This window comes from Acinetobacter sp. SwsAc6, from assembly GCF_013391565.1.
GTDB classification, from domain to species: Bacteria; Pseudomonadota; Gammaproteobacteria; order Pseudomonadales; family Moraxellaceae; genus Acinetobacter; species Acinetobacter cumulans.
Genome location: NZ_JACAXE010000014.1, coordinates 1 through 96,115, shown reverse-complemented (window position 1 = coordinate 96,115; position 96,115 = coordinate 1). Strand labels below are relative to the sequence as shown.

Genomic DNA, 96,115 nt, shown 5'->3' with positions numbered 1-96,115 from the left:
TAACTGGCGTAGAAATGTTCCGTAAACTTCTTGACGAAGGCCGTGCGGGCGAGAACTGTGGTGTTCTTCTACGTGGTACTAAACGTGAAGACGTTCAACGTGGTCAAGTACTTGCTAAACCAGGTGCAATCAAACCGCATACTAAATTCGACGCAGAAGTATACGTACTTTCTAAAGAAGAAGGTGGTCGTCATACTCCATTCCTGAACGGTTACCGTCCACAGTTCTACTTCCGTACTACGGACGTAACTGGTGCGATCGCGCTTAAAGAAGGCGTGGAAATGGTAATGCCTGGTGACAACGTTGAAATGTCAGTAGAGCTTATCCATCCAATCGCAATGGACCCAGGTCTACGTTTTGCGATCCGTGAAGGCGGTCGTACAGTTGGTGCTGGTGTAGTTGCTAAAGTAACTGCATAATCGCTGATTGTGTAAAAAAAGCGCCTCTTTGAGGCGCTTTTTTTATGGCTAATGATTCTAAAAAAACTATCAAATCAAAACGAAAGATAAATTGTCAGACAATAATTTTGAAAGCTGTCCTTAACTGATATCTCTTGACCTTAACTGCGATTATCGAAAAATTGCAAATCTTTAATATTAAGTTATGAAAATATAAATATAAGGATGAATCAGCTGAATCAGCTGATTGGCAGGAGTTAGTTATGAACGCTAAAGTAAATATTACCAACCGTGCAGGCGCAAGTTTCCCAGTTCGTCGAATGAACTTTGATTTTGATTCAGTTCCAGAGTATTGGATGAATGGTTCTGCAGGTCTCACACATTTTATGACTGCATTATCTGCACTGTTTCCAGCAGGTGAAAAGTTCTTTATTGACAGCGTTCGTGCTGTTCGTCAGCATTCTGGCATTAAAGACAATGCAGAGTTACAAAAAGAAATTTCTGCATTTATTGGTCAAGAAGCCATGCATACACAAGAGCATGTTGGCTTTAATGCATCTGCACAAAAATTTGGCCATGATGTTGATACTTTAGATGGTTATACTGGAAAAGTATTAAAAAATTCGAGCAAGTTTTTAGCAATGATTGGTAAGCCGTTTGGCTTTAATAAGCAAATGGTGGACCTAACCATTACCACAGCGCTTGAACACTTTACTGCAACGATCGCAACTCAATTATTGGTGAATCCGCATATTCAAGAGCTGATGACTGATGAAACCATGAAAACCATGTGGTTATGGCATGCAATTGAAGAAAATGAACATAAAGCTGTCGCTTATGATGTATATGAAGGTGTATTTGGTAAAGGCGTAAAAGCTTATACGGTACGTACGACAAGTTTAGTTGCTGCTATGGTGACGTTATTTTGTGTACAAAGTTACTTCTTGTTCAGATTATTAAAAGAAGACCAGCAGTTGAACCGTGAATCTTTAGGTATTATTTACGAATATGCATACAGCCCGTCAAAAGGGGTGATTACTGGCATGGGTAAAGAGATGCTAGAATATTTCAAACCAGGTTTTCACCCAAATGACTTAGATACACACAGTCTGTTGGCAAAATGGAAAGAGAAATTAGGTTTTTAAGTGAATGCTGTAGTTTTTTGAATCTTGTAGAGCGATGAAAATCGCTCTTTTTTTTACTCGATTTTTTTGTCAATTTTTTTATAATTCGCTATTCCTATTCGCGATAAAAGATAACGAAGATGATTCGTTTGATGAATACGGCCGATGTTGCATCTGTCGTAGAAATTGAAAAATTAGTCCAAAGCCATCCGTGGACACCGAAGCAGTTTGATGAGGCGGTGACTGGCTATCAAAGTACAGTCATTGAAGTACGTGGGCAAGTTGTGGGTTTCTGTATTTTACAGCCCGTTTTAGATGAAGCGAACTTGTTGCTCATGGCGATTCATCCGAGTCAACAAGGCCAAGGTTTAGGATATCGTTTACTAGAAGAATCTATTGCGATGCTGAAAAATAATCCTGTGCAGATTTTTCTTGAAGTACGTGAATCAAATACCGCTGCGATTCGTTTATATGAGAAATCTGATTTTCATCAAATTGATTTAAGAAAAAACTATTATCCGAAGCCAGATGGTACGCGTGAGCACGCCATTATTATGGTGCGTACATGTAGTGATGATTTTTCACAGCTATTTAAATAAGAAACACAACCGCGTTGTATTGGACAATGCGATTGTTATTTAATAATGGAATTATTCCAACCTGAAGGGAGGGTCGTCATTAAAGAGTCTCCTAAATGTTGAATTTCTTCGGCACTTAAGGTGTGATTTAAACGACGCCATTGCCCATCAAGTAGCAATTCCAGAGGAATGTAATCCGACTTGTAATTCATTTTATTGGAATGAGGAACCCAATAGCCTAAGTATATATATTGTAAACCGAGCGCTTTGGCATATTCGATTTGCTTTAATACCGCGAACACGCCTAAAGAGCGTTTATGTTCATCTGGGTCAAAAAAAGTATAGACCGCAGATAAGCCGTCATCGAGCGGATCGCAGGTTGATACACTAATGAGACGATCATCTAGCCATAATTCTAAAAAGAAACTGTCCGTACAGCTATGAATTAAGAATTTTTCAAATTGATCACGACTTGGTGGAAACATGTCGCCATCAGCATGTCGCTCCGTAATGTAACGCTCATACAACGCATAATGCACATCGCTTGCATCTTTGGGTTGTGTAATTTTAAGGCTTAAATCCTGATTGCGTTTCCAAGCTTTCTTTTGTTTGCTGTTCATTGTAAATTCATGGATGGGAACACGAGATGATAAGCATTGGCGACAGAGATGGCATTCTGGTCTATAAACAAAATCACCACTACGACGAAAACCCATACGGGAAAGTTCAGACAGCGTAACGACGTCAATACGATGTACTGGATCTAAAAACACCATACGTGCAGATTTATTGTCTAAGTAGCTACAGTCATGTGGTGGCGTAATATAATACTGCAACTCGTTAAGCAGGGATTTTGGTTGATATGAGTTCATGCAATATCCCTCTATTTTTGTATGATTCGACTCAATCGGGAACTAATGCGGAATTTTGCGCTATTGTTTTACTTGAAAATACACTGTCTTGATATTTTTTCCAATCAATTGCAGGGCGTTTTATCACATCTTGTAACGAATTTAAGTATATTTGGCGAGAAACTGTACAAGCACCTAAGCTGATTAAATGATCATTTTCTAATTGGCAGTCTATCCATTCAAGCTGATTTTCTTGTCCAATCAGCATCAAGCTATAGAAAGCCATTTTAGACACATCGGTGCGGGTGCTAAACATGGATTCACCAAAACAACCTTGCCCAATACTAATACCATATAAGCCTCCGACAAGTAGATCTTGTTCCCAAACCTCAATGCTATATGCATAGCCTGCATTAAACATGGCGCAATAACCTTGAATAATATCTTCAGAGATCCAAGTCTCATTGGCATAACTGCGTGGAAGTGAGCAGGAGCGGATCACTTTTTCAAAAGCATGATTGACCGTAATGCGGTAATTCATTTTCTTCATGCTACGTAGTAAGGTTTTGCTTGGACGATAATCTTGTGGGCGGATAATACAGCGCGGTTCAGGACACCACCAATAAATTGGCTCACCTTCAGAAAACCATGGAAATAATCCATGTGTGTAGGCTTCAAATATTGTAGAAGGGGAGAGGTCTGCGCCACTGCAAATCAATCCTTGTCCTTCTGGGTCAACTTCGACTGGGTCTGGAAAGGTAAATTTAGAAGCTGGCAGGCATTGCATAAGAGATTTTGACCTAGATTGATTCTGTTTATCATAACCAATATTTGATTACTGCCCAATCGGGGATGTTTTGTTATATTTTGTCTTTATGAAATGGCTCGTTATTTTTTGTTTGTTTATAGGGCGAGTTAAACAGGCTTAAAGTAAAAAACCGCCATGACGGCGGTTTTTTTATCTATAGCGCTTAGGAATTAAAGCGCATCAAGATATTTTTCTGCATCAAGGGCAGCCATACAGCCTGAACCCGCAGAAGTAATCGCTTGACGGTAAATGCTGTCTGCAATATCACCTGCAGCAAATACGCCAGCTACTGAAGTTTGCGTCGCGTTACCTGCAGTACCGCTTTGTACTTGTACATAGCCATCACGTAGCGTCAATTGACCTTCAAACATACCGCTGTTTGGCTTGTGGCCAATCGCAACGAACATGCCTGTCACATCAACATTTTGTGTTGAATCATCTTGAGTTGATTTCAAGCGTACTGAAGTTACGCCAGATTGCGCATCGCCCAATACTTCATCGACTTGATGATTCCAAATGATGCTGATTTTGCCTTCTTTTACTTTTTCAAATAAATGATCTTGAAGGATTTTTTCAGAACGTAGCGAGTCACGACGGTGTACTAAAGTCACGTGTGAAGCAATGTTTGAAAGATAAAGTGCTTCTTCAACTGCAGTATTACCACCGCCTACAACCATCACCTTTTGGTTTTTATAGAAGAAGCCATCACATGTTGCACATGCACTCACACCTTGGCCCATGTAGGCAGCTTCAGATTCTAAACCGAGGTATTGTGCTGTCGCACCTGTTGCAATAATTAAGGCATCACATGTAAATTCATCCATATCGCCTTTAAGTACAAATGGGCGTTGACTTAAATCAACTTCGTTGATGTGGTCATAAATAATTTCTGTACCAAAGCGCTCAGCGTGCTCTTGCATACGTTCCATGAGGGCAGGGCCTGTCAAACCGTGTGCATCACCTGGCCAGTTGTCTACTTCAGTTGTAGTTGTTAACTGTCCACCGAGTTGCAAACCAGCAATGAGTGTTGGTTTTAAGTTGGCACGTGCAGCGTATACAGCAGCGCTATAACCAGCAGGGCCAGAACCTAAAATAATTAAACGAGAGTGACGAGCGCTCATTCGCGACATCCTTTTTTTATAGGGAAATTTGTGGAATTATACGTGAAAGTCGGTGCTGATTGTGTGAGATTAAAGTCGATATTATTGATCATTGAAATCGATTTGGGCTATATAGAATAGAGTTAACAACTTAGCTAAATAATCATGCATCTTTTTTTGATGAAGAAGTGCATAATATGGGGCTTATTGCGCAGCTTAGATTCAAGCCAGCCAGCAAACAAAAACATTTGAAAAATTGGTTACAGGACAGTATATGACAGCGGTGTCGGGTGCCTATGCACAGCGCTTAATAATGACATTATTCTTGGTCTCATTTGGGATTTATCTGTTCCTTGCAACAGTCACTTATACACCATTTGATCCAGGCTGGATGCACATTTCTAGTGATACTATGCAAGTATCAAATGCCAGTGGCGTTGCTGGTGCATGGATTGCTGATCTTTTATTTGGTTTTCTTGGCTGGGCCAGTCTACTTATACCTGTATATTTGTTTGCAGAAGCAGTACAAGTTTGGTGGCCACATAGCTTTTTAAACCGTCCTTTTCGTGTTGCTGCACAGTTTTTTATTTTGTTGGCGACTGCGAGTTTATTGTTTTTGTTCTGGCAAGTTCCTGCAGATACTTTAGATAATGCATCTGGCGGTATTATTGGTTATGAATTGGGCCAAAGTTTATCTAATTTACTGACCATTTATGGCGCGGCTTTCTTCCTGATTGTGTTTTGGGTGCTCCTGTTTACTTTAGCCTTTGGGGTAAAGTGGAACAAAACTTGGGTCACCTTAAAAGCAGCACCTGCGTATTTACAAGATCTATTTTATCGTAATGTGCCTGAAAGTGAGTCTGCATACGACTTAACTGCACCACCAACTAAAAAAGAAGCGACACCTGTTGTTGCGAAAATGGCAACATCAGCTTCTGCAACGGCATTGGCTGTGGAGCATCAACAGCAATCGAGTATTGATCCTGCTGTGCGTGATAGTGCTGCAGAGCGTTTGTTTAGCGATATTGCAGATAAAGAATGGGAAGCAGAGCAACGTCAGCCCCAAGTTGAAGCTGATTTAACTACGCCAGAATTAGATGCAGAGTTTGAACAAACTTTGGAAAAAGCCCATCGCTTAATGGATGATCCTGAGCGTGTTGTCGCGACAGGTGAAGTGTGGCGTGCATTAAATTCAGATGAAGATCAACGCCATAAACAAGATATTGATGCCTTATTAAAAGCAGCTGAAGAAGAGCAGCAACCTAAAACAGCGGCCACTAATTTCCAGCATGTGGTGCATGCACACGACGCATCTACAGTAGACATCTCTACACAGCCAACATCCTCGGCATCAAAATCATCTGTAGATTGGGATGATGATGAAATCTTTGATGAGTTGTTGGCTGCAGTGCCAAATGCAAAAACGGCGACAGATGTACATATCCCGTTTAATAGCACATCACTGACGGATGATCGTGCTGAAACGACTACGTCGACTGTGCCAAGTGTAGAAATGCAGTTTGCACCACAGCCACATGATAAGCCAAGTTTGCATATTGTAGATGATGCTATGACGCTAGCGGCAACAGCGGCAACAGCGGCAACAGCGGCAACAGCGGCAACAGCGGCAACAGCGGCAACAGCGGCAACAGCGGCAACATTTGCAGCTACACCTATAATAACAACGGGATCTAAAGCAGCAAATTTAGACACAGAATTTGATGATCTTGATGATTTACTGGTTGATGATTTAAATGACACGCCAGCACCAAGAACCACTAGCAGTTATGCGCAATCATCTTCATTGGTAAATGCCAATATTCAAACCAGTTTTGAAGCACCTAAGCCATTAGTATCTGAAGAAGAAAAAGCGCTGATTAGCTCGAATAAAGATGCTTTCCGTGAAGTTTGGCAGGATACTGCAGGCCGTCCAGCTGAAGCTGAACCAGAGTTTGAAGAAGAAGACTTTGATTTTGATGCGCCATTAACAGATTCGGCAGGTCGTCCGCTGTCTCGCGCCATGCAGGTTGCGAAAAAGCGTTTAGATTTACCGCCATTGCCGGGTCTAGATTTGCTGGATGATGTTGATCCGAATAAAAAGGTGAATTTTACAGAAGAACAGTTAGCCCGCCTTTCTGAACTGCTGGAAATTAAACTGCAGGAATTTAACGTCAAAGCGAAAGTGATGGAGGCACAACCAGGGCCAGTTGTAACTCGCTTTGAACTGGATTTGGCGCCGGGTGTAAAAGCATCGAAAGTGACCAATATTTCGCGTGACTTAGCGCGTTCGATGTCTATGGCATCGGTGCGTGTAGTCGAAGTTATTCCGGGCAAGCCTTATATTGGTATTGAGGTGCCAAACAGCTCACGTGAAATGGTGCGTTTAATTGAATTGTTAGAAACGCCAGCTTACCGTGATCCAAATGCATTGCTCAGTATGGCGATGGGTAAAGATATTTCGGGTAATCCTGTATTGGCCGATTTGGCTAAAGCACCTCATATGCTGGTTGCAGGTACGACAGGTTCTGGTAAGTCAGTCGCTGTAAACTCAATGCTGCTTTCGATGCTGTTGAAATATACGCCTGAGCAGCTGCGTCTAATCATGATTGACCCGAAACAGCTTGAACTTGCCAACTATAACGATATTCCTCACTTGCTTACGCCAGTCGTGACTGACATGAAAGATGCAGTCAGCGCATTAAACTGGTGTGTAAATGAAATGGAACGCCGTTATAAACTGATGTCTATGATGAAAGTTCGTAAAGTCATGGACTATAATCGTAAGGTGCAAGAGGCATTGGCAAATGGCGAAGATCTATTTGACCCGACTTGGAAAGCCAGTGAGTCTGTGGCGGGCGAGCGTGCACCTCGCTTACAAGAAATGCCATTGATTGTGATTGTGGCGGATGAATTTGCTGACATGATCATGCAGGTTGGTAAAAAAGCTGAAGAAATGATTACACGTTTAGCGCAAAAGTCACGTGCAGCGGGTATTCACTTATTACTTGCAACACAGCGTCCAACTGTGGATGTTGTGACAGGTTTGATTAAAGCCAATATTCCAACCCGTGCAGCCTTGCGTGTGAACAGTAAACTTGATTCGCGTACAATTTTAGATGCAGGCGGTGCTGAAGACCTATTGGGTCATGGCGATATGTTGTTCCTTGGCCCAGGTAAAATTGAGCCAGAACGTGTGCATGGCGCTTTTATTAGCGATGATGAAGTGAACCGTATTTGTGATGCTTGGCGTGAACGCGGTGAGCCTAATTATGTGGATGAAATTTTAACACCGTATGATGAAGAGCCGACCTCTCGTGGTTTTGAAGATGGTGATGGCGGTTCAGACCGTGATGCGTTGTATGATCAGTGTGTGTCTTTCGTACTTGAAACACGTAAGGCATCTACATCGTCACTGCAACGTAAATTTAGCCTTGGCTATAACCGTGCAGCCCGTATTATCGACCAGATGGAAGAAAACGGGATTGTCAGCGCCATGGGTGCAAATGGCAAACGCGATATTTTGATTTAAATTTAAGATCATATAAAAAAGCAGCATTTATGCTGCTTTTTTTATGCTGGTCAGTTTTAGTTGCTTTCCTTTACTGTTAGTACTTGAGGCTCCAGCGACTGGCATAGTCAATTAGTTCAGCCAAAGAATGTACATGGAAGGTCAAGTAAATGGCTTTGATACAGTCTTTTAAAACGGCTGGACTGATTTCAAGCTTATGCATAATGTCTTGCTTGGAATTACCTGTGACTAAGAGATAGGCAACTTGACACTGTTGTGGTGAGAGATCAGCATTTTCTAATTTTGTCCAGATGAATAAGCTACGGGGCAATTCATGCTTCAAATGTAGCGCGATACATCGGTCTTGCTGTAGAGGTGAAAACATCCACTCGGCGCGAATATTTAAAATGCCATTTGGGATATCTATCCGCGTTTGAGGGAGTTGTACACCATATTTGAGTTCATTGATCACTTGATAACAGATTTTGGGTAAGGCTTTGTTGGGCTCCCAAAAATCATAGTGGATTGCAAGTAAGTTGAGTAGATCCTTCACTGAGTCTGTCATCATGATGACTTCACTGTTTGGATCAAGAATGAGCATTGCTTGCTCAACATCAAAGTTAAACTCGTTGCGTAAAGTTGTTTGATGTTGCAAGGCGTATTCAATATATTGGCCAACTTGGGATAGAAAGTAGCTATCTTGTTCGGAAAAACTTGAACCTACACCACGGAACAGTGAAACACCGCCACTTGGTTTATTGGACTGTTCTAAGCGTAAATCTAGGGTATGGTGCACACCACTGCCACGAACCATAATTTGATAATTATTGCTTTGAAAATACTGTTCATCGGGACGAAGTAAGTTTCCTGATTTTGGTAAGGTGGGTGTATCTAGCCACCGCATATGGCCTTCAGTTTTTGGGTCTAAAAATATTTCGACCTCATGTTGTAATAAATCAATGAAACGTTGATCTAGTCCAGAGTGATAATACATATAAGGCACAGCTGATGCTGATGTAAGTGCAAAAGCATGTAAATCATGCGGAATAAGCTGATTTAAATATTTAAAAAATAAAGGCGCTAAAGTAATTGCAGAATGGCCTGAGCAACACAAGTAACGAATCCGATTTAATGTACTTTTTTTATTGCTATCCAATTTACGCAAAGTTGCCATAAATCGCCATAAATAATAATGAATACACTTATTTTACCTAGATTTTTTTGATTAAAAAACATCCGAAAATGTGTGGGTTAAATTTCAGGATAAAAAAAATAAACTTTAGCCCCCCAGTCAGGGGTCATGCTTGAGCCACTTGTTATGGCTTTATTCAGTTTTTCATACGCAAGAAATGCAGTTTGTAAATTTTTTGCTTTAGCACTAGGAAAAACAGAAAGCATCAAGACGATGCTAAGCAGATTTGGGGCACAACATGAATCATATATATAAAGTCGTACGCAATAGAAAAGGCCAGCTTGTAGTTACAGGAGAAGCTGCTAAAAGTCATACAGCGACCAGTGAGAAAAATACTGGATATAGATGTGTACAAATGTTGGCTGCAGTTATCTGCGGTCTAGCTGTTACGCAAAGTGATGCTGGCGAAATTTGTGCATATCAATCTGGTACAAGTTCTACGTCAAGTGCGGTTGGTTCAGGTGCAATCGCTTGTGGCAGTAACAATGGTGCACCAGGAACAGACAGTGTTGCATTGGGGCATAAGAACCTTGCATAGTCGACTGAAGTAAGTGTGATTGGTTATGGCAACCAAGCACAATCTGAATATGCTAGCGCTATAGGTTATAAAAACATAGTTGGACAAAATGCCATGACAGCCACTGCAATTGGTTATAAAAATACGGCTTCCAATCAATATGCTATGGCATTTGGAGCAGAAAATACTGCTTCAGGCATACAGAGTAATGCCTTTGGTAATTCCAATACCGCATCAGGGCGTTTGAGCAGTGCAGTGGGTGCATATAATACTGCATCAGCGCTTAGCTCTAGTTCTGTGGGCTATTTGAATAGAGCGTTTGGTACAAACAGCAGCGCATTAGGTGCTTTAAACATTGCTTCTGGGTTTGATAATAGCGCAATTGGCTTTACAAATATTAGTTTGGGAAATTCAGGCAGTGCAATAGGAAATCGAAATACTTCGATTGGGCTGTCTTCAGCGGCGATTGGTAGCGGATTGAAAAATGATTCAACGATCAGCAGTGTAAGCAGTAGGGCGCGTCAATATGATTTGAAAGACAGCGCAGGCAAGCTGGTCAGTGTCAATGGAATTGAAGTGACTGTTTCTGCAGGCGCAGGCTTAAGCGGCCTCAATTATATTACCCATATCAATGGCGCAGAGGTCACAGCCGAGGAACGTCAGCAATTTTTAGACAATGTCCGTTATGGCAACATCGCTGCAGGTGATTACAGTACTGCCTTGGGAACATTCAACTTTGCAATTAAGGAAAACAGTACAGCTGTTGGCGTGCAAAATACTGCAAAAGGTTTAGATAGCAATGCTGTGGGTTTAAAAAATACCGCATCTGCTGATTATGCCACTGCAGTCGGCAATCGAAATTATGCTGATGCAACCAGTTCAGTTGCCATGGGCTATGGAAATCGGGCCACTGAAGTAGGTGCAACGGCAGTCGGCTACATGAACCAGGCAAGCGGTGAGTATAGTACCGCAATGGGGCATGCTTCGAGAGCAAGTGCAAAATGGAGTAGCGCTTTTGGTTCAGGTGCGAGTGCAACGGCGCAAGGTGCAACGGCAATTGGCACGAGCTCAATTGCTGATGAAGAAAATACCGTATCCATAGGCCAGTGGACGATGGAAAAACGCTTAACCAACCTTGCTAAAGCCATAAAAGATACAGATGCTGTCAATTTATCTCAATTACATCCAATGGTAACTGCATTGGGTGCCGGCGCAAACTATACGGGCGGGGTTTGGACAGCGCCAAGCTATATTATTCAAGGAGGAACGTATCGAGATGCAGGTAGTGCTTTTACTGCAGTGAATAGCAAGCTCACAAATTTGCAAACACAAGTCAGCAGTTTGGTGACAGGCGGTACTGGGACAGGCGCAAATGGAAAAAGCGCGTATGAAATTGCTGTCGTAAACGGCTTTAGTGGCAGTGAAACTGCATGGCTAGCTTCATTAAAGGGTGATACAGGGGCACAGGGCTTAAAAGGTGATAAGGGGGACAAAGGAGATCAAGGATTACAAGGCTTAAAGGGTGACAAGGGGGATAAAGGTGATCAGGGGATACCGGGTTTAAATAGCGGTACAGGCACAGGCAATGGTGCGAGCGCTTATGATATTGCGGTCAATCATGGATATGCAGGAACAGAAGCCGATTGGCTGACATCACTGCAGGGGTCTCAGGGCGTCAAAGGCGACAAAGGGGATCAGGGCTTGCAGGGCCTAAAAGGCGATAAGGGTGATAAAGGTGATCGAGGCTTGCAAGGCCTTAAAGGTGACCAAGGATTCAGCGCATTTGATCTTGCTGTGCAGAATGGTTTTAACGGGACAGAGCAACAGTGGCTGACGTCACTGGCCAGCGGTGGCACAGCGGTTGTATCCATTGGAACAAACCCAAATCCACAGGCGGTATTGCCTTTGGCAACAGGCACGGATGCTGTAGCCATAGGCAGTTCATCTGAAGCATCGGGGGATCAGTCTATTGCCTTGGGGACGGCGAATCAGGTGTCTGGAGAACAGTCTATCGCAATCGGAAGCAGCAATATGGTTGCAGGTGAAGGCAGTTTGGCCATCGGAAATGATAATTCAGTGAGTGGGCAAAATACCGCTGTATTGGGCAATGCAATAAATGCATCGGCAAATAATGCTGTGGCTTTAGGTCATGGCTCTACAGCGCTGCGTGACAATACGATCTCTGTCGGTTCGGATACGTAGCAGCGGCAAATTGTAAATGTTGCAGCGGGAACACAAGATACCGATGCAGTAAACCTGAGGCAAATGCGGGAATCTGAACTGCAAACCTTAAATAAAGCGAATGGTTATACTGATACCCAAGTGACTGAATCGCTCAGTCAATCACGCCAGTATACAGACCAGCGTGTGAATGCATTGGAAAATGAATTCCGTAATGAGCGTCGGGATACACGGGCAGCGATTGCTTCAGCTATCGCCGTGGCGTCTTTGCCTCAACCAACCTATGCAGGTGCAAATATGTTTAGTGTTGCAGGGGGTACGTGGCGAGGACAGCAAGGCTTTGCAGTCGGATTTAGTGGTGTAACTGAGGATAATCGTTTTATTTATAAAGCCTCTGGTACAGCCAGTTCTCAAGGTGATGTTAGTGGTGGTGTTGCAATTGGCTGGCAATGGAAATAAGGACCATTTAACAGATAAATCTGCACAGTATTATTTATAATTTTTTGAAAAGCCCAACTATTTTGAGTTGGGCTTTTTGTATTGTTTAGGCTCTAAATTTGGCTTGATATGTATATTGGATGGAGTAGTATGATGGTATAAATACGTGATAAATATCGTTAATATGTGAAAGGTTGCCATGCATAGATGTTCATTCTATGATTCACGACAACGCTTCAATTTTAAGTAATGATCAGATTACTGTAGAGACTTAGCAGGTAGCCAAGGAATGCAAATACAACGTCAGATGCGGATGAGCAGAGGAGCGTCTGCATGAATATTGTCATGGCGTTATTTCCACTGATCGTGCTCATTAGCATGGGCTATGGGTTTAAGCGTAAAAAATTTTTGCAAACAGAATTTTGGGCCAATTCGGAAAAACTCAATTATTTCTTTCTTTTTCCTGTATTGCTTTTTAATAACTTAGCAGGCGTACAATTAAATCTAGGTGCGATCTTCCAATTATTGCAGGCATTTTTTGCCGTTGTATTGGGTGTGGTTAGCATACTTTGGTTGTTGAAGCGAGTATATGCCATCCCTGTAGCGCGTTTTGGGGTATATGTACAGAGTCAAATTCGCTTCAATACCTATATTGGTCTGGCATTGATGGGGACGCTTTACGGCACAGAAGGCATGCAGATGTTTGCCATGTTGATTGCTGTTGCTATCCCTGTGGTCAACATCTTTTCGGTCATGGCCTTTTCTGAGGGGCAACGTGGACGATGGTATGACACGCTCTTTGCCATAGCTAAAAATCCGCTTATTTTGGGTTGTGTAGTTGGTGTGCTTTTTAACCTTTCAGGTCTGCATTTATTTTCTGGGATGCAGTCTTTATGCAACATCTTGGCAGCCACAAGTTTGCCCTTAGGCTTACTTTCTGTGGGTGCAGCGCTACAACTCGATCAGTTAAGTAAAGGCCTCTCACGGCTCACAGCAAATACTTTTGCGCGCTTGTTGATTATGCCGTGCTTGGCATTTTTCGCGAGCGGGAGTTTGGGGCTAACTGAGTTGCAAAGTATTATTTTGGTCACTTTTTTTGCTTTACCGACTGCATCTGCTTCCTATATTTTAACGCGGTACTTTCAAGGGGATAGCCAGTTGATGGCTGGCGTGATTAGCCTACAGACCCTATGCTTTATCGGAAGTTTTCCTTTACTGATGTGGTTGTTATATTAATTTTAAAATGTTGCTATAAAAAAAGCCTGCATGTGCAGGCTTTTTGATGCGAAAAAATGCTTATGCAAATTTTGCCAATACTGCTAAAAAGCCTTCGCTTTGGCGCGGGAATTGGGCAATCACATCATGAATACGCTGACCTTCAGGGTTGGTTGCATTAACATCACGGCCGTCTGCTGTGAATTGAGTAAGTAGGCGCTCATAGTCAGTAGGACGCATGTGTTTGAATGCATGGTATAGCACATGAAAATCGCCGTTTACGCCTTCAGGAGGTAACTGAGTTAAGTAGGCAAATACTCGTTCATCTGACCATTCTTCATTAAACGTCGCTGGTTGAGATAATGCCATTGCAATCCCCTTGGTGTTCTTTTGAAAATAAATAAGCAAAATATGAGTACGCAAGTGACAAAGTTTTGTTATTTACTTTGTCTTGAAGTTAATGCTTGTTGAGTCGTCAGTGCAAGAATTGCAATCTAACCCACTCGAAGCAAAGCTTCTCGTCTTGCTCCTGAACATGGCAGAGCCTTAAGGTTCAGTCGCTTCGAAGCAAAGCTTCTTGTCTTGCGCCTGAACATGGCAGAGCCTAAAGGTTCAGGCACTTCGAAGCAAAGCTTCTTGTCTTGCGCCTGAACAAAGCAGTGCTTTGTTCAGGCTCATATTTTGCCTTGATTCAATTTGATTGACTAATCAGAAATCAAATTAACGCTCTTCAGGCAAATTGATATTCATTTCAAGCATCTCGATGTTCGCTTCAGAACGTACAGACATTTGAATATGTTGCTCATCGACACCACGAACATAGCGGTTAACGACTTGCATGATTTCTTTTTTCATTTGGTCAATTTTGTCTTGGCTCAAACGTTTGCCTAAGCCATTTTCGGACGCAACAATGACTTTTAAGCGGTCTTTTGCAGTTTGAGCGCTTGTAGGTTTGTCATCACCGCTGAATAATTTACTCCAAAAACCAGCCATCTTATCCTCCAAATAATCGTGCTAACCAGCCTTTCGGCTTCGCAGTAATATGACGGTAAGGACGCTCTTCACCTAAGAAACGTGCAACTAAGTCATCATAAGCTTCGCCCGCTTGGGTTTCTGTATATAAGATGACAGGTTTACCTTCGTTCGAAGCTTGCAGCACGCTTTTGCACTCAGGAATAACACCCAGTGTAGGTACACGTAAAATGTCTTTTGAAATGTCATCAATGGTTAACATTTCTTGTTTGTCTGCACGTTCTGGGTTGTAACGTGTAATACATAAATGCTTACGGATACGACCTTCGTTGTTTTCTACTTTTTTGGTTTTGCTATCGAGCATACCAATAATACGGTCAGAGTCACGTACCGAAGAAATTTCAGGATTGGTCACAATAATTGCTTCATCAGCATGGTACATTGCAAGGATTGCACCGCGCTCGATACCTGCAGGTGAGTCACAAATAATATAATCAAATTCTTGTGAAAGTTCATCCATTACACGTGCAACACCATCATCAGATAAGGCATCTTTGTCACGTGTTTGTGATGCAGGCAAAATGTAAAGGTTTTCAATGTCTTTATCGCGAATTAACGCTTGTTGTAATCGTGCTTCGTTATTAATGACATTTACAAAATCGTATACTACACGGCGTTCACAGCCCATGATCAAATCGAGGTTACGTAAACCTACGTCAAAATCGATCACAACAGTTTTGTGACCACGTAGGGCTAAACCTGTTGCAAAAGATGCGCTTGTTGTAGTTTTACCTACGCCACCTTTGCCTGATGTTACGACAACAATTTTCGCCACCGAATCCACTCCTGTTATGGTTTAAATCCCCTGATCAATACAGGGGTTTATTGGTGTTTATTTATACATTAAAATTGCAAAGCTTCAAATACAAGCTCATGCTGGTCATTTAAATAAATGTGTACGGGTTTTTTCGTAACATGCGGTGGAATGTCATCGGCTACGCAATATGTCCCAGCAATAGACACGAGTTCTGCTTCAAGTGAATGACAGAAGATTCGTGCAGCACTATTGCCCCCAGCACCGGCAATGACTCTACCACGGACACTGCCATAAATATGTATATTTCCTGAAGCAATGACTTCGGAACCGCTGTTAATCCCAGCACTTAAAATAATGTCACCGTGATCTTGCACAATACATTGGCCAGTACGCAGAATTTCATCATGGTAAGACGTAATATGGCGGACTTCTGGTACCGCCACTACGACTGTATCTTCTGCTTGTGGCTGGGGTTTTTCAGCGACAGCAGGCGTTTCAATTGCTTGCTCTTTGGTTGGTTTGACCTGTTCCATCTTACGGTCAGGTGGAATGACTGGAAATTGAATAGCGCGAGCTTGGTCTGCCAAGACACCGTCTGTTACAGCAATCGGCTGTAACTCAAGGCTAATCAGCAATTGAATCAGTTCAATAAGCTCTTGTTCAACACTGCTTTCAATGACCGCAAGCGTTCCGATTGGGAAGGCTTTTTGAAGCATTGGGCTAAGTTGCTGGCGGATCGCATCATGATCATTTGTGTCAAGGTTAATGCGGATTGCATTGACCATTCTGCCTTTTATCCGTATATCAGCCATAATTATTCCTTCAAACTTCTCACTGTTGATTTTATGTGGAAGTGATATTTTAAGTAGAGCAAATGCTAGAACAAAATGAGGCATTTCTCTAGCAGAAACAGCAATTATTTTTGAACTATAGATTAATCTTTAGCTTGATCTTGTGCTTGGAGTTCTTGTTGCCATTGTTTTACTTTTACTTGCTTACGAATGGCCTCTAAACTTTCAAAAACAGCCGAGCGAACCAACGCATCAAGTTTGTCATTTTTTTCAATTTCAATGGCACTAATCCGTGTTGCAATATCTGTATATAAATTAGGATGCCGTGCTGTAGACGCATTTGGTGATGCTAAAGGATCAATTAAGCCTTGGGTAATATTTTCACCTAATCGCTGTCCGATGCTTTGAATTTGTTGTTCTATACGGCCACCGACAATCGGGATAAGGCGCAGTAATTGCGTCAGCTCAGGCGTATCTTCAATTGCTTGATTGACAATTTGTCCCACGCTTTTTGCAATACGTTCACGATCGGCTTGTAGCTCACGACTTAAATTTTCTTGCAGAATTTCAGCCAGCGCTTGGGAGAATAAATCCCGATGATGCTGAATGACATTGCTGATTAAATCTTTATGTGTTGTGCTGGTTTGAAGCTCATGTTTGAGACCATCTAAAACCGTTACCACTACACGATCGGATAATTCCTCCATCACGACGCGATAGTAAAATAAGCCTTTTTCCTGCCAAGAGGTTGGAAAAATTTGATAACCCATTTCATAGAGGCGGTAGGCCACAACCCCTGCACGAAATAATCGTAAAAAGCGGAAATAGGGCACAATGGCAACAATTTCATACCAATGGATAAACGGAAAGAAAAACCAACGTTGGTGATGTTTCTGTACGATTGCAATTGCCCAGCGCGTGAGTAATTCCACAATCAAGAAAATTATGAACCACGCTTCTGTAGTAATTACCCACGGGTGCAAGTATTCACGATAAAATTCAAGTACACTCGGTAAATGGATGGCATTAAAGAACCAGCCCCCAATATTACTCATGAGGAAGAAGTTCATGCCTAAGCAGAACAAGTTAAAAATAATAATAAATACCATGAAAATGTCATAGGCCAAAAAAGCTTTGAAATAGAAGCTTTTGGGGTCTAAATGCTGGTATTTAGATTTTTTAACAGGGATGTTCTGCGACATAGAAGCGGGCTCCGTGTATTTAGACGACAGGTGAATATTTAGATTTCATTTCTGAAATCAATTGATCTTTCTCAGTCCAAATTTGATCTACCCATTGCTGGAATTTCTCACGGAATTCGGCATCTTCTTCATAATTACCACCTGCAACCCATGCAGGGATATCAATTTTACGTAAATTTACAGCAATTCTAGGCACCTCGCCCAGCCAAAACTCACCATAACCTGGTACACCATCAGGATAAACAATGGTCATGTCGACCAAAGCATCAATTTGATCACCTAAAATATTCAATGCGAGTGCTAAACCACCTGCTTTAGGCTTAAGTAAATTTGTAAATGTTGATTTTTGTTGCGCGTGTTTTTCCGCCGTAAAGCGTGTTCCTTCGAGGTAATTGAGCAAGGTAAATGGCTGGCTTAAAAGCTGTTCACAAGACTTGCGCGCTTCTTCCATATCACGATGCTTGAGCTCAGGATTTTTAGCAATTTGTTCTTTGCTATGGCGTTTCATCATTGGGAAACCCAAGATTTTAAATGCTTGACCCACGAAAGGAATAAAGATCAGTTCCCATTTGGTAAAGAAACGGGTGAGTGGCATACGTGTTAAGCCAAAATACTGATTTACTGTGGTATCTACCCAGCTTTGATGATTACACATCATCAAATAACGGCCTTGCATATTCAGATCAAGATCATCATCAATCGAGATATCCCATTGAGTGTTAACCAACACATGATCAATGAGCCAGTTATTTACACTCAGCCAACTGTTGGTGATTTTTATATTGGTTTCATCAACCTTTTTTGATTGTTTAAAGAGCTTGGTCAGTCCTAGAGCCAATACAGGTGGCCCGTGGAAAAAAGTACTTCCTGTGATAACCGAACCGACAGTCAGCCCGCGTGTGACTTTTTTTAATGCTGGTTGCTTCTTGCTGTGCGATGACATATAAAAGTCCTAATGGGGAATAGTCTAACGTTTGCCAATTCACACAAATATAGAGCGTGTTTTGAAAATAAAAAAGCACTTCAGAACAACTGTGGAGAAAATTTGACGAAGTTGGCATTATTTTCTTATTTAAATATTACAAATTGTAACTAAACGATTTATTATTAACAAAAAATCAATGGTTACTCGATTTTTTTTACTTCATCATTCCATCCATACAACAAAACACAATCAAGGAGGCATGCGATGCGTGCACTAGCAATTTCAGCAGCAGTAGCAGGGGCTTTGGTACTATCTGGCTGTCAAACAACAGGTAATAATATTGGCGGTATGGAATACGACAAAACTGCTTTGGGTACTTTAATTGGTGCTGCAGCGGGTTACGGTATTTCTAAAGGCAATGCAAACTCTAGTTCTCAAAACAACCGTGCAGCAGCAATTGGTGCGGTACTTGGTGGTGCGACTGGTGTTTATCTTGATAACAAAGAGAAAAAACTACGTCAACAAATGGCGGGTACTGGTGTAGAAGTTAACCGTAATCCAGATGGTTCTGTTGGTTTAGTTATGCCAGGTAGCATTACATTTGATACAAACAAATCAAATATCAAACCTAACTTCTATTCTACTTTGAACAAAGTTGCGCAAACTTTAACTGAAGATAACAAGAGCGGTATCTTAGTTACAGGTTATACAGACAACACAGGTAATGATTCAATCAACATTCCATTGTCTCAAGCACGTGCGCAATCAGTTGCTAGCTACTTAGCGTCTCAAGGTGTTTCTACTTCACGTATTAATACTCAAGGTCAAGGTGCAGCAAACCCAATCGCATCTAACGCTACAGCGGCTGGTCGTGAACAAAACCGTCGTGTAGAAATCAGCATTTATGCAGTTCAATAATTCAGTAAACTCTGAATCTTGAATTAAAAAACCGCCTTCGGGCGGTTTTTTAATTTATACATACATGTTTATACAATTAGATGTTGAAGTGACAGACCATAAAAAAGCACCCTTGGGTGCTTTTAAAATGAATTGAAACTTATTTTTCGCAGAACTTCATAAATGCCTTTAAGCCGGGGCCTTGGTATTTCTGACGATGCACCAGCATAAACAGTGGACGAGTTAAAGACCAAAATGGGGTATCTAAAACGACCAATTGACCTTTTTCACGTAAAGGTTCAATGGCAAGTTTAGAAATACACGACATACCCAAACCGCCAGCGACAATTTTTAAAATCGCTTCATTATGACCTAGGGTAAGGCGAATATTGGCATTCGGTAAGTCTTTTAAAATCGCATTGTCAAAAACTTCCCGTGTGCCTGAACCCTCTTCACGCAATATCCATTCAACAGAATTGAAATCATCTGCGGTTAATGCACGGTTGAGTTGTGCCAAAGGGTGGTTGGGCGCACAGCACACTGCCAATTCGTCATCACGCCAATGGATGCATTGAAGCTGTGGCAAATGACAAGAACCCTCAATTAAAGCCAAATCCAATTGGAATTGATTTACTGCTTCAATCATTTGGCGGGTATTACCCACTTGTAATTGTAAATGCGCTTGTGGCTGAATTTTTAAGAAATCAGCCATTAAATCAGGCATTAAGTAATCACTAATGGTTAAGGTTGCACCCAAGCGCAAATCAATACTTTGTAGTTCACCTTTGGCTGCTTGTTCAAAGGCATCACAGCGACCTAAAATTTCAAGAGCTTGAGGCAGTAAGAAACGCCCTAAATCATTGAGTTGCAGTCGTTTACCCAGACGGTCAAATAAAGGTGCGCCTAGCCCATCTTCCAAATCTGCAAGCGCCATGCTGGCAGCACTTTGTGTTAGCTTGACAGCATCACTGGCTTTGGTCACAGTGCCTTCTTGAGCGACTGCTACAAAAACAGCCAACTGGCGTAATGTCATGCGCATGAATATAGCCTTAACATTTAAAAAATATTAATAAAATATGCTGTCATGCTAACATGAGCACAGTCTTTCACGCCACGTCGAAATCATGTCAATTGAAAAATTTAGCTTAGAAAAGGTTTTATCTGTACATCGTTGGACCAGTACCTTGTTTAGTTTTACCATGACGCGACCAGCTCATTTTAAATTTACAGCAGGGCAGTTTGCGCGTATTGGCTTAAAAGTGGGTGACGAGCTGGTAGTACGTGCTTATTCAGTGGTGTCTTCACCATTTGATGAAACATTAGAATTTTTCTCAATTGTTGTACCAGATGGTGCATTTACTTCAAATTTACAGCATCTTCAAATCGGCGATGAGCTGTATTTAGAAAAAGTCCCTTATGGCTTTTTAACCTTAGCACGCTATCAGTTGCCTGCACCGAAAGACTTATGGTTACTGGGTACAGGGACGGGCTTGGCTCCATTTATCTCCATGCTTCAAGATTTTGAAACATGGTCAAAATACGAAAAAATCAATCTAGTTTATAGTGTACGTACACAGGCTGAATTGGCTTATGCAACACGTATTGCAGAAATTGCTGAAACGTTTGGTGAAGGCCACACGGGCTTTAAATTTATTCCTATTATCACTCGTGACCCAAATGCACGATTGCATGACCGTTTACCAGTATTGATTGCCAATGGCAGCTTAGAGCAAGCAGCCGAGCTCAATTTCGATCCAAATACCACACATGTCATGTTATGCGGTAATCCGCAAATGGTCGAAGATACGAAAGAGGCCCTAAAAGCCCGCGGACTCACTATGAACCGTCGCGGCGAAGGCAATATTGCTGTAGAAAATTATTGGTAATGGCAACTCCCATGCGGGAATGTCTTTTTAATGAGCTTATTTTTAGATGTTCGATTTGCTGGATAGCAAGAGCATTTATACATAGAGTATTAGATGATGATTGATGACGATGATTTTAATTACGATGCACCAGTCACACGTATAGCTGCCCATAAAAATGAAGCGCAACAAGCTGGAAAAATCATCTTAGAAGATGCACAGCAGTATTTGGATACAATGACCGCAGGTGAGCATAGCTTTTTACAGAAACATTTGGCCAAACTTGCACAGGAAGAAGGCTATTTTCAAGTGTTGGCCGAAGCTTTAGATCAGCCTGAGGGAAGTAAAATTGCCAATGACGCATTGAATGTTCTTTATTTCTGGCAACTTGTCAATGATGCCAATGACATTGCGCAATTTGATTTATTGGCTGTTCCAACAGGTGAATTTTTTCAAACTGAACTTTTTAAAGCCCTTGATGATATGCAAGTCGACGTACATCAAGTGCAGCGCCGTAATATTATAGAACAAGCTTTAAAATTGTATGCGCAAGGCATATATGCAGGGTGTATTCCTATGCTTTATGCACAATTAGAAGGTTTGCTCACAGATGTTTTAGTCGCTAAAGGTTTTCTTGAGCAGAAGGACACCAAGTTTCTAGATGTTCATAAAATAGTACCTGGCTTAAAAGGTAATGAAATTAAGAGCCTATGGCATAAGTCAAAAATTGCCTTTGAAATGAATTCATACTTTGCTGAACTAGCAGCCTACAAGATGGACAGTAGCTCAACAGTCACATCAACGCGACACAATATGCTACATGGCACAGAATTAGCACATTTCACACAAGGCCGTAGCTTTGTGCTGTTTCTATGGTTATTTAGTGTGATAAGTTTTATGCGTGGCATAAAGCCTTAAATGCTGTGGAGCACAAATAAAGAAGGTAGCAGATATGCTACCTTTTTAATTATTGAGTTTTGAGTCAATTATTTATCCATATTTTCTACATCAATTTTAAATACATGCCCATCCACAATGGTAATGTTATAGCGAAAATTCTCAATTTCATAAGTATAATCAACCGCCAACGTATTAGGCTTTGTGGCATCTACTAAGGTGTATGACGTCACTTTAATCGGTGATGCTTTCATGCGATTTTGCATGTCCTCAAACTTATCGCCCAGAGTTAAATTTTGATGTTCAGGTGTTTGAATACTATTTGTGGTTTCAGCCCAAGACATGGTTGGAACTGTTAAAAATATACATGTAATTAATGCCCATGTTTTATGCATATTGAGGCTTCCCTAGAAAAAAATTAAAGCAATAAATAAAAAATAAACGTCAAGAAATATACCCAAACTTTTGTTATAAAACACAGTGGTCTTAGGCTTTAACGTATAAGTTTTGTTGTGTAGCTGATCTAAAAGATCATATAAAGATAAGCAAAATGTGCGCCATGCATAATTTTAGCTATTGGAATGTTTAAACGATTGCAATCTTCTGTATTTAAAATAAATACAAGGATGCTTTAACTCGACTGAATACATAATTTGAGTGTCCCAAATCAAAAAGGACAGAGGATAAATAGCGACACTTGGCAGAAAAAAGACCAAATAACCAACTAAAATGCTCGGTTTTATCTAATCTCAAGAATAATCTTATGATTGCAATGCTTAACCTTCGCTCTAATTGTCGTTACACTATGTAGAATTCGCAAATATTTGCTTTGGAGTAATGTTATATGTCGTGGCTTTCTTCGCTTAAATCTGTTTTTTCACCCTCTAAAGAGGTGAACGAAGAAGCTGTGCAAAATGTACTGCAAACCTATATGTTGCCTCATTCTCATCATGCACTGAAAGATCGTATTACCCAAGTGAATGTGGAAGGTGAAATCTTACAACTCACCATTAATACCTTTCCAGAAGAAAAAGAACAACTGCAAAAAATTCATGATGAATTGGCGGATGCATTGGAACAATGCGGTATTAAAGAATTGAACATGCATGTGATTCAGCAAAAAACTGGACATAAAAAAGAAAGTGGTTGTGGCCATCATCATGCTGAAGGTGAAAGTTGCTCAAGCCAGCCCGAAGCTCAAAATACTGCACCAAAGTCAATTTTGCCTCCTGTGCTAGATGCTTCTGCGAGTACGTCTCAGTCTGCACCTGAAGCGGATCCAAATAATCCACCTATCCAAAAAGCAGCACCACAACAACGTGATGTGCCTAAGCATCCACGTATTCAAAATGTGATTTTGGTGTCCTCTGGTAAGGGAGGGGTTGGTAAATCCACCACAACGGTTAACCTTGCCTTAGCATTGCAAAAATTAGGCCTAAAGGTTGGGGTTTTGGATGCTGATATTTATGGCCCTAGTATTCCAACGATGCTGGGTAATGCAGGCCGTACTCCAATGATTGAGTCGGAAAACTTTGTACCGCTAGATGCTTATGGTATGGCTGTACTGTCAATTGGTCACTTAACAGGTGATCATAATACGCCAGTGGCTTGGCGTGGGCCAAAAGCGACGGGTGCATTAATGCAGTTATTTAACCAAACTTTATGGCCAGATTTAGATGTACTGATGATTGATATGCCACCAGGTACAGGCGATATTCAATTGACTTTGGCACAGCGTATTCCTGTAACTGGCGCTGTTATTGTGACGACACCACAAAATGTAGCATTGATGGACGCAACCAAAGGGATTGAATTGTTTAACCGTGTACACATCCCAGTTATGGGTGTGGTTGAAAATATGTCGACGCATATTTGTTCTAACTGTGGTCATGAAGAGCAAATCTTTGGTACAGGTGGAGGAGATAAGCTTTCAGAGCAATACAACATTCCATTGTTAGGCCGTTTACCACTGAATGTGCAGATTCGTGAAAATGCAGATGAGGGCAAACCTTCGGTTATTGCTCAAGATGATGCTGCCGAAAGCTATATGGCTATTGCGGAAAAAATTGCAGCAAAATTGCCTCAAGCTTCGAAAGATAAAAGTCGCATTTTTTAAGCAAAATATCGCAACTCTATTTAAGTGAGTTCTGTTTTAAAAATGATCTAAAGCCTAGTAATTTCTAGGCTTTTTTTATGAGGCTTAATAGTGGAATTTTGATTTTGACTGAGTAGTTTAATAAAATAGAGTGAGTTAAGATTCTGAAATATATTGATTAATGTCTCATTATTGCTGTGTTGCATGATCTTTTACAATATTTTTTTTGCTATCCTCAAAAAACTGATTTAATCTGCGCGCATATAGGCCTGAGCGTACGCTATGATTTCATGGTTTTTTATGGGTTGGGTCATCACCATTTTATTGACACCAGGTCCCACCAATACCTTGTTGGCATCATCAGGTTTACAGGTCGGTGTTAAAAAGTCTTTCCGCTTGATTCCTGCTGAAGCCTTTGGCTATTTGCTGTCTATTAGCTTTTGGGGCTTATTGATTGGGAAAGTGACCGCTTATATTCCCGCACTGCCTCCTATACTGAAGCTGTTTAGTGCAGCATATATGTTGTACTTGGCTATTCGCTTATGGAAAACCGCGAACGCCGTACAAGATCTAGATCAGCCCTGCATTCGCGCTTGGGAGCTTTTTCTCGCAACCTTGTTAAATCCGAAAGCTTTATTGTTCGCATCGGCTATTTTTCCTGCGATTGCTTGGAAAAACTCGATGTATTACACAGCGCACATGCTGGCCTTTTTATTACTTCTGATTCCGATTGCATTTTTTTGGACATTTATTGGCTCCATGTTGGCATCCAATAAATTCCGTTGGCTGAATCAATATACGATGCAACGAACGGCATCGGTTGTACTGATGGGCTTTACCTGTCAGTTGAGTTATCTGACTCTTGCTAGTTTATAAAGGTAACTTAAATTTGCTGAGCATCAGTCAATTGGTATTCAGCAAAATTGATATATTTTCATTGTAAGGGTTTTCAGTTAAAGTACCATGCAATAATTGATGTACAGTATTTTGGATAGTAACAATGGCAATTAAGTCTGATCGTTGGATTCGCGAAATGAGCGAAAAACACGGCATGATTGAACCGTATGCAGAAAATCAGGTCCGTTTAGATGAAAATGGTGAAAAACTGATTTCTTACGGCGTTTCAAGCTATGGTTATGACGTGCGTTGCGCGCGTGAATTTAAAGTTTTCACCAATGTTCATTCTGCAATTGTCGATCCTAAGAATTTTGATGACAAAAGCTTTATCGATATTGAATCGGATGTCTGCATCATTCCTCCGAACTCATTTGCACTTGCACGTACAGTAGAATATTTCCGTATTCCACGTAATGTATTGACTGTATGCTTAGGTAAATCGACCTATGCACGTTGCGGTATTATTGTGAACGTGACACCACTTGAGCCTGAGTGGGAAGGTCATGTGACTTTAGAATTCTCAAATACAACAAATTTACCAGCACGCATTTATGCAGGTGAAGGCGTTGCGCAAATGCTGTTCTTTGAATCTGATGAAGTATGTGAAACATCATATAAAGATCGTGGGGGTAAATACCAAGGTCAAACAGGTGTAACATTACCTAAGGCTTAAATGAAATTTAAAGCATTAAAAAAGCAGGCAACAAAGCCTGCTTTTTTTGTGATTCATTCATCGGAAATTGAGGTGATTTAGCGAGTTTGTTTTGCATTTGTATAATAATTACGCATAATAAAAAGTTAATATAGCTTGGTATAGAACCCATCACAGGATGAGATGGACAAAAAAATTGGTGCCAAGTAAAGCAAAAAATATAAGAAAGATGCGGTGCATCTGATAAGAAAGGAAGGTCACGATGACTCAATTAAATCAAGCATTCCGGTTCCGCCAGAGCTGTTTAGTTGCAGCAGTTAGTATGTTGCTTGCACCGTCTGTTTATGCACTTCAAGATTTGCCAGATGAAGCATTGTCAAAGACGACAGGTGAGGGCGTTGCTTTGCTCCCTGAAAACTTCAAGTTTGTTTTTCAGGGGCCAAATGATCTTTCTACAGCTTCAAGTTATAACAAGACACCGGCTGTCACCAATCCAGAAAAATATGATACAGGTTTTATTCGGATTATCCCGCGTGGGGGTAATTATGAACAGTTATTCGAACAAAGCCGCCAAGCAGTCTATGATAATGCCTACTTTCAAAACTATACGGCAAAAGTGACAGGTTATTATCAGACCTATTACACTGATGTTTATAATGCTGAATACAAAAATGTATATAACAATACAGCCACAAGAGCCGCTGTCCTTCAGAATTTCACTACGACCTATAAAGCAACTTTTGAAAGCCAAAAAGTAGAAGAATTTGCTGCACAGCAGTATTATATTGATAGATATAATACGTTATATCAAGATAAGTACGACAGTTATAATTGGTGTTTTCATACCAGTAGTTTAGTTTGTAAGAATAAAGAAGAAACACAAGCTTGGGCTTATGACGAAGTCCGTAAGGAAATTCGCAACGATAAAGCAGCTGATATTCAAACTTATGCAAATGCACAGCTTGCACAAAAAACTGATCAGGAAATGGATTTACGTGCAATCCGTTCTGCAAAAGCCAAAGCACAGGAAAGTTACACTTCTAAAGAGTTAACCTTAAGAACCTCTGCTGTTGCGGCAGCAAATACTGCTTTAAACACGACCGATCATGTGGCGGCACTCAAAGCATCTAGAAGTAAAGCCGATATCTTTATTTATGGTTTAGCCTTGTCTAAAAGTAATGGCAATATGAACCAGCGTTTTAGTAATCAAGGTATTAATTGGGGCACTGCTGAAAATCCTTGGTTATTCCGTTCAGGTACAGCCAAAGACATACAACAATATAATGCACAAAATAAAGCCGATATTGCTTATATTGCATTAGAAGCACCATTAGCACAGGTGGGCGGAAATGCTACAGAAGATAAGATAAAATTGGGTTTCTGGACGGATATTTTCTCACGTACATTAGATTCAAGCAATAAAGTCAATCAATTGACTGGTGCACCAGCTGATGGTTTGGATAAAGACTATCGATTACGTGCACAGTTTGTTGCCAATGGCCTGAGCATTGATGGTTCACAAGTACGTTTGTTCCAAACTCAGCCGTCTACAATTACGCAGCAAAGTCAAACACTTGGTATGGCAAGTATATTGCGTTTAAATACCAATGATGACCCATCAAAATTAACCATTAACGATACCAATCTAGATGCAAAAGGCATTCGTATTAGTACGGCGGCGAAGTCTGATACAGACGATGGCACAGCAAGTACACCTGCTTTAGATGGAAGTTTTGCACCTTTATTTAATGATAAAGAAGGTTTGTATTTATATAGTACAAACATTAACTTGGTACTAGGTAATATGTATCAGCCATTTATTATTGGTTCGGAAGGCAATAACATTATTTTGGAATTAACAAGAATTCCAAATGTACCCGAGATATATACCAAAATTTATAGCTATTATGCTGATACAGACGCGAATAATACACTTATTAAAAAAGATACGAACGGTGCACCACAGTTAAAAGGTGTGGATGGAGTGTATCGTACGCTCATGGGCTCTACATGTAATGTTGCAAGTTGTGGTACCAATACCTCGCAAATTACTGCGAATGGTACAACCAAAGACTATCAAGGGACGAATGCGACACACAGTAGTATTGCAATTGGTAGTGTTACACGTGATACCAGCACCAATATGTTAAAGGCGAATCGTGATCAAGCATCGACAGGTATTGTATTTAAAAATGCAGCAGGTACTGCGATCAATTTAGGTTCAGCAGCCATTGATGGCGTGCTCATTCAGCATTTAAAAATCAAAACAACTGGGCTATAAGGATGCAAGCTATGTTGAAGAAATCTTATCTCGCAGTTGTATTACTTGTGTCAGCAACTGCGCATGCAGGACTTACAGGCTTAGATGCCCAAGAGTTACAAGAGGTACGCGGTCAAGGCGGCGCTGATTTTAATTGGACATTGTCTTTAAACCATCGATATGCCAATGATTTAAGCAAAAAAGATATTTCATTGCATGACTTACAAACAGGTCAGGTTGCTAGTATTGATGATGCATACTATACCTATAGTTGCCAAAATAATGTGCAATGCCGTTTAGCGATTTCTCCAAATAACCATACAGAGAAAGGTAATCAGAAGTGGTTGGTTTTTAAACAAATCCAAGGCACCATTCAGGTTGAGAAATTCTCTTTAGAGGGCACCACGATTATTAATAAAAATGGTGACCCGCAAACAGCCATGAAATTGTCTTTTTTTGATGATAAGCCTTTAAAAATTCGTAACTTAGGATTTAATAATCTCTCAATTGAAGCAGATGAAGGTGATCAAAAGGGTTATTTAAAAACAACAACTTATGGTCAATATCAAGCATATACAATCGATAGTACAGGAAAGAAAACCACTTTTGCTACGGATATTCCTGCTTTTGATAAGGATACAGAAACAGGATTTATGGGTCTAAATATGCATGGCAATTTGCACATGACTGGAGACCTAAAAATATTCAGCTATAACTGTACAGGAGCTACGGGCGCACGCTGTTAAAGTATTAATTGAATAAGGACGTTGAGATGAACAAAATAATAAAATTAAATCTCCTCACAGCTTGTATATGTATTGCCAACCAAAGCTATGCGCTTGAGGCACTAAGTGACCAGACACTTAGCCATGTTACAGGACAGGATGGGATCTCGATTACACAAGAGGTTTCTCGTGTAGAGGTCAAACAAGCAAACTGGATTGACTATTCAGAAGCTGGAACCAAGCCTATTAAATTAGGCTTGCATGATGTGGTGATTACGCCAACTCAAGGCAATACCAATATTGTGAGTAAAGTAAACCTCGATGTAGGTACGACTCAATTGGCTTCCAATGCTAAAGGTACAGGTATCCAGTTAAGAGCAAGTGTTTCACCATTTACGGCAGTTGCATCTAAAATTATGCTGGTGTGTGCGCCCAACTGTGCCACAAATGAAAGTGATCAAAACTTAGGAAGTTTGACCTTTTCAACCATTTCACCACTTGAAGTTTATTTGGCAACAACCAATGGCTTATTTAATCGTAATGATAAAGCTCACTTAGAGTTGAAGTTGCAAAATGCCAGTATCTCTTATGGTCAAAATGGACAAAACGTCACACTCAAAGATTTCAACTTCAATCTGACCGCTGATGGTTATATGTACATTGATCCCAAAGATGGCATTGTACTTACCACAAAATCTGCTGATGGAAAGTCGGATAATTTTGTCCAACTTGTACGTGCTGAAGATAAAAGCAAAAATGTAGATGCGAGCCGTACGGGCACAGCAACCAAGCCGGGCGTAAATATTGATGTACGTTATGGTAAAGATGGCGAACAGGGTAATGTTATTCGTTTAGGTGCTTCGGGTGCCTTAACCAATGGCCGTATTATGCTGAATGCAAATCAGAGTGGTGTTGCAAACTTTAATACTGTAAATAAGGGATTAGAAAAATCTAATACTGCAGCGACAGGATATGGTTTTGCACAAGCAGGTGGTTTGCATATGGCAATGTCTGCTGATTTTACGCGAGCAGATAGTGGTCAGACTACAGTTTCTGGTCGAACGCCAACAACATTTGAGCTCGGCCATACAGGTACGGGTAGTTATGCGATTGAGTTTTCGAACTTAACACGTCTTAATGTACGTAATTCAAGTGTAGTAGGAACACCAGTTAGCACGCAAAATGCGTATATTGATTTTGGCGATATTTACATTAATACCATAAGAACCAATTCTTTGGGCTTTATGATTAATGATCAAATTAAATCTATACTCAGTGCCAGTAGTAATGAGCTGATATATAACCCTTCGCCAAGTGCAAATCCACAAACGATGGCATTGATTGCTGTTCGTGGTATGGATTTTCAAGCGATTGCTCGTACAGCGCGATTTATTTCTGACAATAGTTTGCCAGTCAATAATGCAAATTCTGGGACTTGGGGCTTAGGTTTACCAATTTATAACCTGAATGCCAACTTAGGAATTTTTGCAAAACAATATGTGAACAAAGCAGGGGCGACAAAATCTGGTTTGGGTTATGACCTTGCTATGTCTACAGATGGTTATCGTTATGACAGCGTAACTGGAAATGCATATACCACTTCCATTTTGGTTTTAGATGGTGAAAAGCGAACCTTAAAAGACAGTAATGGCGTAATTTTGAAGGATGCGAGTGGTAATGCGCTTAAAGGAGAAGAGGTCAATTATTATGCGGGGTTGCGTAATATTGATTCTTACATCAAAGCCAATGGCGTGATTGGCTTTGAAGATAAAGAGATTTACGTTAAAGCCGATAGTTTATTAATTGCAGCCAAAGCCGAGATTGCAATTGGTCAATTACCAGGATCGCTATATAACTGTTCTGGGGCCTGTGGTACTAAAATTGTCCCAATTGATAATTTTGGTCGCAAAGATGATGTACTTGCATCGATTGCTTTTAAACTGGATGGGCAAGGTGAGTTATTTATTATTCCAGGTTTAGAAACAACAGACGGGACACCGGATACAAACTTCTTATCTTTACAAGCAAATTTTCAATTTAAACCATTAACAGATAAGAATGACCGCGGTAGTTACATCAGTTTAATTAATGAAGATGTAAAAGCTGATGGTACTGTGGCAAATGAATCGAGTATTAACCTAAATCGCCTACAGGGTGATCTTGGTTTAGAAACGCGTATTCATATGCAAAAAGACAGCGTGGTTTTGGATAACCAAGTTAAATTTAATCGCTTGTCTACAAAGACAGACACCATTACAAATGGTGCTAAAGTGTTTACAGCTGAACTGGCAATTGCACCTGCAGGGGCAATGCAAAAAATCGCAGATATAGCAATTCCAGGTGGGGTAATGCGCAGTTCAATGGGTATTACACCACGATAATTATAGTTTTACAGGGAATGACAATAATGAAAAAAATATTAGTGGCGACGATCGTCAGTAGTTTGTGGGTTTCAGGGAATGCAACTTCATTTCAAGCGCTATCGGATTCAGAATTATCTTCGGTTGATGGTCAAGCTTTACTGAATTTTTCGAAAGATAATTATACTTATACCAATGCCAACAGTGAAAAAGTTGAATTCTTCAAACTTGGCTTGGGCGCAGAGATGGAGCTAAACACCAATATTAAATCGCTACAATTAGGCTGTGGTGGTGATAAGGGTGCTGGTAAATGTGATATTGATATTTCAAACCTTTCTATTAGTGGTATGCCTTCAAGTTTTGATGCCAATGGTGTGCCAGTTTATGATTCCAATGGTCGTGCGAGCACCAGTGCAAAAATCACCAACCCATTTATTGAATTTGCAATTAAAAATGGGGGGAAAGCATCCACACGTGAAGTCGTTGGCTTTCGTTTAGGTGCTGATGCCATTAGTGGGCTGTTGACGGCAGGTACTGACAATACAGTAAACCCCTCAGATGGTATTCAGTCTTTTTCAGGTTATATGAAAATGGCAGCCACCACAGGTGATGTAAATACCAAGCAGAGTACCTTTGGTGATTCAAAAACTGAAGAAATTAAAGGGAACCTTACAGCCAGTATCTTAGGTTTGGAATTTCCTCGTGAATTTAAAAGTGATTCAACAGCTGCAGACAACAAGGGTGTAACAGTTCCAAGTATTAATGTGAAATTTAATATGCCAGAAACCGTCGTTTCAGGTTCGCGTTTATCTGTTGCGAATGTATCAGGTATTACAGCAAGCATTAAATCTATTCCTTTAGCAGCCAATTCAAGCATGACGCAAGCGCAAAAAGATTTGTTTGCTAATGATCAGTTGTTGGTAACTTTTGATCCGATTCTAGGTTTGGCTAAAAAAGCAATTTTCAAAATGGGGGAAGGCTCAGATATTCAAAACCTCAATATGGAAATTGCATTTAATCAGTCTTTAAGTATGGTACATAATATTCCATTATCTGGTACAGGAGGGTATTTGTCCTTACAAAGTGAGACTTTGAAGTGGGCAGGTACTGAGGTGCAAGATACAGCCCAAAAAGGCTGGTGGATGTCCTTTAAAGACCCAATTCAGTTGGGCTATTTACAAGCTAAAGATCAAGTGGATATCTCGGCAGTACTACCTCAGGTGGCTAATTTAGTTTCGGACTTTTTATTAGATGAAAATAACCGAATTACAACAGGTACAGGAGAATCATTGGGTACCCTATTTAATACTCCTGTAGTGAAACTTTTAAATATTGATTTGGGTAATTATACGCAAGCGAAGCCAGCAACTATTGCTTTAAACTCGCAAATATTGCAAAACCAAACGGTTGTGTCGAACTGCTTTGGTGGTCTGAAGTTCTGTTAATCGGTGATCATAAAAAACCCGCATTAAGCGGGTTTTTTATTTAGAAAAAATTATTTAGCAATCTTAGCTAATAATTCTTCTTTAGTGATATTTACAGATTCAGCATCACGGCGACCTTTATATTCAAAAGTACCCGCATCCAAACCTTTTTCACCAATCACAATACGGTGTGGAATACCTGTGATTTCTAAGTCAGAGAATTTCACACCTGGACGTTCGTCACGGTCGTCTAGAATCACGTCATAACCTGCAGCTTGAAGTTCTGCATAAAGCGCTTCAGCAGCTTCAACAGTACGAGGTGATTTATGTGCATTCATTGGTACGATCGCAACTTCAAATGGCGCAATCGCTGCAGGCCAAATAATGCCTTTGTCATCAAAGTTTTGTTCAATGGCAGATGCAACAACACGGGTAACACCAATACCATAACAACCCATTGTTACAACTAATGGCTTACCATCTTTACCTAATACTTTACAGCCAAGTGCTTCAGAGTATTTTTGGCCCAATTGGAAGATGTGACCAACTTCAATACCACGTTTAATTTGCAGTGTACCTTTGCCATCTGGAGATGGATCACCTTCAACCACATTACGTAAATCATAAACTTCAGTGAATTGGGCATCACGCTCCCAGTTCACTCCAACTGCGTGTTGATCAACAATGTTTGCACCTGCCACAAAGTCAGATAATACAGAGGCTGCGCGGTCTACAATTACAGTAAGGCCTTTTTCAACCAAACCTTGTGGACCACAGAAGCCAGCTGTTAAACCGTATTGCGCCAGCTGTTCTTCAGTTGCAAATGTTAATGGTGATGCAATTAAAGGATGTTTTTCAGCTTTAATTTCATTCAGCTCGTGGTCGCCACGCAAGAATAATGCAACAACAGGAACTGCTTTGCCTTCTTCTGCTACGCCCTGAACAAGTAAAGCTTTAACTGATTGAGCTGGATCTGATTTTAAGAAAGCAGATACATCTTCAATGGTTTTTTGATCTGGCGTTGCGACCAATTCAAATGCTTTGTTTGGTGCAGCACGCTCACCAACCAATACAGCTTCAGCCATTTCTACGTTGGCTGCATAGTCTGATTCAGTCGAGAATGCGATATCGTCTTCACCGCTAGATGCAAGCACATGGAATTCGTGTGAACCTGAACCACCGATTGAACCCGTATCTGCTTGTACTGGGCGGAAGTTTAAGCCCAGACGTGTAAAGATACGGCAATATGCGTTATACATATTGTCATAGGTTTCTTGCAGTGACTCTTGGTCAACGTGGAAAGAGTAAGCATCTTTCATAACGAATTCACGTGAGCGCATTACACCAAAACGTGGACGAATTTCATCACGGAATTTAGTTTGAACTTGGTAGAAGTTTGCAGGCAATTGCTTGTAGCTTTTGAGTTCATTACGCGCAAGGTCTGTAATCACTTCTTCGTGTGTAGGCCCAAGTACGAAATCATTGGTATGGCGGTCTTTAAAGCGAAGTAGTTCAGGACCATATTGTACATAACGACCAGATTCTTCCCAAAGTGAAGCGGGTTGTGTGACTGGCATTAAGACTTGAAGAGAGCCTGCACGATCCATTTCTTCACGAACAATCGCTTCTACTTTATTTAATACGCGAACGCCTGTAGGCAACCAAGTGTATAAACCAGAAGCTAACTTACGGATCATCCCCGCACGAAGCATCAATTGATGAGAAATAACTTCCGCATCGTTTGGAGTTTCTCTTAACGTTGCAAATAAAAAGCGGCTTGCGCGCATGAACGGTGTCCTAAAAAGATTAAGCGTTAAAGCTGAGATTATACAATAAAAAATGAGGTGTACATTTTTCAAGTCACCTCATTGTGTTGGGTAAAATTATGACATGATTTTTTTAAATTGGCGCATCATAAAGATTTTAAAGTCATCTAAATAGGTGAAGATAACGGGAACCACGACCAATGTTAGGAGGGTAGAGGTAATTACACCACCAATCACGGCATGTGCCATAGGTGCACTTTGTTCGCCACCTTCACCTAAGCCGAGGGCTAAAGGGACCATACCCATGACCATTGCACTGGTCGTCATTAAAATTGGGCGCAGTCGAGTTTTACCTGCAGCAATAATTGCATCATAACGTGAAGTGCCTTCATCCATAGCTTTCTTAATGAAGTCGATTAGTAGAATCGCATTTTTGGTGACCAGCCCCATCAACATAATAATGCCAATGATGGAGAATAAGTTCATGGTCGATTTAAATAAAAATAATGCTAAAAATACACCAATTAACGATAGCGGTAGTGAAGCCATAATCGCTGCTGGATGAATAAAACTATTAAATTGTGAGCCCAGCACAATGTAGATAAAGACAATCGATAAAGTAATAGCTGTAATGGCATAACCTGCTGATTCAGCCATATCTTTATTGGCACCTTGGGTTGCAAAGCGATAGCCCGGTGGCAAGTCAAATTGATCTTCTACTTTTTTAATGTCTGCACCAATGTCACCCGCAGGTCGGCCCGCTGTATTGGCTTGTACCAAGACCTCACGTGCTAAATCACGGCGGTTAATTTGTGAGGCCCCTAAGGTTTCTTCAAAACTAGCCACTGAAGAAAGTGGTACAAGTACGGGTAAACCAGTGGCATCGGTTTTTTGCGAAGTGATATACATATTTTGTAAGTCAGTTGGCAAGCGACGAGTATTTTCGGCTAAGCGCACATTGACATCGTAGGTTTCGCCTTTCGGATCTTTCCAAGTGGTGATGTTGTCACCTGCAATCAATGGACGGACCACATTAGCGATTTGATTCACTGATAAGCCTAAGTCACTGGCCACTACACGATTAATATGTACACCCAAAGTTGGTTTTGGTTCTTTTAATGAGCTTTCTAAATCGACAATGCCATCAATTTTTGCCACTTCATGCATAAAGCGATCGGAAATTTTTTGAAGTTCATCAAGGTCGGGCCCTTTGATGGAAATCATCACAGGTTTTTGCCCGCCAGACACGGTTTCATCCGCGGAAGCCACAGAAGTAATGGTAATGCCTGCAACACTTTGCAATCGTTGGCGGAATTCATTGTTGAGCTGGGTGAGCGTTTGTTTGCGTTCAGTGCGTGGTGTAACACCTACACGAATACTAATATGGTTTTTACCACGATCTGTAACGCTATTGATTGATCCATAGGTTGAACGAACTTCTGGATGTTCACGAATAATGGCATCGACCTGTTTTAATTTGGCTTGTGAATATTGCAAGCTGGCATCTACAGGCGTTTCAAATTTAATGCGAATTTCGCCTTTATCAGGTACAGGTACAAATTCTGTCCCAATCATTTTAGATAATGCCAAGGCACCAAATAGTGACGCAACAGCAACTAAAATGGTTACAAAACGGAATCTCAAGGCAAGTTTGAGGAGCTTTTCATAATGATGGCTCAAGTTATCTAATTTGCTTGAAATCCAGTTGAAAAAGCGCTGTAGGGCATTGGGCTTTTGATTTGGATTATGCTTTTCGGCCCAATGCGCGGAAAGCATCGGGTCTAATGTGAAGCTGACAAACATTGAAATCAGTACAGCTGTACTTACAGTCACACCAAATTGATAAAAGAAGCGACCAATAATCCCGCCCATGAAAGCCACTGGTAAAAACACAGCGACAATCGTCAGTGTGGTCGCTAATACGGCCAAACCAATTTCTTTGGTACCATCTAATGCAGCAGTCACATGGTCTTTGCCCATATCAGCATGACGCACAATATTTTCCCGAACCACAATCGCATCATCAATCAATAGACCAATACTGAGTGATAAAGCCAGTAAGGTCATCATGTTGATGGTGAAGCCGAAGGCCCAAATAAAGGTTAAGGTGCCAAGTAATGCAATAGGTAAAGTCAGACCTGTAATGGCTGTAGAGCGGAATGAGCCTAAAAACAGTAAGACAATAAAGATGGCTAAAATAGCACCTTCTACAATTGTGCGCGCGACATCTTTAATACTGCCACGAATCCCTTTGGAAGAATCAACAACAATCTCAGCTGTTGTGCCTTCTGGCAATTGGGTTTTAATACGTTCTAATGTTTTACGAGTATTATCCACGACCTGAATAACATTCGAGTCAGAGCTTCTTAAAATATCAATAGCCACGGCAGCTTTACCATTTAGGAAAGCGCTGGATTCCATTTCCGCTTGGCTATCTTCAATTTTGGCGACTTGCTTTAAAAAAATGGGCGCGCCATTTTTATTGGCAATCACCAAGTCACCAAAAGACTGCGGGTGGATCACACGCGATTTAATTTCGACGACAAGTTCAGAGGTGGCTTGATCGAGCGTACCGCCAGGTACTTCAATGTTTTCATTTTTTAAGGTATTCAAAACCTTATCAATACCAATACCAAAACTTTGCAGTTTTTGAGGCTCAATTTGAATACGGATTTGGCGTTGTGAGTCACCCAACAGGTTAACAGTCCCCACACCACTGACTGTTCTGAGCTGCGGTACGATACGTTGATCTAAATACGAGCTTAGATCACGCAGAGGCATATTTTTAGATTCAAATACAATCGACATGACCGCACTAGCCGTCGGGTCATAGCGTTCTACAATGGGGTCATCAATTTCATCACGAAATTGAGCACTGACGGGTGCAATTTTGTCGCGAATATCTTGCGCTGCAACAGAGGAGGGCACATCTAAATTAAATTCAACGATAATTGTTGATAACCCTTCACTAGATTTAGAAATAACCTGTTTTAAACCAGAGATGGTGTTGATCTGATCTTCCATTTTCTTGGTAATTTCAGATTCGACCGACTCTGGAGATGCGCCAGGATAGTTGGTATAGACCACCACGAAAGGAAAGTCGACATCTGGAAACTCTTCGACGCCCATGCGTTGCCATGATGCGAGCCCTAAGACCATCAGACAGAACATCATCATAATGGTGAATACAGGGTATTTGACACTAATTCGGGTGAACCACATAACCGCTATCCTGCTTTGTTATTTTAGTTTTTGCTGATACTGACATCTTGTCGGATTTGATTGTCGCTAAACTTGACGCGACTTACGAGATCGCTATCTTCTAAGCCTGTTACCACAGCAATATTGGTGCTGTAGCGCTGTTCTAAAACTTTTATGCTGGCCTTAGCAATTTTATTTTGACGCACGACCCAAACATAAGGGTTATTATCGAGGTCTTGTACAGTATTCAGTGGAATTAATTGCCCCGAAACTTGATCTGAACCTAAAATTTGGCCTTCAACAAATGCACCAATACTCAAAGAAGTAATGGCTTCTTTGGGTTGGGCAAAAAATTCAATTTGACGGCTGGCAGGATCGGCAATCGGTGAAATTCGACTTAAGGTTGCATTCAATAGGTTATTGTTGCCTTGAATACGATATTCAATGGCTTGGCCAAGTTTTAATGCTGACTGCGAATCGCTTGGTAGTAGTGCCTGAATTTCTAAGTGTGCTGGATCGATAATTTCAAATAAAGTTGCGCCCGCAGCGACTGTTTGACCAGGCTCAACTTGACGCTTGGTAATTACACCACTGATTGGACTGGTAATTGTGCCGTCCTGATCTGCTTTACGCGCAATGTTGACATTGGCTTGTTGCGCATTGGTATTTTCTAATTGCGCTTGGTAATCCACTTTGCTTTGTTCGTATTCTACTTTTGATACAAAGCCCTGTTGTAATAAGCGTTCTTTACGTTGCACCATAAGGCGGGCTTGATTGGCCTGTGCTTGAGCTGAAGCTAAATTGGCCTGTGCTTGGGCAAGACGTGCTGCATTGTCTTGATTGTTAAGGCGGACCAGCACTTGACCTTTTTGCACAGTTTGACCCACTTGGGCATTCACTGCAGTAGCTGTTGCCGTAACTTGAGCTTGAATCGTACTTTGATTTACAGCACGAATAGTGCCTGTAAAAGTGGTCTTGCTGACAGAACTGCCATGTTGAATGCGCACTAAATCCTGCTGAATAAGTTCAACTTTAGTGATTGGTTTTTCAGTGGCAACGGGTTCACTTTTTTGACATCCGACGAGAGCAAGGCTTAAGCAAATTAAGCCAATTGAAGCTAAGCGCGCTTGTAATGTAAGTGGGGTATACGTTGAATGCTGTGCTGATTGCATAATCGTCCTTTATATTCAGCTGTCAACAGAAGCAATTGAAACTGCAAAATTATTCCATTGCTTTTAAGCGGGTGATAATTTTGTCGTATTCGGCTACTGTATTTCGATAGCGCGTTTGTAAAGATTGAATATCTTGTTTTTTCGCTACGATATTTTTTTGGTTATTATTTAAAATACTTTGTAATTGTGCAGGTACAGGTTGCCCTTTACGTGAGTATTCACGTTCTTGACGAACAAACATAATACGGTCTTCCTGTAATTGCTTTAATTGTTGTTGTTGGAAAACAAGTTGTTTCGAAATTCCAGTAAGTATTTCTTTCTTTTTTTGACTTGCTACACTGCTGTTATTATAAGCACTTTTTAGTTGTGTGTCTGCGGCTAATTTTTGGGCAGCCACGGCGCGCTGTGGCGCTTGCTTAATATCTGCTTCTGCATTATAAGGTCTATTACGTTTAATCACTTGCATATTCTGATCAAGTGCTTCGTAGCCATAGCGAATATGGTTAGGTGTAACATTGGTGCTTACATTTGCAACACCTTTACTATCATAATAACGAAACCAAGTTGCTTTTTGAGGGGGATTAGTCGCAAAAGTAAACGGAGTTAGTGATACCAATACTAAGACTAAAATGAGTTTCTGGGTCATTTTTTTATAAGCAATATAAGAGTGATTTACGCTAAACTGACTTCGCATTGGGCTCCCCAATATAAAGTTGACTAAATTACTTATTTTTAAGTAATAATAGTGCTATATTAGACTTAAAATAGAGAATTAAAAACTATTCCAAGTTAAAAATAAATTCTTGGTCATCGGAAAGTGTGAAGCTGTTAATAGTATTGAAAAATACTGTGTGCTTGAGCAGAAAATGTTCATTGAAAATGAAAGTAAATATATGTTAAAAATGTTAACAACTGTTAACTAAAAGTAACTGCGAATAAAATTCCAGCATTCTATATATCCATATTTTGGGAAGGGTCTTTAAATGGACGATAAATTTCAAAATCTAAAAGTCATGGTAATTGACGACTCAAAAACTATTCGCCGTACAGCAGAAACTCTTCTTCAACGTGAAGGTTGTGAAGTTGTGACTGCAGTAGATGGCTTTGAAGCCTTGTCAAAAATTGCTGAAGCAAATCCAGACATTGTGTTTGTTGATATTATGATGCCTCGCTTAGATGGCTACCAAACATGCGCATTAATTAAAAATTCGCAAAATTATCAAAATATTCCAGTCGTAATGCTGTCAAGTAAAGACGGTTTATTTGATCAGGCGAAAGGCCGTGTCGTGGGTTCAGACGAATACCTAACAAAACCATTCAGTAAAGATGAATTATTGAATGCGATTCGTAACCACGTAACTGCTTAATTAGTTTTATTTTTTATTGGGGAAAGGCATGACACGTATTTTGATTGTAGATGATTCACCGACAGAAACATTTCGATTCAAAGAAATTTTAGGCAAACATGGCTTTGAAGTTCTTGAGGCGTCAAATGGTGCAGACGGTGTAACAGTCGCACAAGCAGAACTTCCGGACCTCGTCCTCATGGATGTGGTTATGCCAGGTGTAAACGGTTTTCAGGCAACTCGTCAAATTGCACGTGGTTCAACAACGAAGCACATTCCAATTGTGATTGTAAGCACAAAGGACCAAGCAACAGACCGTGTTTGGGGTAAGCGTCAAGGCGCATGTGATTATTTAACAAAGCCTGTAGACGAAAAACAATTAATTGATGTGATAAAACAGCACCTCAATGCAGGATAAAGCTCTATGGCAGCAAATGGATTTATCGAATTGCTTCGAATTGCGAAACGTGGAAATAAAAACTACGTTTCAACTGAGAATGAAGTCAACCGATGGTCAGGCATTGCTTTTGAGATGATGGGGCAATATTTTGTTGCTCCTTTAGGTGAAGTATCCGAAGTGATCTATCCGCCTAAGTGTACGCCAGTTCCAAACACTCAATCATGGGTGCAAGGTTTGGCGAATATTCGGGGACGTCTACTTTCAGTTTCAGATTTGGCTCAATATATTACGGGTCATAGAAGTAGCTATACTCCGACTCAAAAAGTTTTATGCATTAGTCATAATGATCATTATGTTGGTTTGGTCGTTGATCAAGTTTTGGGTATACAGCATTTTAATAAGAAGAGTTATTTTTCTAAAGACGCTGAATTAGGCAGTAATTTACAAGAATATTGTCAGGGATATTTTCACCAGCATAACCAGCAGTGGCATGTCTTTTTATTCAGTCGTTTATTGCAAAATCCAAAATATATGAACGCATCTATAAAATTTATAAATTAACTGTCACGCATTTAACGAATGAAGACGTAAATCGGGGAGAAGCTGAATGGGCTTTAAACTTAAAAAGAAAAATACAGGTGAAAGCGCAGGCCGTCCAAGTGGCAATGCTTTATTAGCTAAGATTCAATCACAAACAGATCAGTTATCGCGTGTATTTGGTGATAGTGAAAAGTCAAAGCCATTGATTTACGGTGCTGTTGGTTCACTGGTACTGGCAACTCTGATTTTATTTTACCTTTTCTATAGCGTTCCTCGTAATAACGAACTTACGCGTAGCCTAGGTGAATTACGTCTTCTTTCACAAACCATTTCGCGTCAAGCAACCGAAGCAACCGCTTCTGGTACGCCTGAAGCAATGAAAAAATTAACTGAATCTCAAGAAAGTTTTGCTAAAAACTTGGAAACAGTTACTGATATTCATGCGAATACTGATTCACTCAAATCTGTAGAATCACAATGGAAAACAGTATCTTCAAATATTGATTTGATTTCTTCGCAACAAAAAATCATTAATCAACTTTATGATACGAACATTGCAATCGGTGAAACGATTCCGGGTATTCAGGCTGAATACAACTTGATGGTTGACCAAATGGCGCGTCAAGACATGCCATCTAACCAGGTTGTAATTGCAAAAAACCAAGTATTCATTGCGGAACGTATTTTACGTTCGATCAGTTCTGTACTTACAGGTTCAGACAGCTCACGTGAGTCTGCAGATGACTTTAGTGCCGATACAGAAACATTCGGTTCATACTTAAATGCACAGCTTAATGGTAGTGCAGAATTAGGTGTGCAACGTATTGAAAATGCTGAATTACGTGAATCACTAAAAGGCATTAAGTCTGAATATGATGATGTACTAAAATCAGCTGCAGCGACGATCTTGCAGAACTCACAACAAATTGTGAAAGTACGTCAAGCATCTTCATCAATTTTTGCTGAATCAGACAAACTATTAGATAGCTTAAATGGTTTGAAATCAGGTTCAGGTTGGGCAACAGTTTTACCTGCATTGCTCTTAATTTTAACGTTAATTGCCTTCTTGATTTGTGTATTCAAATTACTTTCTTTACGTGGTCAGTCAGATAAACAACGTGTAGGTCGCTTACAAGAAGAATATGACCGTAACCAAAACGCGATTTTACGTTTACTTGACGAGATTGCCGACTTAGCAGACGGTGACTTACGTTCATACGCAACAGTATCTGAAGACTTTACGGGTGCAATTGCCGACTCGATTAACTTCGCGATTGATCAGTTACGTGACTTAGTATCGCGTATTACAGAAACATCAGAAGAGGTTGCACAATATACGGCAAATACGCAGGGTATTACCAACCAGTTAGCAGAAGCTTCTGAGCATCAGGCACAAGAGATTGCAGGTGCCTCTGCCGCAATTAACGAAATGGCACTGTCAATTGACCAAGTATCTGCCAACGCTGAAGAATCAGCAGTCGTTGCGGAACGTTCGGTACAAATTGCTGCCAATGGTGCAGACGTTGTAAACCGCTCGATCGAGGGTATGGACACGATTCGTGAACAGATTCAAGAAACATCAAAACGTATTAAACGTTTGGGTGAATCTTCTCAAGAGATTGGTAACATTGTTGCCTTGATTAACGATATTGCCGACCAAACGAACATCTTGGCATTGAACGCAGCAATTCAGGCGTCGATGGCGGGTGAAGCTGGTCGTGGTTTCGCCGTGGTTGCCGACGAAGTACAGCGTCTAGCTGAACGTTCAGCATCTGCAACAAAACAGATTGAAGGCCTTGTAAAAACCATTCAAACGGATACAAACGAAGCCGTAATCTCAATGGAGCAAACAACTGCCGAGGTTGTACGTGGTGCGAACTTGTCTAAGGATGCGGGTGTAGCCCTAGACGAAATTCAAACGGTATCGAACAGCTTGGCAAAACTGATTGCAAACATTTCGGATGCTGCAAAACTTCAGGCTGCTTCAGCGGGTCATATTGCTACAACGATGAACGTTGTACAGGAAATTACGTCGCAAACAACGAGTGCAACATTCGATACTGCGCGTTCGGTTTCTGAATTGGCAAATATGGCCGAAACATTACGTGACTCTGTATCTGACTTTAAACTTCCAGACTAAAGTTAGCGCGCTTTGGGGAAAGGCATACCGTGCAATTGAGCAGGGTATGCCAATAAGAAACAGACTAAGCATCGGCAAGATGAACTTAACTTTTTCTAAAGTTAAGTCTCGCGTGATGGTCACAATTAAGTTTGAGCACCCTTCTTGGTGGCAAAACGTAAGAAGCCTTAGCTATGAAAGAAATATTAAAAAATTTAGTCGAAACGACAACGCTTCCTGAGGATAGCTATCTCGATCAAGATGCAGAAATTTTAGAAATTTTTGTTGAAGAGATCGAGGAGATTTTTGGCGAGCTTGATAATTTATTATCTGATTGGCTGGACAAACCGCAAGATAAAGACTTGCTCACGACAATTCGTCGCCATTTCCATACCTTAAAGGGTTCTGGTCGTATGGTGGGCGCAAAGACGGCGGGTGAGGCGGCATGGACAGTTGAAGATACTTTGAACCGCGTTATTGGTGGTTCGCTTACGCTTAGCCCAACGATTCAACAGTATGCTCAAACGGTTTTAAATGTTTATCAATATAAGCTGTATCCAAGCTTTAAAAATGTCACCGAGCTGACGGTTGATTTGCGTCCGATTGTCCTTTTAGGACAACAATTACAACAAGGTCTAAGCCCAGAGCCAGCATTACAAGAGCTCTTAGGTTTGGCAACTCGCTTAAAGTCCTCTTCGGATGTCACAGGTCTAGAGCTTGATACAGTTGAGGCAGTTGAAACAACAGAATTTGTAACACCTGATTTGGCAGCGATTGAACTTCCTGCTGAAGATAATTTAATTGCAGAAACAGTTGCGATCTTCATTGAAGAAGCAGAAGAGCATCTGCAGACAATTGAAAACTTCTTGAAACAAGAAGATACCAAACATCAAGATTATAATGCCTTAATCCGTGCGCTACACACTTTGCGTGGTAGTTCATCAATGGCACAAATCGATCAAATTTTTGAAGCAAGCTCTAAAGTTGAAAATTTATTCAAAACACAGCTTCAAGAAGAAATCGGTTCGACTTCAAAAGAAACTGCATTGCTGATTCAGTACTCTGAGTTTGTACGCGACTTCTTACATACCTTACGTAAGGGTGAAACAAGCCAGTTAAATGCAATTTACAATACCTTCAATGATGCATGGAATGATTATGGTTTTGCATCTGAAAGTATGGAGTCAGATATTCAACCACAAGGTTTAGTATCGAAACTCATTGAATTAAATATTGATTTGTTATTGGATGCTGAGTTTGAGTTTGATACGCGAGCTAAAGCTGAATTCCCAGAATACTTAGAAACACTGAGCACGCAAGCAGATGAACTACTTGCACATACTGATAATCGTGCCTCTGTGGGAATTCATCAGTTTACCACTGAGCTAAAATCAGGCTATGACAATCTACGTCAAAAACCGCAGCTGTTAAATCTGGATTATGCTTATGAGTTATTTGCTCAAGCACATCAAGAATTTATTCATTTATTTGATACCTTGGCTGCAGGTCAGCGTGTAGTATTATCAGATGAAGCACAAAAGTTGCTGAGTGACTTAACTGCATTTGTACAACAAGATATTGAAGATACAGCTGAAAGTAGCAATCTATTGTCTACATTAAGTGCGAAAGTTGAAGTTGCACCAAGTAGTGCCTCAACAGCTGTAGAGTCAGGCAGTCTCCATGTTCCTGCGCCTGCTGAAACCAGCACTGCAGGTATTGATTTTGCGACCTTAAGTCAAAAATTAGCTAAAGATCAAGCCAAGCATCAATCTACAGACTCAAATACTGACTTTGATCCAGATTTGCTTGAAATCTTCCTTGAAGAAGCTGATGAGTTATTGTCGGGTATTGATAGTGACTTAAATACTTGGAATAAAGATCTAACAAATACAGGATCTTTAAATAATTTAATGCGCTATTTGCATACGCTGAAAGGCGGTGCAAACATGATTTCAGCGACCAATATTGGCTTAATTGCACATGAACTAGAGTCTATCTACGAACGTGTAATTCGTGGTCAGATGCAAGCTACGGTGCCATTAGTACAAGTCATTCGTTTGGTGCAAGATGATCTTTCAGATCGTATTCAAACGATTCGTGATGTGGGTGTAGACTACGTTGCGACTGAAGCTGTTGATATCCTTACCCATATTCAAAGCATTGTTGCAGGTCAGGTTGAATCAAGTGCCACTGTTGCTAATGCTCCAGAAGTTATGGACATTGAGGCGCACCCTGCACCAGTCGAAGAGAGTCAAGACAGTCCAGTCATTGAATTTGAAGCACCAACTGTTTCAATTGAAGCGATTGAATTTGAAACACCTGCTGTGATTGAACCAGTTGCTCAAGTCATCGAGCCAAGTTCTTCAGTAGCAAGTGCTTCTACATCGGTGGACGATGAACTTCGTTCAGTGGTGGAAGAAACCTTTCTGGAAGAAGCTGAAGAGATTCTGGAACAAGCTGCTGAGTTATTAATTCAATGGTTTGATCAGCGTAGTGACCGTAGTATTTTGCTTCAATTACAACGTGCAGCCCACAGTATTAAAGGTGGCGCGCGCATGGTTGAAAATGAGCCAGTCGTGGCTGTTGCTTATCAGTTGGAAACAACGTTTGAGCAATTCGCGGTTCATCATTTTAACTCAAACGCTTACGACGACTTACTACAAACAACACTCAGCTGGTTGAAGCAAGGCATCTTCGAAAAAGATTACAGCAACTTCGATAGTATTAAACGTAGTTTAGAGTCGATTGAATACGTCGATGTAACGGCACAGTTGCCAAGCCGTCGCAGTGTGGATGGTCAAGGTTCAGCAACACGTAACTTTGAATTTATTCAGGGTGATGGTGTAGAGCCACCTTCTATGCAAGGTGAATGGACAGATACATTAGCCACTGATAATAGCAATGAAATGATTCGTATCTCAGCTGATTTGGTTGAGAAGATGATTGACTTGTCAGGCGAAAACTCAATTAACCGTTCGCGTATTGAGATGGATCTGGGGCAATTGGGTAATACGCTCAATGAGATGGAATTGGCGATTAAGCGTTTAGCTGACCAGTTGCGTCGAATGGACGGCGAGCTTGAATCACAAATTCTTGCTAAGCATGGTACAGAAAATTCGCGCTATGCTGATTTTGACCCATTGGAAATGGACCAATATTCGTCCTTAAACCAATTGTCAAAATCATTGGCCGAGTCTGCATCGGATTTGGTCGACTTTAAGAGTACGTTGTCCGAAAAAATCCGTGATACAGAAGGTTTGTTATTACAACAGTCACGTATTCAGGCAGAAATTCAAGAAAGTTTAATGCGTACTCGCTTGGTTCCGTTCTCACGGATGTTACCTCGTTTACAACGTATTGTGCGTCAAACCTCAACCACCTTAAACCGCCCAGCGGAGTTGGTGGTGCAAAACACCGAAGGTGAATTAGACCGTACGATCTTAGAGCGTCTGGTTACGCCTTTCGAGCACATGCTTCGAAACGCGATTGACCATGGTCTAGAGGAAACGACAGATCGTATTGCGTTGAATAAGCCTGAGGTGGGTCATATTGTTCTGAACATTAGTCGCCAAGGTACAGACGTTCTTGTGTCATTTAGCGATGATGGTAAAGGGATTGATGAGAGCAAAATTAAAGAAAAAGCGCTCAGCCAAGGTTTAATTAAGGCCGATCAAGTACTCGACAAGCAAGAAATTTTGCAGTTAATTTTCCATCCTGGTTTTAGTACCGCGAAGGAAGTAACCCAAATTTCTGGTCGTGGTGTAGGTCTGGACGTAGTACAAAGTGAAATCAAAGCTTTGGGTGGTCATGTGAGTGTTGAGTCTGAATTGGGCAAAGGCACGACCTTTACGATTCGTGTACCAACCACAGTGGCTGTAAGTGATGCCTTGATGGTGAAAGTGGGTGATCAACAATTTGCGATTTCGTTGGCACAAATTGACCGTATTGTACGTATTGGGCCATCTGCTTTAGAAAGCTATTTCAATAGCAAGGCAGATACATTCAAAATTGATAATGAAAATTACAAGTTACGTTATCTATCTGAATTTGTGTCAAACCAGCCAGTACCACGTTTAAGCAGTGTTTCTCATTCATTGCCTGTACTTTTAATTAAAGGAAACAGTGGTCAAACGATTGCATTATTGGTTGATCAATTAATTGGTTCGCGTGCTCAAATTGTGGTGAAACCAATTGGTCAGCAGTTCTCTAATATTGGAGCAATTGCAGGTGCAACGATCTTAGGTGATGGTCAGGTGTGTTTGATTTTAGATGGTCAAAATATTGCCCGTCAGATTCAAACGACGCAGCGTCTTAAACATGTGTCTGATTCGCGTGATCTGAGCCGTCATGGTAATGCACGTCGTCTTGTGATGATTGTCGATGACTCCGTAACGGTACGTAAAGTAACGTCGCGTCTGCTTGAGCGTCAAGGCTATGACATCATTACCGCTAAAGATGGTGTGGATGCGATTGAACAGCTTGAAAATGTAAGACCAGACTTGATGTTACTGGATATCGAAATGCCACGTATGGATGGTTTCGAAGTAACCAACTTGGTTCGACATCACGACATCCACAAAGAATTGCCAATTATTATGATCACATCGCGTACGGGTGAAAAACACCGTGAGCGTGCGTTCAGTTTGGGCGTCAGCCACTATATGGGTAAACCATTCCAAGAAGCGGAATTGCTTGCTAACATTGAAGCGTTGATTGCCGAAAAACAGGAGTTGATCTATGACTGAACAAACTTCGGTGAATACAGTAACTGATAAAATTAATCAGCAAGAATTACAGCATTTAATTACTGTTTCTACAGGGTTTATTGATGCTTATATTATTGAATGTCATGGTAAAGAGCCGATGCTTTTACCACAAAACATCATTTTATCTGCACTAGACAGCGAAACCAAAGTGCAATTCGTGCAATGGCATGAATTGAAACTCCCTGTATATGCGGTCAACCAACCAGAGCGCAAATCTGGTGTAGCATTGGTGATTGAAGGTGAAGACGTACAGCAACGTTTTGCATTGATGTGCGATGAAATGCCAAAAACGATTCGTTTACGTATTTCTGAAATTGTAGATGAAGATAAGACTTTAACCGATCCTGCAATTTTCCAATATGTGCGTATGGGGGAAAAGGTTTTTCATATCCCGAATATGAACTACATACAAACGCAGCTTCAATCCTAATGTCATGAGGCATAAAAAAAGGAATTCTACGGAATTCCTTTTTTGTTTTATATAAAAATTAAACAGCCAATAAGCCTTCTAAAATTTGTTCATAAATTTCAGCTAGAGGCTCGAGATCAGCCACATTTACATGTTCATTGATCTGATGGATTGTGGCATTTAATACGCCTAATTCGAGCACCTGAGCGCCAGTAGGAGCAATAAAGCGACCATCAGATGTTCCACCACTGGTTGAAAGCTCAGTCTCAACACCTGTCACATTTAAAATGGCAGTTTTGGCAACATTGACCAACTCGCCCACAGGAGTGAGGAAAGGTAAGCCAGACAGTGTCCATTCAATGTCATATTCTACATTGTGACGGTCTAAAATTTCTAAAGTACGTGCCTTTAACTCTTCTGCAGTGACTTCTGTTGAGTAGCGGAAGTTAAATAATGACGTCATAGTCCCAGGTACAACATTGGTTGCGCCTGTGCCAGAGTTAATATTTGAAATTTGGAATGTCGTAGCAGGGAAGTATTCATTGCCATTGTCCCAAACAGTTTCACACAGTTCTGCAATCGCTTTAGATGCCGTATGAATTGGGTTCACTGCAAGGTGTGGGTAAGCCACATGGCCCTGTTTGCCTTTAACTGTTAATTTGGCATTGAGTGAACCACGACGGCCATTTTTAACAATGTCACCAAGAGTATTTGTGCTCGATGGTTCACCCACCAAACACCATGTCATTTTTTCTTGGCGTGCTTCAAGTGTTTCAATGACTTTGACCGTACCATTAATAGATGGGCCTTCTTCATCCGAAGTAATTAAAAAAGCAATAGAGCCTTTATGGTTAGGGTGCTTTGCAACAAAGCGCTCAGAAGCAACGACCATTGCTGCCAAGGCAGTTTTCATGTCAGCACTACCACGGCCATACAGTTTACCGTCGCGAATTTCGGGTTGGAATGGATCTGAACCCCAAGCATCTAAATTACCCGTAGGTACAACATCGGTATGTCCTGCAAAACAAAACACAGGAGATTCAGTGCCTTTACGTGCCCAAAGATTATCTACGTCGTCAAAACGCATATTTTCAATCTTAAAGCCAATATTTTCCAAACGTTCAGCCATAATGTTTTGGCAGCTGTGGTCTACTGGCGTTACTGAGGGTTGACGTAAAAGCTGTAGGCTTAGATCGAGTGTCGCTGATGAAGTCATGCTGAATCTTTAAGTCAAAAATGTCGCAATATAATAGGCGAATCCTGACGATAAGGAAAATTTAAACATAAAAAAACCCTATTTAAATAGGGTTTTCAATAATCAGCCGATTAAGCCGATTTTATTCGCATTAATTGCGACGAATTTCATCAGAAGTGCGCTCTGCTGTGCCTGTTACAGCTTGCCCAGCCTTAGATACGTCTTGACCCACACCCTTTACAGTATTACAGCCAGCTAAAGCAAAGGCTACAAGAAGTGAAGCAGCAATAATTTTCTTCATGTGTTTCTCCAGTTTTACGAATAATAAATTTTCTCCGTAAAATTAGATTAAAAAATACACTGCGTGAAAAGTATGCAATTTTTATAGGTGTTCGGTAATTAAATGTAATAAAAACAAATCTCGAGCTGTTTAAAATTCAACCCGAATGGGTTTGTAATAAATTTGGTTGACGATACATATAGTAATTTTCTTGATGTGATTGCTTATAAAGACCATCCGTCCACCAGTATGCAGGGATACTGCTAAGCGCTGCGTGTGCACAGATCCATTCATGACGTTGCAAGCGATAATACTGCTCTGTTGTATGGGGAATATAATGCCCCCAGCGACCAATTCTACGCGCTGGATTGACCCAATCGGGTAATTCATGTGATTTATCTACGGGTAGATAAAGCTGTCCTTTGAGCATGCAGTATTTACGTTGTATGCGGTGTTCTAAAGCGTCGTTAAATTGAAACTGCTTTTGTGTGAAATGATGGAGCTTTCTACTGAGTGTGTCACTGCGGTTGAGACCATACCAAGAGGGCAGTGAACAATCACCTTCGGCAAGATAGTATTTGAGCGCAATTTCCCAATGTTCAATTTCTTGGGTTTCTAAGTTGCGAAGGACAAAATCAAGTTCGCCTAGCGTTTTAGGGCCATCAATTTTTTGAATGCTGTGCCCAATCAGTTCGTAATGATGGTAATCACGATCAAGTAACCAAAACCAAATCAACATTTCAAAGCGCAGGCCAAGACGGGTACTTTTGAGTTGGTGTATAAAATCTAATAATTCAGTTGGGTCTTTATCTAAAGCCTCTAAGCGCGGTATATAGCGCGTATAGTGCTGTTGCCAGATAAGATCATCATGCAATTCAAATAGGTGTGTAAGTGCGAGCTCTGGTGGAAGTTGAGTTAAAATATTTGGACTGGCAATGCTAAAAGCCAGTTGTCTGACACAGGGCTGCTGATAGCTTAACCATGGCTCAAAATAGCAAGACGGCAATGAGATGTGAGTCATGGTGGCCTAGGCCTCAATATAAGAATAGCACCAGTATGCTATGACAATAATGCAGAATTGCAACGGTGCAGCTTAAAAAACGCATTATACTAAGCGTATTGTACGAATTGGGTCTGGGTATGAAAACGTTGTTTTGGCGAAGCTTAGTATTGATCTTTGTTCTATTGGGCTTCATCGGGGCACTTTTACCTGGAATGCCAACAACAGTATTTTTGATATTAGCGGCATGGGCGGCCTCTAAAGGTTGGCCACAGATGGATGCATGGCTGTTAAATCATCCTAAATATGGCGCAACGCTTCGTGCATGGCGAGAAAATGGCACAGTGCCACGTAAAGCAAAGTGGTTCGCATCGATCATGATGTTTATAAGTGCAGTGGTCATGCTGTTTACCAATGCACCTTTGGCCGTCAAAATATTTACCGATGTAACCATGCTGGCGGTTGCCATTTGGCTATGGCTACGTCCAGAACCTGAATCACGTGCTAAAACCACAAAAATTGAAACAGAGAAAGCGCCATGATGGAATTTAGTCCAGATCAAGTTGACGTTGTGATTGATTTAGATCAGCAACGTTTAAGCCTACCCAAATTCAATAAAAGCTATCTTATTTCGAGTGGTAAAAATGGCATAGGTGAAACTGAAAATAGTGGTAAGACACCAAGAGGTTGGCACCGTATTGCGGAGAAATTTGGTGCAGACATGCCACAAAATACAGTTTTTAAAGCACGCCAAGCCACGGGTGAAATCTATAGTCCTGCTTTAGCTACGCAATATCCTGAACGTGATTGGATTTTATCCCGCATTTTATGGTTGGCGGGTTTAGAGGCTGGTTTTAATCAAGGCGAGGGATGTGATACCTATCAGCGCTATATTTACATTCATGGTACGCCGGACACAGAACCGATGGGAGTTCCTATTTCACATGGCTGTATTCGTATGCGCAATACAGATGTGATGGAATTATTTGAATTGATCCCAGTTGATGCGACCGTATATTTAAAATCAGCACAAATCTGATGGTATATGCACGACTCATCTATTTATGAAATAAGCGAAATGCTTAAGACAAGCGTTATAGTTTTCATTAATAGCAATTCAATTGATGGCCTAAATTTAAATAGCAAGTCCAAAAATGCTTTTTAAAAACAACGCTGCTTAAAAATGATGCGATTTTACAGTGAAAATTGAATATCACGCTAAATAAATATACCGTGAAGGCTAGTCAATATAAAATAAAAAGCATTTTTATGTGCATTCATTACATGAAATGAATGCATTGAATTAAAAAATAAGCAGAAAATGTTGATTTTTATAGCAGATTACTTATTTTTTAATCAGTCAAACATAAAAAGTGGAAAACTGGCATAAAAGCGTTTGACACTGGGTGAGGATTCTCTATAATGCACCTCATCAAGCGATGAAGTGCTTTGAAAGGGCGCTTAGCTCAGTTGGTAGAGCGTCTGCCTTACAAGCAGAATGTCGGCGGTTCGATCCCGTCAGCGCCCACCAAACTCTTTCATTGTTAGATTTATAGTGCAGCGGTAGTTCAGTTGGTTAGAATACCGGCCTGTCACGCCGGGGGTCGCGGGTTCAAGTCCCGTCCGCTGCGCCACTTTAAATCTAAAAACATCGTTTGATCCGCAATAGCGATATTGTGTAAGTGCAGCGGTAGTTCAGTTGGTTAGAATACCGGCCTGTCACGCCGGGGGTCGCGGGTTCAAGTCCCGTCCGCTGCGCCATTTACACAGTTTAGCATATTGAGGGCGCTTAGCTCAGTTGGTAGAGCGTCTGCCTTACAAGCAGAATGTCGGCGGTTCGATCCCGTCAGCGCCCACCAGATTCTTGTGATGCAGCGGTAGTTCAGTTGGTTAGAATACCGGCCTGTCACGCCGGGGGTCGCGGGTTCAAGTCCCGTCCGCTGCGCCATTCCTAGAATCAAAACCCTTAAAGGGCGCTTAGCTCAGTTGGTAGAGCGTCTGCCTTACAAGCAGAATGTCGGCGGTTCGATCCCGTCAGCGCCCACCATATATCTTTAAGATATAATGTGCTTCCTCGGAAGTAACGTGATGCAGCGGTAGTTCAGTTGGTTAGAATACCGGCCTGTCACGCCGGGGGTCGCGGGTTCAAGTCCCGTCCGCTGCGCCATTTATCTTAAGAAGTCTTAAATTCCTGAGATTTAAGATGTTTCAAATACCAAGACTACAAATTTCGTTTGTCTTGCGTCATAAAAACAACAGCGTTGTTTTTATTCCTCAGGGCGCTTAGCTCAGTTGGTAGAGCGTCTGCCTTACAAGCAGAATGTCGGCGGTTCGATCCCGTCAGCGCCCACCATATTTTCTATATATCTCAATTTAAATATTATTAAGCGCACTGCTTTGATATTGCCTATTGCATAATTTTTCCATAAAATCCGTAATGTATAATAATTTTAATTTGTATGGACAATAATGAGAAATCCTTATCAGCGCAAGGCCGCGTCTAAAACACAAAATACAACTTTTAATCCTCAAGATATTTATAAACAATTTATTGAACACCTTGTTGGTCAGGGCAATTTAATCGCACTGTATCAAGATGGCTGGGCTTTGTGTGCAACACCAACAGGCCAAAAAGCATTTGCTGTGTGGCGTAATAAAAGTTTGGCTAAACTGCTGATTAAAGACAATTGGGCAAAATACGAAATTCAAGAAATTTCACTTAAAGATTTTATTGAAAAAGTCATTCCTTTTTTACGTCAAGAAAATACTGCTTTGTCGCTGGATTTAACACCAGAAGGGCAGAATATTTTGGTTGCCCCTGAAAAAATGTTACTAGATTTAAAAAATTATTTATATCAGGTATATACGCAGCGACCAGAAGTCTTTAAAGAAATGGACTTTCCTTTACCGCGCAATATCCGTTTAAATTAATTTTATAGCAAGCCAATGGTGCTGATTAATATTCACCTAATGCATATCCACTGATATAGGCAAAATATTCTCTTAGCCAAGCGTTATAGCGTAAGTATAGCGGTGTTGGAGCGGATACTGCATATACCTGACGATATGCTTGGTGGTGGGCAATTGCGATAGCACGGGGCAGGTGAAAGTCATTGCTGACCACTGCAATGGGTTGATTTAGGTCAATTCCTAGCTTTGCTAACACTGTTTTACTATAGGCAAAATTGAGTTCAGTACTGGTACTTTTTTCTTCTAAATAAATACGTGAAGCTGGAATGTGCTGCTGTTGTATCAGATAACGTTGCATAACCGAAGCTTCAGATACTGTTTTATTGAGTCCAATTCCACCAGTCATTATCAGTGGGATATTCGGATGATCAGTTGCTAATCGAGCTGCGGTGTTTAAGCGTTCAATCACAGCGGGTGGTGCTTGGTTATTTTGAGTACCGCCACCCAGCACAATAATTGCTTTTACATTTGGAATGTACTGCGTTTGATTACTGTAGTGTTGCATAAAAGAAAAAAATCCCAGCAAACTAATAAGCCACAGCCAAAATATTCCCCATAAACACATCCAACTACGTTTAAACCAGATTTTTTGCTGATATAAGATCTTAATCTGAGGGCTTAAAATAGTAATCAGGATAAAAATAACTCCAAGTAAGAGGGGAAGCTGCACGCCAAAATGGTCTTCACCTAAACAAAGTAGCCAAATGCTGTCGATGCAAAGCAGTAGACCAACGATTAATACAACTATTCTTTTCATAATGGATTAGGAGTTAGGTGCTCAAGATATCTGTGGCAAGTGTACTGGGTTTGGCGTGCATAAAAAACCGAGCAATGATGCTCGGTTTCTTATTCAACAAATTATGCCTTCCGAGTGCATTAATAGACATCTCGACGATAACGGCCTTCTTGTTTTAATTGGTCAATGCTTGCTTCGCCCAAGATATCTTGTAGCGCTTGATCTACATCGGTTGCCATCCCTTGAATGCTACCGCATACGTAGATTACAGCACCTTGTTCAACCCAAGTGCGAAGTTCATTGGCTTGCTCACGAAGTTTATGATGAACATAAACTTTTTCTGCTTGGTCGCGTGAAAAAGCAAGGTCAAGGCGTTTCAGCATGCCAGTATTTTGCCATGCTTCTACTGTACTTTGATAGAAGAAGTCATGTTCACGTTGACGTTCGCCAAAGATCAGCCAGTTTTGGGTAAAGTCTGAACGAATGCGTGCACTGAGTAGACTCATAAGCCCAGCAATCCCTGTACCATTACCAATTAAAATCACTGGACGATTGTCCGAAATTAAATGGAAGGATTCGTTGGTACGAATACGCATAGCGATTTGCTCACCTACCTGCGCATGTGCTGTTAACCAACCCGAACCTAGACCTAATTGACCTTGGGCATCAGATTGTTGGCGTATCACCAAACGCAGTACATGCTGTTCTGGAATACTGGCAATCGAGTATTCACGTGATGGTAGGCGCGGGAGCTGTTCAAGCAAATGATCTAAGTTGGCAAAGGGCTCAACTTCAATTGTTAAATCACGATCCCATAGCATCTGTTCAATACATTGCTGTGTAGTATCCACGATGGCATGCGGCGCGATATGATGTTGTTGCATGAAGGCGTGAATGCGTTCTTGGCTATTGGCTGGTTGTATCTCGGCAATATCACCTGCTTGCCATTGCACATCATGCGTGGCTTGCAACTCAATATTAAATGTAGGCGCGCCCAAGCTATTGGGGTTAAGTAACGTGCGTTGTTTTAGTTGCCATTGATCAAAGGTTTTTTCAATGTTCATGGCTTGCAATTCAAGTTTTGTACTTTTAGCTAAGGCCTGATTCCACTGCTGAATCGCTTGTGCATTGGCATTGTCCACTTCAATGAGAGGGAACAAAGCTTGAGCAGCATTTTGCTTCAACCATGTATCAAGACGATGACCAAAGCTACAGAAAGTCTCAGGATATTCTTGTGAGCCCAAAGCCAAAACGGCATAACGAACATGGCTTAAATCCAGTGTTTGCGTCATGATTTTTTTCTCAAAACTTGCCGCTAAATCAGGTGCTTCACCTGTACCATAGGTGCTGGCAACCAATAAGATTTGGCTATTGGATTTGAGATCATCTACGGTGACGTGTTGTAGTGCTTTAACGGTCGCAGGTTGGCGAGCTTTTTGTAGACTTGTTGCAGTACGCCAAGCCAATTGCTCAGACACGCCTGTTTGCGAAGCATAGATTACCAGCCAAGGGCTTGCATTCGGATCAAGACTGACTGCTGTTAAGCTCTGACGTGCCTCTTGTGTTAAGCGCTTTTGCTTACGGCGTTTGAGGTACAGCATCCACCCCGTTACAAAGAACAATGGCATGATCAAAGATGACAGCATGGCAAAGAACTGATAAACAGGCCCGAAGAAACTACCACGATGCACAGGAAGCATGCTCGTCATAATTTTTTCATTCAGCTTTTTATCTTCATACAGTTCTAATTTTTCAATAGATGTCGTTTGATAGTTATAGCTGGCTTTGTTGCGTGCACGTTCGTGCTGTGGCACAGCGTCTACAAAGGTGAGTTCGACCGTACCATTTGATTTTTTAGGAATATTCAGCGTTAAACTCGAGTATTCACGTCCAACCTTTTGGTTAAAGCCAGTCCAGGTTTGTGTAAGCGCATAGCTGATTTGTTCTGGTGCTAAGCCTTTTTTCTCAGATGGATTCTTTTTACCCTCGGAAGTAGGGCCTGTGCTTTCAGCCCGCTGCACATTTGTAGGCGATCCTTTAGCTTCTGAACCTTGTGCTCTCGGACCTGCATTGGCTTGCATTTCAGGTTGTGGACGCTCTACACCTAAAACTTTAAACATGCCATCACGCCACCAGCCATAAGACCAATACAAGCCTGTACATGCCAAAACTAAATAAAAAATAACCACCCATGTGCCAATCACTGCATGTAAATCCCAAATAAAGTTACGGCCTTTTAATTGAGGTTTAACTGCAAACCATTGCTTTATAGAATGCTTTTTTGGCCAGCGTAAGTATAAGCCACTGAGTAAAAAATAAATCAGAATGAGCGTACAAGCACCTGTAATTTGTTTACCCACAGGGCCAACGGTTAAATTACGATGCAATTGCTGAACAAATTGGAAGAATTCTCGGCCTTTAACTTCTGGAAGTACGGTCGCGTCATAAGGATTAATCATCATGTTATAACCACGACGTGCACCTTCTTTGACGATATTCACAGTAGAGGATGCTGAAGCTTCTGATTCAATCGTGATGCTATTAATTTTGATTGAAGCATCTGTACGCTGAAAATGTTGATAAATTTCAGCAGGTGTCATTTTGGGTGTATTGGGCACCTGAACCGTATAACTGTCCGCATTGAGCCACTTTTGGATGGGCTGTTCATAAGAATACAAAGCGCCAGTAATACCCATGAGGGAAAGAATCAGGCCGGCACTAATACCGAAAAACCAGTGGAGTTGGAAAAGGATCTTTTTAAACATGCGAGGGGTGGCGTGAGAGTTCGAAATGAGAACTATTATAATCTGAGAAAGTGTAAAAATAATGTGGATTACAAATAATATTTATTCTCATTTACTTTTTAATGCATTGATTCAAATTTTTAAGAGAAGGATCAAGCATAAAAAAGCCCCCAAAGAGGAGGCTTTTTTAATTCAACAGCAAGAATTAAACAGCTTTTGCTTCGCCTACAGTTTCTTTTAAGTGTTTGCGAATCGTGTTGAATGAGAAGTTTTTACTGTCTAGACGGTTAGGTAAAATATATGCACCTTGTTGGCCTTTAATTTTAAAGTTCACCAAGATGAATTCAGGTGTGTTGTACCATTCATAAATGTCTTTCCAGCCCACAGTCATATTGCCCATTTGTAGGCCAACTTGTTGCTGCATCGATAGACCATGTGGTTGTACACCTAAGCGTAAACCTTTGATTTCTTGAACAGGTGTTTCTTTCAGTTTACGTTTAACATACCACTCGATACCAAATTTGCGTACCAAGAAGTAAATCACAACACAGACGATAGCAACCCAACAGAAAATAGTTGAATAGTTTTTTAATAAAATGATGCCAGCCATCGCAAGCACTAAAATAGCGCCCATGATGATCCATGCTTTGGTGCCAATTTTGAAGTTGCTACGTGAAAGAACCAATTGCGCATTGCGTTGTTCTTCTTCAGAAACTTCATAAGGTATAGGCTGTAAAGTGTAGGCGTATAAGTTTTTCGCGGTCATAGTGAAACTAACAGATTTTTAACTCCCAAAAGTTTAGCATTATTTATGCCGATTCAGGGAGCATATTGTGTCAAAAATACTCAAATTATAATGAGGCCAATTCAGTCGACTTTTGATCATGGTCATGACTTAAATTTTGCTTTAACTGACTGAGTTGTTTCAAAATACTAAACATTAAAGACAGTTGTTGCAAAATGATCAGTGACTTTTGGTCTTCATCATTTTGTAGTGCTAAACGCTGACGAATCTGACTAATCATATTCTGTGCGCTTAAGTCTGGGACTTCATCTTTTAACAGAGCACCTTGAATATCATCCAGTGCTTGCGCCATCAGTTGTAAAATTTCAGGATCTTCAATTTTTGCACGATGCGCACCTAAGGCTGCAATATAGCTAATGAAAGTATGGTTAAGACATAAAAACTCAAAAGCGAGCGCTTTTTGATGGCTGTCAAAATCTGGTTCTGTGGCAAGCGTTGAAATTAAAGAGGCGACATCTGCATCGGTATTATGCGCAGCGCGACGTACAATGCGATAATTTAAACCATTGTTGCGGCCATGTTTATATTGTTCTACCACCTCGGTTAAATAATCACACTGTGCTTGTAATGAACGATTGATGGTACGGCCCAGACGGCGGAATTTCCAATCGGGGAAAATAAAACTCACACCAAACCAGGCCAAGGCGCAGCCAATTAGAGTATCAATCATACGGGGCATGGCTGCCTCAAAGCCTAGACCATCTAGATTAAAGTTAATCAGCGCTAAAATGGTGATAAATGCGGTGGCTTGTGCATATTGCTTACTGCGAAGCTCAAAAAATAAAATACCACTCAAAATTAGTAGGAGCAGTTGACCTTCAACTGAGGGAATAAAATACAAAATTGCATAACCCAAGATAATCCCAATCAGCGTCCCGACAATACGTAAATACAGGCGACGTTTAGTGGCGTTAAAGTTAGGTTGGCTGACAAACAGCGCAGTAAGCAAAATCCAATAGCCATATTCAATATTGGTTAATTGCACAAAGACATAGCCAATAAACAGCACAACGGATAATCGGATGGCGTGACGGAACAGCACAGATTCAGGTGTAAGATGTTGTTTTACTCGTACGACGACGTCATCCCAGCCTTTGAGATCATCATCTTTGAGTTGGTTTTCGACATGTTTCACTTTATCAAATTTAATATGACGCTCAGTTTCAACGTTTTGTAATTGCGAGTCGATGGCTTTTAAATTTTGGTACAGCGAAAACAGCGCATTGACCCACACTTGGTCATAGTGTTGTTCTGCGCGTAGTTTATCCAAAGAATGGCGTAAATTACGAAATGCATGTTTGAAGCGCGTATTATGATGATAGGGTTGACGATGTAAAATACTGATACTTAAATCTTTACAGGCTTTGGCTTGAATGGAAAGCACACGTTGAAAACGAAATAAAATGTCGCTATGTTCAAAAATCTTGGCCAGCTTTTGGTAGTCAATATGTGCAGAATCGGCACGCTCATGAATATCTTGTGCGACAAAATAATATTGCAAACTACGACGCGTATCTTTTTGACCACGGTCGCCTTTAAGTCGGGTCAGGAGCGCTGTTTTCATGTCATTAAAAATGGCAATCAATTTACCGTTTTCTAAGGACAGCTCAATCATACTTTGCTGATAACTTGTGGGCGTCATATCGACATCAAACAAGTTGGATTTGGCAAAGAGGAAATCGCCTAAAGATGAATAGCTTTGAGCTAACTTATCTTGTGCTTGGCGTACAGGAAAGAGTAAAAAACTAATGGTCGAGATTAAGCCATACCACATGGCTCCAATAACCAGCAGGCCAGCTTGGGTGTACCAATGCTCAAATAAATGCACACCTAACATAGAATAAACAGAAATCACTAAGCAACCATAAGAAATGGTGGCATAACGTCTACCCAAAGAACCCAATAAAATCCACCCAATACAGGACACAATCAGTCCGATTGCGAAGAGAATGGGATAAGGAAACAACACATAAATAGAAACAGCGGTAATGAAAAAGCCAATATAGGTATAGAGCTGATTCATAATTCGGACAGAGAAGCGATCGTCAATATCACTGAGGCCTGCTGCCACCACACCCAAGGTTAAGGGAATGGTATACAGTTGGTTACCATAGAAATAAGGGACGAACGCAGTCCCTGCAAATGCAATCAGCATCCGCAGTGTGTACATAAAGGTGGTGTTATAGGTTGCCTGCTGAATGCGGCTAAGCCAAGAGTTCAATGTCGATCCTTTGCGTAGCGATAGACTGAGTTACAGTGCTGAGAATGTGTGAAATTTCACGATGGTCTTAGTCAAATCATACTATGAGCAGTGTAAACTTGTCTTCATAGTGCCTATTTAAAAATGAAATACCAATATCAATATGCAGAAGAATATCACGACACCTACAAGTTACTCTAAGCCTTGGATTTTACTCTTAGCGCTCCTTACCTCTTTGGGGCCACTTTCCATTGATATGTACTTACCCGCATTGCCAGAAATGGCGATGGACTTGGGGGTAAGTACGCAAATGATTTCCAATACTTTACCTGCATATTTTTTAGGTTTGGCTTTAGGGCAGTTAATTTATGGACCCGTGAGTGATCGTATTGGGCGTAAAAAACCACTGTATTTTGGCTTGAGTTTGTATGTTGTTGCTAGTTTGATGTGCTACTTCGCGCAAAATGAATGGAGTTTAATTGCTGCACGTATTTTACAAGCTTTGGGTGGTTGTGTAGGTGTAGTCATTGCCCGAGCAACGATTCGTGATCGCTTGGATGTGCAAAGTTCAGCGCAGGCATTTTCGAGCATGATGATTGTAATGGGGATTGCGCCGATTTTGGCACCAACGATAGGGGCTTGGATTTTAAGATTTTTTAGTTGGCATGCAGTCTTTGGCTTCTTGGCTTTTATGGGATGTGTATGTCTCTTCTGTGTGCATTTTTTCTTTAAAGAAAGTTTGCCAACCAGCCGACGTTTGGAACTGAGCTTTAAGCAAGTGCTACAGCTGTATGCCACAATTTACCAAGACAAACGCTTTTTATACCCAATGCTGATTGGTTGCTTCTCAGGTGGGATCTTGTTTTGTTATATCAGTGCATCCGCGAGCATTTTGATGGTTGACTTTGCCATGTCGCAACAGCATTTTGCTTATGCCTTTGGCTTTAATGCCTTTGGGATCATGTTGCTATCGACATTGAATAATGTATTGGCAAATAAAACCACGGTATATGGGCGCTTAAAACTAGGATTGAGCATTCAAAGTTTTGGGGTGCTAGTTTTATTACTCAGTGCAGTGTTTGTGCAGAGCTTGCCTTTGGTGATGTTGGGTATGTTCTGTGCGGTATCTGGCATTGGCCTTACAGGTCCGAATGCAATGGCTTTCGCTATGTCACATCAAGGTGCACGTGCAGGAACAGCCAGCGCCATTATGGGCAGTATGCAATTTGCCTGTGGCTTGTTGGGTGGTGTCATTCTCAATTTCTTAATGTGGAGTGCACAGCTCAATATGGCTGTGCTGATGCTTGGTTTTGTTGCTGTGGCATTTATGGCTTATCGATATATGCGCATTGATCAGCAACGAACTGCAAGCTAAATTGTCGCTGGGTAGCTGTACGGAAGTACGATGAAATACCCGACACGGGCTTATTCATCTACAAATACGGCAAACTCATCGACTGCAACGCGTGGCGTTAAAAACTGATTCACAATCGCGTCAGGATCTGCGTAGCCCAAGGCCATGCCACAGACCAATTCTTCATCTGCGGGTGCGCCAATCGTATCTAAAACTAGCTGATGGAAATGATTCCAAGCGGCTTGCGGGCAGGTATCGAGGCCACGTGCTTTGGCTGCTAGCATGACATTTTGAATCATCATGGCGATATCCATTTTAGAGCCGATCGCTAAAGATTGGTGTGCCGTAAAAAATAGCCCGACAGGCGCATCGAACAATTTATAGTTACGCAGTTGCTGCGCTGCCATTTTTTCTTTTTCGCCTTTTTGGATGTTGAGTAAGCCATACAAGCCCCAGCCATTTTCACGGCGACGCTCAATAAATGGCGAAAGCCACTGCTGTGGATAATAGGCAAAAGTTTCTTGGTATTGCGCTGACAAAGCAGGGTTTACAAATAACTCATTTTGGGCTGTACATACACGTTCAACTAAAAGGTCGCGTGTTTGACCACGTACCACATAGACTTTCCACGGCTGGGTATTGGTTCCTGATGGTGCACGACTGGCAACATGCAAAATCTCTTTCAGCATTTCGGTAGAAATAGGGGTATCTAAAAAAGCACGTACAGAATGGCGTGACCTGATTACGTGGTCGACAGCTTGGGTGAGAGACGAATTCATAGGCATCCTTTTATTTTAAAATTGTGATTTTTTATGGCTGTCTTGGACTGAGCCGTGCGTAAGTTAGCTCGTTTATTTACTGCGCTGTGTTGAAATGTGCAAGATTGTGCGCTGTGTGGAATAAAACTAAAACAGAGTTGATGAATGGTTAAATACCTTTTTGATATAAAAATATACCTAAAAGGTTGGTGGTGGGTCGAAATGTGCAAGCATTAACGTATGGAAATGACAAAGAGATGACAGGGCATCAAGTGTTTAAGCTGTGATGCGACATAATCAAAGCATACGATTGAGGGTTTATGCCAAGCTTCGTAGAAATATTGCGTATAGCTAAGACTAAAGCAGTGATGGTCAGGCTGGGTAAATTTAGCTCAAATATCCAACATCTTTGATGCAATGCAGTTGTATCGATAGAAGGGAGTAGGTTGTTTGTATGGATATTAACCTATTAAACATAAAAATGGACGAGCTTCACGCATAATGCGAAAGCTAATTTTTCTAAGAACTCTTCCTAATTTGCTCGATTAGTTTATATGATTAAATTATAAAGCAATGGGGTAATGCTTAGAAAAATTAATATAGAATCTGCACATCACCTGTGGGGGAAAGGGATTTTACTTAAAATGTAAAATTTCAAAAAATAATCGTCTTTCAGCATAATTTTTGCATGCGATGTATGCAATTTAAAATTTAAAACAAAGATTTCTTTGGAGGAAATATGAAACTTGTACAGCTTAAAGCGCCAGTACTTAAAGTGAGTTTAGCAGCGGCCGTTACTGCAATTATGTTGAGCTCAGCGCAAGCCGCAACAACTGAACAAAAAGAAATTGCACAACTACGTGCAGAAGTTGCCGAGCTTAAGGCATTAATCCAACAACAACAGCAAGTACAAGTTCAGCAACAAGCTGACATTCAACAAGTAAAAGCACGTCCAGCACCAGTGGCTGCACCAACTTCATCACCATTGTCTGGTTTTAAATCTAAAGCGGGTGCAGAAGTTAACCTATATGGTTTTGTCCGCGGTGATGCCAACTACATTATTGAAGGCGAGGATGGCGACTTCGGCGGTGTTGCACGATCTACGGGTCAAGCCAGCGACAAGCTGCGCGCAACGGCTAAAACCACACGTCTAGGCTTAGACTTCACTACCAATGTCGGTGAAGGCAATAAAGTCGGCGGTAAAGTTGAGGCTGACTTTGCCGATCCAGATAGCGTTAAGGGTGAAGGTTTCCGAATTCGTCATGCATATTTAACCTATAACAACTGGTTATTCGGTCAAACAACTTCTAACTTCCTATCTAGCCATGCGCCTGAAATGATTGATTTCAGCACAAACATCGGCGGCGGCACCACTCGTGTACCGCAAGTGCGCTATAACTTTAATCTTGCGCCGCTGACACAGTTGCTGGTTTCTGCGGAAGAAGGTGACAGCAAAGCGTTTACTGCTGACGATTTAAGCTACCGTGTTCCAAACCTGACTGCGAAACTGGTTCATGGCTTTGCTGACGGCAAAGGCACAGCTTCTGCCCGCGCATTGGTGGAAAACTATAAATCTAAAGCTGCCGATGATACAGAAACCGCTTGGGGTCTGGCTGCCGGCGCGACTTATGCTGTAAATGATCAGCTGAAACTGAACGGTGATGTATCTTATAGCCAAGGCAACAGCAACTATTTATATGGCGCAAATTCAGCATATATTGTTGATGGTAAAAACATTGAACAAAATGAATTTACTGCTGTACAAGTGGGTGCAACCTATAAATTTAACGAAAAACTTCGTTCAACTTTAGGTTATGGCATTATTTTAGCGGATGACGATACTAAATATGCAAAAACACTTAAAGCTGCTTCAGATGTCAGTGCAAATGCCAACAAAGAACTACAACAGGCTTGGTTAAACATTATTTATTCACCAGTTAAACCGATTGAGCTTGGCTTGGAATATGTAGACGGCAAACGTGAAACATTTGCAGGTAAAACATTTAACGATGACCGTGTTGGTTTAATGGCAAAATATAGCTTCTAATACTGAAGTATTAGATGGTTAATTAAAGCCAATATAAAACAGGAGCTTAATGCTCCTGTTTTTTGTTTTTGAAGTAAATAAAACTTAAAATTGAGTAAAAAAACAGCGTAATTTAAACACTTTATTGTAAATAAAGAAGCAATTGTTTCAAAAAACTGCATAATGTCCAACTTTTCTTCATATTGAACTTTTGGCAGTGATATTTCTGCATCAATATGAAATGGAATCTGTGCTTTAAATAAGCCAACTCCATAATTTGTGCCCTAATTTCATTTTGTGGGCATTGCGATCATTCCAGCGGGCTTTAAATCAGTGGCTGTGAATGGGAAGTCTAACTCAAGAATGCACGAAGTTTGTATGACTCAAGCTTTTGGATACGCTGTACTTTAAGTTACTAAAATGAGCTTGAAGTAAGGTGTAATTCAATGGCTTATTAATCATATAACAACAACTAAGTGCACCTTAAGGATAATGATGATGGAATTAACATTTAACGCATTTTATACCTTGATTGCGGCTGTGATTGTGCTATTGCTCGGTCGCTTTTTAGTGAATAAAATCGATTTTCTTAAGCGCTATAATATTCCAGAACCTGTTGCAGGTGGTTTAGTCGCTGCCATTCTCTCTCTTGTTGTGCACAGTCTATGGGGATTTAGTATTTCCACAAGTGCACAACTACAAACCAGTTTCATGCTGATCTTCTTTGCTTCTATTGGCTTAAGTGCAAACTTTGCAAAATTAAGAGAAGGTGGTATTGGTCTGGTGATCTTCTTGATTGCTGTATCTACTTTTATTGTCGTGCAAAACGCAGTAGGGATGAGTTTAGCAACTCTCCTAGGTCTAGATCCTTTAATTGGTTTAATTGCGGGTTCAATTACCTTAACGGGCGGACATGGTACAGCAGGTGCTTGGGGCGAAATCCTTGAAACCCAACATGGTATTCAAGGTGCATTGGCCTTAGGTATGGCGAGTGCGACCTTTGGTTTGATTATTGGTGGTATTATTGGTGGTCCTTTAGCCAAGTTGCTGATTAACCGTCACAATATTTCAGCACCACGTACTCAAGAGCAAATTGCACAAAGCGATGAAACACCTCTGACAGATATTAATTCTACAGAATATGTTCCATTTGAATATCCACATCGTGTTCGTTTAATTACTGCAGATAATGCGATTACAACGTTAGGGCTTTTTGCTGCATGTTTGGCCTTTGCTGAATTTATGACGACTTATAGCAAGGGTACATTCTTTGAATTACCGACCTTTGTTTGGGCACTAGCAGGTGGTGTTATTCTGCGTAATGTGCTCGAAGGTATTTTTAAAATTCAGATATTCGACCGCGCCATTGATGTTTTCGGAAATGCTTCATTGTCTTTGTATTTGGCGATGGCGCTTTTGTCTTTAAAACTCTGGCAATTGGCCGACCTTGCAGGTCCACTTGTTGTGATTTTGGGCGCGCAAACTTTAACAATGGCCTTGTATGCAGCCTTCATTACCTTCCGTGTGATGGGTAAAAACTATGATGCTGCTGTATTGGCTGCGGGTCATTGTGGATTTGGTATGGGTGCAACACCAACTGCTGTTGCCAACATGCAAGCCATTACCAATATGTATGGACCTTCGCATAAAGCCTTTTTAATTGTTCCACTGTGTGGTGCATTTTTCGTAGACTTGATTAATGCGACAGTCATTCAGTTGATTCTTAAATTCTTTGTCTAAGAGATAGGAAAAAAGCCTCTATGTAGGCTTTTTTCTTTATAGAGTCGCTTAAAATTTGGGATATTCAGAATGAACGATCAACTTAACGATAGCTTGTTGAAGTGGATTAATACCTTAAACACCCCATTGTGGGATTTTTTGGTGGTGTTTTTAGTTGCAGTAGGTATTTTTTATACTGTGGCAACAGGTGCAGTACAAGTTCGATTATTTGTACATAGTATTAAAGTGATGAAGGGAAGCCGTAAGGCGGGTGATGATCAACATGGCATCACACCATTTCAAGCCTTTGTGACAGGACTCGCAAGCCGTGTAGGTGTGGGTAATGTTGCAGGTGTTGCCATTGCCATTGCAATTGGTGGTCCTGGCGCCGTATTTTGGATGTGGTTAACCGCATTTTTAGGCATGAGTTCTGCTTTTGTAGAGTCCTCACTTGCGCAACTTTTTAAGGTGCGTGATAGCCAAAATAAACAGTTTCGTGGTGGGCCAGCATATTACATCAGCCAAGGCTTAAAACAAAAATGGTTAGGGATTGTGTTTGCCATAACCCTTATTTCGACCTATGGCTTTGTATTTAATGCAGTACAAGCCAATGCTATTACGGGTGCAACTGCACATGCTTGGGGATGGGACAAAGCTAACCTTGTTTTAAACCTCGGTGGCTTTGATTTTGTAGTTTCATGGGTGGGAATTTGTCTAGTTGTACTCACGGGTGTGCTTATTTTTGGTGGTATTAAGCGTATTGCCAAAGTTGCTGAAACCTTTGTACCTGTAATGGCGATACTGTATTTAATCGTGGCCCTATATATTGCCGTGATTAACTACGATATTTTACCGTCAATCTTCCAGCTCGTTTTTAGTAAAGCTTTTGAGTTTGATGCCGCTGCGGGTGGTTTCTTTGGTGCTATGGTCTCTATGGCCATGATGATGGGTATCAAGCGCGGTTTGTTTTCAAATGAAGCAGGCATGGGGTCTGCACCCAATGCAGCAGCAGCCTCTGATGTGAAACATCCTGTGAATCAGGGTTTGATCCAAATGTTAGGCGTATTTGTTGATACCTTTGTGGTGTGTACCTGTACGGCGATTATTATTTTAGCATCAGGCTTATATGAAAACGCTGGCTTTGAAGGGGTGACATTGACGCAAATGGCCTTAGAAAGCCAAATTGGTTCATGGGGCGATGACTTCCTAGCGATTATTTTGTTTATGTTTGCGTTCTCATCTGTGATTGGTAACTATGCTTATGCAGAAGGTAATGTACAGTTTATTAACAATAACCGCCGTGTGATGTTTAGTTTCCGTGTGATTGTGCTGGTGATGGTCTATATCGGTTCAATTATGAGTGTACCTGTGATTTGGAACCTTGCAGATTTGTTTATGGGTGTGATGGCAAGTATTAACTTATTTGCAATTCTATTGTTAACACCATTCTTATTGATGCTGATGAAAGACTATTCATCACAACTCAAGAAAGGAGTAAAAGAGCCAGTGTTTAAATTAGATGATCATCCAAAATTTAAAGACAAAGTAGACTCTGATATCTGGTAAATTGCATCTCTGCGGAAGCAATTTCAGCATGTAAAAAGCCCTAATTCAATTGGGGCTTTTTATATGGGAGCTACATCATGCAGAACATGTATACATAGCGATGCCGATGATTAAAATTTTATCATGATGCAAGATGGTCAAGACATTAAAATAACTGACCCACTTGTCATCATTCTCTATGGTTTCTCCATGATTTAAAGCACAGAGTGACTTATACTTTTTGTAATAGAGTCTTAACGTTTCATAACAGTGCAAATTTAGGGATCGTTCTAGACTAGGCGTCTTTATAAAACGAATAATATGTTGGATCAAGTGTCGTGAATATAAACACAGTTTTAATAACGTGTCTGATGACTGGCGTTGTGGGTTGTCAGAGTATTGGTGCACAAGCCACAAAAGCAACAGATCAGGCCTTAATATCGAGCTCAAAGAGCACACAGGGTTCAGGTGAAATTGCGGAAGCCCATGTGGTACCGAATCAGGTCGATTTTAAAAAATTAAAACAGCAAAACAAGCGTCCAATCGTCGCATTGGTCTTGGGTAGTGGTGGTGCACGTGGCTACGCCCATATTGGTGTTATTCAAGTGTTAGAACAACACGGCATACGTCCAGATTTTATTGTTGGTACCAGTGCAGGCAGTATTGTGGGTTCAATCTATGCCTCTGGGAAGTCTGCAGATGAACTACGTGACATTGCATTGAATATGAAGCCTGCAGATGTTCGCGAGATTCGTTTAGATAAAAAAGGCGTATTGGATGGCAAAAAAGTAGAAGACTATGTCAATACGCAAGTCGATCATGTCCCTTTAGAAAAGCTCAAAATCCCAATGTATGTGGTGGCAACCGAACTGCAAGAAGGACATAAAGTGGTGTTTAATGCAGGAAATACAGGACAAGCTGTACGCGCATCCGTATCAATACCGAGTATGTTCATTCCTGCAGTAATTCAAAAGCAAGAATATGTTGATGGCGGTTTGGTGAGTCCAGTGCCTGTGGACACTGCACGCGAACTAGGCGCTGATATTATTATTGCTGTCGATATTTTGGCGAAGCCTATTCATACTGAAACCAGTAATGTATGGGGCTTGTTTAACCAAAACATTAACATTATGCAGTTTTATTTAGCCAAAGAAGAAATGAAACGCGCAGATGTTGTGATTCAGCCAGACTTACGTGAAAAGGCACATATTTTTGATGTGAAAGGCCGTGAAGCGACTATGCAGGCTGGGGTAGAAGCAGCAGACGAAAAGCTTAATGAGATTTCATTGGCTTATGCTAAACACCACTATCCGCTGAATCAAAATATTCAATATACAGTTCAGCAGTAAGGCCTAATCTATATAAGTCAACTGGGTTAATTTATTAAAAAAGAGTAGGTATATACCTGCTCTTTTTTTATAGTGCAAAAAATCATATTCAACTGAAGTTTATAGTCTGCAACTTTTTTAGTTCAAAATATTTAATAAAAGCAGAATATATTTGATTAAAGCATTGAATTGTATTTATTATTTTTGATTAATCTGTAAAAGATTATGAATAAGACAATTTATATATTTAACCTATATATTCACATATTTAAGTTTACCAGTGTATTGAAATTCTCTAGACTAAAATCCAAAGTTTAATACTTTAAATCAATAAAACTGAGTCCAGAAAAAAGAGTGCTGTATGCAAAAATTTCAAATTGGTGACCGCGTAACTTTGGCCTCTATGCCAAATTATATTTTCGTGGTGGTTCAGCTCAAGATTGATGGCTCTTATGTGATTGAGTCACCTGAAGGAAACGGATCTACATTAACCTATGACAATGTTTCAGCAGAAATGTTAAAAAGTTCTTTGGCTATAGATGCACAGTCATAAAGTATTTATTTATCTGTTTGGTGCAAGGTCGTAGGGTAAAACATACAGATTGAAACTTTAAATAGATGGCTTTAAGTCATGGTAGATGTGCCTCAACCGAATCATAAATTTCCCTGCACCCTGCATATTATTGATCTATAGTGATTTATACCTCTTGATATATATTTTCTTGAATGATGGTTGAATCACTATAAATAATAATGATGGTTTTTTGCCGATTTGAACATTTTATTTGGCTTAAAAAAGTTATAATAATCTCAATAATCTTTGTTCTATCACGAGTCTAGAGAAACGCGATGTCCCCATTAGATCAAATTGCTCCAGCATCAGATGACCAATCCGAATTAACAATGTCGGTACTAATGACGCCAGATATGGCGAATTTTTCCGGTAATGTTCATGGCGGTACAATTCTGAAGTTACTGGATCAAGTTGCATACGCTTGTGCGAGCCGTTTTTCAGGTAGTTATGTAGTGACTTTATCTGTAGATAAAGTGAATTTTAAAGAGCCGATCCATGTGGGTGAATTGGTGACTTTCTTGGCTTGCGTGAATCATGTGGGACGTACTTCCATGGAAATTGGTATCCGTGTTGAAGCTCAAAATATTCAAAAACGTACTGTGCGCCATACCAATAGTTGCTATTTCACCATGGTTGCTGTGGATGAAAATGGTAAACCTAAGCCAATTCCACAACTCAACTTAGACAATGACTGGAAACGTTGTCGCTTTGAAGCGGCTGAGCAACGTAAAATTGCACGTTTACAAGAAAACCATCATCCATCTTGTAGTATTTACAAAAAATCGATGCACAACTAAATGCAAGGTTTTTAAAAATAAAAGGTCGCTTCGGTGGCCTTTTTTATGCGCTGATGATTGTGCTGTGCGGGATTCAACAGGCATTGAAAGCGAATACAGGCCAAGAATTTTCGTACTTGGCTATGGTGTTTACTGAATCTCAATATAATCCGAGTATTCCACTAAAGTTTAAGCCAGATTGGTCGATTAGCAGTAGTACATGCAGTCAATTAAGCTTAAAATAAAACGATACGTATCGTTTCGATATTCTGAAAATATATTGTAGAAATTAGCTTGATTGCATAGCACTCATACATTGAAAGTGCGATGTGATGCATACCGGATAAGCGTGTTATGAATGATGCAGAAAAAACATCAAGACGTAAGCAATGCATACTTAAAGCAGTGAATGAAGCTTTACTCGATGTCGACTACAGTAAGCTCAGTATTGAAGATATTGCAGCACGTGCGGGTGTAGGGAAGTCGACGATTTACCGCTGGTGGAATCATAAGTCTGATTTGGTTTTTGATGCTTTCAAAGAAAATACTGAGTCAGTCTTTGATTTGGACTTTAGCCAAACAGTGCAATACAACTTAACACAACAGCTTTTGAAATTATCTATTGCACTGAATCATCAGGTCGGTCGTGCATTGTTGGTGGTGATGGCTGAGCATCGCGAAGCTGCGGGTGACTTTTTTAAGCAGTATTTATTACCCCGTCGTGAGCAAACACGAAAATTGATTCAGTTGGCTATAGCACGTCAAGAGATTTGTGCTGATTATGATTTCGAGTCGATGCTCGATATGTTGTACGGTGCAATTCATTATCAAATTATTTTTTTCAATGCCGTACCTGATCAGCCTTATATTGAAAAGATCATTCAGGTTGCACTGGCACCAATGTTATTGGCTGAGCAGGGTGGCGCATAAATGACTCAAGATATACAGGTGACACCAGAGCATTTATGGAATCGCTCTTTTATTTTGTGCCTATGCAATAACTTATTTCTGTTTATTTATTATTTCGCCACGCTCACGGTTTTGCCTATTTACATCATGCAAGATTTGGGAGGCAGTGTAAAAGAGGCGGGTTTAGCCCTCACGCTATTTTTGATTTCTTCCATTGCGATTCGGCCATTTTCAGGCTTAATTGTGCAAAAGTGGGGGAAAAAATCATCACTGCGTTATGCAGGCTTATTGTTTGTTCTTTTTACCTTTAGTTATTTGCTCATTGATAGTTTATGGAGCTTATTGCTGGTTCGTTTTTTACATGGTTTTTGGTTCAGTATTTTGACCACGGTCAATGTCCCTGTAGTGAATGACTTTATACCCGATCGCCGTAAAGGTGAGGGTATGGGCTATTTTGTGATGTCGACCAATTTAGGTGCGGTATTTGGTCCCTTACTCGCGCTCAGCATTATTCAGTTTTCTAGTTTTACGGTGTTATTTGCATTACTTACAGGTGTTACTTTTATTGGTTATGCATTTTGCTTAACGCTTAAAGTAGAAGAAAACCCGACGGTACAGACGGTGAATAGCAGTTCAGCTGAAGTAGCTGCGCAACAGCCAAGCAAAGGTATTACTTTACACGATATTGTGGAAACCAAAGTTTTACCAATTAGCTTGGTGGCCATGTTAGTGGCATTTTCATATTCGAGCATCACCAGCTTTATTACGGCATTTGCAGACAGTAAAAACCTGTTGGCCTATGCCAGTTTATTTTTCATTGTTTTTGCCGTCTCTATGATTACTGTGCGCCCTTGGGTGGGCAAGCGCTATGATCAGAAAGGACCAAGCTCAGTTATTTATCCATCGTTTATTGCCTTTTTTATTGGTCTGGTCATTGTGAGCTTTATGCAAAACCAGTGGATTTTATGGCTATCTGCGGTATTTATTGGTGTGGGATATGGATCATTGTTTCCATGCATGCAAACGATGGCCATTCAGGCTGTGTCAAAGCAACGAATGGGGCATGCAATTTCAGCATTTTTTGCTTTATTCGACATTGGATTGGCAGTAGGCTCGGTGATTATGGGCTTCCTGATTGCCAAATTTGATTATCAATTTACCTATTTATTTTGTGCTTTGATGGTGCTGTTTACCTTACTGATTTATCGTGTATCGGCAGTTCCAGCAAGTGTACAAGCTCAAACATCCAACAAGGGGTAAAATGTGGAATTGCGTCATTTACGTTATTTTGTAGCTGTGGCTGAAGAGCTCAATTTTACCAAAGCAGCACAGCGCATGTGTACAGTGCAACCTTCGTTAAGCCAGCAAATTAAAGACTTAGAGCATGAAGTAGGTGTGCAGTTATTAATACGTTCAAACCGTAAAGTGGAGCTGACGGAAGAAGGTAAGGCTTTTTTAAAAGAGGCACGTTTAAGTTTAGAACATGCAGAAAAAGCGGTGATTGATGCTCGTCAAATTGCACAGTTAAACAAAGAACAGTTAAATATTGGTTTTGTACCTGTGGCGGAAATGAAAGTTTTTCCGTATATCATGCCAAATATTCGTGCGAAGTTTCCTGAGCTTAAAATCCACTTTCATAGCTTAACCGACAGTGATCAGCTCAAGGCCTTACAGCGTGGCGAAATTGATATTGCTTTTACGCGATACCCTGCAGACTCGGCAGATATAGAAACCATTCAAGTTTTTACTGAACCGTTGGCACTTATTATGCCCAAAGACTGTAGCGCTGCGCAGCAACGACACATCAGTATTAAAACGTTTAATCAGCAAGATTTTATTGTGAGTGATGAGCACTCATCTCCTGAGTTATATCGCATTATTCAAGGTTTCTTTAAGCAATCGAAATTGGATGTCAATGTGGTTCAGTATTCGACCAATATTTTGCTGAATGTCAATTTAGTCGGCATGGGGGTGGGTTGGAGTTTAGTCCCTTCTTATGTGATCCCTTTATTGGGCGATAAAATTGTGGTGAAAAGTACGATTGAACCTTTGCCCATGATTGGGCTTTATGCGAGTTATCATAAAGAGAAACGCAATGAGGCGATTGAACTGATTTTGAAGGTGTTAAGAGAACAGTTCTATATGGATTTCTCACCGCTTTAAGCATGCAGTGATGTTTATTTTAAAGCCAGTCTCTAGACTGGCTTTTTTGTACAACGATTCTCTTAATTCAATTTATGGCGAGGCGAGAAAATTACTGTGATAGCAAAACATGGCCAGAGAACAAGTTTAGAAAATGTTTTTTCGTTCTATCCTAATGGCTAATTTTTAGGCGAAATGCACTGTATAATTTTAATTGTGCGATTCAGCAAAATTTGCAGATAACTTTGCTGTGACTGATATGCATATCTATAAAAATATAGAAGTATTCACGTCTTGAATTACTGTTATGAATTAAAAAGACTCACGAGCAGAACTCGAGCTACCTGAGATTGCTAAGAGCAATTTTTGCGAATGCATAAAAAAGGCCACGCATTAGCGTGGCCTTTTTATCTGTGATCCCCTAAAAAAGGGGATCAGCAATGCCGTGCATTATTTTGCATGCAACTTAGCGAATAATTGTTCGCTCACGGCATTCATGCTTTGTGGAATAGCCAAGGCAGCCACAAAACGGTCAGGACGTAAAATCACGATAGAGTCTGAAGTTTTACCGAACCATGTGCGAATATCTGTACCGATATCACCGATTGTAATCACACCTTCAAATTTCTTACGGTTTTCATTGCCCAATTGAACCGCTGGAATCACTTGGATAAATTTAACACCCAGTTTTTGCCATTGTTTCATATTTGCTTCTGACAGACCCCATTGAGGATCAACACCCCAAGCAATCACCGCGAAATCATTACCAATCACTTCATCTAGTAAAATGGTTTCACCATTTTCAAGTTTTACGTGTGGTTGAATAAACATTTTGCCTACAGGGCTGTCTTTACTGTTATTGGTTACCAAAGCACCGTCATTGTATTTAGGCATTGGTTTGAAACGCATTTCGAGTAAGTACTGTTTGATTGGCTTGATGTAATTTAATGCATACGCAATACCATCACGTACAAAACCTTGCCATTTTTTAGGTGGCGCAAGTACATGACCCGCCATAACAGATAGGTCGATCATCGCTTTTGCATGGTCTTTACGTTCTACTTGGTACGTGTCTAGTAATTCAGGACCTGCATTACCTTTCACAACCAATGCGACTTTCCAAGCCAAGTTGAAGGCATCACGCATACCACTGTTATAGCCTTGACCTTGCCATACTGGCATGATGTGCGCAGCATCACCCGCAAGTAAAATACGGTCTACACGGAATTTATCCGCAATACGTGCATTGTGTGTATAAACACGTTGACGAATGACTTCAATACCATCTGTATTTGGCAATACTTTAGACAATAATTTTGCAATATTTTCTGGTTTGCTTAATTCTTCTTGAGTTTCACCTGGCATTACCATGAATTCGAAACGACGGATACCGTGTGGTAATGCAGCCGATACGTATGGACGAACAGGGTCACAGCATAGATAAATATGTGGTGTCGCTAATGGGTCGTTTTCAATATCAATAACGATCCATTGGTTTGGTGCAGTTTCACCTTCAAAAGGAACACCTAAAGTACGGCGTACAATAGAGTTACCGCCATCACATGCGATAAGATATTTTGCAGTGATTACTTCTTCAGCGCCGTCTTTATTCTTCACATTTAAAGTCACACCATCCGCATTTTGGCTAAAGTGTGTTAAATGATGGGCAAAGCGAACTTCAGTGGTTTTGTATTGTTTTAAACCTTGTAGTAAAACATTATCCACTTGTGGCTGAATGAATGCATTACGACGAGAGAAACCAAATTCACGTGTTAATGGCTGAATATCAGCAAAGCAACGGCCTTTAGGCGTTAAGAAGCGCATTGCGTGATTTGGTGTAGTATGCGGTAGTACTTGGTCAACTAAGCCCAATGACTGAATGGTACGTAAAGATTCATCATCAATACCAATTGCACGTGGGTAATCAATTAGACTGTCGAGTTGCTCAACTACAGTGACTTGAACACCTTGTTTGCTCAAGTAGTTTGCAATCGTTAAGCCGACTGGGCCTGCACCCAAAATAGCGACTTCAGTAGTGTAATTTGCTTTATTGCTCATGTGCAAAGATCCAATCATTTGACATCCGTTGAGCTCTATTAAGGTCTAAGTGTTTGGTCTAAACAAGCTATGCATAAGTAGAGACTATGTATGCTATTCATGCCTTATTCAATTGGGTCTTTTTTTTAAGTATTTGATATAAAATAATATAATTAAATTTATGGTATAGATTTAGCTAATTTATCTATTCATTTTTTCTATGGTTGATAGGCATTTTTGATCAAAAAAAGCGGAATAACTGTAAAGGTTATTCCGCTTTTAAAGTTGAATAGAGTTGATGATTCAGCAGTCCCTCAACCCAATCAACTTTATGGCAATAAAACTTCTTCTGGAGTAAAAAGAATTATTGTGCTGCTGGAGCTGTTTCTGCAGAAGCTTCAGATGCTGGTGCAGATGCATCTGCTGCAGTCGTTGTTGTGTCAGTTGTTGCAGGCTGTTCTTGTGTGCTTACAACGACTTTGTCAGTTTGAGGTTGAGTTGCTTGTTCTTCTGTTGCAGCAAAAGTTGTTAATGCTGTTGCAGATAAAAGCGAAGCTAATAATACTTGAGATAATTTCATGATAGGGCATCCTTAAATTTAATTTGATCTTTCTCAAACCAATGCATCACCATTCGTTTGGATGTAGGACATGCTAAAAGTTGAATTAAGGATGATCAATGCAACTCACAAAAGTTACGTTTAGAGATTACTTTTTGTCACATATCCATACGCTTTGTAGGGGAATTGTTGATATGGCGCCTAGAAAACAATCAAATGTAAATTATTCATGTTCTGATGTGCCATGAAATGACGATTTATCTTCACAGTTGGGTTACATCAAACAGTCAAAGTGCTTGTTTTATGAGAATATTCACATAACCAAGTGTAAGATGATGTTTCGAAAAAACAGAGTTTCGACACATAATGATAAGTACGTCACATTTATTTTTTTCTTGTCTGGTGTGGCATTGAGCTGTCTCATGGTTTATTCGTTTTAGTATTCACCTTCGGTTCTGGTTGATGAGATAGGCGAGATCAAAGCTTTTCACTTGCAAGCTCAAGTCTAAGCCGTTATAAGCAGTAGGTCTTGATGCAAACCTGACTTGGGTGAAGTTTTGAAAATTATCGCAACGCCAAAAGTGATTCCTGTCCATATTATTTCTGGTTTTTTGGGCGCAGGAAAAACCACTTTACTTAAGCATGTATTGAGCCAAAAGCCCAATGGTGAAGTGTGGGCAGTGCTCATGAATGAATTTGGCCAAATTGGGGTAGATCAAGCCTTGCTTCCACAAGATCAGGGCTATGCAGTCAAAGAGCTATTAGGGGGCTGTTTGTGTTGTAGTAGCCAAATGCCTATGCAAATTGCTTTATCGCGCTTATTAAGCGAAAACAAACCAGACCGTTTATTTATAGAACCCACAGGTTTAGGCCATCCTGCACAGCTTTTGGAGCAATTGACTGAACCGCATTGGCAAAGTCATCTCAATATGCGTGCTTTGGTAACAGTGGTAGATGCCTCTCGGTTGCATGATCGTGAGTGGAGCACGCAAAATTTATATGCAGATCAATTAAAAGCAGCGCAAATCGTTGCTTTATCTCATGTTGACCAGATGACGGATGCTGACCAGCAAGCTTTGGATCTTTTAAAACAGGAATATCAACCTTACCAACAACTATGGTTGGATGCACCGCAGGGTCAAGTAGCACTTGCACAGATCGATTTAGCATACACCGCCAGTACCCGAAAAATGCAGCCTTTATTGCAACGCATACAACAGCAACCTGAATTGGCTCAACAAGTGATTAAACAATTGCCTTATCACTATGTAGAAACGAGAGCTGACTATAGTGTGGCAGGTTGGAAGCTTCCTAAAGGTTGGCATTTTCATTTTATGGACCTGCTGGACCTTTTGTGTGAACAACAAGATTGGCTGCGGATTAAAGGAATATTTGCTACGGATGAAGGCTGGAAAAGCTTTAACTTCAATCCTGCACAATTTAATTATCAGTCGGTTGAAGAAGGCATTGATAATCGAATTGAGATTATTTACCTCACCACCGAAGCGCGTGATTGGTTAGCTTTTGAAAATGCTTTAATGCAATGTCGTATTGTAGAGGCAGAGTAGTCAGCTCGTGAGTAATCGCGTGCTAAACCTGTGCCGAATCAGGGGCAATCATGAGCCTTAAGCGATGTTTAATCATCAGCAAAGCCACATTCGACGGGTGAAATCGAGTATGCTAAGCGCCAAATTTGAGGACTTAATGTATGGCGCTTAAAGCTACGATTTATAAGGCAGACTTGAACATAGCCAATATGGATGTACACCAATATGGTGACTTTCAATTGACCATGGCACTGCATCCGTCTGAAACCATTGAACGTCTTATGGTTCGTATTTTGGCCTATGCACGTTATGCCGATGAAGCTTTAGAGTTTACCAAAGATCTCTTTGAAACGGATGAACCTGCGCTATGGGAAAAAGATCTCACAGGTCAGCTGATCAAGTGGATTGAAGTCGGCTTGCCAGACGAAGACAAAGTGAAAAAAGCGTGTGCACGTTGCCAACAAGTCGCGGTTGTGGCTTATGGTAGTTCGGTGGATGAGTGGTTTAAGCGTAATAGCAAGCTAAAAACACTTAAAAACCTTGAAGTATGGCAACTTTCAACGGCAACCACAGACGCAATTCAAGCGCTTTGTGAACGTACGATGCAGTTACAGCTCAACGTGATGGATGGTGAATGGACCTTAATTGGCGATTCAGCACAAGCTGTAATTGAGTGGGAACAATTAAAATAAGCTGGGTTTTGACCCTATTGATACGGCCAACTTGTTTCCAAATAGGGCCAATCACATGAAGAAAGATGCGGTTTAGGCTTGCATCTTTCTTTTGTTTCTGGGTATACCAAAGAGAGTTAAAACAACAATAGGCCACAGCATGCCAAATGAGATTTATCATTTGCTGATTGCACTTGGTATTGGTGCAGTCATTGGCGCAGAACGCGAATATCGAAGTAAATCTGCAGGCTTAAGAACCATGATTATGGTGAGCCTCAGTGCGTGCTTATTAACTATGCTGTCGCTGAAAATTGGGGTAGAAAATCCAGATCGTTTAGCCGCTAATATTTTAACAGGCTTAGGTTTTTTGGGCGCAGGGGTGATTTTTAAAGATGACAACCGAATTTCAGGGATTACAACAGCCACCACCATTTGGATGACCGCAGCGCTCGGAATGGCTGTTGGTGCAGGTTATGTGGTGCTGAGTTTATTTGCCACTTTTGTGGTATTGGTGGTACTGGTGTTACTCATGTATGTACAAGAGTGGATAGAGCAGCGCCATCAGGCACGTAAATACCGCATTGTATGCATGTATCAGCAAGAAACCTTAGATAAATATGAAGAGCTATTTAAGCACTATGGCATGCAAGTGATTCGTAACGAACAATATAAAAGTGAACAGAAAATTGTGGGCAGATGGGTGCTCATTGGTTCTGCACAGCACCATCGGCAGTTAACCGATTATTTGTTAGATGATCGCGATATTTTAGAGTTAAGTTTTTAAAGATAGTGACGCAACATGAGGACATATTCGCGCTTTGACAATATCGCGTTGATGAGCTGTTATAATGTCCTTATCTTGTTATATCTGTAATTAGGCAAAATCATGTCAAACGAACTTGAAATTATTGATTTAAAAATTGGTGAAGGTAAAGAGGCTGTAAAAGGTGCGTTAATTACTACGCATTATACAGGCTGGTTAGAAGATGGTACTAAGTTTGACTCTTCAATTGACCGCGGTAATTATTTTGAAACTGTCATTGGGACTGGCCGTGTGATTAAAGGTTGGGATCAAGGGATTATGGGTATGAAAGTGGGCGGTAAACGTAAACTTTTGGTACCTGCGCATTTGGCTTATGGTGAGCGCAAAATGGGCAAAATTATTCCTGCGAATTCAAACTTAATTTTTGAAATTGAATTGTTTGACGTGAAAACACGTGATTAATAGCGAAAAGTGAACATCGTGATAAACAGCAATTGCTGTTTATCACTAAAATTAAAAAATATTTGTCGATTCAGTAATTTAAACGTACATTAAGTTTGATGTGCAAAATATCTAAATAAATTGGATGCTCAAACTAGTGTCGATAGCTGTAAAATTTCTGTGCAAATTAAAAACCTGGTTATTTTTAGGTTGGTTGCTGGCGTGTCTATCGACTGTGGCGTTTGCACAGTATGAACCAGAGCCTGAGTCTTATTATTCAAAGCATCAGGTCCACACGCTTAATTTTAATACTGACAATACCATTGCCTTAGGTGGTGACTGGTTATTTTATCCAAATCATTTATTACGTGACCCCAATACCGTACTGAGGGCAGAACCTATAACGCTTCCTAGTGCCTTGGAAAAAGGCTTAGGTTCTAACCGTGGTTATGGCACTTATATTGCGCATTTTCGCTTACCTCAACATGCTGTAGGGCGCCGTGTTGCGATTAAAATTCCTCATCAATATGGCGCTTATAAGGTTTTTTTAAATGGCGACTTGCTGGTTCGTGCAGGTGAAGTGAATGCAGATTTGGCTAAAATTGAAGTTGAAAAAGCGCCTAAAATTGCATATTTCGTAGCGAATGATGCGTATTTTACGCTCAGTATTCAGGTCGCTAATACATCTGAATTACATGGGGGCTTAGAAAATCCACTGCGAATTGGCTTAGCCCGCAATATTAATCGGCAGTTTCAACAACAACAAATGAGTATAGCGGCTGTATGTGGTGCAGTGCTCGGTGTGAGTTTATTTACATTATTATTTTCATTGTTTCGTGGCCCAATGGTACGTGAAAGCCAAAAAGAGTTTGTTTTCGGTCTGTTTATTTTATTTTTGGCCTTACATAATCTTTTTACAGCGCCGTATGCTTATACCGCTTTTACCACAATAGATTGGAAACTAGGGGCACGCCTAGAATATTTATTTAGCTACATCGCGATTTTATTTTTTCTCAGCTATATCTATATGCTGAAGCGTAAATATTTACACCGTTATATTTATGGAATGTCAGTTGTTCTTCTCAGTATAAATATGGGCGCGGTATGTGTACTTGAGCCAGAGCAATTTAATCAGCTTGGTATGTATTGTGCGATTTTTTGTTTGCCGGTAATTATTAATCTTATCTATGGATTTTCACAGACGCTGAAGTTTAAAGAGAGCTATTCTGTGTGGAATCTGTGGGCTGTTATTTTCTTATGTAGTGCATTTTTAAATGACTTCTTGCTCATGGCCAATGTGATTGATTCGGTGTACTTATCTTTTGTGGCGACCAGTTTGTATGCTTTATTAATTATGTTTCAGCAATCGAGAAATTATGCGTTTTATACTTATCACACAGAGCAATTAAATACCCGCTTACTTGAGCTAAATAGTTCACTCGACCAAAAAGTGAAAAGTCGTACTGAAGAGTTGCATAACTTAAATGCAAAGCTAGAATTACAAGTGAAAACTGATGCATTAACAGGTGCTTTTAACCGCTATGCGTTAAATCATGAGATACAACAGCTATTTGATCAAACGCCAACTTATTCAGACAAAACCCTGATTTTTGCCATGTTAGATGTCGATTATTTCAAAAATTATAATGACTATTATGGGCATCTTAAGGGTGATGTGATTTTACAGAGCCTTGTGAAAGTTCTGAAGCAAAGTTTGCCTGAAACAGCATTTTTGGCACGTTACGGTGGTGAAGAGTTTGCAATTGTGATGCATAACGTGCCAATTCCCGTGGCAGAGCAATATTTACTCCAAGTTTTGGATGCAGTCCGTCAGCAACAATTTGAACACCTTAACCGTAGTGATGGCAAAGACTATGTCACATTAAGCATAGGGGTGGCGTATAAAAACCGTGAGCACCCTTATGCAAATATTCATGAGTTAATGAAAGCCGCTGATGTTCAATTGTATGCTGCAAAACAAGCAGGGCGAGACCAACTGAAGGTGAGTCCACATCAAGCTTGAGTCTAATGTAAAAGATTTATAGTGGGCTTACTTGTTTGACCAATAACATAGAATCACTATTGGAAGGCTGAGTGCGTTCGAAGCCATATTTTTGGTAAAACGGCAATGCGGTCTGTGTACTTTCTAAGGTCAATTGAGAAATATTTTTAGTGTGGCAAGTTTCAAATAATTTGAGTAACAGGGCTTCGCCAAAGCCACGAAGTTGCATCTCAGGGGCAACATAATTCAGTAGAATGTTTCCTTGATCATTCACCATAATAACGCCCGCAATGCGGTACTCATCTACATAGACCCAGCTGTCGTTATAGAGCATCCATAAGGTTAAATTTGCTTGATTCATTTCTTCAAGTAGAATCTGAATGCTACTTTCATCACGTTGATGATCGTCTATACAGGTGCGAATACTTTCGTGAATAATTTTTAATATATGCGGTATATCTTCAATCCTTGCTTCGCGTATCATATTTTTTTCTAATTGATCAATCTGAAAATATTTTTAATTTCACAAGAAAAGGGTTAAACATAAAAGCCAAGAACTGTTGCATTGTGATGCGTTTCTGAAGCATTTGTGCCTGAGTTTTATGTTTTATGACAGTTGTGTTGCGCTTTTAAGGTGACTTTGTTTTGAATATGTGACTTCACAGCGTGTGAATATGGCTGGATGGTTGGTATTTGCGTGCGCCATCTAGAAGAATAATAATGAGATGAGTGCGTAGCTCTACAGGTGAAAAATAATGCTCAATTTTTTATTGTGGATTTGTGTTCTTATTGTCCTGAGTGTGCTTTGGATGGTGATAAAGAAAATTGTGAAAAAGCAACGCTATGTCGAGCGTTTAAAGCGCTATCAAGCACCAGAAAAACTAGCCAATATTAGCGCACAAAGCGCGGGACAAAACGACAGCATTACGCATGTGGTGGATGAATATGAGCAACAATTGTTTGATGATGTTGCCAGCATGTTTTGTGAACAGCACTATGAAGTGAGCACTCTAGATGAAGCTAAAGCATTACAGGCCGAGATTCTGCGCAAAATGCCTGTGACCTGTAAAACCCAAATTCGTGCCTTAGATCTAGATGAATACTCGATTTACTGGAATTTTTACGAGCAGTCCTTGGAATATTATATGGGGCGCTATGGTGTGTTTTATGCGCATGTAGACCGTTTGGGAACAGAGCACAAAAGAGAAATTACCAAAGCTCCCATAGAATGATCTCAAGTTCGGCTAAAGATCATCTTTCATGTCATGTACTCAGTGCTACGTACAAAGGCCTTTGAAACGAGTTCGGCATGCTCACGTCATTAAGCTGATTTTTGCACAGATAGATCTTGAGTAAATGTATTGAGCATATCGTCCCATAGCTTTTCTGCACCTTGGCGGAAATAGCCCATGTGACCAATGGCTTTTAAGCCTAAATCTTTGGCTTGCACATCGATATAATGTAATGGTGCCTGACGATAGTGTTGCATAAAGGCTTGTCGTGATGCTGGTAAGGCCCAGTCATCATCTAAGGCTGCCACTGCATAAATTGGGGTTTTCACTTGAGCATATTGTGCATGCAAATGTTGTTGCTGTGGATCTGCAAAAAAGTAATTCGGGTGTTTGCACCACTGACGCCATTGACGATAAACATCCAATGGTAAATCAGCGCCCATATTAAATTTACTCCATGGCAAATAACCATGTGTAGCTACAAAGGGTGGGAAAATAATATTCCAAATTACTTGCACCTGTACTTTGGTTTTGAAAGGCATATAACCATGCCAGCCGGCGCCTGTGCCAAAGCAGTACATCATTCTTACTAGATCATGATTGCGGGTGAGTCCAAGTGCTTGTCCACCATAAGAGTGTCCAACCATATAAATGGGTAAGTCCGACTGTGCCAAATAATCGATTGCAGCAGTTAAGTCATGTTGGCCCCAATCTAAATAAGACATACGAAAGTTTTGTAATTGTGCAGGTGCGGATTGCGCAATCCCACGGTAATCAAAGGTGAGTACTTGAAAGCCCTGTGTTGTGGCATGGGTTGCAAAGCGTCGATAAAAACCTTGAGGTACACCTGTCGCACTCGCCACGACAATACTGGCCTTGGGCTGTTTACATGTATATAAATGTGCAGCAATACTGTAGCCATCTGCTGTACTGATATAAATAGGTTTTACCGCTTCATTGGTCTGAGTGTGCTGGGTCATAAAAGGCTCTTATCGTTTTATGTTTTTAAATGGTCATATAGGCTTTTCAAGTTCTATTTTTGTACTCGTGTGCTCGAATTGTCAAATGATGGTTGTATACGTACGCGTTCAGAAAGCACATGAGCAGAAAGAGGCGTGCATAACAGAAAGAGGATTGCAGTTATTGTATTTTTTTCCATAATAGCGCTTTTAAAATAAAGTAGGCGACAGGCATGTCGGAGCTCGAAATTATTGCGGTACTGGTGAGTTGTATTGCGGTTGCACTTACGGTATGTCGCCACATGTTGTGCTGGCCGTTTAATTTATTGGCTTATGTGCTTTATGCTTTTATTTTCTTTGATTATAAATTGTATGGTGAAACCATTCTGCAAATCTTATTTATGGGATTGGCAGTGTATGGCTTTTTACAGTGGAAGCAAGGTCAAGCCACAGATCATGAAATTCGTATTGAGCCTTTGCCACAGGGTCAGCTCTGGTTACAAGTTGCAGTGACTGCATTGTTTGGGGTGCTGTTTGGGGCTGGCTTAAAATTCCTCACCGATGCGGCCGTGCCGTGGCTGGATGCGCAATTGGCAGCCTTTAGTTTGTTGGCAACTTATTGGACCAGTCGAAAATATATTGCCACTTGGGTACTTTGGGTAGTGGTAGACATTATTTATGTCGGCATGTTTATTTATAAAGATTTACTGTTAACAGCGGGTTTATATGCCGTTTTTGTGCTGTTGGCGGCCTATGGTTGGTATACATGGTTGCAGGCGAAACACAAACAACAGAGCATGCCGAGTGGATAAAATGACATGGTAGAGAAAGAACATGTTAATTGATTTCAAGCTTGAGCAACAAAAGCAGTTTGATGCCGTGGCCGAGCAAATTTATCAAACACCTGAGCAATTTCTAAATTTTGCGCAGCTTAGCGACGCTTATGCAATACCGTGGTTGCAGGACTTTCCTAAAGCCACACAAATGATTGTATCTGGTTTAGATGATGGTGCAGAGCATTACTGTATGAAGCTTCAATATTTAGCACAATATATGCAGATTGATTATGCCACCCAGATCAGTGTGTTGTGGTGTGGTCGATTTGGGCATAAGCATGCGCTAAAGTTGGTATGAACTAGGCTCTAGGCGATTTAGCGGTATCAACTTTTATTGTATGTTGCAGTATTGGCATATTTAGGTGGTTGGCTCAAATGATGGTTAAGTTTGCAACGATAGGCCAGTTTGCCGATAAAATGTAGATCTATAGTCAATGTAAAGACTCGATTTAAATTATTTAATAGTATGAGTTATTCAATAGCATAAGCTATAAATCAAACTGTAATGCTACAGTGATGAATACAACAATAAAACGAAATATAAAAAGGGTATAACATGGCGCATCAATTTACTGTGCAAGCTTCAATTCAAGGCATTTCATTACAAGATTTTAAACGTTTAGCTGCTCGAACAGAACTACACGAAGCTGTGTGTAAGCGCATTCCAGGGGAGCAACTTGAAATTATTGAATCAGAAAAAATGGGCGATATTTATACGCTGAAGCGTGCTTATAACTTAGATGTAAAAATTCCTGACACTGCGAAAAAATTTTTGAAAGATGCATTTCGTTTACATCGCACGGATGTGAGTAATTTAGAGGCCATGACCTCAGAAGTGATTTTAAAGCCAAATCTTCCACTTAAGGCCAACTGCCAACGCCGTGTGACTGGCGATGACACTCATGTGGTATTTCATTTAGATTGGAATGTGAATATTAAAGTACCACTCATTGGTGGGATGTTAGAACGTCATGCTGAAAGCGAAATCCGTCGTTTTAGCCAAGTCGAAATTGAAATTATTGAAGACGAATTACGCAAGCATTTATAAATAAAGCTTAAGCGCTAGACCTGATTAATCGTGCATGTCTTATAATGTAAAAGCTTGGTCAGAATGCACGTGTTAAGCATCATGCATATATAAAAAAGAGCAGTTTAACTGCTCTTTTTGAGTTTCAAGGATGAGGTGTTTTAAGTGTTGCCCAGCCTTTTTTTAGCACATACTTTGTTAATAATCATTGTTTAACGATTTAATTTAACTCGCGCCATTAGCTCGGCCGAAAGTTGGCTTTCTCAAATTTTGCGCGATACAGCATGGCTGTGAAGAATGCCACCATGCATACCACCCAAACATAGTACAAAGCACCAATTGGGCTAAACGCGCTTAACCACTGTACCAATGGCAAAGTAATGCCTCCAGCAATGGCATAGGCCAAGTTGTATGAAAATGAAATGCCTGTAAAACGAATTTGTGCAGGGAACATTTTCACCATGCTATAAGACACCATTCCGACAGTACCTGAGCTAAAGCCCAAAAGCATATACAACACAAACACAGTCGATGGAGCAACATGACCTAAGCTGTTGTAAAACACAGTAGCCAGTACAGTGACGAGTAAAGAACCAAATAGCATGACTTTGCCCGCACCTAAGCGATCTGCCAATAAGCCTGCAACAATACAACCTGCCATTTGCATAATAATGGCCGCACTTTGCATTTTAAACGCATCGGCACGTTCAAAGCCAAAGCCTGTGCTGAGTAAGTTGGGCATGGCCAAAATCAGGACCACGACACAGCCTGTTAAGAACCATGTAAACAACATACCAATTACGACAGCTGTTTTATGCTTTGCCAGCACCTGTTTAACAGGCAGTTCTTTTGCCAGTGCTTTTTTCTCTTGCATGGCTTTAAATACAGGAGTTTCTTTGAGGTAACTACGTAAATACAGCGCTACAAAACCAAAAATACCGCCAACAATAAAGGGAATACGCCATGCCCAGTCGTGAATTTCAGCTTCAGAAAATTTGAGCGAAATAAACAGTGACATTAAAGCACCTAACAAAATGCCTAAGGATAAACCCGCAGTCAGCAGGCCATTGGCAATCCCAATTTTCTTTTCAGGTACATGTTCAGAAACAAAGGTCCAAGCTGCTGGAATTTCACCGCCAATTGCAATGCCTTGAACCATACGCATAAGTAAGAGTAATAAGGGCGCTGCATAACCAATGCTTTCGAAGGTTGGCATGACACCAATGAGTAAGGTAGGCAAAGCCATGAGTAAAATAGACAAGCTAAATAGGCGTTTACGGCCCACTAAGTCACCAAAATGCGCCATGACCACGCCACCCAGTGGGCGGAAGAAGTAACCTGCTGCAAAAATGCCATAAGTATTGAGCATGGCCCAAAATGGGCTGAGTGTACTTGGGAAAAATAATTCAGAAATAATTTTGGCGTAAAAAACATAAATCACGAAGTCATAGAACTCAAGCGCACCACCTAATGAGGAGAGGCCGAGTGTTCGTTTGTCTTCACGAGTTAGGCGTGGATGAGCTTCCATGCGAAAATCCAAGGTAAAACAAGTCAGTATCTTTGGATTGTAGATAAGGGATATTTGCTTGAATAATCAAACTTTATTGGTGGTTTAATAACTTTTAATTATATAATTTTGTATTACTTATCATGTAAATATTTAAAAAAATAGTATGCTTTAGATGAAGTTTATAGACGAATAAATTTAGGAATCACACAAAGAATAAGGCCAAGCGCCAACATGATGCTGATGTTTTCAATAAAATAAGGGTAAATAATTAAAGCAATACCGCAGATCAAGGGCACCGATTTTTGTTGTTTTTTACCATATAAAAAATAGCCGAAGCCTATGGAGCTAAACAGCACACCCAATAAAAGTATAGTCGCGTTCACGCTAACTTCCTCCCTGTAAAATTACATATATAGCAACAGGAACTGAAAATTAACTTAAGTGCATGTGTATCAGTATTTTATATCTTGGTGACTCAATTGCGAGATTAAATTGATTAAGATGAGCGCGTCTCTGAGGACTCAGTGCTTTTGGCGAAACGGCCATACACAATACGCACCAACAAAATACAGAAGATGACTGCGCCAATAATGACAATTTTATGTTGATGGGGCAGAAGCATGTGCCAAAAAATATGAAGCCAATGACTGACCTGTAAACCGACACTCACCACCACAAAGGCCCAGATAAAACTGGCAATCAAATTGATCACCAAATAGCGCAGTGCTGGATAATGCATAATGCCAAAGCTCATGGGGATGATGGTTCTTAAGCCCCATAAAAAACGCATGATTAAAATGGCAACTGTGGGATAACGCGCAATAATTTGGCTGGCACTTTCAAATTTTTGATTGAGCCGTGGGCGAGTTTGAATAAAGCCGTAGCCATATTTTGCACCAATGAAATAATACAGTTGATCGCCTAAAAAGCCACCAATCATGGCAATTCCCACCAGAGGCCAAAAAGATAAAATGTGTTGATGTACTGCATAAGCACCGAGCATTAATACGGTTTCGCCTTCAAAAAATGCACCGACAAATACAGCTAAATAGCCGTAATGTTGCAATAAGGCAGACCAGTCAAACATAATAATTTACTTAATCTCAATCCAAAGCAGGTTTATTCTCTCTTACGAGGCTTAAGCCATAATGAAAAAGCATCAAATAATTTATATTAAATAAAATACCTGACAAATGGACCTTTAATATTTGGAGTAACTTGTATGAATACGGTATTAACTGTCGCACAACAAGGTGAGGCTATTCTAAATTTAGTGGCTGTTGCAGTGAGTGAAGCTGAGTTTAATTGTCCGTGGTTAACTGTGCTAACGCAGGCGATGCATGCAACCATGCTGGACCGCAATGGTGTCGGTATTGCGGCACCACAAGTGTATATTTCTAAGCGAATTATTATCGTGGCTTCACGTCCTAATGTGCGTTATCCCGATGCACCTGAAATGGATGCAATTGTGATGATTAACCCTGAAATTGTGTTCAGTCTGAACAGACCTTAGATGGTGAAGAAGGCTGTCTGAGTGTGCCAGACAGGCGTGGTCAAGTTGCACGAGCTGCCCAAATTCGTGTGCGTTATCGAAGCGTACAAGGCGAGCAGATCGAAACAGAGTTTTCAGGCTTTCCTGCACGTATAGTACAACACGAGGTAGATCACCTAAATGGCGTGCTCTTTGTTGAACGTTTAACAGATTAAAATAATGTTCGGCATTATTTAGCCCCTTGCCTAAACTGCTGTGGTGTTTGTCCCAAATGCCGTTTAAACATGGCACTAAAAGCACTGGGGTTACTGTAGCCAAGTGTCCTAGAGATTTGTGCCACAGATTCGCCGATTGAAATTTTACTTAGCGCATGCGCGATATGCATTTGCTGAATCCAAGCCCGATAAGAAAGCCCCGTTTCTTTTTGGAACATACGCATGAGGGTACGCGCACTTGTGCCAATATCATCGGCCCATGTGCTTAAATCCTTCAGTTGGTCGGGTGTATCTAACATGGTTTTACATATTTGTAGCAGGCGTTTGTCTTGTGGCCAAGGAATCTGAATAGGCAACAGATTTGCTTTATGAATTTCATCGAAGATTAAAATTTGCAACGAGCGTGATAACTCATCTGCACTCAGCACTTCAGATGGTGGCATACTTTCGAGCGCATTTAAGCGAATCAGTAGTTCATGCAGTAGTTTGCTTACACGAATAATAAAACAATTTTGGCCCATCAGGTCCGCGGCTGCTGTATCGACCAGCGCCGTATTCATTTTGACATGACTAAGTGAAATGACACTGTGCTCGATCCCAGCAGGAATCCACAGCGCACACATAGGCGGTACAATCCAAACATGGTTGGGCGTATACACTTGAATCATGCCACTAGATGCATAGAGAAATTGTGCCCGCGAATGATGATGTGGTGGCGTAATCTCCCGATAGCTATGCTCAGAAGATAAGCCAATGACCAGTTCCGACATTTCAGTTTCAATCAGCAAGCTATGCATGCAGGCCTCATTTTTGTCACTTATACAATGATTATTGGAAGATAATGCTATGAGTGACAATTTACAATCAAAAATCGATCAATACAGACATGGAGTGAACGGGCAATGAACGCTTCAATACCCGTGAAGAATGATGCTGACGTAGCAAGTACGCAGCCACAAGGTATGGTGATTAAAATTGTGGGTGCAGTTGCGGTAGCGCATCTGCTAAATGATTTAATACAAGCGGTTTTACCTGCTATTTACCCGATGCTGAAAGTCAACTTTTCACTGAGTTTTGCAGAAGTCGGTCTGATTTCACTGGTCTATCAACTGACAGCTTCATTATTGCAACCATGGATTGGCCTCTATACCGATAAGCATCCTAAGCCTTATTTGCTCCCAATGGGCATGGTTGTTACGTTCAGTGGTATTGTGCTATTGGCTTTTTCCCCAAGTTTTACCGTACTGCTGATCGCTTCTGCCCTCATTGGGGTAGGGTCATCGACTTTTCATCCTGAAGCATCGCGGGTGGCGCGTATGGCATCAGGTGGTCGTTTTGGCACAGCCCAATCTACATTTCAGGTTGGTGGGAACACAGGTTCTGCTATTGGCCCACTATTGGCCGCGTTGATTATCGTCCCTTTTGGACAGCATGCAGTCGCATGGCTGGTGGTCTTTGCTTTGTTGGCCATTTGGGTACTGTTTGCTGTGAGTCGCTGGAATATTAAACATAGCCTTAGCCAAGCCACATCAAAAGCACAGCAGGTACAAAGCAAGCTACAAGGCAGACAGCTGTTTATTGCATTAGCAACTATTTGCGTGCTGATGTTTGCCAAATTTACCTATATCGCCAGCATCAGCAACTATTTCACCTTTTATCTAATGCATAAATTTGGCTTAAGTTTGCAAAATGCCCAGCTACATTTATTTGCTTTTTTGGCAGCCGTTGCCTTGGGCACATTTGCTGGCGGGCCGATTGGCGATAAAATTGGCCGTAAAGCCGTAATTTGGGTGTCTTTTATTGGCATGGCGCCTTTTGCACTCATCATGCCCTATGCAAATTTATTTTGGACGACCGTGCTGTCTATTATCGTGGGTTTAGTGATGTCATCGGCTTTCGCTGCTATGGTGGTCTATGCGCAAGAAGCCGTACCTGGTCGCGTAGGCATGATTGCAGGATTAATGTTTGGCTTAATGTTTGGTGTAAGTGGTATTGCTGCTGCGGGTTTGGGTTATTTGGCAGATATGAATGGCATTGAATGGGTGTTTGGTGTTTGTTCATTGTTGCCTTTACTGGGTTTAGCAACATTCTTTTTGCCAAAGACGCAGATTAAGCCTGTAGGCTAATCATCGCGCTGTCTGATAGGATCAATCAGGTGGCGCTTTTTATTAGGTCAATGCTGGGTTTGAATTGAAGATTGCTAGGAGAATATGCTCATGAGCGATTCGCAAGCAGAGATTGCATTTTCACTGGCTGATGAACAGCTGAAATTTGAAGTAGACGGGCAAATAATTGAAATTTCAAAAGGTCTGAATTTTATCATTGCGCAAAGTGTGCGTTTTGGCGGTATCGATGCTTTGGCGATTGAAAATATGATCTATGTGATTGAAGAACTACTGGAACAGCTGAAGCTGGATTTTCGCAAACAGCGGAAGTCACAAACTGCTGATGAATCTATGCGACAAATCAGCACGCTGTTTTTTAATGATGCAAAGCACATAGACCGAAATATGCTGGAACATGCATTTAATGAGTGGGTGGAGCGACTAGAATATTATACGAACAAAGTAGGGCATGATTTTAAGCTATGGGCTTACTTTGTAATGATTCGAGAAATGATGCATCATTTGAATGTATTCACAATAAATTTGAATAATTAATTGATATTCAAAGTAAAAGTGGTGGACTATTTAACATTTTTGATTATAATTTTTCTAATTAATCAACTAATTACGATTTAGAGAATAATCACTGTGGCTGAACTGATTCCCCCAAGTATTCAACAATTAAGATCAGCCAGTAGCGGTGAAAGAAAAGTCTATCAGTTATTGGAGCATGTTTTTAAGGATGAAAATGCCATTATTTGGCATGAACCGAAAGCACTCAACCGTTATACGGATTTTATTGTTTGGTTACCAAAGCACGGCTTATTGGTGATAGAAGTTAAAGACTGGTCTAAAGACAGATTTGAAACCTTAAACCCAGAAACATTTACGGGACGTTTTTATAATAAGAATAATGCCAAAAGTGTTTCCGTACAAAACCCAGAAATGCAGGTGCGTAAATGCATGCTGAATATTCTGAATCAATTTAAAAAGACCGCAATATTTTTACAGCAAAATGGGCCTTATCAAGGCAATGTTAAATTTCCAATCACAAGCTGTGTTATTTACACCGAGCTGAAACAGCAAGAAGCCAATGAAATTGGCTTGAGTTTGCCTGCAATTAGCTCCGAACATAAAACCATTTATAAAGATGATTTACGCTTAGTTGCAGAGAATAAAACTTTCAAACAAAAACTGATTCATGCTTTTAAAGAAGTTGCCTTCCCATTTGAAGCCCTAGCTTATGCTGAGGAAAAATTTTTACGCTATATGATTTTCCCTGAAATTCGTGTCAATGAATTTAAGCAAGATGAATTATTTGCCGTAGAGCCACAAGACGTAAAAGCACTCGATTTATCACAAGAATCTATTGCCAAAAATATTGGCGATGGTCATCGCATTTTAAAAGGTGTGGCAGGTAGCGGTAAAACACTGGTTTTAGCTTGTCGCGCAAAATATTTAAAGACGATTTATCCAGACTATAAAATTTTAGTGGTGTGTTATAACAATTCACTTTGCAATCATCTCAGCCAAATGTTTGGTGATGATTTTAATGACAAAATCGAAGTACTGAACTTCCATAGTGTGGTAAAGAAAATTACCAGTGCAAATCTGTCGATGCTGAAAAATGAGAAACAGACTGACTATAACAGTCGTGTCGGTCAAATTTTATTGGATTATCTTGAGGAAAGCGGGTTATCTGAAACCGAACAATATGATGCCATTTTGATTGATGAAGGGCAGGACTTTGCACAAGAGTGGATTATTGGCCTGTCAAAATTAGTCAAAGCAGAAAGCAATAACATTTTGTTTTGTTATGACCCTGCGCAAAATATTTTTAACCGTAAAAAGCCCAGCTGGCGTTCAGTGGGCTTACAGGTACAAGGCAAAAAACCTGTTGAACTGTATAAATGCTACCGTAATACCAAAGAAATTTTAGATATTGCCAAAGCATTTTTAAATCCAAAGCAGTTCGAGAGCTTACAGAATAGTGATGAATATGACCGTGTTTTAGACCCCGATACAGGGGAGTGTAAAACGGGTGAATATCCAAGTATTTATCATGAAAATGATGTGCGCCATTTGGCTGATTTAATTGCCCGTAAAATTCGACAATTGCTGAAGTCGGATATCGCGCCGAGAGATATTGCAGTGTTACAGGCGAAATCGACTGCATACGATATTTTTGTGCATGAGCTGAAAACCAAACTGGAAAGTTATGTTCCAGATGCTGAGGCTGAATTGATTTTCAACAGTGCAGAAAAGAAAGCACTCGATTTGAATAAAAATACCATCAAAATTATGAATGTAGAATCTTCTAAGGGTTTAGAGTTTCCGCATGTATTTTTTGTTGGGTTGGACCACATGCCACGACTGGGAGAGAATCGAGATTTAGATTCTGAGCGTAAGCTGGCGTATGTGGGCATGACTCGTGCGCAGAATAAGTTATTTATTTTAGGATGTGAAAATAAAGGCTTTCTTGCTGATATAAAAGCAATTTATGAGCAAACAGCAGTACCCCAAGAACCAGAAGAAAGTTCCGTGCAGGTCAGCATTGAAAAAGCGGTAGATGAAGCAGAAAGTGCTGAGCCAGAAACCGAAACAGACTCAATGATTGGCCAAAAATGGACAGAAGATGAAGAAGTTCGCCTGATTGATGCTTTTATGGATGAAAAGCTACCAATTAAGGAGATTGCACTGCGCCATAACCGTAAAATTGGCGGGATTCGTGCAAGACTGCGTAAACTACGTTTGATTGATTAAGCGGTTGAAGATCATGACTCGCATTGCTGAAATATAATGATATTTCAAACCATAAAAAGCCCTAAAAACTGCAAAGTAATTAGGGCTTTTTTAGATTCAAACCATTATTTCAAATGTTCAGCAATATCTGTAAAGATTACACCTAAACCATGTGCGCCAGCATCTGGATAGCCAAGACTGCGATCGCCCACAGTTCCTGCACGTCCCATACGCGCTACAATTTCTTTAGTCTTTTCGGCGCCTTGAACAGCCGCTTTTGCACCTAATGTAAAGTTTTCTTTAAACGATTTATCGGTATGGGCAGACCATGAATCTGCACATGGCACTAAGGCGTCAATGAGGGTTTTATCACCGACCACTGCGCCACGCCCAAATGAACGTTCGCCAGTTACTTGAATGCCTTTAACCGCAGCTTGTAGCATGTCTGCAAAATCTGCGGTACTTAACGTGGTTTTACCTTTAATAGCTTTGCTTGCAGCACGGAATGCTGAACCCCAAATTGGGCCAGACGCGCCACCACAATGTTCCATAATAATCATTGAGCAGTTGAGTAGGAATTCATCCATGCGGTCGGCTTGTACCAGCTGATGCCATTCACGTTTTAGCTGTTTAAAGCCTTTAGCTACGCTCATGCCGAAATCGCCGTCACCTGCATGTGCGTCTAATTCACAAAATGGCACTTCATTTTTAATGATACATGCACTCATAACATCCACTACATAGCGCATATTTTCAATAGTGAACTGCTCATTAGAAATTTTGGCATGCTCTGGATGCGTTTCTACATCTGTATTGATACTGCGTTCAGCAGTTTCATTTTGGTTAGAAAACTCAAGCGGAAGCGCAGGAGAGCCATCCATTTTAAATGCAGGTGTGCTGGCTTCGGCATCTAAATAGGTTTTTAGCTCATCATCTAGTGCAAGAAGCGATACAGACGCACCGTTCATGTCGATGCTGGTCATGTAGTTACCAACGAAAGTGCGGTAAATTTTAATGCCTTTATTGGCAAGATGTTGGCAGACATCATGGTTAAATACATACAGCTCTTGTAATGGTGTAGTGCCAAAACCATTTACCAGTACCGCTACCTCTTTTAGGTCTGGGCGGTCAAGGAACAGGTCATCCACAATACGCTGTGCTAATTTTTTAGATGGCAGGATTTTTTCGCGGCGAATACCTGGTTCACCGTGAATGCCAACGCCGTATTCCATTTCGTCATCGGCCAATGTAAATGTTGGTGTACCTTTGGCTGGAACGGTGCAAGAGGTATATGCAAAGCCAAGACTGGTCACGCTGTCGGCAGCTTTTTGTGCTAATTCTTTTACACGTGAAAGTTCATAACCTTGAGCTGCTGCAGCGCCCGCAATTTTATGCACAAATACTGTGCCAGCCACACCACGACGACCCACAGTATATAGGCTGTCTTTGACGGCAATGTCATCTGCCACTTTCACATAATCAACTTTAATACCATCATCAGTTGCCAGTGCTGCACCATTTTGGAAATTCATCATATCGCCAGAATAGTTTTTGATGATCATCAACACGCCTTTGTCTGTTGCGACGTGCTGCAGTGCTTTGTAGATTTGAATTTGTGAAGGTGATGCAAATACGTCACCACATACGGCAGCATCGAGCATACCTGTACCAACAAAGCCTGCATGTGCAGGTTCGTGACCGCTACCACCGCCACTGATCAATGCCACGTTGTGGTGTTTTTCTTTACGTGAAATGATTTTGTGTGACTCAGTAAATGCAAGTTCAGGATGCGCAAGAACAAAGCCTTTGCACATTTCAACAACCAGATTTTCAGGGTTGTTTATGAGTTTTTTCATGGATGTACCAATCTATATTTATAGGGGAGAATGTAAAAAGTTTATTATTATCGAAAAACATCATGTTTGCTGACATAAAAGTGTAAAAACGCAATTTTTTGATTAAAGGTTGTGTTCTTTAATTGAATGGCCTTCTAAAAATGAAGATTACTCATTTGCGATAGGGAAAAATTGCAACGTTAAAAGGGGCTTAAATAATTTGTTAAAAAGAGGCCTAAAGTTTTGCAGATCAACATGGCTAATGGTGCTATAAAGAAAAGCAATCCTTAAATTTAAACAAAAGGATATCAGTTGGAACAGCCATTAAATTTTTTGATTTATAAATATATATGGGCACAATGCTAAGAATAAAAAATAAAATAATTGAATATTTTAAGTCTTTGAAATTTCATTTATTTGAGACAGAAGATGTATTCATTTACTGGCCAGACTTTAATAAGGGCATACTTTTACTTGTATTTGCGCTGCTGATCTTGCTTGGGCATTTGAGTTGGTATGTGGTGAATTACGAGTCTGCAAACCAAATTGAGGGTGTAAATAATTCTGTGTAAATACAGTTTTAAAAATACTTGGTTACACGCTCTTCAAACATGATACTAAAGCGGTTCATAGCAGATTTCCAATTTTGGATAGGCATTGTCCATTTTTTGCT

General features: G+C 40.6%; 82 protein-coding genes, 8 tRNA genes and 1 pseudogene. 58 read left to right on the top strand and 33 right to left on the bottom strand.

The window, feature by feature from the left end:
* From HYG93_RS11020 to rimI, 3 genes are all read left to right on the top strand, one after another.
* Positions 1–419, top strand: a 419-nt coding sequence (locus HYG93_RS11020) for an EF-Tu/IF-2/RF-3 family GTPase (RefSeq protein ID WP_256733444.1), incomplete at its 5' end; no start/stop codon positions are given.
* Positions 420–661: 242 nt separating this feature from the next.
* On the top strand, positions 662–1,543 hold the full coding sequence (locus tag HYG93_RS11015; protein WP_106985104.1) for a metal-dependent hydrolase: 882 nt from the start codon (positions 662–664) through the stop codon (positions 1,541–1,543).
* Positions 1,544–1,662: 119 nt separating this feature from the next.
* Positions 1,663–2,121, top strand: a complete 459-nt coding sequence (rimI, locus tag HYG93_RS11010; RefSeq protein WP_106985103.1) for a ribosomal protein S18-alanine N-acetyltransferase — start codon at positions 1,663–1,665, stop codon at positions 2,119–2,121.
* A gap of 35 nt (positions 2,122–2,156) precedes the next feature.
* Here rimI and HYG93_RS11005 read toward each other — a convergent pair whose 3' ends face one another.
* From HYG93_RS11005 to trxB, 3 genes are all read right to left on the bottom strand, one after another.
* Positions 2,157–2,972 carry an arginyltransferase gene (locus tag HYG93_RS11005; protein ID WP_106985102.1) on the bottom strand — a complete coding sequence of 272 codons (816 nt, stop codon included), beginning with the start codon at positions 2,970–2,972 and terminating at the stop codon, positions 2,157–2,159.
* A 31-nt stretch (positions 2,973–3,003) separates the two neighbouring features.
* Positions 3,004–3,738: a leucyl/phenylalanyl-tRNA--protein transferase gene (aat, locus tag HYG93_RS11000; protein WP_106985101.1), complete on the bottom strand. Its 735-nt coding sequence runs from the start codon at positions 3,736–3,738 to the stop codon at positions 3,004–3,006.
* 191 nt (positions 3,739–3,929) lie between these two features.
* Complete coding sequence (trxB, locus tag HYG93_RS10995; protein ID WP_106985100.1) at positions 3,930–4,880, bottom strand: thioredoxin-disulfide reductase; 951 nt, start codon at positions 4,878–4,880, stop codon at positions 3,930–3,932.
* Between the two features lie 253 nt (positions 4,881–5,133).
* Between trxB and HYG93_RS10990 the strand changes: the two genes are divergently transcribed.
* Positions 5,134–8,388 carry a DNA translocase FtsK gene (locus HYG93_RS10990; protein WP_178962468.1) on the top strand — a complete coding sequence of 1,085 codons (3,255 nt, stop codon included), beginning with the start codon at positions 5,134–5,136 and terminating at the stop codon, positions 8,386–8,388.
* Between the two features lie 76 nt (positions 8,389–8,464).
* Here HYG93_RS10990 and HYG93_RS10985 read toward each other — a convergent pair whose 3' ends face one another.
* On the bottom strand, positions 8,465–9,541 hold the full coding sequence (locus HYG93_RS10985; RefSeq protein ID WP_106985098.1) for a LuxR C-terminal-related transcriptional regulator: 1,077 nt from the start codon (positions 9,539–9,541) through the stop codon (positions 8,465–8,467).
* A gap of 256 nt (positions 9,542–9,797) precedes the next feature.
* Between HYG93_RS10985 and HYG93_RS10980 the strand changes: the two genes are divergently transcribed.
* The 4 genes from HYG93_RS10980 (at position 9,798) to HYG93_RS10965 (ending at position 13,931) form a co-directional block, all read left to right on the top strand.
* Complete coding sequence (locus tag HYG93_RS10980) at positions 9,798–10,097, top strand: ESPR-type extended signal peptide-containing protein (RefSeq protein ID WP_106985096.1); 300 nt, start codon at positions 9,798–9,800, stop codon at positions 10,095–10,097.
* 93 nt (positions 10,098–10,190) lie between these two features.
* Positions 10,191–12,278 carry a hypothetical protein gene (locus tag HYG93_RS10975; RefSeq protein WP_178962467.1) on the top strand — a complete coding sequence of 696 codons (2,088 nt, stop codon included), beginning with the start codon at positions 10,191–10,193 and terminating at the stop codon, positions 12,276–12,278.
* A gap of 9 nt (positions 12,279–12,287) precedes the next feature.
* Positions 12,288–12,716: a YadA family autotransporter adhesin gene (locus tag HYG93_RS19670; protein ID WP_372658900.1), complete on the top strand. Its 429-nt coding sequence runs from the start codon at positions 12,288–12,290 to the stop codon at positions 12,714–12,716.
* Between the two features lie 312 nt (positions 12,717–13,028).
* The gene (locus HYG93_RS10965) at positions 13,029–13,931 is read left to right on the top strand and encodes an AEC family transporter (protein WP_106985093.1); all 903 of its coding nucleotides are present in this window, start codon (positions 13,029–13,031) and stop codon (positions 13,929–13,931) included.
* A gap of 60 nt (positions 13,932–13,991) precedes the next feature.
* On the opposite strand, the gene HYG93_RS10960 is transcribed toward HYG93_RS10965, so the two are convergent.
* From HYG93_RS10960 to HYG93_RS10935, 6 genes are all read right to left on the bottom strand, one after another.
* Positions 13,992–14,279 (bottom strand): PA4642 family protein, encoded by a 288-nt coding sequence (locus tag HYG93_RS10960; RefSeq protein ID WP_106985092.1) that lies wholly within the window; start codon positions 14,277–14,279, stop codon positions 13,992–13,994.
* 351 nt (positions 14,280–14,630) lie between these two features.
* Complete coding sequence (gene minE / locus HYG93_RS10955; RefSeq protein ID WP_106985091.1) at positions 14,631–14,903, bottom strand: cell division topological specificity factor MinE; 273 nt, start codon at positions 14,901–14,903, stop codon at positions 14,631–14,633.
* 1 nt (position 14,904) lies between these two features.
* On the bottom strand, positions 14,905–15,717 hold the full coding sequence (gene minD, locus HYG93_RS10950; protein WP_106985090.1) for a septum site-determining protein MinD: 813 nt from the start codon (positions 15,715–15,717) through the stop codon (positions 14,905–14,907).
* A gap of 68 nt (positions 15,718–15,785) precedes the next feature.
* Positions 15,786–16,511, bottom strand: a complete 726-nt coding sequence (gene minC / locus HYG93_RS10945; RefSeq protein WP_106985089.1) for a septum site-determining protein MinC — start codon at positions 16,509–16,511, stop codon at positions 15,786–15,788.
* 122 nt (positions 16,512–16,633) lie between these two features.
* Complete coding sequence (locus tag HYG93_RS10940) at positions 16,634–17,692, bottom strand: preprotein translocase subunit SecA (RefSeq protein ID WP_106985088.1); 1,059 nt, start codon at positions 17,690–17,692, stop codon at positions 16,634–16,636.
* Between the two features lie 19 nt (positions 17,693–17,711).
* Positions 17,712–18,635, bottom strand: coding sequence for an acyltransferase (locus HYG93_RS10935; protein ID WP_106985087.1), 924 nt, complete (start codon positions 18,633–18,635; stop codon positions 17,712–17,714).
* Between the two features lie 246 nt (positions 18,636–18,881).
* Between HYG93_RS10935 and HYG93_RS10930 the strand changes: the two genes are divergently transcribed.
* Positions 18,882–19,535: an OmpA family protein gene (locus HYG93_RS10930; RefSeq protein WP_106985086.1), complete on the top strand. Its 654-nt coding sequence runs from the start codon at positions 18,882–18,884 to the stop codon at positions 19,533–19,535.
* Positions 19,536–19,674: 139 nt separating this feature from the next.
* Here HYG93_RS10930 and gigC read toward each other — a convergent pair whose 3' ends face one another.
* Positions 19,675–20,553, bottom strand: coding sequence for a LysR family transcriptional regulator GigC (gene gigC, locus HYG93_RS10925; RefSeq protein WP_106985085.1), 879 nt, complete (start codon positions 20,551–20,553; stop codon positions 19,675–19,677).
* An 85-nt stretch (positions 20,554–20,638) separates the two neighbouring features.
* On the opposite strand from gigC, the gene HYG93_RS10920 reads away from it, so the two are divergent.
* A complete protein-coding gene (locus HYG93_RS10920) occupies positions 20,639–21,400 on the top strand; it encodes a ferredoxin--NADP reductase (protein WP_106985084.1) in 762 nt (253 codons plus the stop codon).
* Between the two features lie 96 nt (positions 21,401–21,496).
* On the top strand, positions 21,497–22,297 hold the full coding sequence (locus HYG93_RS10915; RefSeq protein WP_120364561.1) for a hypothetical protein: 801 nt from the start codon (positions 21,497–21,499) through the stop codon (positions 22,295–22,297).
* A 68-nt stretch (positions 22,298–22,365) separates the two neighbouring features.
* Here the strand turns inward: HYG93_RS10915 and HYG93_RS10910 are convergent, their stop codons facing one another.
* Positions 22,366–22,671 (bottom strand): hypothetical protein, encoded by a 306-nt coding sequence (locus HYG93_RS10910; RefSeq protein WP_106985083.1) that lies wholly within the window; start codon positions 22,669–22,671, stop codon positions 22,366–22,368.
* 449 nt (positions 22,672–23,120) lie between these two features.
* Here HYG93_RS10910 and apbC point away from each other — a divergent pair, with 449 nt between their 5' ends.
* The 7 genes from apbC to HYG93_RS10875 all read left to right on the top strand — a co-directional run bounded on the left by apbC (position 23,121) and on the right by HYG93_RS10875 (position 32,710).
* A complete protein-coding gene (gene apbC, locus HYG93_RS10905) occupies positions 23,121–24,392 on the top strand; it encodes an iron-sulfur cluster carrier protein ApbC (protein WP_120364538.1) in 1,272 nt (423 codons plus the stop codon).
* Between the two features lie 261 nt (positions 24,393–24,653).
* Entirely contained in the window at positions 24,654–25,247 is a 594-nt protein-coding gene (locus HYG93_RS10900) for a LysE family translocator (RefSeq protein ID WP_120364539.1), read from the top strand.
* Between the two features lie 124 nt (positions 25,248–25,371).
* Positions 25,372–25,941 carry a dCTP deaminase gene (gene dcd / locus HYG93_RS10895; protein ID WP_067730924.1) on the top strand — a complete coding sequence of 190 codons (570 nt, stop codon included), beginning with the start codon at positions 25,372–25,374 and terminating at the stop codon, positions 25,939–25,941.
* A 241-nt stretch (positions 25,942–26,182) separates the two neighbouring features.
* The gene (locus HYG93_RS10890; protein ID WP_120364540.1) at positions 26,183–28,201 is read left to right on the top strand and encodes a hypothetical protein; all 2,019 of its coding nucleotides are present in this window, start codon (positions 26,183–26,185) and stop codon (positions 28,199–28,201) included.
* An 11-nt stretch (positions 28,202–28,212) separates the two neighbouring features.
* Entirely contained in the window at positions 28,213–28,926 is a 714-nt protein-coding gene (locus HYG93_RS10885) for a hypothetical protein (protein ID WP_106985106.1), read from the top strand.
* A 26-nt stretch (positions 28,927–28,952) separates the two neighbouring features.
* A complete protein-coding gene (locus HYG93_RS10880) occupies positions 28,953–31,286 on the top strand; it encodes a DUF6160 family protein (protein WP_117007627.1) in 2,334 nt (777 codons plus the stop codon).
* A gap of 26 nt (positions 31,287–31,312) precedes the next feature.
* Entirely contained in the window at positions 31,313–32,710 is a 1,398-nt protein-coding gene (locus HYG93_RS10875) for a hypothetical protein (protein WP_106985078.1), read from the top strand.
* A gap of 50 nt (positions 32,711–32,760) precedes the next feature.
* Here HYG93_RS10875 and HYG93_RS10870 read toward each other — a convergent pair whose 3' ends face one another.
* From HYG93_RS10870 to HYG93_RS10855, 4 genes are all read right to left on the bottom strand, one after another.
* The gene (locus HYG93_RS10870; RefSeq protein WP_106985077.1) at positions 32,761–34,476 is read right to left on the bottom strand and encodes a proline--tRNA ligase; all 1,716 of its coding nucleotides are present in this window, start codon (positions 34,474–34,476) and stop codon (positions 32,761–32,763) included.
* A gap of 96 nt (positions 34,477–34,572) precedes the next feature.
* A complete protein-coding gene (locus tag HYG93_RS10865) occupies positions 34,573–37,677 on the bottom strand; it encodes an efflux RND transporter permease subunit (protein WP_120365646.1) in 3,105 nt (1,034 codons plus the stop codon).
* 23 nt (positions 37,678–37,700) lie between these two features.
* Positions 37,701–38,828 carry an efflux RND transporter periplasmic adaptor subunit gene (locus tag HYG93_RS10860; RefSeq protein WP_106985075.1) on the bottom strand — a complete coding sequence of 376 codons (1,128 nt, stop codon included), beginning with the start codon at positions 38,826–38,828 and terminating at the stop codon, positions 37,701–37,703.
* A 49-nt stretch (positions 38,829–38,877) separates the two neighbouring features.
* Positions 38,878–39,522 carry a hypothetical protein gene (locus HYG93_RS10855; protein WP_106985074.1) on the bottom strand — a complete coding sequence of 215 codons (645 nt, stop codon included), beginning with the start codon at positions 39,520–39,522 and terminating at the stop codon, positions 38,878–38,880.
* Positions 39,523–39,811: 289 nt separating this feature from the next.
* On the opposite strand from HYG93_RS10855, the gene pilG reads away from it, so the two are divergent.
* The 6 genes from pilG to HYG93_RS10825 all read left to right on the top strand — a co-directional run bounded on the left by pilG (position 39,812) and on the right by HYG93_RS10825 (position 48,429).
* Positions 39,812–40,195 carry a twitching motility response regulator PilG gene (gene pilG / locus HYG93_RS10850; protein WP_106985073.1) on the top strand — a complete coding sequence of 128 codons (384 nt, stop codon included), beginning with the start codon at positions 39,812–39,814 and terminating at the stop codon, positions 40,193–40,195.
* Positions 40,196–40,223: 28 nt separating this feature from the next.
* Positions 40,224–40,592: a response regulator gene (locus tag HYG93_RS10845; protein ID WP_106985072.1), complete on the top strand. Its 369-nt coding sequence runs from the start codon at positions 40,224–40,226 to the stop codon at positions 40,590–40,592.
* Positions 40,593–40,598: 6 nt separating this feature from the next.
* Positions 40,599–41,135 carry a chemotaxis protein CheW gene (locus tag HYG93_RS10840; RefSeq protein WP_106985071.1) on the top strand — a complete coding sequence of 179 codons (537 nt, stop codon included), beginning with the start codon at positions 40,599–40,601 and terminating at the stop codon, positions 41,133–41,135.
* Between the two features lie 46 nt (positions 41,136–41,181).
* Positions 41,182–43,254 carry a methyl-accepting chemotaxis protein gene (locus HYG93_RS10835; protein WP_117007632.1) on the top strand — a complete coding sequence of 691 codons (2,073 nt, stop codon included), beginning with the start codon at positions 41,182–41,184 and terminating at the stop codon, positions 43,252–43,254.
* A gap of 173 nt (positions 43,255–43,427) precedes the next feature.
* A complete protein-coding gene (locus HYG93_RS10830) occupies positions 43,428–47,978 on the top strand; it encodes an Hpt domain-containing protein (RefSeq protein ID WP_120365647.1) in 4,551 nt (1,516 codons plus the stop codon).
* Positions 47,971–48,429, top strand: coding sequence for a hypothetical protein (locus HYG93_RS10825; RefSeq protein ID WP_106985068.1), 459 nt, complete (start codon positions 47,971–47,973; stop codon positions 48,427–48,429). Before HYG93_RS10830 ends, HYG93_RS10825 begins: the two co-directional genes overlap by 8 nt.
* 58 nt (positions 48,430–48,487) lie before the next feature.
* On the opposite strand, the gene dapE is transcribed toward HYG93_RS10825, so the two are convergent.
* From dapE to HYG93_RS10810, 3 genes are all read right to left on the bottom strand, one after another.
* Positions 48,488–49,624: a succinyl-diaminopimelate desuccinylase gene (gene dapE, locus HYG93_RS10820; RefSeq protein WP_120365648.1), complete on the bottom strand. Its 1,137-nt coding sequence runs from the start codon at positions 49,622–49,624 to the stop codon at positions 48,488–48,490.
* Positions 49,625–49,754: 130 nt separating this feature from the next.
* A complete protein-coding gene (locus tag HYG93_RS10815) occupies positions 49,755–49,904 on the bottom strand; it encodes an entericidin A/B family lipoprotein (RefSeq protein ID WP_106985066.1) in 150 nt (49 codons plus the stop codon).
* 136 nt (positions 49,905–50,040) lie between these two features.
* Positions 50,041–50,904, bottom strand: coding sequence for a DUF1853 family protein (locus HYG93_RS10810; RefSeq protein ID WP_120365649.1), 864 nt, complete (start codon positions 50,902–50,904; stop codon positions 50,041–50,043).
* Between the two features lie 119 nt (positions 50,905–51,023).
* Here HYG93_RS10810 and HYG93_RS10805 point away from each other — a divergent pair, with 119 nt between their 5' ends.
* The 11 genes from HYG93_RS10805 (at position 51,024) to HYG93_RS10755 (ending at position 53,814) form a co-directional block, all read left to right on the top strand.
* A complete protein-coding gene (locus HYG93_RS10805; RefSeq protein ID WP_106985064.1) occupies positions 51,024–51,425 on the top strand; it encodes a YbaN family protein in 402 nt (133 codons plus the stop codon).
* Positions 51,425–51,922 carry a cell wall-recycling L,D-carboxypeptidase ElsL gene (elsL, locus tag HYG93_RS10800; RefSeq protein ID WP_171356357.1) on the top strand — a complete coding sequence of 166 codons (498 nt, stop codon included), beginning with the start codon at positions 51,425–51,427 and terminating at the stop codon, positions 51,920–51,922. The genes HYG93_RS10805 and elsL overlap by 1 nt, the downstream gene beginning before the upstream one ends.
* A 416-nt stretch (positions 51,923–52,338) precedes the next feature.
* A tRNA-Val gene (locus tag HYG93_RS10795) sits at positions 52,339–52,414 on the top strand.
* Positions 52,415–52,440: 26 nt separating this feature from the next.
* Positions 52,441–52,517 (top strand) — tRNA-Asp (locus HYG93_RS10790).
* A 50-nt stretch (positions 52,518–52,567) separates the two neighbouring features.
* Positions 52,568–52,644: transfer RNA gene (locus tag HYG93_RS10785), tRNA-Asp, on the top strand.
* A gap of 22 nt (positions 52,645–52,666) precedes the next feature.
* Positions 52,667–52,742 (top strand) — tRNA-Val (locus HYG93_RS10780).
* Positions 52,743–52,754: 12 nt separating this feature from the next.
* A tRNA-Asp gene (locus tag HYG93_RS10775) sits at positions 52,755–52,831 on the top strand.
* A gap of 23 nt (positions 52,832–52,854) precedes the next feature.
* A tRNA-Val gene (locus HYG93_RS10770) sits at positions 52,855–52,930 on the top strand.
* A 43-nt stretch (positions 52,931–52,973) separates the two neighbouring features.
* A tRNA-Asp gene (locus HYG93_RS10765) sits at positions 52,974–53,050 on the top strand.
* 110 nt (positions 53,051–53,160) lie between these two features.
* A tRNA-Val gene (locus tag HYG93_RS10760) sits at positions 53,161–53,236 on the top strand.
* Positions 53,237–53,352: 116 nt separating this feature from the next.
* Positions 53,353–53,814: a DUF2750 domain-containing protein gene (locus tag HYG93_RS10755; protein WP_106985062.1), complete on the top strand. Its 462-nt coding sequence runs from the start codon at positions 53,353–53,355 to the stop codon at positions 53,812–53,814.
* A 25-nt stretch (positions 53,815–53,839) separates the two neighbouring features.
* Here the strand turns inward: HYG93_RS10755 and HYG93_RS10750 are convergent, their stop codons facing one another.
* The 4 genes from HYG93_RS10750 to yccS all read right to left on the bottom strand — a co-directional run bounded on the left by HYG93_RS10750 (position 53,840) and on the right by yccS (position 60,359).
* Positions 53,840–54,358, bottom strand: coding sequence for a YdcF family protein (locus HYG93_RS10750; RefSeq protein ID WP_228198770.1), 519 nt, complete (start codon positions 54,356–54,358; stop codon positions 53,840–53,842).
* Between the two features lie 371 nt (positions 54,359–54,729).
* A complete protein-coding gene (locus HYG93_RS10745) occupies positions 54,730–57,354 on the bottom strand; it encodes a sulfite reductase flavoprotein subunit alpha (protein ID WP_121594059.1) in 2,625 nt (874 codons plus the stop codon).
* A gap of 184 nt (positions 57,355–57,538) precedes the next feature.
* The gene (locus HYG93_RS10740; RefSeq protein ID WP_106985059.1) at positions 57,539–58,099 is read right to left on the bottom strand and encodes a hypothetical protein; all 561 of its coding nucleotides are present in this window, start codon (positions 58,097–58,099) and stop codon (positions 57,539–57,541) included.
* Positions 58,100–58,184: 85 nt separating this feature from the next.
* Positions 58,185–60,359 (bottom strand): YccS family putative transporter, encoded by a 2,175-nt coding sequence (yccS, locus tag HYG93_RS10735; protein WP_106985058.1) that lies wholly within the window; start codon positions 60,357–60,359, stop codon positions 58,185–58,187.
* A gap of 142 nt (positions 60,360–60,501) precedes the next feature.
* Here yccS and HYG93_RS10730 point away from each other — a divergent pair, with 142 nt between their 5' ends.
* Complete coding sequence (locus HYG93_RS10730; RefSeq protein WP_178962466.1) at positions 60,502–61,713, top strand: multidrug effflux MFS transporter; 1,212 nt, start codon at positions 60,502–60,504, stop codon at positions 61,711–61,713.
* A gap of 50 nt (positions 61,714–61,763) precedes the next feature.
* On the opposite strand, the gene HYG93_RS10725 is transcribed toward HYG93_RS10730, so the two are convergent.
* On the bottom strand, positions 61,764–62,471 hold the full coding sequence (locus tag HYG93_RS10725; RefSeq protein WP_117007638.1) for a nitroreductase: 708 nt from the start codon (positions 62,469–62,471) through the stop codon (positions 61,764–61,766).
* Positions 62,472–63,189: 718 nt separating this feature from the next.
* Between HYG93_RS10725 and HYG93_RS10720 the strand changes: the two genes are divergently transcribed.
* The 9 genes from HYG93_RS10720 to HYG93_RS10680 all read left to right on the top strand — a co-directional run bounded on the left by HYG93_RS10720 (position 63,190) and on the right by HYG93_RS10680 (position 73,490).
* Positions 63,190–64,497: a DcaP family trimeric outer membrane transporter gene (locus HYG93_RS10720; RefSeq protein ID WP_178962465.1), complete on the top strand. Its 1,308-nt coding sequence runs from the start codon at positions 63,190–63,192 to the stop codon at positions 64,495–64,497.
* A gap of 477 nt (positions 64,498–64,974) precedes the next feature.
* Complete coding sequence (gene gltS / locus HYG93_RS10715) at positions 64,975–66,216, top strand: sodium/glutamate symporter (RefSeq protein WP_120364552.1); 1,242 nt, start codon at positions 64,975–64,977, stop codon at positions 66,214–66,216.
* A gap of 69 nt (positions 66,217–66,285) precedes the next feature.
* Complete coding sequence (locus HYG93_RS10710; protein ID WP_106985053.1) at positions 66,286–67,761, top strand: sodium:alanine symporter family protein; 1,476 nt, start codon at positions 66,286–66,288, stop codon at positions 67,759–67,761.
* Positions 67,762–68,111: 350 nt separating this feature from the next.
* Complete coding sequence (locus tag HYG93_RS10705; RefSeq protein WP_106985052.1) at positions 68,112–69,089, top strand: patatin-like phospholipase family protein; 978 nt, start codon at positions 68,112–68,114, stop codon at positions 69,087–69,089.
* A gap of 340 nt (positions 69,090–69,429) precedes the next feature.
* Entirely contained in the window at positions 69,430–69,621 is a 192-nt protein-coding gene (locus HYG93_RS10700; RefSeq protein ID WP_120364553.1) for a hypothetical protein, read from the top strand.
* 296 nt (positions 69,622–69,917) lie between these two features.
* Complete coding sequence (locus tag HYG93_RS10695; protein WP_106985050.1) at positions 69,918–70,439, top strand: acyl-CoA thioesterase; 522 nt, start codon at positions 69,918–69,920, stop codon at positions 70,437–70,439.
* A gap of 333 nt (positions 70,440–70,772) precedes the next feature.
* A complete protein-coding gene (locus HYG93_RS10690; protein WP_106985049.1) occupies positions 70,773–71,348 on the top strand; it encodes a TetR/AcrR family transcriptional regulator in 576 nt (191 codons plus the stop codon).
* Positions 71,349–72,587: an MFS transporter gene (locus HYG93_RS10685; protein ID WP_218646814.1), complete on the top strand. Its 1,239-nt coding sequence runs from the start codon at positions 71,349–71,351 to the stop codon at positions 72,585–72,587.
* Positions 72,588–72,590: 3 nt separating this feature from the next.
* The gene (locus HYG93_RS10680; RefSeq protein WP_120364555.1) at positions 72,591–73,490 is read left to right on the top strand and encodes a LysR substrate-binding domain-containing protein; all 900 of its coding nucleotides are present in this window, start codon (positions 72,591–72,593) and stop codon (positions 73,488–73,490) included.
* Positions 73,491–73,919: 429 nt separating this feature from the next.
* Here HYG93_RS10680 and HYG93_RS10675 read toward each other — a convergent pair whose 3' ends face one another.
* Both HYG93_RS10675 and HYG93_RS10670 read right to left on the bottom strand, forming a co-directional pair.
* A complete protein-coding gene (locus HYG93_RS10675; protein ID WP_178962464.1) occupies positions 73,920–75,527 on the bottom strand; it encodes a bifunctional 3-(3-hydroxy-phenyl)propionate/3-hydroxycinnamic acid hydroxylase in 1,608 nt (535 codons plus the stop codon).
* A gap of 343 nt (positions 75,528–75,870) precedes the next feature.
* Entirely contained in the window at positions 75,871–76,086 is a 216-nt protein-coding gene (locus HYG93_RS10670) for a hypothetical protein (protein WP_106985045.1), read from the bottom strand.
* A 536-nt stretch (positions 76,087–76,622) separates the two neighbouring features.
* On the opposite strand from HYG93_RS10670, the gene HYG93_RS10665 reads away from it, so the two are divergent.
* The 5 genes from HYG93_RS10665 to HYG93_RS10645 all read left to right on the top strand — a co-directional run bounded on the left by HYG93_RS10665 (position 76,623) and on the right by HYG93_RS10645 (position 81,510).
* Entirely contained in the window at positions 76,623–77,633 is a 1,011-nt protein-coding gene (locus HYG93_RS10665) for a GTP-binding protein (protein ID WP_120364562.1), read from the top strand.
* Between the two features lie 140 nt (positions 77,634–77,773).
* Entirely contained in the window at positions 77,774–78,304 is a 531-nt protein-coding gene (locus tag HYG93_RS10660; protein ID WP_120364556.1) for a YaeQ family protein, read from the top strand.
* A 139-nt stretch (positions 78,305–78,443) separates the two neighbouring features.
* The gene (locus HYG93_RS10655) at positions 78,444–79,067 is read left to right on the top strand and encodes an MgtC/SapB family protein (RefSeq protein WP_120364557.1); all 624 of its coding nucleotides are present in this window, start codon (positions 78,444–78,446) and stop codon (positions 79,065–79,067) included.
* 102 nt (positions 79,068–79,169) lie between these two features.
* Positions 79,170–79,508, top strand: coding sequence for an FKBP-type peptidyl-prolyl cis-trans isomerase (locus HYG93_RS10650; protein ID WP_106985042.1), 339 nt, complete (start codon positions 79,170–79,172; stop codon positions 79,506–79,508).
* 136 nt (positions 79,509–79,644) lie between these two features.
* Positions 79,645–81,510 (top strand): GGDEF domain-containing protein, encoded by a 1,866-nt coding sequence (locus HYG93_RS10645; protein ID WP_228198772.1) that lies wholly within the window; start codon positions 79,645–79,647, stop codon positions 81,508–81,510.
* A gap of 16 nt (positions 81,511–81,526) precedes the next feature.
* Here the strand turns inward: HYG93_RS10645 and HYG93_RS10640 are convergent, their stop codons facing one another.
* Positions 81,527–81,973 (bottom strand): GNAT family N-acetyltransferase, encoded by a 447-nt coding sequence (locus HYG93_RS10640; RefSeq protein ID WP_120364559.1) that lies wholly within the window; start codon positions 81,971–81,973, stop codon positions 81,527–81,529.
* 271 nt (positions 81,974–82,244) lie between these two features.
* Between HYG93_RS10640 and HYG93_RS10635 the strand changes: the two genes are divergently transcribed.
* Entirely contained in the window at positions 82,245–82,721 is a 477-nt protein-coding gene (locus tag HYG93_RS10635; protein ID WP_106985039.1) for a hypothetical protein, read from the top strand.
* Between the two features lie 89 nt (positions 82,722–82,810).
* On the opposite strand, the gene HYG93_RS10630 is transcribed toward HYG93_RS10635, so the two are convergent.
* Entirely contained in the window at positions 82,811–83,701 is an 891-nt protein-coding gene (locus tag HYG93_RS10630) for an alpha/beta fold hydrolase (protein ID WP_106985038.1), read from the bottom strand.
* A gap of 212 nt (positions 83,702–83,913) precedes the next feature.
* Between HYG93_RS10630 and pnuC the strand changes: the two genes are divergently transcribed.
* The 3 genes from pnuC to HYG93_RS10615 all read left to right on the top strand — a co-directional run bounded on the left by pnuC (position 83,914) and on the right by HYG93_RS10615 (position 85,564).
* On the top strand, positions 83,914–84,492 hold the full coding sequence (gene pnuC / locus HYG93_RS10625; RefSeq protein WP_106985037.1) for a nicotinamide riboside transporter PnuC: 579 nt from the start codon (positions 83,914–83,916) through the stop codon (positions 84,490–84,492).
* Positions 84,493–84,514: 22 nt separating this feature from the next.
* The gene (locus HYG93_RS10620) at positions 84,515–84,814 is read left to right on the top strand and encodes a hypothetical protein (protein ID WP_106985036.1); all 300 of its coding nucleotides are present in this window, start codon (positions 84,515–84,517) and stop codon (positions 84,812–84,814) included.
* A gap of 258 nt (positions 84,815–85,072) precedes the next feature.
* Positions 85,073–85,564, top strand: coding sequence for a DUF2505 family protein (locus tag HYG93_RS10615; protein WP_106985035.1), 492 nt, complete (start codon positions 85,073–85,075; stop codon positions 85,562–85,564).
* 217 nt (positions 85,565–85,781) lie between these two features.
* Here HYG93_RS10615 and HYG93_RS10610 read toward each other — a convergent pair whose 3' ends face one another.
* The 3 genes from HYG93_RS10610 to HYG93_RS10600 form a co-directional block, all read right to left on the bottom strand.
* Positions 85,782–87,071, bottom strand: coding sequence for an MFS transporter (locus tag HYG93_RS10610; RefSeq protein ID WP_117007649.1), 1,290 nt, complete (start codon positions 87,069–87,071; stop codon positions 85,782–85,784).
* 161 nt (positions 87,072–87,232) lie between these two features.
* On the bottom strand, positions 87,233–87,436 hold the full coding sequence (locus tag HYG93_RS10605) for an amino acid transport protein (RefSeq protein ID WP_106985781.1): 204 nt from the start codon (positions 87,434–87,436) through the stop codon (positions 87,233–87,235).
* Between the two features lie 113 nt (positions 87,437–87,549).
* Positions 87,550–88,140, bottom strand: a complete 591-nt coding sequence (locus tag HYG93_RS10600; protein ID WP_120364560.1) for a DedA family protein — start codon at positions 88,138–88,140, stop codon at positions 87,550–87,552.
* A 135-nt stretch (positions 88,141–88,275) separates the two neighbouring features.
* On the opposite strand from HYG93_RS10600, the pseudogene def reads away from it, so the two are divergent.
* Positions 88,276–88,760: pseudogene (def, locus tag HYG93_RS10595) on the top strand (peptide deformylase).
* A gap of 14 nt (positions 88,761–88,774) precedes the next feature.
* Here def and HYG93_RS10590 read toward each other — a convergent pair.
* Positions 88,775–89,557 carry a helix-turn-helix domain-containing protein gene (locus HYG93_RS10590; RefSeq protein WP_106985778.1) on the bottom strand — a complete coding sequence of 261 codons (783 nt, stop codon included), beginning with the start codon at positions 89,555–89,557 and terminating at the stop codon, positions 88,775–88,777.
* 105 nt (positions 89,558–89,662) lie between these two features.
* Here HYG93_RS10590 and HYG93_RS10585 point away from each other — a divergent pair, with 105 nt between their 5' ends.
* From HYG93_RS10585 to HYG93_RS10575, 3 genes are all read left to right on the top strand, one after another.
* Positions 89,663–90,886, top strand: a complete 1,224-nt coding sequence (locus HYG93_RS10585) for an MFS transporter (protein WP_106985777.1) — start codon at positions 89,663–89,665, stop codon at positions 90,884–90,886.
* 90 nt (positions 90,887–90,976) lie between these two features.
* Complete coding sequence (locus tag HYG93_RS10580) at positions 90,977–91,420, top strand: hypothetical protein (RefSeq protein ID WP_106985776.1); 444 nt, start codon at positions 90,977–90,979, stop codon at positions 91,418–91,420.
* A 93-nt stretch (positions 91,421–91,513) separates the two neighbouring features.
* Positions 91,514–93,628, top strand: a complete 2,115-nt coding sequence (locus tag HYG93_RS10575; protein ID WP_106985775.1) for a nuclease-related domain-containing DEAD/DEAH box helicase — start codon at positions 91,514–91,516, stop codon at positions 93,626–93,628.
* Between the two features lie 104 nt (positions 93,629–93,732).
* Here the strand turns inward: HYG93_RS10575 and dhaK are convergent, their stop codons facing one another.
* Positions 93,733–95,463 (bottom strand): dihydroxyacetone kinase subunit DhaK, encoded by a 1,731-nt coding sequence (dhaK, locus tag HYG93_RS10570; protein ID WP_106985774.1) that lies wholly within the window; start codon positions 95,461–95,463, stop codon positions 93,733–93,735.
* Between the last annotated feature and the right edge of the window lie 652 nt (positions 95,464–96,115).

Coding starts and splice junctions, on each gene's coding strand:
- HYG93_RS10935 (WP_106985087.1), bottom strand. CDS start 18,635: ATGTCATCGCACAGCAAGAAGCAACCAGCATTAAAAAAAGTCACACGC.
- HYG93_RS10685 (WP_218646814.1), top strand. CDS start 71,349: ATGACTCAAGATATACAGGTGACACCAGAGCATTTATGGAATCGCTCT.
- HYG93_RS10675 (WP_178962464.1), bottom strand. CDS start 75,527: ATGAGCAATAAAGCAAATTACACTACTGAAGTCGCTATTTTGGGTGCA.
- pnuC (WP_106985037.1), top strand. CDS start 83,914: ATGTCGGAGCTCGAAATTATTGCGGTACTGGTGAGTTGTATTGCGGTT.
- HYG93_RS10635 (WP_106985039.1), top strand. CDS start 82,245: ATGCTCAATTTTTTATTGTGGATTTGTGTTCTTATTGTCCTGAGTGTG.
- HYG93_RS10620 (WP_106985036.1), top strand. CDS start 84,515: ATGTTAATTGATTTCAAGCTTGAGCAACAAAAGCAGTTTGATGCCGTG.
- HYG93_RS10865 (WP_120365646.1), bottom strand. CDS start 37,677: ATGTGGTTCACCCGAATTAGTGTCAAATACCCTGTATTCACCATTATG.
- HYG93_RS10840 (WP_106985071.1), top strand. CDS start 40,599: ATGGCAGCAAATGGATTTATCGAATTGCTTCGAATTGCGAAACGTGGA.
- rimI (WP_106985103.1), top strand. CDS start 1,663: ATGATTCGTTTGATGAATACGGCCGATGTTGCATCTGTCGTAGAAATT.
- HYG93_RS10750 (WP_228198770.1), bottom strand. CDS start 54,358: ATGCAACACTACAGTAATCAAACGCAGTACATTCCAAATGTAAAAGCA.
- HYG93_RS10630 (WP_106985038.1), bottom strand. CDS start 83,701: ATGACCCAGCACACTCAGACCAATGAAGCGGTAAAACCTATTTATATC.
- HYG93_RS10880 (WP_117007627.1), top strand. CDS start 28,953: ATGAACAAAATAATAAAATTAAATCTCCTCACAGCTTGTATATGTATT.
- HYG93_RS10960 (WP_106985092.1), bottom strand. CDS start 14,279: ATGGCATTATCTCAACCAGCGACGTTTAATGAAGAATGGTCAGATGAA.
- minC (WP_106985089.1), bottom strand. CDS start 16,511: ATGGCTGATATACGGATAAAAGGCAGAATGGTCAATGCAATCCGCATT.
- HYG93_RS10600 (WP_120364560.1), bottom strand. CDS start 88,140: ATGTTTGACTGGTCTGCCTTATTGCAACATTACGGCTATTTAGCTGTA.
- HYG93_RS10940 (WP_106985088.1), bottom strand. CDS start 17,692: ATGTCGCAGAACATCCCTGTTAAAAAATCTAAATACCAGCATTTAGAC.
- pilG (WP_106985073.1), top strand. CDS start 39,812: ATGGACGATAAATTTCAAAATCTAAAAGTCATGGTAATTGACGACTCA.
- HYG93_RS10930 (WP_106985086.1), top strand. CDS start 18,882: ATGCGTGCACTAGCAATTTCAGCAGCAGTAGCAGGGGCTTTGGTACTA.
- minE (WP_106985091.1), bottom strand. CDS start 14,903: ATGGCTGGTTTTTGGAGTAAATTATTCAGCGGTGATGACAAACCTACA.
- HYG93_RS10835 (WP_117007632.1), top strand. CDS start 41,182: ATGGGCTTTAAACTTAAAAAGAAAAATACAGGTGAAAGCGCAGGCCGT.
- HYG93_RS10885 (WP_106985106.1), top strand. CDS start 28,213: ATGTTGAAGAAATCTTATCTCGCAGTTGTATTACTTGTGTCAGCAACT.
- HYG93_RS10655 (WP_120364557.1), top strand. CDS start 78,444: ATGCCAAATGAGATTTATCATTTGCTGATTGCACTTGGTATTGGTGCA.
- HYG93_RS10845 (WP_106985072.1), top strand. CDS start 40,224: ATGACACGTATTTTGATTGTAGATGATTCACCGACAGAAACATTTCGA.
- HYG93_RS10875 (WP_106985078.1), top strand. CDS start 31,313: ATGAAAAAAATATTAGTGGCGACGATCGTCAGTAGTTTGTGGGTTTCA.
- HYG93_RS10965 (WP_106985093.1), top strand. CDS start 13,029: ATGAATATTGTCATGGCGTTATTTCCACTGATCGTGCTCATTAGCATG.
- HYG93_RS10870 (WP_106985077.1), bottom strand. CDS start 34,476: ATGCGCGCAAGCCGCTTTTTATTTGCAACGTTAAGAGAAACTCCAAAC.
- HYG93_RS10860 (WP_106985075.1), bottom strand. CDS start 38,828: ATGCAATCAGCACAGCATTCAACGTATACCCCACTTACATTACAAGCG.
- HYG93_RS10745 (WP_121594059.1), bottom strand. CDS start 57,354: ATGTTTAAAAAGATCCTTTTCCAACTCCACTGGTTTTTCGGTATTAGT.
- HYG93_RS10920 (WP_106985084.1), top strand. CDS start 20,639: ATGTCAATTGAAAAATTTAGCTTAGAAAAGGTTTTATCTGTACATCGT.
- dapE (WP_120365648.1), bottom strand. CDS start 49,624: ATGACTTCATCAGCGACACTCGATCTAAGCCTACAGCTTTTACGTCAA.
- HYG93_RS10910 (WP_106985083.1), bottom strand. CDS start 22,671: ATGCATAAAACATGGGCATTAATTACATGTATATTTTTAACAGTTCCA.
- HYG93_RS10755 (WP_106985062.1), top strand. CDS start 53,353: ATGAGAAATCCTTATCAGCGCAAGGCCGCGTCTAAAACACAAAATACA.
- HYG93_RS10610 (WP_117007649.1), bottom strand. CDS start 87,071: ATGGAAGCTCATCCACGCCTAACTCGTGAAGACAAACGAACACTCGGC.
- HYG93_RS10980 (WP_106985096.1), top strand. CDS start 9,798: ATGAATCATATATATAAAGTCGTACGCAATAGAAAAGGCCAGCTTGTA.
- HYG93_RS11015 (WP_106985104.1), top strand. CDS start 662: ATGAACGCTAAAGTAAATATTACCAACCGTGCAGGCGCAAGTTTCCCA.
- HYG93_RS10720 (WP_178962465.1), top strand. CDS start 63,190: ATGAAACTTGTACAGCTTAAAGCGCCAGTACTTAAAGTGAGTTTAGCA.
- HYG93_RS10670 (WP_106985045.1), bottom strand. CDS start 76,086: ATGAAATTATCTCAAGTATTATTAGCTTCGCTTTTATCTGCAACAGCA.
- HYG93_RS10990 (WP_178962468.1), top strand. CDS start 5,134: ATGACAGCGGTGTCGGGTGCCTATGCACAGCGCTTAATAATGACATTA.
- HYG93_RS10650 (WP_106985042.1), top strand. CDS start 79,170: ATGTCAAACGAACTTGAAATTATTGATTTAAAAATTGGTGAAGGTAAA.
- HYG93_RS10695 (WP_106985050.1), top strand. CDS start 69,918: ATGTCCCCATTAGATCAAATTGCTCCAGCATCAGATGACCAATCCGAA.
- HYG93_RS10730 (WP_178962466.1), top strand. CDS start 60,502: ATGCAGAAGAATATCACGACACCTACAAGTTACTCTAAGCCTTGGATT.
- HYG93_RS10690 (WP_106985049.1), top strand. CDS start 70,773: ATGAATGATGCAGAAAAAACATCAAGACGTAAGCAATGCATACTTAAA.
- HYG93_RS10810 (WP_120365649.1), bottom strand. CDS start 50,904: ATGACTCACATCTCATTGCCGTCTTGCTATTTTGAGCCATGGTTAAGC.
- apbC (WP_120364538.1), top strand. CDS start 23,121: ATGTCGTGGCTTTCTTCGCTTAAATCTGTTTTTTCACCCTCTAAAGAG.
- HYG93_RS10915 (WP_120364561.1), top strand. CDS start 21,497: ATGATTGATGACGATGATTTTAATTACGATGCACCAGTCACACGTATA.
- dhaK (WP_106985774.1), bottom strand. CDS start 95,463: ATGAAAAAACTCATAAACAACCCTGAAAATCTGGTTGTTGAAATGTGC.
- HYG93_RS10855 (WP_106985074.1), bottom strand. CDS start 39,522: ATGCGAAGTCAGTTTAGCGTAAATCACTCTTATATTGCTTATAAAAAA.
- HYG93_RS10640 (WP_120364559.1), bottom strand. CDS start 81,973: ATGATACGCGAAGCAAGGATTGAAGATATACCGCATATATTAAAAATT.
- HYG93_RS11005 (WP_106985102.1), bottom strand. CDS start 2,972: ATGAACTCATATCAACCAAAATCCCTGCTTAACGAGTTGCAGTATTAT.
- trxB (WP_106985100.1), bottom strand. CDS start 4,880: ATGAGCGCTCGTCACTCTCGTTTAATTATTTTAGGTTCTGGCCCTGCT.
- HYG93_RS10985 (WP_106985098.1), bottom strand. CDS start 9,541: ATGGCAACTTTGCGTAAATTGGATAGCAATAAAAAAAGTACATTAAAT.
- HYG93_RS10725 (WP_117007638.1), bottom strand. CDS start 62,471: ATGAATTCGTCTCTCACCCAAGCTGTCGACCACGTAATCAGGTCACGC.
- HYG93_RS10975 (WP_178962467.1), top strand. CDS start 10,191: ATGACAGCCACTGCAATTGGTTATAAAAATACGGCTTCCAATCAATAT.
- HYG93_RS10705 (WP_106985052.1), top strand. CDS start 68,112: ATGACTGGCGTTGTGGGTTGTCAGAGTATTGGTGCACAAGCCACAAAA.
- gltS (WP_120364552.1), top strand. CDS start 64,975: ATGGAATTAACATTTAACGCATTTTATACCTTGATTGCGGCTGTGATT.
- HYG93_RS10805 (WP_106985064.1), top strand. CDS start 51,024: ATGAAAACGTTGTTTTGGCGAAGCTTAGTATTGATCTTTGTTCTATTG.
- HYG93_RS10700 (WP_120364553.1), top strand. CDS start 69,430: ATGCAAAAATTTCAAATTGGTGACCGCGTAACTTTGGCCTCTATGCCA.
- HYG93_RS10660 (WP_120364556.1), top strand. CDS start 77,774: ATGGCGCTTAAAGCTACGATTTATAAGGCAGACTTGAACATAGCCAAT.
- gigC (WP_106985085.1), bottom strand. CDS start 20,553: ATGCGCATGACATTACGCCAGTTGGCTGTTTTTGTAGCAGTCGCTCAA.
- aat (WP_106985101.1), bottom strand. CDS start 3,738: ATGCAATGCCTGCCAGCTTCTAAATTTACCTTTCCAGACCCAGTCGAA.
- HYG93_RS10815 (WP_106985066.1), bottom strand. CDS start 49,904: ATGAAGAAAATTATTGCTGCTTCACTTCTTGTAGCCTTTGCTTTAGCT.
- HYG93_RS10830 (WP_120365647.1), top strand. CDS start 43,428: ATGAAAGAAATATTAAAAAATTTAGTCGAAACGACAACGCTTCCTGAG.
- HYG93_RS10825 (WP_106985068.1), top strand. CDS start 47,971: ATGACTGAACAAACTTCGGTGAATACAGTAACTGATAAAATTAATCAG.
- dcd (WP_067730924.1), top strand. CDS start 25,372: ATGGCAATTAAGTCTGATCGTTGGATTCGCGAAATGAGCGAAAAACAC.
- HYG93_RS10740 (WP_106985059.1), bottom strand. CDS start 58,099: ATGACCGCGAAAAACTTATACGCCTACACTTTACAGCCTATACCTTAT.
- HYG93_RS10585 (WP_106985777.1), top strand. CDS start 89,663: ATGAACGCTTCAATACCCGTGAAGAATGATGCTGACGTAGCAAGTACG.
- HYG93_RS10580 (WP_106985776.1), top strand. CDS start 90,977: ATGAGCGATTCGCAAGCAGAGATTGCATTTTCACTGGCTGATGAACAG.
- HYG93_RS10615 (WP_106985035.1), top strand. CDS start 85,073: ATGGCGCATCAATTTACTGTGCAAGCTTCAATTCAAGGCATTTCATTA.
- HYG93_RS10900 (WP_120364539.1), top strand. CDS start 24,654: ATGATTTCATGGTTTTTTATGGGTTGGGTCATCACCATTTTATTGACA.
- elsL (WP_171356357.1), top strand. CDS start 51,425: ATGGAATTTAGTCCAGATCAAGTTGACGTTGTGATTGATTTAGATCAG.
- HYG93_RS10590 (WP_106985778.1), bottom strand. CDS start 89,557: ATGCATAGCTTGCTGATTGAAACTGAAATGTCGGAACTGGTCATTGGC.
- HYG93_RS10890 (WP_120364540.1), top strand. CDS start 26,183: ATGACTCAATTAAATCAAGCATTCCGGTTCCGCCAGAGCTGTTTAGTT.
- HYG93_RS10710 (WP_106985053.1), top strand. CDS start 66,286: ATGAACGATCAACTTAACGATAGCTTGTTGAAGTGGATTAATACCTTA.